The sequence below is a fragment of the Niallia laureatilytica genome (genome assembly GCF_046613985.1).
In the GTDB taxonomy this organism is placed as follows: domain Bacteria; phylum Bacillota; class Bacilli; order Bacillales; family Cytobacillaceae; genus Niallia.
Map to the genome: position 1 here is coordinate 1 of NZ_JBKKHP010000010.1, position 115,343 is coordinate 115,343.

Below are 115,343 nucleotides of genomic sequence, written 5' to 3' on the forward strand. Positions count from 1 at the left end.
TAATTTCTCCATTGATTTAGATTGAGCAGTTGTTGCAGAGCTCAATTGACGGTATGTGTTTAATGCAGCAATATTATGATTGATTCTCATTGTAAATTTCTCCTCCTTGAATTATATGCCCACATCCTTGTGGACTGTCTTTTATAGGATTAGGGAAGGTCGGCCGCCCTTCCCCTCTCTACTTTATATATCGGCAGGAGAAATTTTTGTTTAACAATTTTTAGTGATTTTTTTTGAAGACATTTAATACACTGCTGATATCAACAGATGCTGCTTTATTTTCATTATAAATTTGATCGAATACTTCTTTGCGATGTATTTCGACTTGTTTAGGTGCATTGATTCCTATCTTTACTTGATCTCCGCTAACCGACACGACTGTTAATTCGATGTCATTGCCTATTTTGATTACTTCGCCGACTTTTCTGGATAGTACGAGCATCTTCTCACCCCTTTACCGCTTCTGATTGTTGTTGTGAAAAAATGCTGTGCTTTGTTTTGTATTCAGGCAAATTTAGAATTACTTGCTGGGCTTGATTGTTTTTTATGTTAAGAATAATCGGCGCCTGCAAATTAGCGGTTGTTTTTGCAAAAGGATCCTGGACTGTCAAAATGGTAAAGATAAGAACATCCCTATCTGACTCTAGCTCTAAAAAGCTTGTCGTAGATTCTGCTAGTTCAAACTCATATTCCTTGAAAAAAACGAAAGGGTTTGCAACAACAAAACCAAGATTTTCGTTTGTGACAGACTGAAGGATGAATATATGCTCTTGGTCATCGATCGGCAGGATGACGAATTGTTGTTCTTCTTCAAATGCAGGAATTCCTTTTGGAAAATGAATGATTTCCTTGTCGGTTATTTCTTTTTCTCCATGAAACTTTGTATTAATTTTCAATTACATCAGTCCTTTTATTTTGATTGTTGATAGTTTACCCCATTGGACTTTAAATTTTCAAAATGAATCTCTAAACTTGGATATTGAACTAATTCTGTTATAACTTTTCCAGGTGTATAGTCGATTAGTGGCTTATTTTGGTTAACATCAATAATTGGTTCATGTGTTTCAAAGGATGTTTTCACATAGCCTGGATCATATTGGATTTTGACACTGTTTGCTGGCGGTATCCAGCCTAGACCAAACTGCTTCGGCGGTCCTTCGCTGTTTCTTTTGGCAATTTGCGGAATCGGATTACCTTTATTTTCAATTGCTGCAAGCTGCTGTCCGTCTTTTATGCGTCTTGCAATTCCTTTAAGCCATTCTTGGCGGCCTTTTTGGACATAATCATCAATGAATCTTTCTCGTGTTTTCATACCTTCATAGGCTCTTGCCTCTGTTTGGTCGATTGTCAAAGTAGCAGCTTTTTTATCAATAATCAGCTCTGCCTTTGGCTGCTCAATATACAAATCAGCAGGCTTTTGCTCCATTTGAACTTGCGGCTGGACTGTTGTAAGTCCAAGCTTAGCAGGTGTTGAATCAATCCGCAGCTGTGGTATTTGCATGAATATTTCTCTCCTTTCTATAAAAAAAAGCTATTCATTACAGAATAGCTTCAAGTGTTTATACAATACTGAGGCGAAATGAGACGTTTGCCTAGTGATTAGGAATGTCTTAAAACGAAGCTTCCAGCCAAGTCAGTTATATTATCTTAAGAAGTCAATTAATGATGTCTGAATAATTCTTGCTCCTACGCTCAATGAAGCGTTATGAACACTTTCCTGAACAGACAAGTTTGTGATTGCTACTTCCATATCAACATCTTCATTATCTGAAAGAACTTTGTTAGCAAGCACTTCTTGTGCGTCAATTCTAGACTCAACCATTTCTAAGCGGTTATATCTTGCACCAAGCTCAGACTTTTCGCTAGACAAGGAATTCATGACAGAATCAAGTCTTGTCAGCAATTCATCTAATCCTGTTGTATCATTGTTTTCCATTTTGTCTTGAATTTCCTGTACAACATCAAACATTTCTTGGTTGAAGGTTGCCGGATTCACGTTCGCTTTCATTGAAACGCCGCTTGAAACTTCCACTGTATAACTGTCAATTGATCCGTCGGCAATATTCGCTGCAACCTGCGGAGGGTTTCCTGCAGTTACTGGTGGATTAGAAATATCTGTACCATGGAACAGGTATTTTCCGTTTACCTTTGTGTTCGCTACATTTACCAAGTCTTCTTTAATCTGGTTAATTTCTTCAGCGATTGCGCCTCTTTCATCCACACCGTTCGTATCTGTTTTCCCTTGAACAAGCAATTCTCTTACCCGGTCTAGCCCTGAGCTTGCTTGGTTCATTGACGCCTCTGAGTTATCCATCCACAGGTACAGCTCTGACAGGTTGCGTTTATACTGCTCTACCTCTGACAGGCTGGAGCGGTAGTACATACCCTTCATCGCTACAACTGGATCATCTGATGGTTTTGTGATTTTTTTTCCTGTTGCTACTTGGTTCGATAATTGGTTCATCTTATTGTAGCTGTTGCTGATATTACGCAAGCTGTTTGCTGAAAGCATTGATTGTGTTACGCGCATTGCTTAATCACCTATCTCCCTCCGACACCCATGCCGTTTATTATCGTATCTAAAAGTTCATCTGATAATGAAATCATTCTTGCTGCCGCATTGTAAGCCTGTTGGAATTGAATCATATTTGTCATTTCTTCATCCAGTGAAACAGCACTTGTACTCATCCGTTTGTTCTCAACAGTCTGCTGCAAAGTCGTTGCATTTGAAGTCATCTTCTCTGCTTCCTGTGCGCTAACTGCCATACTTCCGATAACCCCTTCATAGTAGTTGCGGAAGTTAGACATCTCTGAATTGTTGCCGTAATCATACTTCTGGTTAATGATGTCAGCCAATTTGCTCACATATGTTGCATCACCAAGTGTTGCTTGCGAAGGATCTGTTCCAGGTGAAGCATTCGCAATATTATCTAAGCTGCTTTCAATGCTCGAAGAAATCGAGATTCTGCTTGCAAATCCACTGCGATCTGTAATGGATCCATCTGCACTTTCAGAATCAGCAAAGAAGGAGATCGACTGGTTTTCGCCTGCTTCAATTTCGTTCGGGCTCATCCCTTCTTGGTGAACCTCATTAAACTTCGTTGCAAATGTATAAGCAAGGTTATCTAACTCTGTCAACATATCATTATATATGCCCTTCAAATTGCCATCTGCATCTTCATAGCCATATGCTTCTACGATACTTTTTAATTTCCCAGTAGATTCAAAGTCATTAATATTAATCTCTGAATCTCCGATGGTTATGCTTGTTACAGCACTGTCATCAGCATTGCTGTTAACTTTGATTGTGTTATATCCATTTTTATCAACTAAAGTACCCAAGGCGTTGCCTTTATCATCAACTAATGTAACAACAGCTTTACCTTCAGCTTGTGCTAATGCATTGCCTCCAGAAGCTTCATACGATACTTTAATATTCGCATAAGAAGAAAGCTCGTCCAGCAAGCTGTCTCGCTGATCATATAAATCGTTTGGCAAGTATCCGTTTGGTTCTACACTGCCGATTTGTTTATTAACTTGGTCTAACTGAGTAAGAATAGTATTAATTGCTTTTTCTGCAACACCAAGCTCGTTTTTCGCATCGCTCTTTTCAGCTGATACTGTTTTATGCAAGTAATTGAATGTTTCTGATACGGCAATACCGCGTTGACGCACAACGGCACGTGCTCCAGAATTCTGTGGATCTGTTGCCAAATCCTGCAATGATTCCCAGAAAGAATCCATCGAAGAAGACAGCCCGGACTCAGAAGGTTCATTCATGATTGTCTCAAGATTGCTCATTGCTGTAGTACGGTTTTCCCAATATCCCAGCTTGCTTGACTCAGAGCGGTATTGTGTATCAAGGAAGCTGTCTCTGATTCTGCTGACAGATCCTGCTGTAACACCTGTACCTAATTGTCCTGCAATTCTCGGCGCATTCTGTCCGACTCCAGGAAAGCTTTGTGATTGCTCTAAGTCAACTCTTTGACGAGTGTAGCCTAGAGTATTAGCATTTGAAATATTATTACCTGTTGTATATAGGGCACTTTGCTGCGCTACCAGCCCTCGTCTTGCTGTTTCAAGTCCCATAAAGGTTGATCCCATGACTTCTCCTCCATTATGCCTTCATATTTAAAAGACTGCTTGATGTTTTTCCGATGTTGCCTGTGTGAACAGAATTTCCATTTACCGGCTTACCGTAATTAAGGCTTTGTTTGGTTGGTTTTAACAAGCTTAATGATACATTCACAAATTGCATCGATTGTCTTAACAGCTGCTGATTTAACGTATTCGCATCTTTTAACTCTCCAATAATGCTTCGCAGTTTATCCGCTGCCTCGCCCGCCTGTTTCGCAGGTTCTGGCTCCATCAGTTCTAAACAATCAGAAATAGTAGGATTATGAACGGTCTTAACAATTTTTCGGCAAACTTCTACTCGTGCCGCTTCCAGCTTTTGAATGCTCATGATATGCGCTTGCTCATCTTTCATTACTTGCTGAAGGGACTCTATATCCCCCTTCTTTATGATCTCTGTTTTGTTCTTCGCCACTTCATACAGGCTTGCATGAGAGTTAACGAGCTTTTCCAGCACTTCAATCAATAAGGACGCAGACATTAGAGACCCTCCTTTTAGTATTAGTTAGCTTGATTATTCTTCGTATAGAAATTGACAATGCTGTTTGCAATATCCTCTGAACGAACTTCATATGTGCCATTTTGAATTTGTTTTTTTAATGCTTCAATTTTTTCAGTTCTTGCTTGTGACACTTGAGTCACTTGCTGAAGTTCTTTAGCAGCAGAGGAGATTTCAATTTTGTCTGTCCCCTTAACTGCTTCTGTTTTTACTTGATCTATTTTACTTACTTGTTTTTTATATGGATTAATTCCTTGTGTTCCGTAATTATTAATTTTCATGTTTATTCCTCGCTTTCTTTTTTTCCGTACAGAAAAGCTCTACCTCTAGTATCGGATGATTAGCGTTTTATTTAAACATTTCCTTCGCTTTTTCTTAAAATGCGCCAAAAAGACTAATTTAAAACAGGAACACCAAGAGTATTTTCCTATATTGATGAATAAGTCGTGAGGATTGGTCTAGGAGATTCTACAGAGAAGGTAACGAAGTATGCATCTGGGCTGTCACGTACAGCCCAAGAGCTAAGGTTTATCTATTATTTACCAGTAAAGTAAGTGGCTGATTTTGCCTGTTTTTTTCGTTCCTCTTCTGCTTCCATGCTTTTAATATCTCCTTGCAAGTTCGACAGACAGCTCGTGCAAAGCTTTCCTTCTCTGATTTGTGTGCCGCATTTTGCACATGGATAACCTAAGTTAGGAAATTGGGACAGCTTAATGCGTCCTTTTTTAATCCATTTATATATTAACGATTTTTCGACTCCTGTATTTGCCACAACTTGTTCCATCGGTGCTGTTCTGTTTTGCTTTTTGCGAATGAATTGATACACTTTTTCATAATCCGCTTCTTCTTGCTTATAGCACTTAGGGCAAATATCCCTAAGATTATTTACTACATAAATGTCCCCACATTTAGGGCAGTTCGCTAATTCAGCCATTTTCTCTTTTCCTCCCATAGTAATTGTCATCTCGCAACAGTGAACGAAATGACAGTATTGGCTCCTGCATTTTTCAACACTTTAGCCGCCTGCCTTACCGTTGCACCTGTAGTATATATATCGTCAACGAGCAGCACATGTTGAGCATGGCAGCCCTCAATATTTGCCGCAGAAAACACAGCAGTATTTTCCAATCTTTCCTGTCTGCTGATTTTCGACTGTTTATCACCATGAACGCGAGATAACAGCTGCTTGTAGCCTAAATGAGTATATGCAAGAATTGCCTCTGATTGATTAAAGCCTCGCTCATACAGTCTTTCCTCACTTAACGGTATAGGTGATACCACTCTTCCTCTTGCAGTTTTTTTGGGAAAGTATGCAGCGAACGCTCCTGCTACTTTATGATCTCCTCTGTATTTAAAAAGGGCAATGATTTCTTTTAAAAAGTCATTATACACAAAAATAGAGGTATTGCCATCCAGCACTCCTTTCCATTGAGGATCTTGTTCCCACTTATAGCAATCAAGACACAAGCTGCCCCTTATATATTCTGAATCAATGCGAGAGAAAGGCCGACTGCAAATAGAACACCGACTTCCTGTAATGAACTCTAATTTACTTTTGCATTCCTCACAAAGCAATTCGCTTTTTTGCTCAGCAAATAAACTAGTCCAGTTTAAGACAGGTCTTAGGGAAGTTAAACAAAATGTACAATGCACTTTATTCCTCCTCACCTAAGCAGAAGCATGCCTGTTTGGGCAGCTTCCTTATTACTGTTTTCGATTTGATTCTTTGCCTCGACCATACTCCATGTTTTCCCATGATGAAAAAACACCACATCTCCGTCTGGATGCTCGCTGCTTCTTCCAGCTCTCCCGGCAATTTGAATAAGAGCACTATCGGTGAACACATCATTTTCTGCACCTAATACAGCAACATCTATATTTGGAAAAGTAACACCTCTTTCCAATATAGTCGTAGTAATCAGCAGATTTATTTCCTTGTTTCGCATTTTTTTCACCTTGTCTATTCTGTGCGGATCGGCAGCAAAAACTGATTCCACCTTGCTGTCCAACTGTCCCAAAATAGTCTTTGCTTTTTCTAATTGCGCTATCTTCGGCAAAAATAAGAGAACTTGTTTGCCTTTGCTTAGCCGCTCCTTTAACCATACAAGCAGCCTTTGGGGCAGCTTGCCTTGATTTAGGAGCTTTTCCCAATTGCCGCACCATATAAAGCGAGGAACAGGCAATGGGTGCCTGTGATAACGTGCCGGGATTTTTACATACGCTATCTTTTTATGTTTGCATTTACGCTGCCAGCTTTTATTAGGAGTTGCTGTTAAATACACCAATGTTGATTTACTTTTTCTCGCTTTATTGACAGCATGCTGCAATGTTTCATCAGCAGAGTATGGAAATGCGTCCATTTCATCAAGAATAATGAGGTCAAAAGCTTGCTCAAAGCGATATAACTGATGCGTTGTGCTGATAAACAGTGAGCTGTGCTTCAGCTTGTTGCCGCTGTCACCATACAAAGGGATTACGTTGATTGTTGGAAAGGCTCGCTGCAGCCTCGGTGTCAGTTCAAGGACGACATCTGTTCTTGGAGTGGCAATACACACTCTTTTTTGTGTGCTGAGGGCTTTTTCTATTCCTTTAAATAAAACTTCCGTTTTCCCTGCACCACAAACTGCCCACACAAGAATTTCACTGTTTCGTTCGACAGCTTCCACTATTTTGCTGGAGGCATGCTGCTGTCCTGGAGAAAGGCTACCCTGCCATTCTAATGTGCAAGGAGTTATAACGGTTGCTGGACCTGTCCAGCTAATCAGCGGGCTACATTCAGATATTCTGCCCATCATCACACAATTGCGGCAATAAGCACAGGCCCTCTTGCACCGGGCACATTGGTAGGAAGCAAAAAGCTCTTGGCGCTTATTTCCGCATCGTGCGCAAATGAGCTTATTGCTATTTCTTCTAATGCCAGGATGATAGGCACAATAGCCTTTCAGGTAGTGTTCTTGGATTTCTTCTAATGAAATGGAAATTTCCTCAAAAAGCAGTTTTTTACCTTCTAAGGTTGCTTGGAGATTTTTACTGTAGCAGAAATTAGTGTCTAGTGGATGAGGAGTTTGGAGAGGAAGGTCTGTAATACGCATTAAATCAGGCCGAGGAGCGAGGACAGGAATGAGCTCGTTCTGTGGGGAAATGCTAAAAAGCATTATGTGCGCCTCCTTATTCATTTTATTTTACTTATTCATTATTCTTTATGCATGCTTTAATTCCTCCTAACAAAATAAAAATCCTGTCTCTATTAATAGACAGGATCTTGAACGTTTTATAGTTTTTTCATCCAGCCAAGGCCCATGGACCCTTCGCCAAGATGAGTGCCGATAACTGCACCGAAGTAGCTGATGGAAAACTCAATATTAGGGTATGTTTCTGAAAGCTCCCTTTTCCATTCAATCGCTTCCTCTTCTCGGTTTGCATGGATGATGACTGCCTGGTACTCTTCGCCATTAGTTGCTTCTGCAAGAAGATCGACAATGCGCTTCATCGCTTTTTTTCTTGTGCGAATCTTTTCGAAAGGAACAATGACCTTGTCTTCGAAATGCAATAGCGGTTTTACTTGAAGCAGGCTGCCAATCAATGCTTGTGCACTGGACAAGCGTCCGCCGCGCTGCAAATGAGCTAAATCATCCACCATGAAGTAAGCATGGCTTGTCTTTTTAAGCTCTTCAAGTATAGGAATAATTTCTGCAGCAGTTTTGCCAGCCTTGGAAAGCTTGGCAGCTTCTATTGCATAGAAACCTTGAACCATGCAGCTGATTTCTGTATCAAATGCAAAAACATTGATGTTATCAACCATAGTGCCAGCAGTTATTGCACCTTGGTAAGTCCCGCTGATGCCGCTTGATAGATGGATGCTGATTACTTCATCGTAATCATGTGAAAGGCGCTCAAATAGTTCAGCAAACTTCCCAATCGACGGCTGAGAGGTAGTCGGAAGCGGTTTTGTTTTTACTTCTTCGTAAAATTGACCAGCCTCCAAATCTACCTCTTCTTCGTAAATTTCATTTCCGAACACAACCGTTAACGGAATCATATGTATATCATATTTGTCTTTTACTTCTTTTGTTATATAAGCAGTACTATCTGTTACAATAGCTGTTTTCATTTTTGTGTAATACCTTCCTTATCTATACAATTGTATAATGTATATTTTAACTAAAAAATAAAATATTTGCATCAAATATAGGCTAATTTTATTATTGTAGACAAAAAAGGTAGTTTATAGCAGACGTTTATCATATATAGAAAGACATTATGTCAGTATTTCAATTCTCTGCGATTCAATTCTTCAAAAAGTATGGCGATAAATTCGACTTCCAAATCAAGTGAGATTGCCAGGCGATATGCTTTTACCAGCTCAGCATTTGAAAGAATATTTACTCCGCTCATCTCAAGCACTCCTATCCCTTTATTTATGAATATTCTGCACTATCTAACCGCTGTTGCACATAGGGATTTTATCCTAATTCCGTCGACTTTTTTACAAAAATATGAATTTTTCTGCTTCTTTGGACAAAAATCGACATTTTTGCAAAAAAAAAAAGCTTCCCAATAGAGGGAAACTCTTTTAGCGCACTTCTACCCAGCCGTTTTTGATCGCTACGACAACTGCTTGTGTCCGGTCGTTTACGTTCATTTTTTGCAGGATATTGCTGACATGGTTTTTTACCGTTTTTTCACTGATAAATAATGCTTCACCTATACCTCTGTTGCTCTTACCGTCTGCAAGAAGCTGCAATACTTCACACTCACGGCGTGTTAACAGATGTAGCGGTCTTCTTATTTCAACTGTTTGTACATAATGCTCCCCGCCGCCTGACTCTTCCATTGCCAATCTGCGGTATTCATTTACAAGGTTATGCGTAACTTTCGGATGCAAGTATGACCCGCCGTCCGCCACTACTTTAACTGCTTCTACAAGTGCATCTGCATCCATCTCTTTTAATAGATAGCCGCTTGCTCCTGTTTTTAGTGCATGTGTTACATAGTTTTCATCATCATGAATGGAAAGGATAATGACTTTTGTTTCTGGAAACTTCTCCAAAAGCTGTCTTGTCGCTTCCACACCATTTGTTGTCGGCATGTTAATATCCATGATTGTTACATCAGGCTGATATTCTTCTACAAGCTGGATCGCTTGTGAACCGTCATCGCCTTCTGCGACAACTTCAAAGCTTGATTCGAAATCCAAGATACGTTTAACACCTTCCCTGAACAATTGATGATCATCTATAATAACTATTTTCGTTGTAGCCAATTGCTTCGCCTCCCCTATTCTCACACTATCAATTTAAGTAGTTTTTATTGGAACATTAATCATAACAAGTGTTCCTGATCCAATTTTAGAGTCAATTGATAATTCCCCTTCAAGCAGCTCTACTCTCTCTCTCATCCCAATTAACCCAAAGGATTCTTGCTTTTTAACCGTCTTATCAAACCCTTTGCCGTCATCCTTGATGACTACGATTACTTGATCGCGTCTCATCTCTATTTTTACAAGGATTGTCTTTGCTTCTGCATGCTTCAACGCATTCTGAACGGATTCTTGAATAAGCCGGAACAATGCTACTTCATATTTGCCTGGCAGCCTTATTTCCTTGCCTATTGTTGAAAAGCTGATACTAGCTGTTTGATAATACTCTTCTGTTGTCTTTAAATATTTTTTTAATGTAGGAACAAGACCTAAATCATCCAAAGCCATCGGGCGAAGGTCATAGATGATTCGTCTCACTTCATACAGAGCACTGCGGACCATCAGCTTAAGATTTTTAATCTCTTCAAATGCTTCTTGTGCACCATGTTCCTTATATATTCTTTCAATTAGATCAGAGCGCATCATAACGTTTGCCATCATTTGAGCGGGACCGTCATGAATTTCCCTTGAAAGCCGCTTTCGCTCCTCTTCCTGGGCTCCGATTATTTTTAGGCCAAAGTCCTGCTTTTGTTTTGCATCCTCAAGGACTTCCCCTACCTGCTTCAAATCACTGATTAAGTATTTCATTACAACGGTAATTTGGGTGACAAGATGATCGGCCCTTTCAATTGTCTCGTCAAGCCCAATGAGCCTTCTCTCAATATCGTCGCGCCTTTCACGATATTGTTTTTCCAGATGTCTGTTCATGCTGAGGTCCATTTGCAGGCTGTGCGCCTTTTCATACGCCTCACGCACTTCAAGCTCGGAGTACTCATTGAAATGCTTGCTTACTTCTGACAAGCGTTTCCTTGCAAAGCGTGATTGCGCCTCGAGCTTATCTCCTTCTTCAATTGTTTGCAGGACTAGATTTCTTATTTCTTTTAGCTCTTCTGTCAGCTTCTCATAATCCTTTCGACACTGTTCTCCAATGCGAAATATTTCATCCTTGCTGGAGCTGACAGTCTCAACCATTTTTTCTAATATGAAATCTAGTGTTTTCGTATCAAATTTCCTTATTATCATATTATATAATTCCTCCAAAAAGGCTGAAAACCCTTCCTGTATCAAATCTTATTTTAGCGTGAAAGTAGAAAATATGTATAATTTCATGGTTAAATATTATAAAATCGTTATTTCGACATATATATTACCCAATAAGAGTGATACTAATTACCTATTTAAGAAAATTTTAAGGATTTTATTTTATCATATACAAATGTCCTTTGCCCTATTCTGCCATCTTGCGTCAATACAGCCAATCCGTGGCAGTTCTGTATTTACGTTTAAATCACGTTAAATCCGCTTTTTTTGCAAGGGACTTTTTGGGCATGGAGTTTTACTTATTATAACATGGAGATATCGGACTAATATTAAAATTCTGTTACAAACACATCAACAATTGAAGAATGAAGAATGTCGAATTATAATGAAATAAGGCTATAAAATATTATATTCTTATTCGTTCGTTATAACAAACATTTTATGAGTTTTTTATTAGAAAGGAGCGATTTGAATGCTTCCTTGCTACCATACTGTAAAAGGCTATGGAGAACATGAGATCATCATACAGAAATCGCGCTTCATCGCACATGTCTGCAGAGCTACTAGTGAAGAAGAAGCACAAGCGTTTATTATAGATATTAAAAAAAAGCATAAAGATGCAACCCATAACTGTTCAGCTTATTTAATCGGTGAAAATGACCAAATTCAAAAGGCAAATGACGATGGAGAGCCAAGCGGTACAGCCGGAGTCCCGATTTTAGAAGTGCTGAAAAAAAGGAAGCTGAAAGATACAGCAGTTGTCGTAACACGCTACTTTGGGGGAATTAAGCTTGGTGCCGGCGGTCTTATCCGTGCATACGGAAAATCAGCCTCTGAAGGCATCACAGCAACTGGTGTTGTAGAGAGAAAATTAATGACAGTAATAGGTGTTACTATCGACTATACTTTCCTCGGAAAAATAGAGAATGAATTAAGATCCTCCCCTTATCAATTGAAGGAAATCCACTATTTAGAGGCAGTAGAGATTGATGTGTATGTTGAAACAGAAAATATTGAATCATACAAGGATTGGATGACAGAATTAACGAATGGCCAGGGCATACTAACAGAAAAAGAAGCTGTCTATCTCGAATCCCTCATATGAATATTTTCCCTTTTCTTATTAAATTATTCCTTAATAAGAAATAAAACACTAGTTATTAATATGAGATGAGATAGTAAGATAAGAATAATGGCTATAAATAGTTTCTAAAATCAACACTTTAAAGGAGAAACCAATGGCATCAAATAGAGAATCTTATGTAAACCATAATAAAAAGAAACGAAAGAGAAAGAAAATCCTAACCTTCATTCTAGTACCATTACTGGTGATTGCCGCAAGTGGCATTGGCTATGGCGCATTCCTCTATACAAAGGCAAAATCAGTGGTAGAAGACTCCTACCAGCCGATTGACAGAGAATCTTCTCTCCGTGATGCGGCAGTAGACCCTGATATAGATGATATATCGATTCTGTTTATCGGTGTCGATGACAGTGAAAAACGTTCGTCATCATCTGGAACGACGAGATCCCGTTCAGATGCATTAATGCTTGCAACATTGAATGAAAAAGAAAAATCAGTCAAGCTATTGAGCATTCCCCGTGATTCCTATGTTTATATCCCTGAAAGAGGCTATAACGACAAAATCACACATGCCCATTACTTTGGCGGTGTAACATCGACCATTGAAACAGTAGAGAGCTTATTGGATGTACCTGTAGATTATTACGCAAAAATGAACTTTGATGCTTTCATGGATGTTGTTGAAGCACTTGGCGGCATTGAAGTTGACGTTCCTGTAACATTTACAGAGCAAAACTCGAAAGACCAAAAAGGTGAAAATGCTATTCATTTAGAAAAAGGCTTACAGACTCTTAATGGTGAAGAAGCGTTAGCACTAGCTAGAACACGAAAAATCGACAATGACATTGAACGCGGGAAACGCCAGCAATTGATTATGAAGGCAATTATGGATAAAGCTGTTTCCGCTCAAGCTATTACAAAGTATTCCAAGCTAATGGAGGCTGTCGGCGATAACATGACAACAGACCTTTCATTCAGCAATATTCAGTCCCTTCTGGCATATGCGACAGCTGAAAACGGCCTGCAAGTGGAAAGCTTGACTTTAACTGGCTCTGACGGCAACGTAGATGGTGCATATGTGTACCAGTTAGACCCAACAGCATTGGAAGAAACGAAAGCAATCCTGCAGGAGCATCTAGGAATTAAAGATGATATAAACAGCAGTGATGACACAACAACGGATACTACTGGTTCTTCTGATACTTCTACAGACAGCACTACTGGAACGACGGACAGCACTGGCACATCAACGACGGATTCGACATATAATGAATCCACAACAGATACAACGACAACTAATTAAAAGTCACAAAAAGGACGATGGAACAAGCCTCCCATCGTCTTTTTTATTGTTTTCCCTATAAAATGGCTAGTTTTTGTAAATACTATTGATGCCATAAAAACTATCACGAACGAGGGAAACATCGATGATTAAATCAGTTTGGTCATTAATTAATTATGCGCTCGAAAGGCCGCTGTGGTCGGAACATGATTCATTTTTGATGGATGATGAAGAGGACGAACTTCCAGTGCTTGAGAGCATTACAGATGATGATTTGTAATTAGTAATCATCAAAAAAAAGCTTACCCATTGGTAAGCTTTTTTTGATTCTGCTTTAACGCTCTTTATCTGCTGCATATCGTATATCGTTAATGAATTTAAGGATAGGCTTATAATTCTTGCCGACAAGCCCTATCTTTTCGACAAATAACTCTATAATCAGCAGCACTGTCGCAATCAGGAGAATAGCTCCCCACACCTTCGCTTGTGAGAAGATGACAGCAACTAATCCAAAGAATGTCGCCATTGCATAAATCACGATAACCGTCTGTCTATGTGTGAAGCCGATATTAAGCAGACAGTGATGAAGATGGGATTTATCAGGTGCAGATAAAGGCTGCTTGTTAATAAGCCTGCGGATAATTGCAAAAAACGTGTCTGAAATCGGTACACCTAAGATGATCACTGGAATGACGAACGAGATTAATGTAACGTTTTTAAAGCCTAGCAAGGACATAACAGCGATTATATATCCGAGGAATAATGCACCTGTATCACCCATAAAGATTTTCGCCGGATAAAAGTTAAAGAACAAAAATCCTAATGTACTTGCAAGCACAATTGATGAAATGGCGATAACATAACCATTGCCCATAATCATCGCCATCCCTGTAATCGTGAACAAGGCGATGGAGGAAACTCCTGCAGCTAGTCCATCCAGACCATCAATTAAATTAATCGCATTCGTAATTCCGACGATCCAAAGAATCGTAATTGGAACATCGAGGAACCCAAACTCAATTTGACCCCCGAACGGCAAGTTGATGAATTCAACTTGTACGCCGCCCCACACAACCACAACTACCGCTGCTAATGTTTGCGTCAAAAATTTAATCTTGGCAGACAGATTATAAATATCATCTAATATGCCTGTGATGATAATGATTGTGCTTCCGATTAAAATCGGGAAATGATAATCTTTATTCGGATTGATAATTAAAGCTCCGATAATGAAGCTGATATATATTGCTAAACCGCCCATACGGGGCATAATTTTCTGATGTACTTTACGTTGTTCTGGTTTATCTACTGCTCCTAATTTAAATGCCAGTTTTTTCACTAAAGGAGTAAGTATGATGGATCCAAAAAAACATGTAATAAGTATTATATAAATCATAAGATCCTCCCCAATGCCCCTTTAAATATTAGGCATCTGCGCTTTCTTCTTAAGCTTATATTTTCAAAAATGATTATAGCATATTTCATCTTAATAAATCTTGTTTAAATCTTCATGATAGTTTACATTTAAATTACAATATGTTAAAACCCTTTATAAATATATAATATAAGACGTAGTATCACAAGAAAAAGTTGCACTGTTTACTTATAATATGGACATAAAATCTCCATCTTAATGCTATTTCCCCGCTTTTCTCTATTGCCAATCATTCCTTACCTTTACAATTGCAATAAAAAACAGCATCCAAGCGAGGCTGACCGAACAACAAAGCCTCTTTTGGATGCTGCATATAATTAGCTGTGTACTGTTTCTTTCTCTTCACTTCGTTCTTTAAAAGCATTTTCCCTGTACTGCTTCTTCTCTTTATTGGACATCTTTTTATAATCGTCCATAAATTTTTCGTAAGCTGGGATAACGTCTTTAATGCTGCCTTCCATTTTTACCTTGCCAAATTCAAGCCAAATCGCTTTTTCACAGAATTTCTTCATTTGGCCGATAGAGTGGCTGACAAAGAACATCGTTTTGCCGCGTTCCTTAAATTCTTGCATTTTTTCCAAACATTTCTCGCCAAATGCCTTATCCCCTACTGACAAAGCTTCATCAATAATAAGGACATCTGGATCTGTATGAACAGATATTGCAAAACCAAGACGAGAACGCATCCCGCTGCTGTAGGATTTAACTGGCTGATCAATGAACTTGCCGAGCTCCGCAAAATCGATGATATCCGGCTCAAGAGCCTTAATCTTTTCTTTGCTGAAGCCGAGCATTAAGCACTTCAGCTCAATGTTTTCCCTACCTGTCAGCTGATTATTAAGCCCTGCTGCAACAGCAATCAAGGAAGCCTGTCCATCTATTTCAACAGTCCCGCTCGTTTCTGGAACGATGCCTGCAATAATATTGGAAAGCGTCGACTTACCAGAACCGTTTATGCCGACAAAGCCGATCGTATCCCCTTTTTCCGCTTCAAAGCTAACATCTCGAAGAGCATAGAAAGGCTCGCCATAGCTTTTCGGCAAGAAAATATCCATCATTTTTTCCTTGTTGCTGCTGTATAGTTTATATCTTTTCGTCAAGTTCTTCACTACGACAGATTTTGTCATACAATCACTTCCATTATAAGAAATCAATAAAATGCCTTCTGAACCTTACATGTAAATAAGAACCTAGGAATAAGAAGACAAGCAGAATAGCCCAGAAATAAAGGGTTAACCAGCCATGCTCGATAAAGAACCAGCCTTCGCCTAAAAGCGAATAGCGGACACCTTCAATCAAATAATAAAATGGATTCAGCTGCATTACAAATTGGAATGTTTCACCGAAGCGGTCCTGTAACGGCCAAAGAATCGGTGTAATATAAAGCAAAACCCTCATTAATGATTGAACGAGCATTTGAAAGTCCCTCACTATTGTTGAAATTGTCGATGTGATTAAGGACAAAGAAAATAAAAACAGAATTGTTGCTACCAAAAAGTATGGAAGCTGCAAATAGTATATGTTAATAGGTAATCCGATAAACTGAAAAATAATGATTGTCACAAGCATCAGCAGCAATTGCGGCATTAACTTCGACAAAATGACATAGGATGGGATCGCACTTAACGGGAAGTTCATGCGAGAAACCATCTTCAGTCTTGTATAAATCGATTTCGAACCATGTGTTATTGACGGATAAATAAAGAACCAGATGGTAATCCCTGCAAGCATCCATGGGAAGAACTCGTATGTTCCTCCACCAGCATATTCAATAGGATCCCTGTCTTGTACATACCCGAAAACAAACCAATAAATTGCAATCTGAATAGCAGGGTTCAACAGTTCCCATAAGCTTCCCAAATAGTTATTGTTGTTGGCACTTTTCAGTTCATAGGCAGCCAATCTATTGATCAAATGAAAATTATCATATTGTTCTTTTATTACTTTAAACATTGAAACCATGTAAACCTAACCCTTCTCTCATAAGCCAAATAGGACTAAATGGGCTTTTTAATGTAAGCTTAAGTATGTTTGCTCTACTTAAGGAATACTTCTTCAACCACTCTCTTAGATGCTTCCCCATCTTCCAAATAACAAAACGTATTATAGAACTCCTCGAACTGTTCGTTAAGAGGCTCTTTTTCCGCCTGGCGGATATATTCAATAACTTCATCCGTTGTTTTTGCTAATGGACCTGGTGCCTTTTGCTCAAAATCAAAGTAAAAGCCGCGAAGCTTGTCACGATATGTGTCAATATCATATACGTAGAAGATCATTGGTCTTCTTAAGTTACCGTAATCGAAGAATACGGAAGAATAATCAGTAATCAGCAAATCAGAAATCAAGTAAAGCTCCCTGATATCCTCATAATTCGAGAAGTCATAGGCAAAGCCTACATATGGAGTAAGATCGAAGTTCTCTGCAACTAAATAGTGCATCCGTAAAACGACGATATAATCATCACCAAGCTCTTCTCTTAGCTGGTCAAGGTTTAACTCTAAATCAAACTTATATTTTCCTTTTCCATAGAACTGATCATCACGCCATGTTGGTGCATAAAGGATAATTTTCTTATCCATCGGCAAGGCGAATTTCTCCTTAATGGCAGTGATATTATCCACATGATTATCATTAATCAACGCATCATTCCGCGGATAACCTGATTCAATCATCGTTCTGTCGAAATCGAAAGCTCTTGCAAAGATTTCGCTTGAATAAGCATTTGGTGATACAAGATAATCCCAGTTGCTTGCTTCTTTAAGGAAATTTCTTTTATATTTCTTTGTATTGGTGCCAGGCATATGCACTTCATCCATATCGGCAGCAAGTCGTTTCAGCGGTGTACCATGCCAAGTCTGCAAGTATGTTGTATTCTTTGGCTTTGGAATCCACAGCGGCAGACGGCTGTTGCTTACCCAATATTGAGCTCGCGCCATTCTGAAGAGCCATTTGATAGAGAATCTCGGCGTGATGTTAATGCCTCTGTCCTCAAAGTTTTGAATGAATCTTTTATCAACACTCCAGTACAGCTTATACTCCGGGTGGTTTTCTTTTAAATATTCATAAATCGCTCTTGGGCTGTCACTGTACTGTTTACCCAAAAAGCTTTCAAATATGACTGTATTTTTGCTTGCTGGAAGCATGCCGAGCATTTTAAATGCAAGCTTAAAGAGCTTCTTCGCCTTTTTGCTTCGCTTAATACGCACAAGCTTGCCTTTAATTCTTGCTTTAAGCTCCATTTTTGCATTAAAATCAGCAACTTTAACAGAAAGATAATTGTTTTTCGCTGTTGATTTAAGCAATACTCTTTTTTTGCCGTACATCGTAGTAATACGAGTTCTTTGTCTTTTATATTTTGGATTAAAGGACACAAACTTTAATCTCGGGCTGAGTATTTTTACTGTTTCGCCATTTTCTTCATACGTAAGCTCCAAATAGAAGCGATAATAGATAGCTTCTGACTGGAAAAGATATTGGCTCAAGTCAAGTTTGCCTTCAAAGCCGATTGTTTCGTAGTTATGGTCGGTACCGCCGTACATTTCCTGCAAGTCGCTTCGATGCTTGTTCTCAAGAGCAATATTATATACTTCCTCATTGATATTATTTGTGATAATCAGCTTTTTTTCGACAGGCTGCTTTTGTGACTGCGGATTGAAGCCGTATCCAGAAATATGCACAAGACTACCGCTTGTGAGATGGGCTTCCTCAATATTCGCAATAATTCGCTGGACAACTGTCTTAAAGGACACATTTCCTTTATTCGTTGTATAAGCATAGAACATTGTACCCTCTTCATATAGGTAGAAATTAAGCTCTAGTGCTGCCTTATTGCTTTTTATTCTATATTTCTTTTCTATTTCTGCTTCTTCGTCCTTCACAACTAAGTACAGATCCCAAACAGCTTCTTTGCTGAAATCCTCTTTATTGTCAGTCAGGCTTATTGCCGATTCGTAAATTCCAAAATCCTCATTTATATCAATTTGCTTGATGGATCCTGCGACTACATTTTCAGAGCCCCTTTGAATTAGTACAAGGCTTGTCTGCTTCGCCTCAAGCAATTCATGTTTAAAACAGAACTTCACAGATAATAGATCATTATTGATAAATACCTTATGTGCCTGTTTATGAACATATCCAGATTCACTCATTATGCTACTCCTCTCAAACATACAGTACCGAAATTCACGTACTTTACAATCTATCAAACATTATATAGGTTACGTGAATGGATTTCAAACTTATTTAGAAGACCCCTGCCCAAAGTCATTGACAATCGTCATTCTTGTCACAGAAATGAAAAAAACCTATAGCTGCAGGCCTTTACAGGCCCGCACTATAGGATGAGCTTACTTAATATTCAAGCCAAGATTTGAATTGATCGTCGTATAGAATTGGTACAGCTTCTTATCCATAATCTTTTGTGTGTAATCTAAGCGGATTAAGCTGATTTTTTGGTATTCATTATAGCGGACAAATATTGCATAGCTTCCTTTTGAGAACTCAAGCATTGTAGTCAATGGAATAGTCAATCGGAAATGATGCTTATCGACTCTCTCGACAGCAAAGGAATACTGATTTTCCGTATTTCCTCGGTCGCGGAGAATCATATCATCCACATTATCAATGGAATCACCATATAAATGGAAGTCCAATGTATAATCGTTTTCGCCGAACACACCCTCTTCATAAAAGCCAGCCATAGCAACGCGAATATGCTTCTTATCTTCAAATGGTGTAACCATGTAAGGCTCATTATCACGCACGACAATATCCTTCACTTTTTCTTTTTTATCCCATTTGTACAAATCGGCAATTTTATCTTGTTCACCGTTTAAGTACATGTTATAAACAACTTTATTAATCGGATGGAAGAATTGATCCTCAATGTTGTAGCCAAGATCCTTTGTTGTTTCAAGAACTTCATTAAATTTATCGTAATATGCTTTTTTATTTTTGCTTTTAAAGAAATGCTGACGATTAAAGAATCTTGTGATGCAATCGAATTCGTAGAGACGATTCAAAATCATCTTTTCCGTTTTCTCATCGAGTTTCTTTGCCTTCACATAGTTGATAACTTTAATGTTTGTATCCATCTTTTGCATAATGCTCGTCTGTTTCGTCAGTGAAGCATCGTTTTCATCAAGCCTGTTCAAGTAGTAGATAACATTAGTAGTCGTTGAGATTGTTTTAGTTGCTACTAAAACATCAATAAAGAACTGCTTGTCCTCTGCGTACTTCATTTCCGGGTAACGGATATTGTTTTCTTTTAGCAGGCTTGTTTTCATCATACGGGAACGCGGCCCTAAATGCTGGAATATATGTGGGATTGATGTTGCGAGAATGCCTCTTCTTTCTTTGCATGACTCATGTTCCCCAACTATTTTAGTAGATTTGCTTTCTACTTGGATTGTCTTCCCAACAACATAATCATCATTTGTTTCTTTAAGAATATTGTAAAGAATCTCCAAGCCGTTGCTTTCCAACCAGTCATCAGCATCAAGGAAGGTAATATACGGAGCTGTTGCAAGCTCGATACCAAGGTTTCTTGGCTGTGCAGGCGTTCCTGTATTTTCCTTCAAGAAAACAACCATCATATTTTGATGTTTTTGAGCATATTCCAGCAGCATTGGTCTGGACATATCTGTTGAACCGTCATCAACAAGAATATATTCCACATTATCAAAGCCGATTGTCTGGTTGATAACAGAATCTACTGTTTTGCTTAAGTATTTTTCTGCATTATAAACAGGTGTGACTACTGTTACCAGCTTATCCTTCTTCTTTTTTAAGACATTGAATATGCTGCTTTTTTTATTGTAGACATAGTAGCCTTCATTATTATAGTCAATTTTATGTTGTGCTTCGAATTGTTTTTTATTATAGCTAGACACTATAAAAACACCGCCTCTTCATTATCAAATACACTATGTATTTTAGATGGACTTTTTGTTTACAAAAGTAACCATTTTATTATTATACACATTTTGCAGTTTTTCTTAAACATTAACCTATCATATTTAGGCAAGCAAGCAAAAATAAGCATTATTACTACTATTCTAAATAGTAGTATTGCACTAAATCAAATAAAAGCCAGCACTCCTTAAAAAAAGTGCTGGCATCTTTATCATTTATAGATCGGAACTTCAAAATACATCTCGTAGGAATCAAGCAAATCATATAATAATTTCATTCTGTTTACTTGTTTGCTTGCCCAGCCTACATCTGTAGCATATTGGTGAACTCCTGGATTGTCGGAATTCCATCTCATCTTATAGAGCGTGTCTTGTTTGTATGTGGCATTATTTATATAATTTTTGCCGATAAACTCTGCTCCGCCGACGATTGCTTTTTCCGGCGTTGTCCAGCCTTGTTTGTAAGCATATTCTGATCCGCTCTTAGTCGGTGAATCATCGTATGCTGCGATTCCATACATATTATAAACAGTTTTTGGTGTTACTGCTTTGCCGTCCACGCTCGAAACGGTTACGCCTGTAGCAAGCTCAGAGGTTCCGTTTCCTGTTTCAAGCATAGCATGAGAAATCAAATATATTTCATTGATTCCATACTGCTTGCCAGCATCTATGAAGGAACTCGCCTTTCCGACGAAAATTCCTTTGCCATTCAGAATTTTTTCGTTTACTTCGGTCTCATTTAAGTTCGCACTTTCAGACAGCTTCAGGAATTGAAGCTTCTGCTTTTCATCATTCATAAAGTTCTCTGGATTTAAATAGTATTTAATGTCCACAGGACCTGCGTTGACCCATGTGTGATAGGACAGCCTATATTGTGCAGGCACATCAGATGTGGCTGCAGCAGTTTCATCATAATATTTATAGAAATCTACTTCATACCAGTCCATCCCGGAATCGTCCGCTACCTTTGACAAAATAGTCACTTTATCACCAGTTGTAAATTTGCCGATTACCCAATCAGTCAGGCTTGGACCTCCTCGGACATTCCAGCTGCCGCTTGTAATAAGTCCGTAATTACTATAGCTGCTAATATAAGAGAACGCATCTTCTCTCATATATGCTTTATACTTTTTATCTGTTTGAGCATATTTGCTCGCCTGAATTGTAACCGCATCATCTAATGAATAAGATAAATAGTCATATGCTGTAAATACAGCTTTTGCTTTCTTCATTTCAAACTTCACTGAGGCATTTCCAGTGTTCTCGTAATATTTAAGAACAAATTTATGCTCACCCTTTGCAAGGCTGTAGCCCGAAACTTCCCGCTTGCCAGCACTGCTTTGCCATGAATCTATTACTTTTTCACCATCTATCTCTAAGATGACACCATCATCAGCAAGGATTGTGAAATTATATAAACCGTCTTCTGCAATATAAATATTTTTCCGGTAAACAGCCGAAAACTTATCTGCACTCAAGCCGGATGGCGATCCTGAACCCCAGTCAAAGTAAACATCTGTTACCTTTGCAATTGAATCCTTGCCCCCGACAATGACTGGTTTTACACTGTCTGTCAATGTATAGACAGGAATCTCATCCTCCCCGATAATCTTCGGATAATACTCTGCATACCAGCCAGAATCATGAACTAAATTATCTTCTGAGTACGGCACAAAGGATAGCTGGAATTTCGCAGCACTCTTATTGTCGTAATACCGCACCTCAATCCAGTGGATATTGCCGTCCTTCGTATCGGCAATCTTAACTTTTGTAGCCTTCTCACGGTAAGATCCGTTACTCCACTGATCAATGACTAATTGACCATCAACAAAAATCTGAACCCCATCATCAGACAGCCCGCGGATGATATATTCTCCTGCTTCGATTCGTTTTGCTGTCACATACTTTGCTGAGAAGCCATCTGCTTTCACTGTTGATGCAGGTGCATTTGTTCCAAAATCTTGGGTAAGTGCTAAACTGTTGCTGTTATTTACAACCTTTGAATTCACTGGAGCTCCTGCCAATGTCATATTATTATAATAGTAAGCAATCCAGTTGCCTAATGGCTGTACATCTGCAAAAGCATAGGCACTGCTGCCATTATCATAGTAATCTGTCTGGATTAGATGATCGCCAGAGCTTAAACCTGTGATCAATCCGTTATTATACACGCCGCCTGAATTTTTCCAGCGGTCGATAATAGCTTGATTGTCTACTTTAACACGAATGCCGTCATCTGCAAACGTTGAAACAAAATAATCCTGATTTCCTGTGATCTTTTTCAGGAAGGATGCAGAAAAACCATCTGCGGGAATTCCAGCAAGTGGCGCACTCTTATTCCATTTATATTGAATAAGCTTGACCGTTTGCTTTGCATTCTTTCCGCCGACAACTATACCATTTCCAGATAGACTCTTGGTTGGATAAAATATATTCAGCCAATCACTTGAAGTAACAGTTTGCTCCAATGGTTTGATATCAAAGCTTAGCTTTGACTTCCCGCTTTTCTCCAAGTATTGAACTTTAATCCAATGAACATCCCTTTTAGCGGCATCTGATACTTCCAGATCACTAATGCTGATTTTCATTGCATTTTCTGCTGAGCTGCTGCCCCACTTGTCTAACACCAGCTTATCATCTACATAAACACGGATTCCGTCATCTGCCATTGCACGAATAACATAATCTCCTGCTGACAGCTTCATCGCAGTAATGAACTGTGCTGTATAATTGTCAGCTGGAACGCCGGATGCAGGACTTCCAGTGCCAACATCAAAGCTGAAAGCACCATTTCCGTCTCCCTTTATACTTTTCTTGTTCGCAGGCACTCCTTTTAATCCAGTGTTTGCATAATAATAACCAAGCCACTGTCCAAACGGAAGGGCATCTGCACTCACAAAAGCATTGCTTGTTTTTTCCAAATAATTAATTTGCAAAACATTATTAGATGATTGCAGATTTGTTATTGCTGCTTTATTCTCTTTACCTGAAGATGAAGTCCAGCGATTGAATAAAGACTGTCCATTGACTGCTGCACTAATGCCATCGTCTGCAATTGTATGAACAAAGTAATTACCTGCATTCAGCAGCTTATAATAAGAAGCAGAAAAATTGTCTTTACTAGTTTTCGAGTTTGGAGCATTAGTTTTCCAGTTGAAAAACACATTGCTGATTCCTCCATACACATTTCCTGTTCCAGCTGCAGTTGTTCCGTTAAAATAGGCACCTAACCACGAGTTGGCAGTCAACTCTTCCTTAACAGGTTTAATGGAGAAATCTAAATAGCTTTTGCCCGTTTTTTCCACATATTCAATTCTGATTGCATGCGCGCTTCCTTGGGCAGAATCAGCCACATTAATTAGGATTTTTTCTTCTCCCGGACTTTTCTTTTCAAGGATTTTTTTATTATCTATAAAAACTTGGATTTCATCATCAGATTTTGTGCTGATCACATACTGCCCTGCGGCAAGGTTTTTATAGGTGTACAGCTTCATCGAAAAATTATTTGCACCAATATTTTTTGCACCTGGTGCATTATAGCCATAATTAAATGCGAGGTCTGACTCTGAAGATGTGAAATGAAAGGCATCTTCAGGTGCACCTTTTTTAGTTGTATTATTGTAGAAATAGCCGACCCAACTGTCAAAAGGCAGCACATCAGCAAACAGGATAGACTTTCCTCCTGCCTCCACATACTCTGCAGTTACATTATGGGCTCCTGCTGTCATATTTTTCATAGGTGTAGAAAAGGTTTGGCCAGAGGTGCTCCAACCATCTATATATAATTTATTATCCAGATACATCCTGACACCATCATCAGCAAATGCTTGCAGAAAATAATCCTTCTGACTATCTTGGACATTAATGGTCTGTGTAAATGATGCGGAAAAATTATTCGTCCCAACACCAGTCATCGGCTTATCATAGCCCCAGTTCAGATGAAGATTTTGAAACTGTGCAGCTATGCCTTCTCCTGACAGGCTGGAATTATTATAGAAATTCCCTGACCAGGCTGCTTCTGCTGCCTTTTTTTGTTCAGGGCAAATAAACCAAAGACCAACAATAGAAAAAAACAACAAAACATAAGTCTTCTTGCCTAGTAACTTTTCTATAATCATACACCTCATCATTTTAGTAGTTTTATATACTTATATTATCTATGAAAAGAGGGTGTATGTTAATAGTATCTAGTATGAAAATCACAGGTAAATCATCCTAATACTGGCAATAAAAAAAAGAGGGTTTTCACCCTCTTTTATAAAGCTTATTATTTATTGTTTACAGGCTCATCCTGCAATTTTTCAACTAAGTCTTTTAAGTACACTTCCAACTTGTCTTTAATATCATCACGTTTTAAAGCAAGCTCGATTGTTGTCTGAATGAAACCTAACTGCTCACCGACATCATAACGATTTCCTTCAAATTCGTAAGCGAACACTCGTTGGATTTGGTTAAGCTTTTCGATCGCATCTGTCAGCTGGATTTCTCCGCCTGCACCTACTTCTTGCTCTTCAAGGAATCGGAAAATTTCCGGAGTGAAAATATAGCGGCCGATAATCGCTAAATTAGATGGAGCAGTACCTTGCTTTGGCTTCTCTACGAACTTTTTCACTTGGTGTCTTCTTCCAGAGTCGTCAATCGGATCAACAATACCATATCGGTGTGTCTCTGAATCAGGAACAACTTGAACACCGATTACGGATGATAATGTTTGGTCATATTGGGACATAAGCTGACCTAAACATGGATCTTCACTATCGACAATATCATCGCCTAACAAGACTGCAAATGGTTCATCACCGATGAAGTTTCTCGCACACCATACAGCATGACCTAAACCTTTCGGCTCTTTTTGACGAATATAGTGAATATCAACATTAGATGATTCTTTCACTTTTTTAAGAAGGTCGAACTTCTCTTTCGCAACTAGGTTTTCTTCTAATTCCCAAGCGTTATCAAAATGGTCCTCAATCGCTCTTTTCCCTTTTCCAGTAACAATGATGATGTCTTCAATTCCAGAAGCAATTGCTTCTTCAACAATATATTGGATAGTCGGTTTGTCTACGATTGGTAGCATTTCCTTTGGCATCGCTTTTGTAGCTGGTAAAAATCTAGTTCCAAGACCTGCAGCTGGTATTATCGCTTTTCTTACTTTAGACATTTATTTACCTCCAAATTATTCCTATCTTACCTCTATTTTATATGCAATACTATTTATTGTCCACCGATTACAGCAGGGCAAAAGTTTCTATTTTGTTTCAATTATTAATTAGTATACAGAAAAATGTTTGTTCTGATACATATGTACAAATACATCTGATTGGAGTACTTCTATGTTACTAGGCATAATTGCTGATTCAGAAACGAATATTAATATAATAATTTGTTGAAATTTGTATTCAAACCCACGTATTTCTGCTATCTTAAAAGTAGTTTTATCAATATTTGTCAAGATATGGAGGTATAGCCAATATGAGGTCGGAAAAACCTAAAAAGAAGAAACGAAAGTGGCTGCGAATCACTGGCATTATACTGCTGATCCTTTTAATAGGTATCGGTGCTTATGTATATACGGTTTATAATTCCCTATCAAATGCCGTGAACTCAATGCACGAGCCTGTTGACAGGGAAACAACAAAACGAACAGAAACGTTAAGTTTAGAGCAGCAGGAGCCTTTTTCAGTATTGATGCTCGGCGTCGATGAACGCGACGGAGACAGCGGTAGATCAGATACGATGATTGTCATGACCGTTAATCCAGAGAAGAAATCTGTAAAAATGCTCAGCATCCCTCGCGATACACGGACAGAAATTGTCGGACACGGAACAACAGATAAAATCAATCACGCTTATGCATTTGGCGGTGTTGCCATGTCTATGGATACTGTTGAGAACTTCCTGGACATCCCAATTGATTATTATATGCAAATCAATATGGAAGGTTTTAAAGATATTGTAGATTCTGTTGGCGGAGTTACTGTTAATAACGACCTTGATTTCACGTATGAGGGTGTTCATTTCCCTGAAGGACAGGTTACCCTTGACGGTGAAAAAGCACTTAAATTCTCTCGTATGCGTTATGAAGACCCTCGCGGAGACTTCGGACGCCAGCTGAGACAGCGCATGATCATCCAAGCAGTGTTGAAGGAAGGGGCAAGTTTAAACTCGCTTACTAACTTCGATGATATCTTTGCTGCGTTAAGCAAAAACATTAAGACAAACCTTACATTTGATGAAATGGTAGATATCCAAAAGAATTATAAACAAGCTGCCGGCAACATCGAGCAATTAACGATTAATGGCACAGGCCAGACAATTGACGGCGTTTGGTATTTAATTGTGGATGATGCAGAAAAAACTAACATCCAGACGGAACTAAAAGACCATTTAAAAGTAAACTAACCTTAGAAGGAGATAAGCATATGCTGCTTATCTCCTTCCCTTTGCCTTTATGACACTGTTTGACAGAAAATATGTTTAGATGACATTTTTTTCAGCAATTTTTCAATTTTATGAAAGCAGCTGGCGATTAATATAGAAATACTTGTCATAATGGGGGAAAGGTTTTAAAATAAGGTAATTGGGAAACAATAAATCATAAATTTAAGGTAATTATGAGAAAACGCTTGGACAAAAATCCATGCACATTGACTAACACTGCTAAATAAAATAACAGAATGACTAGCCGTTATTATAAGAAGCACAAGGAACTTCACATTTAGGAGGATACAAATGAAAAAAGTAATCACTTATGGCACCTTCGATTTATTGCACTGGGGTCATATTAATATTTTGAAAAGAGCAAAAGAACTTGGGGATCATTTAACAGTTGCCCTGTCCAGCGATGAATTTAATGCAATTAAAGATAAAAAAGCATACCATAGCTATGAAAACAGAAAAATGATTTTGGAAGCAATCCGTTATGTGGATGAAGTTATCCCTGAACATGATTGGGATCAAAAGGTTAGAGACGTTGTTGACCATAACATCGATGTATTCGTAATGGGTGATGACTGGGAAGGGAAGTTCGACTTCTTGAAAGATTATTGCGAAGTTGTTTACCTGCCTAGAACTGTTGGTATCTCTACTTCTAAAATCAAGAAGGACCTATTCAAGGTAAAGTAATATGGTAAGGGAATTTGCGATTTCCTTGTATTTAACGCTATTTTCTTTGTTGTTTCGGATTAGCAGCCTATTCCCACAACAAAAGAAAATAGTTTTTTGTGTGTCTTTCCCTGAAAACAGTATGCATATATATGAAGAACTTAAGAAAAATGCTGACGACAAACGCTGTATTTTTCTGGCAGCAACAGCACAAACGAAAGAAATGCTCGAGGAAAAACAAATTGGTCAAGTGCTTGAATTTACACCACGAAAGCCTAAAGCCTTTTTGGCAGGAATTCGGCATCTTGCGACTGCAAAAGTAGTTATTCTTGATAATTATTTCGGCTTCCTCTCAAGCATTACATTCAAGCCAAATGTTAAGGTGCTTCAAATTTGGCATGCTGCCGGTGCCATCAAAACCTTCGGATTGAAGGATTCGAGTATTCAAAATCGGACAAGCAAAGCTAATCAGCGATTTAAGGATGTATACAGCAAGTTTCAATATGTAATTACCGGCTCACATGAGATGGATCATATTTTTCATGAAGCATTCTCGATTCAAGAACGGCAAATAATGCATACCGGAATACCTCGCACAGATATCTTTTTTGACGAAACACGCAAAAAGGAAACAATAACAAAAGTATATAGCGAGTACCCTCAGTTTGAAAATAAAAGAATTCTATTATATGCTCCAACCTTCAGAGGCGAAAATAATGGCATTACAAATTCAAACCTCGACATAAAGCAATTGAAAAACAGGCTTGGTGAGGACACTGTCATCTTAATTAGACTTCACCCATCTATTAAAGAAAAGGCACACTTGCCTGAAATGGATGCTGCTGTCTATGATGTTTCAGAATATCCTTATATTAATGAACTGCTTCTCATTACCGACCTGCTCATTACGGATTACTCTTCTATCCCATTCGAGTACTCTTTCTTGAGAAGACCAATGATATTCTTCCCATATGATCTCGAAGAATATGCAAAGGACAGAGGTTTTTGGACAGACTATAACAAACTCGTACCAGGTCCTGTCGCCTATACGACAGCAGAGCTCGCAGACATCCTGGCAAAAAACGAGTATGACTTAAATCGCATAGATACATTCCATAAACGCTGGAACGAATATTCCACAGGACAGTCCAGCGAAAAAGTCGCTGCATTAATAATAGAATGGCTAAACGACTGAAGCTGTCTTCAGTCGTTTTTTTCTATATATAGTAGAAAATATTAATTGGAGCTATCAGAAATTAACATCCTCCTTCTAAACGCCCCCCTGAAAATGTCTACAGCAAAAACCGACTAAAGCGCCCTTTAGTCGGTTTTTTGACGAAATAATGCAGAACATGCTGGAATAAGGAAATTCCCCGAAATTTCTCGGGAAATAAAATGTCAGCATTTGTTGATATTTTTGTTGTTTCTTATTTGTCCGAATGCGGTATAAGTAGTATATGAAAACAAACTTCCAATAGGAAAGGATGATACTAAATGAAAATAAAAGCAGGAAGCTGGAGACTATTAACTACTCAGGACAAGCAGTTCATCTTGCACACATTAAGTATTCTTTCTAAATTTAAGGGCGGAAAATAAAAAGGGCGAAAGCTGTCACTTTTCATAAATTTCGATTGGCAGCCCATCTGGATCTGCAAAAAATGTAAATTTTTTATCTGTAAATTCATCTACACGAATATCTTCTACTTCAATAGATTGACTTTGTAAATAGGAAACTGTTTCAGCAATGTCATCCACTTCAAATGCGATATGACGCAAGCCTGCTGCTTCCGGAAAACTCGGCCTTTTCTTCGGATTGGGAAAAGAGAATAGCTCTAGCTGATAAACATCGTTAACCATAAGGTCGAGTTTATATGAATTACGCTCTTCCCGAAAGACTTCTCTAATTGGTTTGAATTTTAAAATATCCACATAAAATGATTTAGAAATTTGATAATCACTGCAAATAATTGCTATATGATGCACTTTGTTGACTTTCATATTATCGCTCCTTTTTCCATATGTTTCATTCTGTAAAAAAAGCGAAGAAATGCAAGCTGCATTCCTCCGCCAAAGCAAACATCATGCTTTTTTATGCCAGTCCCAAGCACTTTCGATAATAGTCTCTAAGCCTCTTTCTGCCTTCCAGCCAAGATCTTCATAGATTTTGCTTGATGAGGCAATGAGTCTTGCAGGGTCTCCTGCTCGTCTTTCAGCCAAAACAACATTAGCTTGTTTGCCTGTCACCTTTTCACATGTTTCAATGACTTCTTTAACGGAATAGCCAACACCATTTCCCAGATTATATGTTTCCGCCTGTTTGCTGCCATCTAAAAGAGCCTCCACTGCTTTAATATGGGCAGCTGCTAAATCTGTTACATGGATATAGTCACGGATACATGTGCCATCTTCTGTCGGATAATCTGTTCCAAAAACAGAAATAGACTCTCTTTGTCCTAATAAATGCTGCAGGATAATCGGAATCAAATGTGTTTCCGGATCATGCTGTTCACCGATAGCTCCTGACTCATGGGCACCTGCTGCATTAAAGTAGCGAAGAACCACATAGTTCAATCCGTATGCTGCATGAAAATCAGCTAAGATTTGTTCTACCATCAGCTTTGATTTTCCATAAGGATTGATTGGGGATGTTTTAGAGCTTTCTAAAATAATTTCATCTTCTGGAATACCGTATGTAGCTGCTGTTGATGAAAAAATGAAATTTTTAACATTATATTTAAGCATTGTCTTCAACAATGTTAAAGTATTGGCAACATTATTTTCATAGTATTTATATGGGTCTTGCACTGATTCGCCGACTAAGCTGAACGCAGCAAAATGCATAACTGCTTTAATTGGATATTTAGAAAAAATCGGCTCCAAATCTTCTTCTTTTCCTAAATCTCCTTTAATGAATACTGCTCTTTCATCCACAGATTCCTGATGGCCTGTCGCCAGGTTATCGAGTACGATGACTTCTTCCTTTTCAACTAGTTCTTTTACTAGATGACTGCCGATATAGCCGGCTCCGCCTACTACTAGAATCATATTAAATCTCCTTTATATACATAATTTTTCTCACAATCTATTAATACCCGTATATTGTCATTTTATCACATGACTATTTAGAAAAAAATTTTCATTGGCAAATTTTCCTTATTTCATACTTTGTACAGGTGTGAATTTCCCTAGAAAAAAAGGAAGGATGTCATCATCCCCCCTTTTTCGTCAGCCAGCTGCCGGCATTTTTCTTTTTCTGTTTTTTAAAACATAATAAAAAAATTCCACATGACCGACTAAGTTACGCTTCCATAATCTCTTTGGCTCTTTCAGCATTCGATAAAGCCATTCAAGACGCAGCTTGCGAAAAAAAGCCGGGGCTCTTGTAACATTGCCTGACGAAAAGTCTAAAAATGCCCCGACTGCAAATGCCAGCGTGCAATTTAACCTTTCCCTGTTTTCAGCAATCCATTTTTCCTGTATAGGCATTCCTAATCCTACTAGAAGGATGTCTGTTTGCTTGTCATTAATATCCGCAATAACATCAGCTACACTGCCGGAATCAAAATAGCCGTGCTGTTCTCCAACAAAGTTCAAATGAGGGAACTGCTGCTGTAATCTATGCAGAGCCGCCTCAGCAACACCAGGCTTTGCTCCGAGTAAATATACATTATATTGTCTATCTTTATGACTTTTAAGCTTATTAAACAAAGCCGGAATAAAGTCTGTGCCGTTCAAGTTCTCCTTAAAAGAAAAGCCAAACATTTTAGCGCCAATTTCGATCCCGATTCCGTCATTCAGCAAAAATTCACTGCTGTTAAGAAGGTTTAAGTATTCGTTATCCTTCTGGGCTAAGTTATAACAATGATCGTTCAGGAAAAATACATTTGCTTTATCATATGCCTTTAATTTATCTGTCATTGCGGCAATCGCTTCATTTGTATGAAGAACATTCACCTCAATGTTTCCCATCCACTTCTTGTCCATCTCGTAATGTCTCCTGCCTTGCATAGTGTAGCTTCATTATATAAAAATTTAAGGCATGTTACAATTATCCCCATGGTTCTTTGCTGAAACTAGTCATTTTGTTGGATTTTGTCGAAACTTTACCTCACTAAAAACTTTTAATATGTGAATAAAAAGTGATAAAATATACATGTGTTTTTAAAAGACTTTTCAAACTAGCAATATGCTTGAACTTAAGACAGCAACAAAACAAATTATCCAAGATAAAGGCAAACCATCTGAAAAGATGGGACGCAAAGCTACAGATCTAAGGCAGCTCATACTGCTATGATGGCTGGGTCACCTTATGAGAATATAAGGAGGTTTTATTACGGTGTTAAATTTGTTACCAGTAAAAGAACTAGAAACGATAGATCCAGCAGAGCTAGATAGCGAGTGGGTTGAATTGGTGCTTGAAGCCAAACGCTTAGGACTTACTAGCAAACAAGTAAGTGCTTTTCTTTCCAATCAAAAACCAGATTTAAAATAGTATACACTACTTTTCTGAACAATCTTTTAAAAACACCTCTTATGGATATGCAACATGCATGGCACAGTTTATGTACATAAAGACAAACATTCCATATAATGAAATGTTTGCCGTAAAGAACGTTATCTGTGCTTCTTATCCATATTGCTCCACATTTGCCTTATTACCCTTCGTTTTCTCTATCCTGTCATGTAAAAACTTATAAACCTCATCTTTAATTTCTTCATTCTGAAGTGCAAAATCAATGGTCGTTTTTACAAAGCCAAGCTTTTCACCGACATCATATCTGTCTCCTTCAAAATCATAAGCAAAGACGCGCTGTATTTGATTCAGCTGCTGAATAGCGTCAGTCAACTGAATTTCTCCGCCTGCACCTGTTTTTTGGTTCTCTAAAAACATAAAAATTTCCGGTGTCAGGATATATCTGCCTAAAATCGCCAAATTCGATGGCGCAGTCCCTTTTTCCGGCTTCTCAACGAAATTCTTCACTTGATATCTTCTGCCTGCTTTCTCTCCAGGATCAACAATGCCATATCGGTCTGTTTCCTCTTCTGGAACTTGCTGAACTCCAATGATGGAGGACTGAGTTTCCTCAAATTGATTAATCAGCTGCTTTAAGCATGGAACATCACTCTGCACAATGTCGTCTCCAAGGAGCACGGCAAAAGGTTCATCCCCAATGAAATTCCTTGCACACCAAACTGCATGCCCCAACCCTTTAGGCTCCTTTTGACGGATATAATGGATATCAGCCAAATTAGAGGCAAAGCGGACTTTATTCAGCAAATCATCTTTGCCTTTTGCTTCAAGATTCCATTCCAAATCATTGGCACTGTCAAAATGATCCTCGATTGATCTTTTTCCTTTACCAGTGACAATAATAATGTCCTCAATTCCAGAAGCGACCGCTTCCTCTACTATGTACTGGATAGTCGGCTTGTCTACGATAGGAAGCATTTCCTTTGGCATTGCTTTTGTAGCAGGCAAAAATCTAGTTCCAAGTCCTGCTGCTGGTATGATAGCCTTCCTAATTTTCTTCATGGTGTATTCCCTCCTAATTATTATAGGATTCTTTTCCCTTGTTTCTATCAGGATAAACTATCATTTCTACTATTAGATATAGGGATTCTTCCGGTGGCTTTTTCTGCTTTGTTCACTTAAGCCTTGGGAGATTAAATAGAACGAAAATAGAAATAGCATAAAAGCTAGTAAAGGATAGATAAGAATCCACTGTGTATAAGATAGAAACGCACGAGACTGCCCAATCAGCCCAGACCATTCATTTGTCATAGAGATATAAGTAGAGAAATCAGGCTGAAACACAGTTCCACCAAAAAACAAATTAAATATCGCCAACTGTCCCATTAAATGCAGCACCTGAATGGTTTCATTCAAATACAGAATGATAAAATCCCCTTTTAAAATAGGCAGGATATGTTTTTTTAAAATATGGCTTTTGTTCCCGCCAAGTGTGACGGAAGCCATAATAAAAAGATTTTCTTTTATTTCGGCTGTTTTTGAATAAACAACATTATACACACCTGGCACTCCAAGTGCTGCCATTAGCACTCCTTGTATCATAATAAGAGAGAATGTTGACAGACTTGGGTTTATATTGATTCCGAGCATAATGAAATAAATGATGATAACAGGCGGAATACTTGTTAATAGTGTTATTCGTCCATGCTTGCTTCTTTTTCTTCCGTTTGCAGCCAATCCGCCAAATACACCAGCAATTCCTCCTGCAAAAAGCCGGACTGCAGCAACAATTAACACCGTAAACACTGTATATTTAGCACCATGAAGAATAAGGGATAATATATCCTTCCCCCATTTATCTGTTCCAAATAAATATTGCTCTGATGGTTCTAATGGCGGAGCAACAAATTCTTTGCCATTATCTGTCTCCATGTATCCTACCTTCACCTTATAATCAGCAGGATATGGAGCAATATAAGAACCGAACAAACCAATCAGCACAAACACTGCTAATAGGAACAGACCTGTGACAAGCTTTACATTCCATTTCTTAGTCATACTTCAAGATCCTTTCCATAAAAATAATAAGCATGTACAGCAGGAAAAAAACTGCTCCATATAACAAGAACAAAGCTACCAGGCAAAATATGACCAAATTATACTGATAGCCAAAATAAGCTTGTGTCTGAAAGAACAAGGCCGTTATTCCGTTCAGGTTAAAGATATATTCTACAATGAATAAATTGCTGATCATAATTGCCAAAATTTTATGCAAATCTGCTTTTAAATAAGGGGTCACATTCGCTGTAACATGGTACAAGTAAATATCCTTTTTCTTAACCCCTTTAGCAATCGCTGTAAGAATATAATCCTGTGTCAGCACATCCTTTGTTTTTTCATTTAACGCTTTAACGGCATACAACAGCGGAATAATAATCAAAGTGATAATTGGCAGCAGAACTGCTGTATCATTCGAATCAAAGGAAGCCACTTTAGCAAGCTTAATGCCAAAGTTTTTATATACAATGGTTACGAACAGCTGCAGCAGCAATATAAGGATAAAATCAGGCAATATACCTAGCAGGCTGATTACCTTGCCAAAAAAGCGTTCGTTCACCTTCCGAAACCATATTCCGAGCAGAAAAGTCAGTGCAAGCACACTGATACCGGCAATTATTAAATAATAAAAAGAATCGGCAAAACTGTCCCCGATAACAGTAAAGATAAAAACAGACCGATCTCCTTGGGTAAAATAATAGGAATCTCCGCTAAACAATCCTATGAAAAAAACTTTTATGATGGCAAAAACTCCAGAAACATTAAATACAATTTCTCCACTGTTCCCACTGAACAAAACAAGAGGAAATGCAGCAAGCACAAGCAAGAAAATGAGGCTGAGCAATTGGGCAAAGGTTGCCTTCCATATTCTCATAAAATTCCTCCCGTTCTGTTAATTACTATTTTTATATATAATTCGATTCACTAAATACCAACCATACTAATCTACCATATAATTCTAGTGCTTATCAATAAAGATTTTTACAATTTAGAATAAACGAACAGATTTACTTTAGCATTATATCTGTATAACAGAAAAGAGCGTCTCTTTTTGGACGCTCTTTAAATTTGGGGTTGGTATGGGGATTTGATTGATTCTCTTTAAGAAGGTTTTTGTTTAAAACGACCTTTAAACGGGAGGGAGAAATCTACTTCTTTTTTGGGAATATATGCTTTTTAGAGTGTAGGCAAGGAGCGTTGTGTTTTGGAGAATTCCTCTTGTATTACATATTCTAATTGGCGAATCCGAACATTTTGCTGTTCCATTTTTTTTAGTGTTTTAGCTTGCATGGAAATTAAAGCGGACAGCAAGTCGGACATATTTTCACTGCTGTTCATCCATTTGCCACCTCCTTTTTCGCTTCATTGTCTTGGCATCATGTTGGAATGAGCTGCTCTTGATTTTTCGGTTCCAAAAACCGAACATATTCTGCAACCACTTCCGTCACATAAACTCTTTTTCCTTCTTCATTTTCATAGTTTCTCGTCTGGATTCTCCCGATTAAGGCTATCATAAAGCCTTTGCGGCAGTAATGGACGATATTTTCTGCTGCTTTGTTCCAGAAAATGCACGGAATGAAATCTGCTTCGTACTCACCTGCTTGATTGCGATAGTTTCGCTGAACTGCAAGCAAAATATTAGTGACAGAAGTACCTCCTTGTGTTAGCTTCAGTTCAGGATCACGGGTCAATCTCCCTACTAATGTGACCTGATTTATCAATGGATCACCCCTTTCTTCCTAGCAAGCTTATCATACTAAAAGAGGAGAATATTGAAAAATCAGTAAGCCTAATAGGAATAGAAGTTAGCAGTTAGAAAACTCATGTTTCCTTTTAGAAAAATTAACATTATCAAAGGTTTTTATGGGCAAATTTTATCTTTCGGTAATTTATATAAAAAAACGGATAAAGCATAAATGCTTTATCCGCTTCTTCTATTATTGCTCGTAAGATGCGATTACTGCTTGGACTTTATCCATAACGCCAGCTTTCAGCTGAGCCAGCTTCCCTTGGCTTTCTTCAAGAGAAGAGCTAGTAACACTGAAATAGAATTTAGCTTTTGGTTCCGTTCCTGATGGACGCAGGCAGAACCATGAGCCGTCTTCTAAATAATATTTAATAACATTGGATTTTGGAAGATCGATTAGGATTTCCTTCACATTCTCCGTACGTTTGCTTGTCTGATAATCTTCGATTGCAACAACTTGCAGCCCGCTCACTTCAGAAATAGGATCTTGACGGAATGTATCCATAATGTAAGAGATTTGCTCCGCGCCATCTTTTCCTTTAAGAGTTAGAGATTCAAGTCCTTCTTGGTAGAAGCCGTATTTTTCAAAGATTGCAAGCAAGCCTTCAAACAATGTCATGCCTTTTGCTTTGTAATACGCAGCAACTTCTGCCGCAAAGATTGCTGACTGCACAGCATCTTTATCGCGTACGAAATCACCAATCAAGTAACCATAGCTTTCCTCATATCCAAATAGGAAAGTATGCTGATTAGTTTGTTCAAATTCTTTGATTTTTTCTCCAATGAATTTGAAGCCAGTCAATGTATCTAATGTTGGAATACCATATGCTTCTGCAATTGTTCTTCCAATTTCAGATGTTACGATTGTTTTAATAACAATACCATTTTCAGGCAGAATACCTTTTGCTTTTTTCTCTGACAGCAAGTACTCAAGCATTAACGCTCCTAATTGGTTACCAGTAAGAACTGTATATTCTCCTGTTAAGTCCTTCACAGCAACACCAAGGCGGTCTGCATCTGGATCTGTTCCTAAAAGAATATCTGCATCAATTTCTTTTCCATAACGGATAGCAATTTCAAATGCAGCATGCTCTTCCGGGTTTGGAGATTTTACTGTAGAGAAGTTTGCATCTGGCAGCTCTTGCTCCTTAACAACTGTTACATTGCCGAAGCCAAATGCATGTAGTCCTGCGCGCACAGGCTTATTCGCCGTACCGTGCAGCGGTGTGAAGACGATTTTCAAATCTTCCGCTTCTGGAAGCTTGTTAAGCTGAATAGTTTTCAGCTGTTCCACATAAGCTGCATCAACGTCAGCTCCGATATATGTCAATAAGCCTTGTTCTAATAGCTCAGACTCTTCGAGCACTTCGATTGTAAGCTCATCTTCTACTGCGTTTACATATTTAATAATCACATCTGCGGCTTCCGGAGGCAGCTGCCCACCATCTTCCCCATATGCTTTAAAGCCATTATATTCAGGCGGATTATGGCTTGCAGTGATAACGACACCAGCAAATGTATTAAGGTGGCGCACTGCAAATGATAGCTCAGGTGTTGGGCGGAGCTCTTCGAATACATAGGATTTGATACCAAGCTTGCCCACTACTTTTGCAACTTCCAACGCAAATTCTGGTGATTGGTGACGGGAGTCATATGCTACTGCCACACCGCGCTCCATCGCCTCTTTGCCTTGTTCTAGTATGTATTTTCCCAATCCTTGGGCAGCTTTACGCACTGTATAGATGTTCATGCGGTTGATGCCGGGGCCAAGTTCGCCGCGCATTCCGCCAGTGCCAAATTCTAAATGCTTGTAAAAGCTATCCTCGAGCAGTTTTTCAGATTTTTGCAATTCCAGCAATTGCGCTTTTAAATTTGGCTCTAAATCTTCAAAACTAGCCCATTTTGCTACTATATCTTGATAAACCATATTGCCAGATTCCCACCTTTAATTAATATTTTTACCTGTCTTAACATTACCTAAAATATGTATATATGTAAAGGGCAATCCGGGGCAGAAGCCATCGTTTTCCCTTTACTAATTTAGGTATTTACTCCTTAGTTTTCGTCCATATTTCAATCAGCGGTCCTCGCTTACCAAATATGGGATCTTCTTCGGGAAATGGAGCGTTTTCTATTTCTGCAATAGCAGCACGGTAATCCTCCTCCGTATCCCTTCTTGTATTATAATCCTGTCCGTTAGGATATGCACCAATGACTTGCAAATCCGGAGTCCCGGACAGCCTCTTATGGCCAGTTCCAGCAGGTAGCAGCAGAACATCACCTGCATGAAGAACAAGCTTGCTCCCTTGTTCCCCGCCAATTTGCACCAAAGCAGAACCCTTCATTATCCCAAGCACCTCATGGGCATTACTGTGATAATGATGGTATGAGAAAACTCCATCCACCCAGCTGTTTCTCCAGTTATGAGATTGGAATATCTTCCCTATATTATGTTCACTATTTTTTAACACCCGCTTATAATGCAGGACTGGAAATGTAGGATGATTAGGAATAAAGCCATTTGGCTCAAAGTAGTAGAGCGTGATATCTCGAGTCATCTTAGCCCACTCCCCCTCTCTACCTTCCCTATACCCCCTTTAAGCAAAAATCACTCCTACTAAAGCATTAAAAAAGTTTTTTGTATTTTCATCAATATACTTTAAATTCCATTTTTCTTGCCGATATAGAAAGAACCCACATAAGAAAAGGAACAGCGCCTTTTGATCTAATTTTATCCCTTTACATACGGTGCTTTGTTTTCGTTTCTACAACTTATTTTTCTTAAAGGAGAAGGACAGGTAATGAACATCAGCATTAAACAAAAACTTATCGGAAGCTTTATTATCATTTCCCTCATTTTTACCATTGCTTCCTATTACTCTTACAGCAGCTCCAAAAAAACAGAAGATTCTTTTGAATATCTTATTAACACTGTTGCTGAGCTGCGCACTATCAGTGATGAAATCAAAACTAATACAGCACAGCAAGTAGCAAGCTACAGAGGCTTTATGCTTTATGAAACACCAGAATTTAAAAGCCAGCTAAATGGAGCAAACAGCAATATTAAAAATCTTGTTGAAAAAGGCAAAAAGCTCGCAACACTTAAAGAAACAAAAGACAGACTCGATGAAATCCAAAAACTGAATGAGGAATTCTTCCAAAATGCAAACTCTGTTATGAACAGCCTGTCAAGCCCGTCCACCAATAAAGAGGCAGCTATTGCTGAAGGCTTAGAAACAATTACACCTCTTTCAAATAATATGTTAGACAGAACCACCTCCTTAATAACATGGCTAAATAACGAGATTATGGAACCAAAAATAGCTGAAGCTCAACAAGATGCGCAAAACCGTTCCCTTATCATCTTGATTGTCAGCATTGCAGCAACTGTCATTGCTATTGCTGCAGGTGTGTTCCAGTCGCTCTTTATTACAAAACCAATCAGCAAGCTGCAAAGAAAAATGCAGCAAGTCGCAGACGGAGATTTAAACACAGAACCGCTGTTGCTTAAAAATAAAGATGAAATTTATCACTTGAATGAATCATTTACACAAATGCAAGACAGCTTAAAAGACATGATTACGAAAATTGCCAGCAATGCAGACCATGTTGCTTCAAGTGCAGAACAGCTGAATGCAAGTGCCGACCAGTCAACACGGGCAGCGGAAAACATCACATCCTCCATTCAGCAGATTGCTAGCAGCACAGACATTACAATTGCTAAAACAAACGATAACTCCAGCTCTCTGTCTGGCATCCTTAATGGTATTCTTAAAATTGAGAAGGATACAGATGTTGTCTCAGAGCTTTCCAAAACAGCTTCTAGCAATGCAGAAAAGGGCTCAAATTCTATCAGCAGCTCCTTGGCTCAAATGGAATCCATCTTTCAGTCTGTAAATCGTTCCAATAGTGTTATCGCTTCTCTTTCTGAAAGGTCTAAGGAAATCGGTTCGATCATTGATATTATCAGCAATATTGCTGAACAGACAAACCTGCTTGCATTGAATGCAGCTATTGAAGCTGCCAGAGCCGGAGAGAACGGCAAAGGCTTTGCTGTTGTTGCAGATGAAGTGCGCAAGCTTGCAGAACAATCACAAGTATCAGCAAAGGATATTTCCAGACTGTTGAGCGGCATTCAAAAGGATACTGCTGAATCAGTTGAACTATTAAATGATGCGAAGTCACAAGCAGAAAATGGTGTGAAAATCTCAACAGAAACTGCTGCTACATTTGGTGAGATTTTGAACAGCACAAAAATGGTTACACCTAAAATCAGCGCGGTGGCAGAAACGATTCAGCGCATCGCTTCATATGTAAAAGAAGTAACAGCCTCTGCTGATGAAATCGCCACATTATCAAAAGTAAATGGCAATAATACAGAGGAAGTTGCTTCATCGACTGAGGAGCAATTAGCTTCAATGGAAGAAATCAAGGCTTCCGCACAAGTATTAGCTGGCATGGCTGAAGAACTGATGACAGTTGTGAACCAATTCAAAATCTAAAATCTGAAACTATTTTAACCCACAAAGGATATTTCCTTTGTGGGTTTTTCGTGCTTATTTTTATTGTATGCTTGAACATTTCAAAAAAGACTACGCCTGTCCTACTGGCACCTTTACATCTAAGCTTTTCAGAATTTCTTCAGAGCTAGTTACAGTACCAAAAAACTGGTGTATTGTCTTTAATGACATATCATACGCTTCACGGGTGAAAGCGCCTGTACAATCAGACAATAGAAGCACATCATAATCAAGCATAAAGCCGTCTCTGGCAGTTGATTCCACACATATATTTGTGCTGACACCTGCCATAAGCAATGTTTCAATTTCCATGGCGCGGAGGACAGAATCAAATCTTGTGTTGATAAAAGCACTATAACGATGCTTCACCACAATAACATCCTCTTTTTCGTCTGGAGTTAATTGGAAGAATTCAGCACCCCATGTGTCTTTGCGGCAAAGATCTGTTTGGCTTTTACCCTTTAATCGCTTTACCCAAGTCTTTGAGTCTGTACTGTCCTCATGAATTGTCTGAATGTAGATTACCGGCACGTTCTTTTCCTTGCATTCACGTATCATTCTATGAAGATTTGGCATCATCTGTTCCGCCATTGAGACGTCCAAGCCTTGCTTTGCCAAGCTTCCTTCTTTATGACAGTAGTCGTTTTGCACATCGACAATAACAAGTGCACTTCGAGCTGGATTCCATTCTACACCCATCCATATTCACCCTTTCCTAAGTCATTTAAGCATTGCTCCTTCTTAGTATTTGTTAAAGGCTAAACTGTATCCACAAAAAAACAACTGCTTGAAGGAGTGAATACCTTAAAGCAGTTGTTTGTAATCAGCCTGAAACTTAAATATTTAATTCAAGAGACAAGTATTTATACTCTAAATAGTCCTCAATTCCATACTTACCGCCTTCACGGCCAACACCAGATTCCTTAACGCCGCCAAACGGTGCTTGTGCAACTGTTGGCAGCGGATCATTAATGCCAATGATGCCATACTCCAACGATTCAGACACGCGGAAGATTCGCGAAACGTCATTAGTGTAAAAATAAGCAGCAAGGCCATAGACTGTATTATTGGCTAATGCTACTGCTTCCTCTTCTGTTTCGAAATCAAAGAGTGGAGCAACCGGCCCAAACGTTTCTTCCGAAGCAATTTTCATATCATGTGTGGCATGTGCTAGGATAGTCGGTTCATAGAAGAAACCATTTTTGAATTGGTCTCCTTCCGGTTTTTTCCCGCCTGTAAGCAGCTTCGCTCCTTTTTTGATAGAATCCTCAACATGCTCAGCTGTTTTTTTAACCGCATTTTCATTGATGAGCGGCCCGATTGTGATGCCGTCCTCAAGCCCATTTCCAACAACCAGTGCTGTCATTTTCTCTGTCAGTATTTGAGCGAATTTTTCACTGATGCTCTTCTGTACATAAACACGGTTTGTACATACACAGGTTTGGCCTGCATTGCGGAATTTACTTGCAATCACACCGTCTGCTGCCTTCTCCAAATCTGCATCTTCAAAGATAAGGAATGGAGCATGACCGCCAAGTTCCATCGAGATTTTTTTCATTGTATCTGCCGCGCGCTTCGCAAGCTCTTTACCTACCTTAGTTGAACCAGTAAATGTTATCTTGCGAACATCTGGGCTTTCCATCATCGCATCTCCAATTTCCTTCGGCATGCCGTGAACAAGATTTAATACGCCTTTCGGCAAACCAGCATCATGAAAAGCCTTCATGACTTCAATGGCAGTCAGCGGCGTGGACTCTGCCGGTTTAATTACTACCGTACAGCCTGCTGCAAGAGCTGGGGCAACCTTTCTTAGTATCATCGCTATCGGAAAATTCCAAGGAGTAATAGCGCCAACGACACCAATTGGCTGCCTTAATACAAGAATCCTCTTCGTTGGAGAGCTGGAAGGAACTGTGTCACCATATATGCGTTTTCCTTCCTCTGCATACCAATCAAGGTATTCTGCTGCAAGCTGCACTTCTCCTCTGCTTTCTGCAAGAGGTTTTCCCATCTCTGTTGTAATGGTGTTTGCTAATGAATCAACACGGTCACGAAGTAAATCAGCCGCTTTTTTCAAATATACATACCTGTCTTTTGCTGTCAGCTTCGACCACGCACTAAGCGCCTCTTTAGCAGCGCCAATAGCTATTTGTGCATCTTCCTTTCCGCCTTTTGCTGTTTCTTTAATCAGCTCTCCTGTGGCCGGATTATGAACAGGATATGTTTCACCGCCTAGCGCTTCACACCATTCTCCATTTATATACAACATATATAATCCTCCTTTTTGGATGCGGGCAATTTAAGTTGTTGGATTACCAAAACATTGTGCTAAAGTACACATATTTACGTTCCTTAAAGCACACCTCTTTTCATCTTAAAAACTCGATGAGGTTTTAAATCCAAAAAACTGTTACCCGATGCATGTATTTTCATTAAATTCGGTTTATGTGTTTTATAAGATACAATCCTATTTTAACAGATTGCACAGGCTATCCCCTGCCTAGAAGCTCACAGCAGGATTGGATATTAACACCAATGATACTTCAGTCTGCCTTATATTGCCCTTTAACGGGGAGTTCAGTCTTCAAATTAATATGCTTGGAAGGTATAAAAAAAGAGCGGTTTCCCGCTCTTATTCCAAGTTACCAGCAAGCATATCGTGAACCTTTTGCTTTTCCTCATCAGAAACAAGCAAGTAATACGTTCCAGTGGAAGTATCACCTGTTCCAGCAACTTCATACTGTTCTATATTATTTCTTGCATTGCGATAGTTCTTTTGAATATCCATCATTTCGTCAAAAGTCATGTTTGTTTTCACATTGCTGCCAAGCACATTTAAGATATCATCGAACTTAGAGACAGAAGAAATGCTTGCTGCCTTGTCAATGATAGCTGTCAGCACCTTCCGCTGGCGTTCATTTCTGCCGAAATCTCCGTTTGGATCAAGATGGCGCATACGTACAAATCCAAGTGCCTTCGCACCATCCAATTGGATGTTGCCTTCTGCATAATGATAACCTTTTTTATAGTAGCCTTCATCAATCCAGTCCAGTTCATTATTGACTGTAATTCCACCGACTGCATCAACAAGATCACTTAAAGCCTCCATATTTACTTGTGCATAATAATCAATATCAATGCCAGTGAAATTCTCTACCGTATCAAGAGCCATCTTCACACCGCCGTAGGCATAAGCTGCATTGATTTTTGTTGTTTTATCTGCACCGATAATTTCTGTTTTTGTGTCCCTTGGGATGCTAACTATCTGCATTTTTTTCGCTTGCGGGTTGACTGTCAATACCATAAGCGTATCAGAACGCCCTACATCCCCTTCTCTTTCGTCCACACCCATTAATGCAATCGAAATTGGCTTACTGTTGGACAAATTTTCTTCCCTTTTCTTTGCCGCAGATTGCTCCTCATCATCGATTGGCTGGTACATCTTATCTGCCGTTTTTTCCACATAATGATAAAGATAAGCCGCATATCCGCCAATTCCTAACACAAGCACGGCAAGGATACAGCCGATTGTTATCAGAATTTTTTTCTTCATATCATTCTCTCTTTCTTAGTCAAAATATGTTTGATAATAGCAAATAAACATTAAAAGAACATGAAAAACAGGCGATTCACATAAAAAAAGCTTCCATAAGAGGAAGCTTTTTCCTTACCAAGAAGCTACACAGCCATCTGTTCTCGACTCTGTTCCGCCTGCAAGAACACCGTTTTTCTGACGAACAATAATCTGGCCTCTTCCGAACGAACCAGAATCAAGAGCCCATTGCACTTCGTGGCCTTTTCTTGCTAATGCGTGAGCAATATGCTCAGGGAAGGACGGCTCAATATGAACGACCTTTTTCTCCACCCACTGCCAGCGTGGAGCATCCAATGCAGATTGTGGATTTAGAGAGAAGTCAATCAAGTTCATCGCTACTTGCAGATGACCTTGAGGCTGCATGAAGCCACCCATTACACCAAATGGGCCGACCGCTTCATTATCCTTTGTGATAAATCCAGGAATAATTGTATGATATGTTTTTTTGCCAGGAACGAGCGCATTATCATGCTCAGGATCAAGACTGAAGCCATGGCCTCTGTTCTGCAGGGCTATGCCTGTTTCGGGCACAACTACACCAGACCCAAATCCCATATAGTTGCTTTGAATAAAGGAAACCATATTGCCTTCTTCATCTGCTGCTGCTAAATAGACTGTTCCTCCTTTTGGCGGATTACCTGGCATTGGCTCAATGGCCGTTTCACCAATAAGGCTGCGTCTAGCCTTGGCATATTCATCAGACAGAAGCTCTGCAGTTTTAACACTCATTTTATCTTCCTCAGTGATATATTTAAGACCATCTGTGAAAGCAAGCTTCATTGCTTCAATTTGAAGATGATATGTTTCAACTGCATCCTTTGCAGAGAACTGATCCTCCTTCAGCGTGTTAAGCGCCATCAAGGCAATCAGTCCTTGGCCGTTAGGTGGTATTTCCCAAACATCATAACCTTTATAGTGGACAGAAATCGGGTCGACCCATTCAGGAGCATAAGCTGCCAAGTCTTCCTTCCTAATATAGCCGCCGTATTTTTTAGAAAATGCATCAATTTTATCAGCAATTTCCCCTTTGTAGAAAGCCTCGCCATTCGTCTCGGCGATAGCGCGCAGTGTTTTGCCGTGATACTCAGACTTCCATATATCGCCGATTTTTGGCGGTGTGCCATTGGGAGCAAAGGTTTCAAACCAATTTTGAAAAACATCATCTGTACAGGCTTTAGAAAATGCTTGATGTGCTTTCTCCCAAAAGTGGCCTAATGTCGCCGATACAGGATAGCCTTCTTCTGCATAAGCAATCGCCGGTTTTAGCACCTCTGTTAATGGCAGCTTACCGAACTTCTTAGATAATTCAACCCAAGCTGCAGGTGCGCCAGGCACCGTTACTGGAGTTAAGCCATACTTAGGCATCTTTTCATGACCTGCCTCTTTCACAGCATCAATCGAGATTGCACTTGGAGCAGGGCCGCTGGCATTTAAGCCATGAAGCTTATTATTAATCCAAACAATTGCAAAGGCGTCCCCGCCAATGCCGTTTGAAGTAGGTTCAACGACAGTTAAGGCTGCTGCAGTAGCTATTGCCGCATCTACTGCATTCCCGCCTTTTTTTAGAATATCAATCCCTGCTTGTGCAGCAAGGGGCTGGGATGTTGCAACCATTCCTTTCTTCGCATAAATGGTGTTTCTTTTTGATGGATATGGATTGTAAAGCGGATCGTGATTTAGCATAGTGCCTCCTGTTATGTATGTATTGGGCAGGGTTACCCTTTTATAATGAAAATTTATAATTTTCTATTATTTTAACATAAGAAATCATTTAGCTATACAGCAAATTAAAAAAAGCAGCAATTCTTGATGAATTGCTGCCTCATTTTAACAGAAAACCGCCTGCGGCAAGGATAGCTATCAGAACTAGCAAAAATCCGTATTTGCCCAATAATAGCGAGACCTTGCTTGAGCGTTTCCTCTTTACTTCCTTTAGAAGCTTCTTAAAAGACTGTGATCTTATTGCCTTTAACTTACGCTGATAGTCTTTATCCTTCCAGATTGAATTACGGTCTCCGGCTAGATAGCCTTTGAGTGATCGAACATAGCCAATATCCTGCATTCCATATTTCTTGTATGACCATCTAATATACTCGAGCATCTGCACACCAGTACCATAAATAGCAAGAAAAGCAAACAGCTTGTCATGTTCTACCTTCCCGTCACGTCTTTGGAAGAAAAGGACAAGTCTTTCAAATGGTTCAAACAGACCTGCTTCTTTCATCATATTTTTTCCAGCTTGCTTTGCATCATCTACAAGATAACCATCAACAAGCTCTGTTATGCTGTAAATATGATCTATCTGCTCAAAAAATGCTTTATATAGCGCACTGAGCAGTCTAAAGATTTCCCCTTCCACACCCTTTTTGTAAAGGGCAGCATCCCTTTGCCCTTGAGGTGAAAGAAACAGCACTCCAAAAATGCGGACATCCTCCAGCTGCAAGCGCTCCAATTGAGCCAGCTTCAAAAGCTCCAGCTTTATATCTGGCATTACTACCTCTATAAAGTCAGGATGTATGTGCTGTTCTGTTAAAAAGACAAATAATTCTTCTGCAACAAAGAAGGGCTTGCTGCTTTTTTTCACTTCAAGCAGGAAGCGTTTTTTAACACGCTTAACAAATTCCTTATCATCAATAAAGAAAGAATGCGCATGCAAAAGATCTGCCAAATTGGCTAGGAATAATTCAAGCGAGTGCCGCTGACTGAGTTTATCGTCTACATGAAGAAATAGGACCTCTTGATAGGACCCTTTAATATCATCCATAAAGAGAAGAACCTGCTTATATAAAAGTGGGTATTTCTGCAATAATGTCCAAATCTCATGAGCAAGCTGCTCATCATTGAAATAAGCAAGTGTTCTTACCGTAAACTCCACCGCTTCGACCTGACGAGTTATTTGGTTGATCGCAAACACAGCCTTCATATACTCTTTTGCAATCGCCGGGTCTTTTTGGAGCCTTTCCCTGTGCAGAATCTTCCCTGTTATGTCGATTATTTCTGGTTTTTCTTTATGGTTTTTTTGAAGCAATGCCAATAGAAGCTGCAAAATACCTAGCTTATCCCGTTCATAACCATCATAAGCGGTTTCCTCCAGCAAATAGATGGCACATAATCGATTATAATAGCTGATATTCAGTTGATCAGCCAGCTTTAAACCTTTCAGTGCCCTTTCTGCAAATAGGAAAAAATCATCCAGTCTTGAAGCTGTCTGCAGGGCATCATATGCAAAATCGAGGTATTCATGTTTTTGTCCTTCCATATCCACACCACTTATTCTTTTCGTTGTAAAATCAAAAACAAACTGATTTTCGAATACATGATTTCTTAGTCGAATGCTCCCTGGCTCCACAAACATCAAATGAACATATTTTTGCTTTGCTGCAGCTTCCTTGAACGATACAGCCCCCAATACTGCCCTCGCAGCATATGGCAAATGTATGTACAGCAGTTCTAATAAAGTCATTGCATGCCTACTATGCTCAAGAATAGGTACATCTAGGGATATATATACGGTTTTTCCGCTTTCTGTTGCAGCTAAACAAGCCAACAACAGTTTTTTAAAGATGCTTTCATCGATTTTCAGGCTGTAAAACAGCTCCTGCTTTTTTCTATATATATTTTCCGTCTTTTTGCAGGGAATATCCGCTAATTCTGCCAATGATTCCTCATCATCCACTTCCGTCCCATTTGCAAACTGGGCATGAAACAGTTTTTCAGGATTTTTAACCCACTCATCCTTACTCGCACCAGGAATGATAAAATAATGCGCCGATAGTATATTAGACTGAGCATTAAGCAGCTGTTGGCCGATGACAAGTTGTCCTGTTTCAGGCTGGATAAGCAGAAAAGAAGGAGGATAGTTATCCTTATGCTTATTATCCTTCTGTATCTCTGAACTGGAAAGAGGTTGAAGATACTTTTCAATAAAGTCCTCATCAAGCTCAGGAGTGAATATGGCTCTGTCTATTCCTTCCCCGAGCCCTTTTTTACTCTTCATATATATGTATTGCTGAATAAAGTTATTGCCCACATGGCGCCCCTCCCTTCTGTGAAAATTGCCGATCATAAAAGAGAAACATATTTTTTAAAGCTTGCTTTGGACGTATATAGCTCTTCCGCCAAATGTTGTTTTTTATTTGTCATATAATGCAAATATTACACTATATTAGTACTACCGTAAACGGATTATTACTAGTATAATAGAACGTTTTGCAAGAAAACTGTACGAGCCGTTATATTTGCAGCAAATAAAAAAAGCAGACACGTAAATACGTGCCTGCCTATACAGAAATTGAAATACTGTCTGCTGCTTTTTTTACTGCTTTATATAGACCAAAACCGGCCATTGTGCCCACCGTGTTTAAAATAAGATCATCCACATCGCTCCATCTGTATTCCATAAACCATTGGATGGATTCAATCGCTGCCGATAAGCAGCAGCCAACTGCCGTACATAAGATAAATTGGTTAAATCTCGGTAAAGCAAGCGGCAGAAAAAAGCCGAATGGCATAAACAAGGCGATATTGCCAATGTTGTTAACGATGAAAGTAAAAACGGACCGCTCAACAAACATTTCCTTTATCATCAAAAACGGAACAAAGTTATGCCCGCCTGGTTCAATTCCGATACCTAAATAACGATTTGGAAACATTGTCATGATAAAAATAAAACAGATGGAAGCAAGCAGCATCAGCCTTTTGTTCCTTTTATTTAATTTGACCACCTAATCATCTTCCTTGCTCTTTCAATTTTGAGTTTTGCTTATCATAACACATTTTCCAAAATTTCCATAAAATAATCCTCAAACAAAAAAGAGCCTGCCTTTTAAAATAAAGGCATGACTCCTATTTTTATGAATTATCGAATTGTTAACAGCTTATTGTTTATAGAAAAGCTGCTGATAGTAAGCGATGGCAAAATCAAAAAAGTACATTAGCGAAAATCTTTCTGAGGAAAATCCTGTTTTGTCATGAGTGTCACCATTTAAATAATAAACAATATCAGCATTTTCTAAAAGGTCTTCATCCTGATTATGTGTTATTAGGATGATTTTCGCCTTCGTTTTTGTCAGCTTTGTCATTAGTTCCTCATTGCCTTTAACAAATCTTCCCGACGGACTTGCAACAATCGCAACGGAATTTTCATCTAAGTCGTCCATATCTGTCTTTTGTTCCTGCACATCTGAATAAGCGCTTACAAATTTTCCTAATCTTACAAGCCTGAATTGAAAATCCTGTGCCATTGCTTGAGACAGCTGTGTGCCATAAAAAGAAACCTTATTAGCATGGTGAATGCATTCCATAATGCCCTGCACCTTTTCGACATCAATAATATTCTCTGATGCCTTCAGCCAGCCGACAATCTTTTCATAAAGCACTTTTTGCAGGACTTCGCCAATCTGCTCTGGATTATCCACTTTCTGCGACTGGAAAGCTGGTGACGCATCCATCACACTTATTTTGGCATAATCCTTAAATTCCTGAAAGTTCTTGTAGCCAATCCTGCGGCAAAACCTCGTAACAGCAGCAGGTGAAGTAAAGCAGGAATCTGCCAATGCACTTATATTCATATCTGGAATCTTATAAACATCGCCTAGCAATTTCAATGCAATGAAATAATTCGTATCCCTCGTTTTATGATTATTAATAAAGTCCAACAATCTAAATATAATATCCTTCATCTTTATCACCACTTGCTTCATAGTTGTACAGCTAAAATGAAAACCCTGCCATCTTTCCTAGTTTTATTTTGATTTCATAAGAATGAAAAAGCAAGTCTTTTGATACATACAAAAAAAACCACTCTATTTAATAGAGCAGTTTTCTATGTATATTTCTCTTACTTTTTACTGCGAAGCTCTTTAATCACTGCCATAACATCCATCTCTCCAAGCTCGCCATCAAGGGCATCCTTGTATGTATGATAGGCAGAATTTCCAATCGCATTTAATTCTCCTGTTTCCTTAGCAAGACGCAAATCCTTTGCCATATGCTTCAATGCAAAGGCAGCCGGATACTCATCCTTTAGAATGGCTGGTGTTTTCATTTTAGAAATCGCCGTTCCTACTGCACTCTCATTAATGATTGTGAGCATGTCTTCTATTTGAATTCCTTGTTTTTCGGCAAACAGTACAGATTCAGCAATTCCTTGCACAGTAATGCCAAGAAGCAGGTTGATTGCAAGCTTCGCATTGCTGCCAGATCCGCTTTCTCCTAAGTAAATGGACATTTTGCACATCGGCTCAAACAATTCCTTCACCGAGTTAAAAGTTTCCTCTTCGCCACCTGCAAGCACAAGCAATTTTCCTTCCTTTGCAGGAGCAACACTTCCAGACACAGGAGCATCTACAAAGCCGATTCCCTTCTCCTTCGCCGCTGCATAGACCTGCTGCGACGTAGATGGTGCAACCGTGCTCATATCAATGAAAACCTGTCCCTTCTTTGCTGAATCCAGCAGTCCTTTTGAAAAATATAAATCCTTAACTGCTTCATCATCAGAAACCATCGTGAAAATAACATCACTGCTTTGCACAAGCTCTTCAAGGGATTGTGCTAGTATTGCTCCATCTTCAATCAGCTCACTTGCCTTTGATGCTGTTCTGTTAAAAACTGTCACACTGTAACCTGCCTTCAACAGATTTAAGGAGATTGGCACACCCATATTTCCTAAACCGATCCATCCTAACTGCATTATTAAAGCACCATCCTTGTGGATTATTTTTCTTATATTTTACCATAATATCCATTAGCAGTGACTGGGTTGCGATAAGCAATAATCATGAAAAATAATCAAGAATGAGAGAAGTCAGCAGCCCTAAGGCAGTAATTAATCCTGTAACAGATCCACCTTCTTCATATGCTTCAGGCATCATCGTCGAGCCTACCATGGCAATAATTCCCCCGCCAGCAAACGCACCTATTCCAGCCATTAATTCTTCTGAAGCATGATCAAGGAAAACATAGCCGCAGAAGGAGCTCGCTGTTGAAATTACTAGCACAGTGATCCACAGTACGAGAATCTTCTTTTTAGAATAGTTGCTTTTCAGCAGCCCAGTTGTACTAGAAAGTCCTTCTGGAATATTGCTGATAAAGATGGCAATCACAAGCAAAGCACTCACACTGTTTTGTCCTATTAAACTGGCCCCAATCATAATCGACTCAGGAATCGCATCCATAACTGTCCCAATAAAAATCGCCAGCCCTGATTGATTGCCCTCTTTGTCACCAGAAGACCTTTTCCTGTCCTTCGCACCATTTCGCGATACAAGCAAATCCAATACAAAAAAGACAACTGCCCCAGCCAAAAATCCTATACCTGTCGGCAGCAAACCTCCGCTTTCCACCGCATCACCAAGGAGCTCATATGTAGAAGCACCAATTAACACTCCTGTACCGAATGCCATTATAAAGCCTATTATCCTCTTTTTAATCGGCAGTAATAGTGCAGCTAAAGCACCTAATAAAACAGCCGAGCCAGAAATACCGCCCCACATCGCTGCAGACCACATGCGTAACCCTCCTTATTCTTATGTCTTTTTATATCTTTCTCTTTTTTTGTTCTATTAAAACCAGTGGTTGGTTTGGCAGAACTACAACAATGGAAATTTTCTCCATATAGTAAATTTGTGGTTATCTTAACATCATTAATTAGGAAAAAGCTTCTATATTCTCTCAGCAAACACTAACCACACTGCCCCTCCCTCGAATCTGCTATAATATTTTTAAAATAACTTATGAAAGGAGGACAACTCGATGCTAAACAGCGACAGTTCTATCCCGCTCTATTTACAGTTGAAGCAGGCCATAACGGAGAACATTAATCGCGGGGTATATTTGCAAGGTGAAAAGCTGCCGACAGAAACGGAGCTTTGTGAGGCTTATAATGTCAGCAGAATTACTGTCCGTAAAGCAGTGCTGGATTTGGTTGAGGAAGGTCTGCTTGTGAGGCAGCAAGGCAAGGGGACTTTTGTGAAGCGGCCTAAGCTGAAGAGAGAGCTTGTTTCTGTGAATGGCTATTCAGAATATATGGTGTCATCGGGAAATACACCGCATTACAAGCTGCTTTCTTATACGATTAAAGAGGCTTCAAAAGATATTTCTGAGAAGCTGAATATTCCAATCGGCTGTAATGTGCTGGAGCTGAGAAGAATTCTGTACCGTGATAAGGAGCCTCTGTCTTATGAAATTTCGACTTATTCTCTCGATCTGTTTCCTGATTTGGATCAGCATATTTCAGAGGATGTTTCCATGCACGGCATTTTAATAGATAAATATGATGTTGCTCCTGCCCGTAACAATAAGATTCTGAATGTAGTCTTTGCGAGTTTTGAAGAAGCTGAGGCTTTAAGCTGCGGTATAAGTGATGCTTTATATGAACTAGAGAAGATTGCGTATAATGATGAACAGGTGGCTATTTATATGTCTATTCTTTACTATCACACAAATCATGTCAGCTTTACGATTTCAAGCCCCTTTGACCAACAATAGGCTGGCATCTCTTGATGCCAGCCTTAGTTTGTTTCCTCCTATTAATATTCCAATTTCCACATATATCTTCTTTTTGTAAGAGGATGATTGCGGACGATTGCCAGCTGCTCTGCATAAACTCGGATGACTCCAGAAATCAACATTGGATTAAAGTAGTCGACTACTTCGCTTGAAATCGCGGAGCCAAGGCCAAAGTCTTTCGCATCCACAACCGTTGTTTTTGCATCAAAGCGCTGGAGGAATTCTAATGCTCTCGCATCCATGCTTCTTGTTCTGCCGTCATTCATCAGCAAAAGGAATGGCACGTCTTTATCCACCACTTCGAATGGGCCGTGGAAGAACTCTCCGTCATGGAATGTGCCTGAATTAATCCATTGCATTTCCATCAGCAAGCAAATCGAGAAGGAATAAGCTACCTCATGTGTGGCACCGCTGCTCATTACATAGATGACTTCATCATCCTTATACGCATCAGCAAAATTTCTAGCTTGTGGAACAACAGAAGCTACTGCATTGTTTATCAAGCCATAAATTTTATCAAAGCCATCGAGCATTTTTTCGTAATGCTCATATCCTTCAAATTGATTCAATATTTCTGTTGCCAAACCTAATACTTTTGTCATTTTCTCCATTTTAGCTGCATAGCTCTCATGGAAGCCATGGTACACAACATATTCAGCATCTGATGTAATAGCTGAATCTTCCACATGTGTAACGGCAATGACATGTGCTCCTCTTTCCTTAGCAAGAGAAGTTGCTTCGACTGTTTCCGGAGTAGCTCCTCCTAGTGAGCATGTGATAACAATGCTTGTGTCATCAACCGAAACAGGTGTAGCAAAGTTAAATTCATTAGCAGTATAAAGACTTGTTCTAAGCTGTCTTGCATTTCCTTCTAAAAAGTATTTGGCCGGATACAGCTCCGCTTTGGATGCACCGCACCCAACGAAGAATACACTTTTAATTTCGGGTTGTTGTTCCTTAATAGCTGAGATAATTCTATTCAATTCCATTTTTTCATTCCTCCTAAAGTTTTGATATATATTGTGACAGGCAGCAATGCTGCCGAATTCCCATTTTTCAATTGCTGAAATAAGGTTCAAATGCCTTCATATTGCGCTTGTCATGTTCACCAGGATTTGTGAAATATCTGGAGTCAGTAATTTCTTGGCCTAAATAGCCTGTATAGCCGTTTTGCTTCAGCGTGGCCAGAAATTCGCCGAGGTTATGATGACCATCTCCCCAAATCAAATGGCCATAAGGATTGCCGTCAACAAAATGAGTATGGATGATGTTCGCCCCAAAGACATCGAACCAGTCTTGCAATGTTTCCCCTGCAACACCCATTGCAGTTGTGTCTACCAGAATCTTCATATGTGGATGATTAATTTCATCAAACATTCTTTTCGCATCATTCACCGTAATAACAAGATTGGATTCTTCTGGCCGCAAGCTTTCGAGCGCCAAAGTGACACCTTCCCTTTCAGCCGTTGCGGTGAGTCTGGACAGCATTTCACTGGATCGCTTCCACGCTTCCTCTCGATCTTCATCAAGATAGCCCCAGCCTGAATTGCACTGCATGATTTCACAGCCCAGCTCAGCAGCTGCTTTAATGCCATTAGAGAAATATTCAAAGCTTTTTTCAAAGATTTCCGGCTTTGTTGCCGCGAACTGGTATTGGTACATACAGTTTTCCGGAGTGAAACAGACGAGCTGCAAGCCTCTTTCTACTAGCTTTTTCTTAAGAACCTTGCAGTCAGAATAGACCGTCGGATCTAAATAATAATGGGGAACTCCCGTCCAGAATTCGATAGATTGGATTCCTGCTGCAACTTGTGCATCCAAAAAGGATTCGAGCGAGTAACGCATATAATGAATATTCATACCTGCTACTTGGTCTCTTCTTATAAAAGACATCCTTTATACCCTCCTTGTATAGTTATACCGTTTCATACACCTTGCCGTATCCGAAGGAGCCGTCTACTAAGCATTGGTTTGAAGCGAAATCAGCGGCTGTCTGCAAGCTTTTCTTAATCGCAGCATCCCTGCCTTCCTGCCCTTTTCCATTTAAATAATGGATAATGAAGGAGGTGATAAATGAATCTCCTGCTCCCATCGTATCGACAGCTTTTACAAGCTTTGGCTCCTGCATATAAAATCTTGCTCCATCAAAAAGCAAAGCTCCCTTTTCACCCAGTGTGCATAATACAAGCTCGCATCCTAAATCGATTGTTTTGGTCATTAAGTTTAAAATATGGTCTAATTTCATATGACTGCAGGAATAATAGGCAAAATCTATTTGGGGTGCAATCTGATTGACCTGTTCTTTGGTGAAATCAGACGAAAAATCAAAGCCGATTGGCACTCCCAGTGCTTTTATTTTCGATAATTCCTTTTCTGCGAAACCGTAAAGCCCAGTATGCACTAAATCAAATGTGCTTATATAACGATAATCTTCGTCTGTCAGGTTCAAGCCGTATTCCCGGAGAACGCCGCAGCGATTGCTGCCAATAAACACCCTGTCTCCATCCACTAGCGTTACTCTGGCACAGCCATTTTCCCCTTCATACACTTTGCTTCGGGAAACATCTAATCCAATTTCCTTAATGCTTGCTTGAACATGGTCTGCTTCTTCATCTGTTCCAAAAGCTCCTAAGAAGGCTGCTGCTGCGCCAAACCGCTGTGCATATACGGCAAAGTTGAGCGCGTTGCCCCCGGGATACATCGTTTGAGTATGTTCATATTTATCGACGACATTATCGCCTATTCCGATTACTTTCAGCATAAACCCCACCTCATTTAAAGAACTTTTGATAGAAAATCGATGGTTCTTGGATGCTCAGGCTTCGCAAAGAAATCTTGCGGGTTATTTTCCTCAAGGATTTTTCCTTGATCGATAAATAAAATCCTGTCTCCGACCTCTTTGGCAAAGCCCATTTCATGTGTTACAACAACCATTGTCATTCCTTCCTTTGCAAGATCCTTCATGACGGCAAGAACCTCTCCGACCATCTCTGGATCAAGTGCTGATGTCGGCTCATCAAACAGCATCACTTCCGGCTGCATCGCCAAAGCCCGGGCAATGGCAATCCGTTGCTGCTGCCCGCCTGAAAGAGAGGATGGGTAAACATCCATTTTCTCCAAAAGTCCAACTTTTTTTAACAGTCCGATTGCCAAGTCCTTTGCCGCTCCTGTCTTCAATCCCTTTACACGGACAGGTGCATGGCAGATGTTTTGACAAACGGTTTTATGAGGGAAAAGATTGAATTGCTGAAAGACCATCCCCATCTTCTCCCTGACTTTATCAATATTGGTATCCTTCGATGTGATGTCCTGCTCATTCACATAAATATGACCGCTTGTCGGTATTTCAAGAAGATTTAAACAGCGCAGTAACGTGCTTTTTCCAGAACCGGAAGGACCGATAATGACAACAACCTCCCCCTTTTGGATGGTTACATCAATGCCTTTGAGCACTTCACTTTTCCCATAGCTTTTATGCAAGTTTTTAACGCCTATCACTTGTTTTCAGTCTCCTTTCAACCACTGCCAACAGTCTCGACAATGTAAAAGTCATGATTAAATAGCCAATAGAGGCAATGATGATTGGCTCTAATCCTAATGCCGTATTTCCTCTGACAATCGTTGTTTTGTACATTAGCTCTGCAACACCGATAATAGACACGATAGACGAGTCCTTAATGCTGCCGATAAACTGATTTCCAAGTGCTGGCAAAATATTCTTGAATGCTTGTGGAAGAATGATGTCAAACATTGCTTGTCTCTGACTCATACCAAGGCTTCTTGCTGCCTCCATTTGCCCAATGTTTACTGCATCAATTCCGGAGCGAATAGTTTCTGAAATATATGCTGCTGCATTAAGTGATAAAGCAATGGCGCCTACTGCCAGATCAGGAATGTCATAGCCGACGAACAACAGCGGCACCCCTATGTAAATGATGTAAATTTGTGCAAGCAGCGGTGTACCCCTGATAAACTCGACATATATATCGCCAATCCACCTTAAAACAGTAAATCTTGACCGCCTTAGCAGTGTCAGACCAACTCCAAAGATGCTTCCCAATATCACGGCAATGACAGCCAGGATAATAGTGATGTATGCCCCAGTTAAAAAGAACTGATAGTAATCCCCGAAAAATGAAAAGTTCATTGTGTCACCCCTTATCCCAAAACTGTCTCACATACAATATTTAGAGAAGGCAGCTCACAGCCCAATAAGGGGAAGCTGCCAGCCATGCTTATTAGCTATAACTACTAAACAATCAGTCTTCGAGCTCTACACCATCCATGGCATCTTTCAGCCATTTCTCATAATCTGGCTTAATTCTTTCAATTGTTCCATTGATAGCATTCATAATTTCCTCATTTGTGCCATTCGGCATGGCAATGGCTGCACCAGCAGAAGGATCTTCATAGTAAACTTGACCTGCGACAATGCTGCTGTTTGCTTTAGCAAGGAGCGTTGCTGTCGGAATGTCCACAAGCACCGCATCGACTTTCTTGTTAGCTAAATCAAGCGACAGTTCAGTAGATTTCCCAAGAAGCTTTAGGGTTGCATCTGGCAGTTCACTTTCTAAAATAGCTTGCTGAACGGAAGTTTTAATTGCTCCTATCTTCTTATCTGCAAAATCCTCTTCAGACTTGTACTTGTCCAAATCTCCCTTCCTGACCATCATCACATTGCGCCCTTTATAGTAAACATCTGTAAAGTCAGCATTCTTTTCTCTTTCCTCTGTCGGGCTCATCGCCGAAATAATCATGTCAATCTTTCCGCTTTGCAGTGCGACAAGCAGCCCGTCAAAGTCCATATCCTTAATCTCGTACTCGACCCCTAAATCTTTTGCTACCTCATCAAGTAGTTTAATGTCCGACCCGACAATTTTGTCCTCTCCATTCTCGACAAGATGGTATTCATATGGCGGGGTTGCAGCCATTGTGCCTACGACAATCTTTCCTTTTTTCTGCAGGTCTTCCAGACTGTCGACAGCGCCGCTTGAACTAGTAGCCGATGAAGATCCACATGCTGCTAAAGCCAAAATAGTTGTTCCTGCCATCATTAATGTTGTCATTGCTTTAAAGAGCCTTTTCTTCATTCATTTCTCCCCCATTTAAATAATAGTTTTATCTAACTCGGTAATAAGACTAAATATTCAAATAACTCTTTAGAAAAATTTACGGCTATTTTACTGTCCTTGCTTATCAGCTAATATTTCAACTGATACATATAAAGCTCCTTACAATTAAAACGAGTAATCCTGTATTCTCCAACAGTTGTTTTTCATCTATTTGTTATATAACGTTATATAACGTTATAATAATACCCACGCTAACACCTGTCAATATTATTCTGAAAATTTCTACTAAACTAAAAATTAATCGTACTTTCCTCCCAAAACAAAAAAAAGATAGAGCATTATACTCTATCTCTACTAAAATATTAAACTTTCATCAGGCTGTATGTCTGCCGCGCAGTGTCCAAATTTGATAAACCATCATTGCAGATTTAATGACTGTCAAATAAGTCAGCACAACCCAGCCTCCCATCAAGTACGGTTCAACATTTGCTTGCACAGAAGCGCTCGTTAAGAAATCGCGTTTATCGTAGCATAAGTAAGCAATTAACGCTACGCCAAGTATACTTAATAAAATACCTTGTGCCAGTTTACTTTTTGTTTTCCCTGATTCTGCTGCATATTGGTTTGCCCAGCCGTCCTTCTTGTTGGCGGAAAGCTTACCGAGCCATACTTGGCCAAATGTCATTAAGTTAACCCATAAATACATTTCGGGACTTATCAATAACCCTGCCATCACCACATCTATCGGTCGATACATCGGTGTTTTTATCGCAAGAATTATATTTAACACAGATGCAAGGGCAATAGGTGTCAGCCATATCCATGACCAATAATACTGGTCTGTTGCAAGGGCGAGCGCTAGCAAGACGATAAACATCACACGAATAAGCAAGTCGGAAAAGAGCTTAACCTGATTTCGCCAAATTTTCCCCTTATGTCTTGTCTTCACACTCAAATCTTTATTTGTCAGCAAGTCCACCGTTCCTGAATTCCATTTATTCCGCTGCTCCCGGAAGGTATGATAAGAACGCATCGCATCAACAAAGCAGCGTCCTTCAGGGCTGATTAACGTTTTCCAGCCGGATTTCTGCAGCTGCCAAGTAAGCAGCATATCCTCTACATCACTGTCATTTTGCCACGGTCCATCAAGTTTATTATCATTCACAACCTCCTGCAAAGCTTCAGGTCTGAACAATGTTGCCTGACCGCCAAGAACATAAGTGCTTCCGCCATGGTATTGAAGATCAAGGAGCCAGCTCGCCATATCCTGCTTCTGCTGATGTGTCCACCATCTTGCCATCGGTCCGCCATATTCTCCGTTTGCAATCTTTTCTTCATAGAAAACATCGTCCTTGCTCAGCAAGCTTTTCTTCTTAGGCATGCGCATCGTATACTTGGCCATAACGCCGCCAATATTTCGTGCGCTCATCAGGCCTTCCCATAAATGCTTTAAGCAATTAGGAGCAAGCCTGCTGTCTGCATCCATTCCAAGCACGCCTTTAATGCTTTGTTTATAGATGATTTGCGAGTCTGTCAGCTCTTTATCGTAAATATCTAGCAAATCGCCGTATAACAGCTTCCAACCAGAATTCAACGCACCAACTTTACGGAGCTTGTTTCCGTCTGTCACGATGACCTTTAAGTTCAGATTGAATTCCTCACCTGCTGCAATGGCTCTCTCCTCTGTGCGATCAGAACAATTATCAGCAATAACATAAACATCAAGGTCTACACCTTTTGGCAATGTTTGATCTCTTAAGCCAGCAAGGCAATCTCGAATCGAATTTTCCTCATTATGAGCAGGAATCAACGCAATGATCCGCGGCCTCATATATGTTTTTTTTACACCTGGCATACTAAAAATCGACATTCTACCTTGTTCTCTTTGTACTAATAATGACATATGAATTCACCAACTCTCTCTTTTTTGTTTTATAGAAAACGTATCGTTTGTTTGTTCTTTAAAAAGAACGCTTCAGCCAAAAAAATAGGAAAAAGAAACTGTTCTATATTTTTCTTTCAGTTGTTCTTAACTAAGAACATATTAACATCTCTCTATTGCAGCGTCAATTTATTTTATTAATAAATCGACAAAAAATTAAGTGAACCATTCGTGAAATCCTTATCATAACCTTTGTAAAGGCAAATAAATTATTTCTTTATAAAGAACAGCTGGTTTTTACTATTATGATCATTAAATATTGTATTCCCGCCAGTATTTCATTATTATTAATGCAGCAAAGATTATAGTAAGTTTTAATGAAAGGATTGCCCATGATTGAGTTGAAAAACGTTTATAAAACATTTATACAAAAAGACAACGAAGTGCAGGCATTAAAAAATATAAATCTTAAGGTGGAAACAGGAGATATCTTTGGTGTCATCGGCTTTAGCGGTGCTGGCAAAAGCACGCTCATCCGCCTTGTTAATCTGCTGGAGCGGCCGACTAAAGGAGAGGTAATCGTTGGCGGTCAATCTCTGCTAGACCTTAACAGTAAACAGCTGCGGACAGCGAAGAAGCAAATTGGCATGGTTTTTCAGCATTTTAACTTATTAGAATCAAAGAGTGTGTTTGACAATATTGCAATACCTCTTATTCTGCAAAAAAGAAAAAAGGGAGAAATCCGCAAGCGGGTTATGGAGCTTCTTGAGTTTGTCGGCCTGGCAGACAAGGAGAAAGCTTATCCTAATGAATTATCGGGCGGACAGAAACAGCGTGTCGGCATTGCAAGAGCACTTGCCACCAATCCTTCTGTCCTGTTATGCGATGAGGCAACATCCGCTTTAGACCCGCAAACGACAAGGTCAATCCTCCGGCTGTTAAAGCGAATTAATGAAGAATATAATATTACGGTTATGATTATTACCCATGAAATGGCTGTCATTCAGGAAATCTGCAATAAGGTTGCCGTTATGGAACAAGGAGAGATTATTGAACAAGGCACTGTTCTTGACGTATTCTCCAATCCTGCTCATCATACTACCAAAAGCTTTGTGAGCACGATTGTTCAGCATGATCTTCCTGCAAGCATGAAAGGCAATTACAAAAACGAGCCTGGCAGCAGATTAGTTAAGCTAGAGTTTCTCGGAAGTGAAATGGCACAGCCATTTCTTTATGAATTAGTTACTCGCTTTGGAGTAAGTCCGAGAATATTATTTGCCAACACGGTCGAAATTCAGGAGCATTTGATCAGCACAATGACTGTCACACTGAGTGGCGAAGACGAACAGATTATAACAGCACTTTCTTATTTAAAAGAACAAGGAATACAAGTGAAGGAGGTGGCTGAATAATGTTTGATACATTTATAACGACAGATTTATTTATGCAGGCAATCGTCGAAACTTTATATATGGTAGGATGGTCGCTTTTAATAGGTACCTTGATTGGAGGACCGCTCGGTATCCTGCTTGTTGTAACAAGAAAAGGCGGGGTCTTGGAAAACAGGCTCTTGTATAATATCCTGAATCCGATCATAAATATTATCCGCTCCCTGCCATTTATTATCCTGCTGATTGCCATCATTCCCTTTACCAGATTTGTCGTCCAAACGACGATTGGGACAGAAGCAGCGATTGTGCCGCTGATTATTTATATTGCACCATACATAGCCAGACTTGTTGAGAATTCCATCTTAGAAGTGAACCCTGGTATTTTAGAAGCTGCTGAATCAATGGGAGCAACTCCCTTTCAAGTTATCTGGTATTTTCTGCTGCCAGAGGCCTTCGGTTCGCTCATCCTCTCGATTACAACGGCAGCAATCGGCTTGCTTGGTGCGACTGCAATGGCCGGAACAGTCGGCGGCGGCGGTGTCGGCAGCCTTGCGTTAACATATGGCTATCAGCGTTTTGACACATTCGTTATGGTAATAACAGTGATCGTCCTTATTATTCTTGTCCAAGTGATTCAATCTCTAGGAACCTTTTTAGCCCGTAAAGTTCGGAGAAGATAAAAAAACACCAAAAAACTGACCGCTTCAATAGGTCAGTTTTTTTGGTTGTTACGAAAATTTCCATATTTACGTGCATTCATTTAATAGAAACCACAATTCTAAATGGTAAAATAAGATAAAAGGAGTTGGTCTGATGTTTTTTAAAGAAGATAAAAATTTCGACAGGGTAAGTATAAATATAGCAAGCTATTCTGCTTTTATTTATTGGGGAATTTTCTTACTTATTAACGGCTTTTACGAAACCTATGGAAAAGGGCCGCTAGTCAATTCCCTATTTCTGCTGAATTCGGGATTAGTCATCTTTTTCACTAGTGAAATACTTGCTAAATGGATAAGAAAAAGAAGAACCAATGCATGATTCTTCCTTGTGAGTACTACCCTATTTCTTCAACAATTCCAGCACTGTCTCCAACAGCAGGTTAACTCCTCTTTCACAATCCTCCCATAATGTCAGCTCTGCTTCGCAATGGCTTTTTCCATTAATGCTCGGCACAAACAGCATTGCTGTCGGAATGTAGCTGGCGATAAATTGGGCATCATGACCTGCGCCGCTTGCCATTTTTCGATACGAATATCCAAGCTGTTTAACGGCGTTTTCCATCACAGCTAGAATAGCTTCATCAAACCAGACAGTCGTCCGGTCCCACTGCTTCTCTGCCTTCATTGCACAGCCTTCTAAAGCAGAGACCTCTGTAAGACTCCCAATAATATTCTCCACTTCACGAATGACAGCTGGTTCCTTATGTCTGGCTTCTAAAGTGAAGACAACTTTATTCGGGATGACGGTGTGTATATTTGGGGAGATATTCATTCTTCCAATTGTGTATACAAGGTCATCTGCTAAAGCTCCGAGCCTTGTTCGTATCTCTGCGATAATATTATGACTTGCAAATAAGGCATCTTTTCTCATATCCATTGGTGTTGTTCCCGCATGGTCCGACTCACCTGTCACTTCTATTTCATAACAGACCATCCCGACAACACACTCCACAATGCCAATCGACAAGTTCTCACGCTCAAGCACTGGTCCTTGTTCAATATGCAATTCTAAAAATGCCGCTGCTTCCTTTAAACGGGACTCTTTTAGCCCTGCATACTCGATTTTGTTTAATGCCTCCTGAAAGGTAATACCAGCTGTATCTGTTTTTTTCAGCATGGTATCTTTCTCAAATTTGCCGGATAGAATGCCTGATGCCATCATTGATGGTTCAAACCTTGCTCCCTCTTCGTTAGTAAAGTTGATGACCGTTATCGGAACAGCAGGTTTTACATTGTTTTCAACAAGTGTGCGCACAACCTCAAGGCCTGCGGCAACACCGAGGACACCGTCAAAACGTCCGCCTTTTTTAACCGTATCGAGATGGGAGCCGATTGCTATCGGCGGCTTAGCCTCTTGGCCGGGAAGAGTCGCATACATATTGCCTAGATCATCAACTGTCACTGCCATGCCAAGCTCTTCACAACAATCGTAAAAATAATCCCTTGCTTGCCGGTCCTCCTCTGATAGAGACAGCCTTGTTACTCCATTGTTCTTTGTTCTGCCAAAGTCTGCAAATCTCTCTAATGAATCTTGCAATCTCTTGCCATTAATCAACAGCTTTTGCCCTTCCATGCTAACTCCTCCACTTCTTTAACTTATTTAGCAAAGTTTACTGCTTGCTGCTCTATCAGCTTTACAGCAAAATATTTCCGAGCATTCGCTGTTGATAGATGCACTGTTTCCATCTCTGCCTCTTCTTCCTTAGCATCTCGTTTTGCAAAATCTACAAACGCTCCATCTAAGTTCTCTGTTACTTTGGCGATTTTATACCCTTTTTCCAAGAGGATATCCATCTGCTCTCTCTCTTGCAGGAACTGCTCATAATCTGACATAAATCGAACCCTCCTTTTACACTCTTTCAGCAGCAGCATCTGTAATAACTTCTGCCTCTATGTCTGCTCCCTCTACTGCCCAATCGCGGCCTGCCGTTATTCCTAAATACTGGCTGTCATCTGGATCAACCATTTCTGCCTGCGGATATTTTTTGAACCACCAATATTTTGCTAAAATATAATAAAGCCCAGCACCAACCACAAAGCCGACAATAGAGGAATAAGCAGACAGCATGTTGGCGATGACTCCACCTACAATCCAGGAAATGAAGCCTGCCAGATTAAAACCTTTAAAATAGCGGAACTGGCCGTCTTTTTCATATAAGTCCTGCACATTCACTCTCCTTTTACGAAGCAAATAATAATCGGCGAACAAGATGCCGACAATGCTAGTAAGAATCCCGCCAATTACAAGCAGAGCACTGTTAAGAACAGTAAACAAACTCCAAGGCTGGGCGAGCATGCCGATGATGCCAGCAAGGACAACTCCCACCCAGAAGGGCATTTTCGGTCCGCCCACATTAGAAAAGATGGTCGCAGCCGGTATAACATTGGCCGATGTATTAGTTGACCACTGTGCAAGCACAATCATAAGCATTAGAACACCTAATGTAATTCCGCTTGCCGTTTCCTGAAGGGCGACAACAGGATCGGAGTTAGCTACAGCCATATAGGAAACAGCACCAATAATGATCATAAAGGTATTCACAATTGGCATGATGATAATGCTGCCCAACAGCTGTGTTTTGTTTCTTTTAAACCAATTTCGTTCCTTTTTCGGTGCCCGGAAATAGCGGGAAAGTGTTGGCATATCGGCTGCAAGGGTAGCCCAAAAACCCATATTGCTCATAACGACAACCATAAAGGCAGTAAATGCTGCTCCCCCTGTGACTGGACTTTCCACCCATGTCCAGATATTCTTTCCCTGCTCTACCGCTTTGTCAGACAAAGCAATATACATCCAGCAGGAAATTAAGATAATAATAGGGGCAGCCAAATCGGCAAAGCGTTCGATTGACTTGATGCCAAGAGAAGTATTAATCAGCTGGAATGCTGCAAACAGCAAGAAACAAATAAACCAATTATCAAAACCAAATAATAGATTCAAAATGGCATTGATTGCTGTCGAGCCAAAATAGGTGTTAATCCCAAACCAGCATGCGGCAGTGATGCCGCGGACAATCGATGGAATATGAGTTCCGATTGTTCCAAACGGCGCCCGCATATAGACAGGAAAGGAAAGGCCATGCTCAACTCCAATATCACCGATGATGGTCATTAATACTCCAATTGCCACAGACCCAAGAAGTGTTGCCAATATCACCAGGCCAAGGGGCAGGTGTATAATTGCGCCTCCTCCAATTGCAAAAGCTGCCAGCACGATGGCCATACCGACCCAGATGACGGCAAATCCAAACGGACCAATATTCCGTTCACTTGAAGCAATCGGCAATAAATCAGGTGATCGTAAATAATTGCTTTTCTTTTCCATACCTATCTTCACCCGCCTGAACTTATTTGAATATTGAAAATATTTAAATCACAAAGCAGGCTGATTTTATATCAGCCTATTCTGTCTTTTAAATCGTAATCGTGCTGCCTGCGGAGATTTTCTTTGCTTCTCCATATTTTGCCCGTTTAATGAATTGCCCTGCCCCAGCTTGACCTGTAAACAGTTTATTTTTAATAACAAACTCTCCTCTGGACAAAACAGACACAGGCTCACCTGTTACTTCCATACCTTCAAAAGGATTATAGTCGACAGCCATATGATGTGTTTCTGCAGAGATAACCCGCTTTACATCAGGATCAAAAATGACTAAATCTGCGTCAGAACCGACGGCGATTGTCCCCTTTTGCGGATAAAGACCAAACAGCTTTGCTGCTTTTGTTGACATGATATCCACAAACTGGTTAAGAGATATCCGTCCACCAACAACACCCTCTGAGTATAAAATACTGACACGGTCCTCAATAATTGGACCGCCATTCGGGATTTTAGAGAAATCATCTTTGCCTAAATCCTTCTGTCCTTTAAAGTCAAAAGAGCATTGGTCAGAGCCGAGAGTCTGGAGCTGGCCTGTTTTTAAAGCATTCCACAGAATTTCCTGATTATGCTTTTCTCGAAGCGGCGGTGACCAAACATATTTCGCACCTTCAAAATCAGGCTTCTCTAAATAGGATTGATCGAGCACTAAATACTGGGGACATGTTTCTCCCCAAATATCAATTCCGCTATTTCTTGCGGCTGCGATTTTTTCTGCCGCCTCGGCACAGCTTACATGCACAACATACAGCTGTGATTTTGCCAGCCCTGTTAATGCTGCTGCCCTGCCTGTCGCTTCTCCCTCTGCTTCCGGCGGCCTTGTTAAGGCATGATAAATAGGTGCTGTATTGCCTTCTTGCAATGCTTTTTTCACTAAATAGTCGATTACATCGCCGTTTTCAGCATGAACCATCACTAATGCGCCCAATTCCTTGGCTGCAAGCAATGTTCGAAAAAGAGTCTCGTCATCTGCTTGAAACTGGTTTTTATATGCCATGAACACCTTTAAGGAAGTAATTCCTTCCTCATTTATCATCGCAGGCAGCTCGTTCAAGGCAGCTTCATTTGCTTCCACAATTTGAAGATGAAAGCCATAGTCTATGACCGCTTTTTCCTTTGCTTTTGCATGCCATGCTTCTACTGCAGCCTTTAAAGGCTTACCTTTTGTAGTTAGACAAAAGTCGATAACTGTTGTAGTTCCGCCGAAGGCTGCCGCCATTGTTCCTGTTTCAAAATCATCCTTTGTGACAGTGCCTCCGAATGGCATATCTAAATGGGTATGCGGGTCAATTCCCCCTGGAAAAATATACGAGCCAGCTGCATCAATAATCTCTGCCCCGGTTTCATCCAATTGACTGCCAATTTGGGCGATTATGCCATTTTCTATACATAGATCTGCCTGATACGTATCTGCTGCTGTCACGATTATTCCATTTTTAATGATTTTTCTCATCGATCACCGCTCCTCGTAGTTTTTTATGGACGAACAGAATTTGCTAATGCACCTAATGCGCCTTGGCGCTCGTTCCAAGTCATTGGCGGAAGTCCATTTTGCATCTGAACCATATCAATCGCCCCTTCCACAGGGCATACAATAGAACATAGATTGCAACCGACACAATCTTCCTCTCTCACTTTTAAATAGCTCATGCCGCTTGCGTCCTTTAGCATATCAATGCATTGGTGAGAAGTATCTTCACAAGCGATATGGCATTTATTGCAATTGATACAAACATCATTATTGATTTTGGCAACAACGCTGTAGTTGAGATCCAAGTCGCCCCAGTCAGAATACTTCGGCACTGACTTTCCGACTAAATCCATGACAGATGACAGTCCCTTTTCCTCTAAGTAGAAGTCGAGCCCTTCTATCATATCCTCGACAATTCGGAATCCGTGGTGCATGGCGGCCGTGCAAACTTGCACACCAGTGGCACCCATCAGCATGAATTCGACTGTATCTCGCCAGCTCGATATCCCCCCAATACCGGAAATCGGCACATTGATATGCGGGTTGCGGGCACATTCTCCAACCATATGAAGGGCGATTGGCTTGACGGCTGGTCCGCAATAGCCGCCATGGGCGCCTTTCCCAGCAACATGGGGAATTGTTTCCCATGTGTCAATATCAACACCTGCCAAGCTGTTAATGGTATTGATCATGCTGATGGAATCGGCGCCGCCATGAACAGCTGCTTCAGCTGTTGCGGTAATGTCTGTAATATTTGGAGTAAGCTTGACAATAACAGGTGTTGTGGCAACTTCCTTCGCCCAGTATGTCTGCTTTTCAACCAGTTCAGGCACTTGGCCTGAAGCGGCTCCCATCCCCCGTTCCGCCATACCGTGAGGACAGCCGAAGTTCAGTTCAAGCCCGTCAACACCGACAGCCTCCACTCGTTTCACAATTTCATGCCATTTATCCTGCTGCGGTTCCACCATCAAGCTTGCTATAATCGCATGATTTGGGAATCTTTTTTTCGTTTCATAAATTTCCTTCAAGTTTACTTCTAATGGGCGGTCTGTAATGAGCTCAATATTGTTAAAGCCTGCCACTCTTTGCCCATTAAAGCTGACTGCAGCAAATCTCGAGGATACATTTAATATCGGGTCACCGAGTGTTTTCCAGACAGCTCCTCCCCAGCCAGCTTCAAACGCACGCTGCACTTGATAGCCTGAATTAGTTGGGGGAGCGGACGCAAGCCAGAACGGATTAGGTGATTTAATGCCTGCTAAATTAATGCTTAAGTCTGCCATAAACGACCTCCTAGTTTTAGTAAAAAGGCATGCTTATTTAAGCTGTCTCTGCTGTTTCTTGAGTCAGTTTCCTGTGAATCGCATAAGCACTTTCCTTCCCTTGCTGTGCGGCAGACACAACCATTGCCTCTCCCTGTCCTTTGCCAAAAATCGCATCTCCGCATGCAAATACCTTTTCGTTAGAAGTTTGATAAGAATTTAAATTAATAGAAATGACTCCGCCATCATGATCAAGTTCAAATTGCTCAATCAGGGGCAAATGACGTGATTGCCCAATCGCCTTTATTACGACGTCAACATCAAGCTTGAATTCCGAACCACAGACAGCTGCGGGCTTAGAGCGGCCATCCTCGTCAGGCTCGCCAAGCTCCATTTTCACACACTCCAGAGCTGTGACGTTGCCAGCCTCATCGCTGATAATCGTTTGAGGAGCTGTCAGCCACTTAAACTCTACTCCATCTTGTTTAGCAAATTCGTATTCAAATCGATAGGCGGTCATTTCCGCTGCTGTCCGACGATATACAATCTGAACTTGCTCTGCTCCGAGGCGGACAGAACAAGTAGCAGCATCAATCGCTGTGTTTCCTGCCCCGATAACTGCTACTTTCTTTCCGACTAAGTGATTCGTAATGGGCTTTGTCTTTGTTTCCTTCACGAATTCAATGGCATCATACACACCATCCAGTTTCTCACCAGCTATATTCAAGTCAGGGACATTCGCCATCCCTATTGCCAAGAGAACAGAATCATAGTTTTCGAGAAGAGCACTCGCAGAAATATCAGTACCTACTCTTGTATTTGTGCGGATTTCCACATCAAGACTCTTCACCTGCTCCACTTCCCAATAGGAAATTTCCTTCGGAAGGCGGAACGAGACAATTCCATAAGTGTTCAGCCCGCCTGCCTCCTTCTCTGCTTCAAAGATGGTCACCTTGTAGCCAAGCAGTGCAAGCTCTCTTGCCGCAGACAGGCCAGCAGGTCCTCCCCCGACAATCGCTATCCTTTTGCCATTGCTTATGCCTGCCTTAAACATTACTTGCTTATTCTTTATTGCCCAATCTGTCGCATAACGCTGGAGATTGCCAATCATGATTGGCTTTGTAGAGGAGTTCAACACGCAAGCTCCTTCACACAATTCCTCTGTCGGACATACTCTTGCACAGCTGGCACCAACAGGATTGGCTGTCATAATTGTTTTAGCAGACCCTTTCATATTTCCTGACGCGATTTTTTTAATAAAAGACGGAATATTAATTCCTGTAGGACATGCAGTAATACACGGCGCATCATAACAGTAAAGACAGCGGTTCGCTTCTTCTGTTGCCTCCTGTGCTGAAAGAGGCGGTGCTGCTTCTAAAAAATTAGCGGATAAATTTACTTTTGAAATGAGACTCATAGAAACCTCCTTATATTTAGGGAAGGATTTACTTCCTATTGATCTTTTTGGGTATTCTTGTTACTCGGAGTTTTATGGTAAGTCTAGGACGAAGATTCATTGGTGGAAGGAAAGCTTACAATTTAAGGAATAGTTTCATAAATTATAATTGGTAATTATTTGTTAGTCTATATAGTATTCAATCAAGTTTAGCTTCATTACGAACAGGAGAACAAGCTCTTATCTTGCTTCATGCCAGTAATACCAATGGGAGAAGGCAAATTCCCCCATGATGGCATCCGTTATTCATTAATATTATTAATGGCAGATAATCTTACAATCTACTGACAAATATTCTCAGCCAACACTTTCTTCAATGTCCCAATCAAATACATGAGATCTGCATCTGTACTTGATAAGGGCGGACAAATGGTCAGCACATTATTGTAGCCGTCGACAGTGTCGCCATTCTTCCCAATAATGAGTCCTTCCTGCCGGCACGCTTGAACAATCTTGGCAGCAAAAGCAGACGGTGCTGGCTCTTTGCTTTGTTTATTAGCAACAAGCTCGATGCCGACAATCATTCCTAATCCGCGGACATCCCCGATGTTCGGGTGAGTCTCGGCAAGGGGCAGCAGCTCCTTGAGAAGAAAGGAGCCTTTTTCTGCTGATCTGTCTACCAGATTCTCCGCCTCGATAATTTCAAGGTTTTTCAAAGCTACAGCACAAGCGGATGGATTTCCGCCAAATGTATTGATATGGCGAAAATGGACATTCTCTTCAGTTCCTTTGAACTTCTCAAAGATTTCCTTTTTTACGGCGGTCACAGATAAAGGCAGATAGGCACTTGTCAGCCCCTTGGCCATCGTCACAATATCCGGTTTTATTCCAAAATGCTGATGACCGAATTTTTTCCCTGTTCGGCCAAACCCGCAAATCACCTCATCAATGATGAGAAGGACACCATATTTCTCGCATATCTCTTGCACCTTTTCGATATACACTTTATCTGGAATCAGAATGCCGCCGCCTGTAATTAACGGCTCCATAATAACAGCGGCGATGGTTTCCTTCTGCTCCCAGATAATTTTCTGTTCCAATTCCTCTGCCCTTAAATTACTATGCTCTTTTGCTGTCATGCCGTTAGGTCGGCGGTACGGATCGGGAGGTGCTACGTGCAGGAAGCCAGACGCTAAAGGCTCATATTTATATTTCCGCAATGCCTGTCCTGTTGCAGCTAACGCTCCCATGGAGCTGCCATGATAAGCTCGATGCCGGGAAATGAACTTATAGCGGCCTGAATTCCCATTTTGCTGGTGATATTGGCGGCTGATTTTAAAAGCTACCTCATTTGCTTCTGAACCGCTGTTTGAATAGAAAATCATATATTCGCCTTCCAGCCATTCATTGATTTTTTCTGCAAGCTGTATAGCAGGCAAGTGGCTCTGTGTTAACGGGGCATAGCAAAGCTCCTTCATCTGCTCAAATGCTGCTTGGGCGAGCTCCTCCCTGCCGTATCCGATATTCACACACCAAAGCCCTGACATACCGTCCATATACCTGTTCCCTTCATGGTCAGTCAGCCATGCCCCCTCTCCTTTAGCTGTTATCATTGCCGGCTTTTCCTCCACATATGGAGAGATATGATGCCAAACATTCCCTTGATCCTTTTCAGTCCATGAAGCCGTTCGCAGCTGATCCATTTTAATAACCCCTTTCTTTGTGCCCGTGCCCCTCCAATTGGATTGACGGCAAGCCATTTTTTAAGATAGTATCTAATTTACAGATTATTTAAATAATTGTCATTTAACATCATGTAACATAGTAAGCTAAATCATTTAACAAAAGTGGGGGCTAAAGTGATGAAGATGATGCTGACAGTTGAGGATGTTTTGCAGCGCAAGCCATTTCATTCTGCAAAGGTGCTTGCAGGGAGGAAAGGACTAAACCGTCCCGTGAAGTGGTCTCATATATTAGAAGTCAATAATGCAGAGGAATTTGTAAACGGCGAGGAGCTGATTTTAACGACAGGCATGAATCTGCAGCACGGTCAAAAAAGTCAGTTAGCTTATATAGAAAAGCTGATTAAGCTGAATACTGCTTGCATATGTATCGAGCTTGGCTCCTCCATACTTGGGATTGCACAAGATGCACTGGCACTTGCAGAGATGCATGATTATCCTGTTATTGTGTTTGAAGAAACAGTCAAATTTGTCGAAATCACGCAGGATTTGCATACTGCAATCATTAATAGTCACCACGAAATGCTGACTGACCTTGACCGGCTGTCAACGGAATTTCACTCCCTTTCCTTGCAGCCTAACGGCATCATGAAAATATTGCAGGCTGTTTACCAGTATTTTCACAAGCCAGCCTGCTTTCTCTCACCAGACTCTATTCAATATTATCCAGTTAATAAAAAGGAAGCTGCGTTTTTTATAAAGGAACTAGACTTAGAGAATCGGCCATATATGGAGCATAATGATGACATTCTTCTTTCAGCAGCAGTTCGGATGTTTGACCAGGTGTGGGGCTATATCGTCTTAATGGAAGCTGACCAAATCCATCATGATTTCTCCACACTTGTACTTGACCGAGCGGCAACTGCCATATCACAAGTGACTCTGCGCTATAAAGAATTAGCAGAAAAAAAGCATTGTTTAGAAGAGGATTTCATTCGCTCCTGCTTGTCCAACGACTCTGTCGACTTTAATCGTTTTCATTCTATCTTGCCTACCTATTATGCAAATGCAGCTTACCGGCTTCTGTGTATTCCAACACATCAAAACCTGCTTAGCTTCATGAACAGCAAAGCGGATTTTCAAAACACGCATACGGCGATGATGCTGCGGACATTATTGCAAAAGGAAGGATATTCTCCTATCATTTCAGTTCATCCACATGAAATTATTTGTATCATCTTCTCTAGTCCCAGTAATGTAAATACTAATGGCCAATGGGAAAAGCTCCGTGTAAAGCTGACTCAGCTGTGTGCTAAGCTTTTGAATGGTCAATTATTTGGAATAAGCTCGTCTTACTCGAGCCTTGAGCTTGTGACAAAGGCTTATGAAGAGGCAAATGACGTCCTGCATTTACGAAAACAGGCTGAAATAATCAGCCCTTTTTTCGACAATCTCGGCATATACCGGCTGTTGCTCCCCCTTCAGAAAACAGGGGCATTACAGCGCTATATCGAGGATTATATAGGGGGAATTATTGAATATGATAAGGTGAATAACAGCGAGCTCCTCAAAACATTGGCCGTGTACTTTGAGTGCAACGGCTCCAGAAAGATGGCGGCAGAAAGGCTGTTTATCGTCAGGCAAACCTTGTATCACAGGCTGGAGAAAATACGGAGTCTCCTTGGCGATGGGTTTACTGAGCCAACGAGCCGCTTGGCTTTAGAAGCAGCAATTAAAGGCTATGAACTTGAAAATAGCCTTCGCAAAAAGCAGGAAAATCTGCTGATTCACGAAGGCCGGAACTAATTTACGTACATTGGAAGGAAGAAATGCGGTCTGCATCTGTTCCGTAATACACCCAGCGGTTATTTCTCCAGCGCCATCCAGCAACAGAAGTTCTGCCGATATAAGTAGGATAGAACCAGAATGAGTTGCCATTGCGCAGCCACACATAAGTGTAGCGGAATCTGCATCTTCTCATAGAACCAGGATCAACTGCATACAACTGTGGTCCTTGTGGTCCCTGAAGCTGCGGTGTAAAGGTAGGCGGCGGTCCTGATGGAGGACCATATTGGTCGCCTCCTGAACCTCCTCCAAAATCCGGCTGGAAAGAAGGTCCCCCAAAATCCGGCTGGAAGGAAGGTCCTCCAAAATCCGGCTGGAAGGAAGGTCCTCCTGGAGAAAATGGCGGCGGACCGCTCGGAGGACCACCAGGAATAGGAAAGAAAGATCCTCCTCCGATTTGGTTTAAACGATATGGATCTTGTTCATTTGCAACATTGTATGGATTAATAGGCGGATAATACATGCATAATCCCCTTTCAGTTTTTATGCTTTACTGTATGCTGCCCGCCTAATTTGGTGCCCGTACCGTTATAAGAATCAACATTTAAATATTTAAAACGCTTTCATTAATTCAAGCAAAGCCATGGATTCTAATTTTGTTATTTTCTATGTCTACAAAATAAAACTCATAGTATGTGGGGAATGGATTGTCAACAGGACCGACCAGCACACCCTTTTCCTTTAGCTGCTCATGTGCCGCAAAGATGTCATCAGCTTGCAAATCAAGGCAATCATTGACTGGAAGCTGGTTTATTGGATTTCTCAAATAACGGTTGCATAAGGCCAATTTTGTATATTCATTTATGGTAAAGAAATAGGCGGCATCATGTCTTTCTGTAGGTTCCAGCTCTAAAATATAAGAATACCACTCTACAGCACTCTGAAGATGTTCGACATATGTCCAGATGACTACCTTGCCATTAATCATCGTTTTTGGGATAAACACTTCACTCAACCTTATCTCCTCCCCATTTTATTCTTCTTTTTTATGTACGTTATCTCTATGCTTCCTCCTCTCTTTCTTAACTATATGCTGTTAAACGATGTATTTTACATAAAAAACATAAAAGGATAAGCCTTTAAGCAACAAGGCTAAAACAACAGCTTAATGATGAGCCAAATGACAAGAATCCAAATTGGTATTGATATAATGGTGCCCCAAAAGCAGCCTGCAGCAAATGATTTTTTCACTAAATTTCATCCTTTTTATCCTAGACTGTTTTTGCTTCCTCTTTCTTTTTAAGCTTTTTCTTAAATATCGCTCCTAATACAAACAGCATCCCAGGCAGTCCTATGGCAATGCTGAGGCTGACAAGAACCCATTCCTTCTCAATGATGCCCATTGCCCGATGATGACTGCCTATCATCCAATAGCTAAAGGCACTTAGAACAAGACCAACAGGAATGATTACAGGACGATAATCCTTTAAGCCGATGATTTTTTGAACAGCTATAGAGGAGCATAAAAACGTCATCATAATTTGTGTTAAAATGGACAGCGCGAAAAAGGCAATCATAATCATTTCATAACGGTGCAAAAATAGACCGATTTCGGCACTTCTGGCCATTTGCATACAAGACACAATATATTGTGCAGCAACTTCTGGCGACAGAACACCAACCTCTAAAATCGGCCACATGACGATGATGACACCGCTGAAAATCAACCCAGACGTACTTGATCGAATCCATGTCGCACTATCTCTGACAAGGGGAAGAATCATACAAGCCATCATTGTCGCCATTGCCCAGTCTGCATCATGATGCCTGCTTGCCCATAATGTTGAGAAGAAGCCGGAGTCAAAGGTTGGCTGCAGCTCTTTAATATCAAATTCACTAATCGATCCTGCCAGAAGCAAAATATTCAACGCCATCACAGAGAAAACACCGATAAGCGCCATTCTTGCAATTACTTCTATGCCAAAATGAATGGCATATGACCCAATTAGAAAGGCAGCAACAATGAACAAAATAGTATGAGCTTCAGGCAAAAAATAATCTTTCAAATGGTAAACGAAAGTAGCCATTATCGTGCCATATGCACCTAAGAAAAACAAAAATACAAGGGCTGCGACCCCTTTGCCAATCCATTTTCCTAGTATCTGTCCATACTGATCAATCATATCTCCATTCGGGAGCCGCTTAATCGCAAAAATCACAATTGCCATAATGACAATGCCCTGAATCGAAGAAAATATCGTGGATATCCATATATCTCCACCCACTTCCCTTGCCATAATGCCTTGTGTCAGTCCAATTGACTTCGCATAAAGCATATTAATAATCAATGCCATGAACATGCCATTTGTTATTTGTACTTTCATTCTTCCTTTTTCTCCTTTTTGCCTGATGTTGTCGGCTTATAAAGCAGGGATCCGCTCTCTACTTTTGCACTAACCTTTAAATTTATCTTTACAGTTGGAAATACTTCATCCCAAGAATTAGCATAATGCTTCCACTCATATGGATATTCGTTTTGAAAAACCTTCCCTAGTTCCAATACATCTGCTCCGTAATCTTTTTGGATTTTATCCACTGTTGTCTTTATTTGACTTGTCAGCTCTTTTTCCACATTGTCTTCGAGCTTCTTTACATGCTTTTTATTAGACAGGTCAAGAGAACAGCCTGCTTCCACAACGCGGATATGCGCTTTAAAGGACGCATCATAGCTGATGTCACCATCCTTATATTTTGGCTTCACGTTAAAGGATTGATTTGTTAACTCCACACTTAGAGGCGTATTTGGATCATCAGGACAGCTCACTACTGCCACACCTGAATCGAGCTTTTCTCTGAATAAAACCAGCCCTCTCAACTCTTCTGGCTTCAATGTTCCCACAAGCTTATCCCCTTTAAAAATACCGGCCCCTGCTAAGACGACCTGCTTCGTTTGTGCTCCTTTATCAGGTGCTTTATTGTCAATTTTACTCGTTTCAAAGGCAACCCTCGCAAGCAGCGGCTCTGTCGACTCACTTAAATAAGCACTTAACAAGTCCATAATCACTGTTCTCGGCGCCTGATTAGATATGGTTGTGTATCGAAACAGCTTTGCAAGCGCTTCGCCTGGGATTACTTCGAGACTTGTAACGGTAGAAATGACTTCATTCGCTTTCTCTGGTGTTACAGTTACCCATGTTCTCATTCTTAGTTCAGGGTTGCGTGTGAAGAAATCGATAACATCCCCGATTCCTTCCTTCGCTACCTCCTCATTAATGACAATAATAAAGTTATGAGCCCAAAAAACCCTTCGTGATGACATGCTCGACATTTGACGGATTGCTTCAAAAATCGATGAGCCTTCTGTTTCCACCGTCCAAACTGGCTCTCCTGATTGACCTGATGGTGCTCCTGTCTGGCCCCGGGCATCTGCAGGTCTGGCTACTTGGGCTGTTACCTTAACTGTCCCTTCCTTTTCTCCTTTATCAAGGCCAACTGCCATCACTAAAGCTAAATCGCTAATTTCCCGCTTGCCCGAGCATGCCCCAAGCAAAAGAACAACAGACAGCAACGCATGAAAAAGGATGATTTTTTTCATCATTTCTCATCCCCTTTTCCTTTTGGTGACTTTCGTCTCTTCAGCTGTTTAATGCCTGTCCCACCGCTGTCCTCTTTCGTTTCTGACTGCTGTTCGGCATTGCTCTCCGGCTCCTTCCGCTCAGAGGTTTCCTCTGCCTTCGTATGGGTGCTTTCTCCATGCTCATCTCCTTTTGGAGGCTGAGGCAGCTGGCTTTCCCCAATCTTAGAAGTATCATTGTCTGCTAATTGAGGGCGCTTCTTCATTGCCCACCATGGCATGCGGAAAATAGTATCCTTCTGGTCCTGCGGCTGAAAAGGCGTTGCTGGTGCTAAGTAGGATTCGCCAAATGAGCGGATGCTTAAGGCGTGAATTGCTATAAGTGCAAACATTGATGCAAAGCCAAGCAATCCTAATGTTCCTGATGCAATTAACAACGGAAATCGTATCAGCCGGATTGAATAAGAGGCTGAGTAGTTCGGAATTACAAAAGAGGATATCCCGGTAGTCGCCACGATAATGACCATAAATGGTGACACGATGCCGGCCTGAACAGCTGCTTGCCCAATAACAAGAGAACCAACGATGCTCACAGCCGAGCCGACTGGTTTTGGCATGCGCAAACCAGCTTCCCGCATCAGCTCAAAGGTCAGCTCCATCAACAACGCTTCCAGCAAGACAGGAAAGGGGACAACCTCACGCCCTGAAGCGATTGTTAACGCGAGAGGGGTTGGGATCATCTCTTGATGAAAGCTGACAAGCATCACATAAATCGACGTCAATGTTAAGCTGAGAATAAAGGCTGTATAGCGGACAATTCGAAAAAAGCTTCCTGCCATGAAACCTAAATAATAATCATCGCTCGCCTGCAGGAACTCCCAGAAATAAGTTGGTACAACAAGAACAAAGGGTGTATTATCAACAAAAATCGCCACCCTGCCCTCTAGAAGCGAGGAAGCGACCTTATCAGGACGTTCGGTGCTCATGATGGTCGTGAAAGGAGATAATGGTGCGTCCCTTATCAGCTCCTCAATATAACCGCTTTCTAATATGCCATCAATATCAATTCTATTCAGACGTTCCTTCACTTCATCGACAAGCCCTTTTTTAACAATTCCATTTATATAGGCAATATTGATGTCTGTTTTCGTACGTTTCCCTGCATTCAGCTCTTCGAGACGAAAGCCTGTATCTCGTATCCTTCTTCTCACAAGAGCAGTGTTAACTCGAATGCTTTCTGTGAAGCCATCCCGCGGACCGCGCACAACTTGCTCTGCCTGAGGCTCTGATACTCCTCTTTGCGCCCAGCCTTTTGTCGGCACTTGAAAGGCTTTGTTGCAGCCTTCAACAAGCAGCACTGTGTCACCAGATAAAATCGATTTTATAGCACTCTCAAGCTCTGTCGTTTCAATGAAGTTAGTGTTCATAAGAACATGCTCTTCTAAGAGCCTCTCAATATCACGAGTATCCAAGTCATTGCGGATAATGACCTCATTTCCTTCAAACATCAGGGATTGCACTATCTTTTCAATAATTTGCGTATTTACTAAACCGTCAATATAAAAACAAGCAGCATGAACATCCTTTTTTTCTAAAAAGGTTACTTTCCGTTCAATAAAATCGGCACTGCCGCCAAGAAGCTCCTTAATGATGGAACTGTTATAGGTTAGTGAATAGGTGAAATCTCGCTGAGGTGTATTATTTGCTACCATTATTCATCATCCTTTAATCTGCGTATCATTCACAGCTTCTTTTATCCTTCATAACCAACTGTATGCCGTTCTATTCTTTTTGTTGAAAAATGTATAATTATGACTGCTTTTGTTGATTAAATAGAATATAGTTCCAATTGCTATAATAGAATTTTACTTATTAAGGAGTATTTGCCAATGAATTTATATCATACATGGATTTACGAATATGTCCTCAATGCCAAGTGGTTCATCTGGGTGATTGTCTACACCGTGCTTGCCTTAAACGTCATGGCACCTGTGATTATTTGGGGACTGATGAATGGCACTGCTTTAAAAAAATGGGGAAAGATGATTGTGGAGAAAACAAAAAAGAAAATGAAGCAAAAGAATCTCGAATCCTAATCTTTGCTTCATTTTCCACCTTTTATTTTATTAAATTTTTTGCAAAACCTTTTCATTCACAGACGGACGGCCGATGGAGTGGTAATGGACTCCAGCTTCTTCTGCCTCCGCAAGTGCATAGCAGTTCCTGCCGTCGTATACGTGCGGCGTTTTCATATTTTCTGTAAACAAAGTTAAAGGAGCATTCTTGATTTCCGGCCACTCTGTAAACACAAAGCAAATATCTGCATCCTGCAACGCTTCTTCTATGGTTGATGCAAAAGCCACTTCGGTCGGGTAGATTTTTTTGAAATTCTGTTCTCCTACCGGATCATAGACATGCACAGATGCGCCTTCGTTCAAAAGCAAGCGAACATTCGGAATAGACGGAGCTTCTCGCAAATCATCTGTTCCCGGCTTAAAAGTGACACCTAAAACAGCCACCTTCAAGCCAGCAAAACTGGCAAAGTCTTTCCTTGCCTTTTTGATGAGCTTAAACTTCTGCTTTTCATTAACCTCAATCGCTGCCTTCACAGTGCGAAGAACATAGCCTTCTTCCTCAGACAGCCAGTGCAGCGCCTTCGTATCCTTCGGGAAGCATGAGCCACCGTAACCAATACCAGCCTGCAGAAATTTGTCCCCAATCCGGCTGTCCATGCTCATCCCTTTCGTAACATCATCAATATTAGCACCAACTGCCTCACATAGATTGGCAATATCGTTCACAAAGGAGATTTTAAGTGCCAGAAAGTCATTGGACGCATACTTGACCATTTCCGCACTGCGGCGACCCATATTAAGAATTGGCTGCTGGAACGGCTGGTAAATTTGTGTTAAGAGCTGTCTTGCATTCTCTGATTCTGTACCGATAACGATTCGCGATGCATGAAGTGTGTCTCTGACAGCAGTGCCTTGTGCCAAAAACTCCGGATTTGCGGCTACCTCAACGTTTATATCACGCTTCACATGCTCTTTTATAAATGCTTCGACCTTATCGTTTGTACCGATTGGAACAGTCGATTTAATCACTACTAAACAGTCTCTTTGGACATTTTCGGCTATTTGTCTGGCCACAGTGTATAAGAACGTAAGATTGGCAGAGCCATCCTCGTTTTCTGGTGTACCGACACCGATGATGATGACACTTGAATTTGCATATGCTGATTTATGGTCTGTTGTAAAAAACAGGCTGCCAGCATCCTTATTTCTGACGATCAGCTCATCTAGCTGCGGCTCATAAATAGGAGAGATGCCTTTATTCAATAAATCAATCTTATCCTGAATGGGATCAACACATGTCACTACATGGCCTGCTTCTGCCAAACATACGCCAGTCACTAATCCTACATACCCTGTTCCTGCTACTGTAATCTCCATTCGATCGAAACTCCCTCATCTTTTTATTGTCTATAAACCCGATTGCAATCTTTTCCCTTCATTTTAGCAGTGGCTTGTAAAGCTAATTCGTCATCTTTGTAAAGGTTGTATGAACTAACCCTATCGCCTAAGGCAAACAACAGCTATCATTGCAATTACCTAGTTTTCACACCCACTTCTTTTGTCTAAAATAGATTTCCACTATTCGCAGCCTGTTAATATTTCTTATATATTGAAAGCACCTAGGAAACTAACAAGAAAAAGCGCTTTTTCGGAAGGGATTTTCTGTTGAATGACAAGGACTATCAATTGTTAACCGAACAGTATACACCGATGATTCACCATTTGCTGAAAAAACTATCTATCTATAAAAATAAAGAAGAGTTTTTGCAAATTGGCCTTATCAGCATCTGGGAAGCATGGCAGAACTATAAAGAAGATAAAGGAAAGTTTCACTCTTATTTGTATATGTATATGAGAGGAAGATTTCTCGATGAACTGAAACGCCGTTCTAAAGAGGAACAGCAGACTGTATACCCTGAGGAGGCATTTTGGGAAACGGCTGGAAGTCACATGCTGACTCTAGATGAGCACTATATTCAAACATTGTGCAGTACACTTACTGCAAAAGAAGCAAAGTGGGTCAGCTATTTTTCCATCCAGCAGTTAACAATAGCTGAAATTGCTGCAAAAGAGCATGTCAGCATGTCAGCAGTGAAGGCTTGGAAAAAAGGTGCGGTAGAAAAGCTGCGTAATATTCTTGCCCAGCAAATGTAAAAAGGACGGCTCGGGAGCCATCCTCAAGTGTTAAATCTTAAATTTATATTCACTAGCTGTTCTCATATGAAGAATAAATACCTTCAAGAGATCCTTTGTCGCTTCTAAATCCTTTATATCAATCACTTCATTTGGAGAATGTGCATATCTGGAAGGAATAGAGAGCACTCCTGTCGGTATCCCCTTACCCGCAAGGCTTAATTCTCCTGCATCTGTTCCAATTCCAGGGAACACTTCAAGCTGATAAGGAATGCTGTGTTCTTTTGCCAGTGACTGGAGCTGCTCTTTTACCTTCCTGTTAGAAATCAAGCTAAAATCCATAATTTTAATACCGGTGCCAGCACCTAAGGCAAGTGTTTTATCCATCATTTCCTCAGGAGTATCACTGACTGCTGTCGTATCAAGAGCAATTGCCACATCAGCATCCGTCTGATGGCTAACAACCCTTGCTCCCCTTAAGCCGACTTCCTCCTGAACAGTAAAGGCGCCGATAATTTCTCCTGCAAAATCAGTTGCATCAAGTTCCTCAAGCGCTTTAATTAGCACGGCACAGCCTGCTCTGTCATCAAAAGCTTTGCCGCTGATTCTTTTATCTGTTAACAGGTCGAAATGAGGCTGCCAAACAATCGAATCACCCACTTCAATCCCCAGTTCCGCTGCCTCTTTTTTGCTTGTAACACCTGCGTCTATGTATTGCTGTTTATGAGAACGAACCTTCTGCGCATCATCAAACTTCACCATATGAGCAGATATGGTGCCAATAACCCCTGAACGCAGACCTCTGCTAGTTTTGATTTGTACTCGCTGCGAAAGAAGGATTCTGTCATCATGGCCACCTAATTTCTCAAAGCGAATCAAACCATTGTCTTCTACTTTTTTGACAATAAAGCCTACTTCATCCATATGTGCAGCAACGACAATTTTTGGTCCTGGCTTGCTGCCCTTTTTCGTGACTATTAAATTACCAGCACCGTCCACTTCAATTGTATCAACAGTGCCGCGCAGGCGTGCTGCAATAAATGCCGCAACATCATCTTCAAAACCGCATGGTCCGTGCAGTGCTGTCAGTTCCTTCAATAATTCTATCACTTTGTTCCACCTCCGATAATTTCAGCCTTATTTCTATATCCGAAATAAATTCCGCCTTCCTTTATCGTAAGCTATTTTTCAGAAAAATCAATATAATAATAAAAAAAGACTGGTGTTTTTGGCACCAGCCTTTTAAACATTATATAAATAACCCAACTATTGTTGCAGTTAGAACAGATGATAGAGTTGCTGCAAGCAGCATTTTCAAACCAAATTTAGCAACAACATCCGCTTTTTCACCATTGATTGCCTGGATGGACCCAGAGATAATACCAATGGAAGAAAAGTTAGCAAATGATACTAGGAATGTGGAAACAATACCGACCGTCTTCTCAGACAGATTTGGAATCATTTCTTGGAACTGCAGCATCGCAACGAATTCGTTTGCCGCAAGCTTCGTACCCATAACAGAACCTGCATCAAGGATGTCATGGCCTGGTATACCCATAATCCAAGCGATTGGCGCAAAGATATAGCCTAGAATTCCTGTAAAGCCAATACCGAAGATTGCTGAAAAGAAAGAATTGATTAGTGCCAGTAAACCTACATAAGCAACAAGCATTGCCGCAACAATTAAAGCAACTCGTCCACCATCAAGAGCTCCTGCAGAGATTGCTCCGAAAATAGAATTCGTTGTAGAAACCTCTTTAATGTTGATTTCCTCGTCCTCTTCCTTTTTGATCGGGCAGAACAATGTAGAAATGATAAGGGCAGACAACGCATTAAGCAGCATGGCAATCAATACATACTTCGCAGGAATCATATTCATATATGAACCCATGATAGAAGCAGATACACTTGCCATTGCAGAAGTCGATACAACGAACAGCTTGTTGTCATTCATTTTATCCAAATGCGATTTAATCGCTAAAATAGTTTCTGACTGTCCAAAGAAAATAGAGTTAATGCTGTTGAAAGTTACAACCTTAGAAAGACCAGTAAGCTTCGCCAATGCTCCGCCGATATATTTGATAGCCAATGGCAGAACTCTAATATGAGTCAGCACAGACAATAATGTGGATGTAAAGATAATCAGCATCAGTACATTAAGGAAAAATACACTTACTCCTTCATCAACAAGACCGCCTGTAACGAAGTCGACTCCCTCATAACCAAAGCTAAGTACTTTCGACACACCATTAGAAGTAGCTTCAATAATCTTCAAGCCAAAAGTTGTCTTGAACATCACAACAGTTATTAATAATTGCATAACAATCATAATAAGAATCGCTTTAAAGTTAACGGCCTTTTTATCATTTGACAGAAGATATGACAAGCCCAATGTTAAAAGCAGCCCAATTATTCCTATTAAAATAGACATTTCCCTTTCCCTCCTGGATGTTATTCACAAATGTTGAATAATAGATTCGCACATAGTACACAATTTTTTATGATACTGGAAAGGAGCAGGAATGTCACTGCTTTTAAGCAAATAAACAAAAGTTCTATTCTTCAAAAAAGTATAGTAAATTCACAAGATTTATATAGTTTTGTGATTCAAACAATTGTTTATCCCCCCTTTTATTGGAGAGAATTTGAATTATAGAATTAAATCAGTGGAGATGTCAAATGTTAGTCTTGTTTTATTGTTTTTTTTCTATTTGTCTGATTATTTTTGTGCACCTTTATCAACTAAGCACTATGCCTTTCGGAGAGCAAACCTTAAGCTTTTGGAGAAAAATGGATAAATTATGAAAAAATATACTTTTGAAGATTAGGAGGAGATTATTTGAATAGTATTAACCTATTAGTGATTAAAGATGAGGAAATAAGCGACTTTGAGACTTTATTTGTAAAAGCTAGTATAGATGGAAAAGAACACCGCTTTCAGCTAGATACAGGCTCCAATCAAACTATCATGTTAGAAGATGATAGTTTAGCATCTTATCAAAAAAATGAGGCCAATGATTATATAGGAGCCTTTTCCGAACATCAAATAGAATCTATTAGTGTTTCTTCAATAAGAGTCGGTCCGATTAGCAAAGTGGATTTTGAAGTAGCATCAATCAAGGATGAAACGGGAACATTCACCAATATACTAGGAATAGATTTTTTCTTAGAACATAAATGCTATTTTCGCTTCGATCAATCTCAAATAGTTATTGATTCACCTTTGGAAGAAGGAGAAGATATTCTTTTTCACCATATAAATTCTGATAATTCTCTTCCCTTTATAGAAGGAATTCTTAATGGTATGAAAGTTCATGCTTTATGGGATACAGGAGCTAATATTAATGTTGTTGATAGTTCACTTATCAATAGCTATCCAGAAATGTTTCAAGAAATAGATGGCAAAGCATTAGCATCAGGTCTAAGTGAAACAAATACAGAAATCCCTATTTATTATATGGAAGCCATTGAAATAGGAGGGCATGTTTTTCAAAAGCAATTAGTGGCTGCTACGGATTTGTCCCATTTTATTGAGCATATGGAACAGCCAATCCAACTAATAATAGGTTATAACACGATAAGTAATGCAAATTGGATATTTGACTTTCCTAACAGCAAATGGGCGATTTTAAGCAATGATTAAGTTATACAATTGAAAATCTTCGGAACTAGATAACTAAGATTTTCTACTAATTTTCTTTTATTTAATATCCTTTTTTTATAAACAAACAAAAAACCCCTCCAATTAATGAAGGGGCTCCCTAAATCATGCAGTCTTTTCTTCTGCTTTAACTGCTGGTTTTCTGTTTGGCAATAGATTAAACAAGATGTTCAGCACAATAGCTGTAACACTTCCTGCTACAATGCCGCTTTCTGTCAGAATGCGGATTGTTTCAGGCATTTCTTTGAAGATATCTGGCACTACTGTCACACCAAGACCTAATCCGACTGAGCATGCGACAACAAGCAGGTTTCCTTGCTGGTTGAAATCAACTTGTCCCAGCATTTTAATACCGTATGCACAAACCATACCGAACATCGCTAACGATGCTCCCCCCAGCACTGCTGTTGGGATTAGGGTTGTGACTGCTGCTACTTTAGGCAGGAAGCCTAGGATAACAAGGATAATACCAGCAGAGAAAATCGCGCTTTTTGTTTTTACTCCTGTCAGCTGTACAAGCCCGACGTTTTGTGAGTAAGCTGTGTATGGGAAGGAGTTGAACACACCGCCAATTACGCTGGCAATCCCTTCAGAACGATATCCTCTTGCAAGGTCCTTTTCTGATACCTTTGTTTTTGTGATATCGCTAAGAGCTAAATATACACCAGTCGATTCAATAAGGCTGACAATTGCTACAAGTGTCATTGTTAAGATAGCTGAAAAATTAAATGTCGGCATTCCGAAATAGAATGGCTTTAAGCCGTGAACCCAGGAAGCTTCCCCAACTTCAGCAAAGTTGACTAAGCCCATGAACGCTGCAACAATTGTTCCAACGATTAATCCAATTAAAATGGAGATAGTTTTAATAAAGCCTTTTGCATATTTGTTTAGCAACAGGATAAACACTAACACACCGAAAGACAACAGCAGGTTTTTCGGATCACCGAAGTCTGCACTGCCTTCGCCGCCTGCCATATCCTTAATAGCGACAGGAATCAATGTTAAACCAATGATGGTTACGACAGAGCCTGTCACAACAGGCGGGAAATATTTAACTAGCTTACTAAAGAAGGAAGAAATAATAATAATGATAGCTCCTGAAACGATAATCGCTCCGTATATAGCAGTTACTCCATGATTTGCACCAATTGCAATCATCGGTCCTACTGCTGTAAATGTACAGCCAAGCATGACTGGAAGACCAATACCGAAGAATTTATTTTTCCAAACTTGCAGCAATGTAGCGATACCGCATGTCAGCAAATCAATTGATACTAAATAGGTTAATTGTTCAAATGTTAAATTCAGCGCTCCGCCAACAATCAATGGAACTAGCACTGCTCCGGCATACATTGCCAGAACGTGTTGAAAGCCTATTGACCATGTCTTTAAAGATTCCTTGCCCATATAATTAGTAACCTCCTGAATAGATGCTTTGCACTTCTCTGTCTGCAGCAAACTTCACTTTTCCTTCTTGCAGGGAAGCGATTCTTGCCAATGACTCCAAACGATATCCTTTTTTAAGAATCTCATCAGCACCAGGCTGGAAGGACTTTTCAATCAAAATACCGATACCGCTCACCTCAGCGCCAGCTTGCTCTACTAAATCTGCCAGACCGATTGCTGCCTGTCCGTTTGCAAGGAAGTCATCAATAATTAAGACACGGTCTTCCTTTAAAAGATATTTTTTCGATACAGTAATCTCATTGGATTCCTGCTTTGTAAAAGAATAAACAGTCGATGTATATAAATCGCTTGTTAACGTCAAAGATTTTCTTTTTCTCGCAAAAATGACGGGAACATTCATCGCTAGGCCCGCCATAATAGCAGGTGCAATGCCGGAAGATTCAATCGTTAGGATTCTTGTGACTCCTGCGTCTTTAAACCTTCTTGCGAACTCTAAGCCAATCTCATTCATAAGCTGTGGATCCATTTGATGATTGATGAAAGAGTCTACTTTAAGCACATTGCTGTCGAGCACAATGCCTTCTCTTTCAATTTTGTCTGTTAGTAGCTTCATTGCGTTCATCCCCCTGAAAAATAAAAAGGAGAACAGCACGTTTACTTAAAAAAGAGTAAGCGTGCTGTTCTCCAGCAGAATTAATGACACTATTCCCTAAAGAAAATAGCATCCTATTATTAATAGCTTACTCGTAGTCAGATAATTTCCGGTTATCTGGTAGAAACTCGCAGGCCATATCCCTGCTATTATACGAGATGAATATAAATGTTATATAGAAATTATATCCGAAGATTGGACTTTTGCAAACTGAATTTTTACAAAAACGAAGAATATTCGACAAAGTCCAACACGGAAGCACAGGATAAAAACCTTGCTGTCACTGTCTTTAGCCGGTTTTTCAGACTAATGCTGGGAAATGCAACCAAAAGAAGAAGCCGCCAAATTTATCGGCGGCTTTTCCTCTTATTTATATCTTGGTATGTCAAGGGTAATACTATATGACTCTAGTATATTATAAATATTATACATGCTGGATGTTTGCTTAGATGCCCAGCCAATATCTGTTGCATATTGGTGTGTAGCATATCCATTTGCAGCTGCTCCGACAGGATTCCATCTCATTTCATATATAGTATCTTGACCTCTGTCAATATAGTCTTTTCGCACAAATTCAGCACCGCCAATAATAGCTGCTTCTGGTGTAAACCAGCCTGCGCTGTACGCGAAAGCTGCTCCGCCTGAAACGGCATTATTGTCTGTTGCGCCAATTCCGTACATATTGTACACTGTCTTGCCATTGTATGTGACACCTTTTGCAAGCTGGCTCGTTCCGTTTCCTGTTTCCAAGAAGGAGTGTGCCATCAAGTAAACGGCGTTAACGCCATACTGCTCTGCAGCTTTTTGGTAGCTGCTTGCTTTTCCAGCAAGTATACCTTTTCCGGTAAGAACCTTCTCATTCACTTCATCCACACTGATTGTACCCGGATCAGAAAGCTTAGCAAATTGCAGCTGTGCTTTCAGCGTTCCCTGGAAGTTAGATGGGTTGATATAATACTTCAGATCCTCTATGGAAGGCGGAACCCATCCGCCAAGCTTCATCCAGTTCATGCCGTCCGTGCCCTTTACTGTGCTAAGGACTGTGAAATCACTGTCTCCTGCTTGGAAGCGAAGATCATGTGCACTGTAGTTCGCCCCCGGACCTGTACGAATATTCCAGCCGCCCTCAACAGCTAATCTGCCATTGCTTTTCGTATAAAAAGCATCTTCACGCAAGTAGATGTCATAGCGTTTGTCTGTTTTTGGAGCGGAATTGCTCTGGATTGTCGTCATTTGGTCAAGGGTAAGAGAAAAGTCACTGTATGTTTTAATTACTTCTTGCTTCACCGATTCGCTAATATCAAGGCTGAGATTTGCGTTGCCAGTGCTCTCGAAATACTTGATTGTTACAGTGTGGTATCCTTTGTCCATGTACTTCGCTTTTACTTCTCGCTCGCCCTTCTTCGCTACCCATGAATCGATGATAGTCTTTCCATCGACAAGCAGAATGACACCGTCATCTGCATTAACAGTGAAGTCATAGTTCGTGCTCTTAGAGAAGTAGACTTGCTTGCTCATAACTGCTGAGAAGTTATCATTTGGAATACTCTTAGCAGGCGAGCCTGAACCCCAATTGAAGTTCACGTCAGATTCCTGATCGACTTCCACAAGTCCTGTGGAAGATACAGGACTGCTTGGATTAATGACGTTCGGATAATATTGAACTGTCCAAGTATCCTTATTGATTAAGCTGTTCTCATTGAATGGGGTAATCGTAAAGTCAATATTCGATTTACCTGTCTGTTCAAGATATCTAACCTCAATCCAGTGAATATCTCCTTCTGCCCCATTCTTGACAGAAAGCTTAACTGCATCATTTTTGCTGTTGCCAGCACTCCATCTGTCGATCACAACTTTGCCGTCGACAAGCACTTGCACTCCGTCGTCAGCAATTGTGTTGATATAATAATCGCCAGCAGTCAGGCGCTTCGCCGTAACATAACGTGCTGAATAGTTATTAGCAGGCACATTTGCCATCGGCGCATCATAGCCGAAATCTTCTGTAAAGCCGTTGTTGCTGTTCGGATTGAGCACTTTCGCATTCACAGGAGCACCAGATGTTTCCATATTGTCATAATAATAGACAATCCAGTTTCCAAATGGGACTACATCAGCAAACAGAGATGCTTTTCCGGTATTTTCATAGTATTCAGCAGTAACGGTATGATTACCGCTAGAGACCTTCGGCAATGTTGCACGGTGAATGTCTCCTGAAGAGTTCGTCCACTTATCGATAAACTTGCTGCCATCAAGGCTCATGCGGATGCCGTCATCAGCAAACGCCTGTGCAAAGTAATCTTGTCCGCCTGCAATCAGTTTTCTGAAGCGAGCAGAGAAGTTATCTGCAGAAAGGCCTGAGATGGACTGCCCCGTACCCCAATTATAGCGAATGGTATCAAGCTTATTGCCGGATGTCGCTCCGCCTGCTATATTTACATAATTTCCAGACAATGTGCTGTTAGGATAGAATTGACCGAACCAGCTGTCCTTCTCAACTTCCTTATCTGCGTTTTGCAAATAGAACTCAAGACCGCTGCCGCCTGTCTGATCATAGTATTGAATTTCAATGGTATGAACATTTTTGTCAGAAGCAGAAGCTGAAGTGCGATCATTAACTTGAATAATATCAGTTGTTTCACTCTTCCAATAGCTGCTTGATTTCCATCTGTCCACAACAAGATTGCCGTCAAGATAAACACGAATTCCATCATCTGCTCTTGTGCGCAAAATATACGAACCAGCAGTTATCCTTTGTGCTGTCTTGTAGCTTACAGAGAAGTTGTCTGCATTGATCCCTGCAGTTGGTGAGCCTGTGCCATTTTCCACCTTCAGACTTTGTCCATTTCCAGAAACAGTCTTGACAGACTTAGGCATACCAGTCAGAGATGTATTGTTATAATAGGATGCAATCCAGTTTCCGAATGGTGCCACAGTTGCTGCGATTCCTGCATTGTTGGTACTTTCATAGTAATCAACAGTCAAACGGTGATTTCCAGTGCTTAAACCTGTGATTGTTCCAAAATCTGATTTTCCGGAAGAATTGCTCCAGCGGTTAATGACAGTCTTGTCATCAACGGTTGCTCTTACTCCGTCATCTGCATATGTTTGAATAACATAATCCTTGCCGCCCTCAATGAGCTTCATGAACTTAGCAGAGAAGTTGTCTGCATTCACTTCTGTATAAGGCTTGCCTGTTCCCCAATTATGAAGAAGCTCCTTCACCTTAGTGCCTGCAGTAGCACCGCCGACTGCTTTTACCGGTGTTCCAGACTGACTCGTATTATTGTAGTAAAGCTCTAGCCAGCTGTCCTTTTCAAGCTCATCACTCGCAGGCTGCAGATAAAATTCCAATCCGCTGCTTTTTGTCTCCTCATGATACTCAATTCGTATGGTGTGAATATCTTTATGGTCTGCATTCCCTGTTGTATGATCCTTTACAGAGATGACATGAGTCTGTTCGCTCTTCCAGTAGCTGCTTGACTTCCAGCTGTCGACTGCAAGCTTGCCGTCAATATAAACACGCATTCCGTCGTCAGCTCTTGTACGTAAAATATAGTCGCCTGCCTTAATTCTTTGGGCAGTTGAATAGCTTGCGGAGAAATAATCGCCGCCAACCGCACTAACAGGTGAACCATATCCGTTCTCTACCTTCAAGGAAGTGCCGTCACTTGAAATTGTATTTTGTGCTGCCGGGAAGCCGCTTAAATTCGTATTGTTGTAATACCAGGCAATCCAGTTGCCCAGCGGCACTGCGTCTCCCGCTACTCTTGCTCTGCCGCCTGCTTCCATATAATCGACTTGAAGCAGATTATTGCCGGATGCAAGATCCGTAATAATTCCTGTATCCATTATTCCAGAGGAGTTGCTCCAGCGATTGATGACGGTGTTGCCATTTGCCTTTGCACGAATTCTGTCATCGGCATATGTCTGGATATAATAATCCTTGCTGCCATCAAGAAGCTTATAGTAGCTTGCTGTGAAATTATCCTCATTGATGTTTGGATACGGCTTGTTCTTATCCCAGTTATGGAAAAGCTGGCTCTGCTTTGTTCCAGCAGTAGCGCCTCCCTCAATAACAGAAGCAAGCCCGCTTAAAGAGGTATTGTTATAATATAAGCCAAACCATTTATTAGCTGCAGCCTCTTGTTGAATAGTATTCAAGTAAAATTCAAGGCCGCTGCCGCCTGTTTTCTCATAATACTCGATCGTAATTTCATGGACATCCTTCTTAGAAGCATCACTTGTGCTCTTGTCCTTTATTTCGATCATATGCGCTTGTTCACTTTTCCAATAGCTGCTTGATTTCCAGCTGTCTACAGCCAATTTGCCGTCAATATAAATCCGCATGCCGTCATCAGCACGAGTTCGCAAGATATACTTGCCGGCCTTTATATGCTGAGCTGTTGAATATCTCACAGAGAAGTTATCCTTGCCAATGCCTTCTATCGGGGATCCTGAACCGTTTTCCACCTTGAGGGACTTGCCGTTTCCTTGAATAACATTCTGTCTCTTCGGAGTTCCGCTTAAAGAGGTATTGTCATAGTACCAGCCGATCCAGTCGCCAAATTCAACTGCTTCAGCAGCAAATCTCGCTCTGCCAGTCGCTTCAAGGTAATTTACCTTCATCGTCTGTTCTCCAGAGCCAACATTTGTTGCGACACCTGTATTAATAGCGCCGGATGAGTTGTAGTTTTGCTTGATTACTGTCTGACTCCCAATTTTCACTTCAATCTGATCATCTGCATAAGATTGGACAAAATAATCCTTGCCACCAGCCAACTTCTTTAAATAAGTTGCAGTGAAGTTGTCTGCAGGCAGGCCGTCCGCAGGGCTTTCACGCCCCCAGTCTTTCAGGAGCTGATCTAGCTTAGTGCCAGCTGTCGCTCCGCCTTCCACTAATGCGGGAGTGCCAGAAAACGATTTATTAGAATAATAGAGTCCTAGCCAGCTGGAATCCTCTGTTTCATCCTCATATGGATGAAGATAAACCTCAAGGCCGCTGCCGCCAGTCTTATCATAGTATTCTACCTTTATGCGGTGAAGCTGTTTGTTGGATTGACCGCTAATGTCTGCGACTGTAATCACTTTGGACTTCTCACTTTTCCAATAGCTGCTTGCAGTCCAGTCATCCACAACCTTCTTGCCATCCACATAAACTCTAATGCCGTCATCTGCCCTTGTCCGCAGGATATACTTCCCTGCAGGCATCACTTGGTCGGACTGATAAACAGCAGAAAAGTTGTCGCTGTTCACTCCGGTTGCCGGAGAATTAGTGCCGTTCTCTACTTTCAAGCCAAGCTCATTCTGGGAAATCTCCTCTTTTACGACAGGAGTTCCTGACATGCTCGTATTGTTATAGTAGCTAACAGACCATTTTGCAGCAGTTGCTGCTTCTGCATCATGACTAGCCGGAATAAATAACCCCGAAATTCCGAATGCTAAAGCCATAAATGTTACGGGTAAAAACTTCTTAATCCAAGACACCTCCTAAAAAGATTCGTCTGATAAAATAGTCTTAGCGATAAACCCTCTATAATTATGCAATATTACCCGAAATTTGTTAATAATTCTTTTGAAGCACCTACCAAAAATAGTACGATATACTCATATATTTTGGAGAAATATGAGAAAATATGTATGTTTTTGTCAAAAAATTATATTTAATGGGAGTTTTATAAATTGGTAGTCGGATAGGTATAAAGAGGTGAGGAGGCAGCATAAAAAGCTGCCTTAAAAGATGGACAGTAAATAAAAGTAATAAATTGGTTTATATCCAGCCATTATTTTGCGCCTTTGAAATTGCTTCAATTCTGTTTTTGACTTCTAATTTATTTAATACTTCAGAAATATAGTTGCGGATAGTGCCGGAAGAAAGATACAAGGTCGAGGAAATTTCTTGGACAGTTTTTCCTGCAGCCACGAGAGCTAAAATCTCTTGTTCTCTTTCTGTTAATGGATTTTCTGTACCTATGCTGCCAAAAATCAATTCAGAGGCAAACTCTCTTTTTCCCTTCATAACATTGCGAATCGCTTCTGCCAGGTCCTCACTTGGTCCGTCCTTAAGCAAGTAGCCGTGAACATTTGCTTTTAACGCTTTTTCAAAGTAGCCTGGTCTTGCAAATGTGGTCAGGATAATAATTTTTATTGCAGTATTTTTTCTTTGCAGCTCTTCAGCAACCTCCAGACCGCTCCTAACAGGCATCTCAATATCCAACAGACAAACATCTGGAGAGAGGGTTTCAATCAGCTCAAGGGCTTCTTTTCCATTAGCAGCCTGCCCTATCACATCGATATCCTCTTCAAAACTTAACAGAGTACCTAAAGCTCCTCTCAGCATTCTCTGATCTTCAGAAATAATGACTGTAATCAAATTATCTCCTCCTTCCGATCCTTGATAACAATTGGGATGTTAATAGTAAGCAGCGTTCCCGCTTCTGATGACAAATGCAAGTTTCCTTCCAGTATCTCCAGCCTTTCCTTCATGCCCTTCAGCCCATTTCCGAACCAATTGCCCTCAGGTATACCCTTGCCATCATCTGTTATACTCACCGTCAGCTGTCCACTGCTGTTCTTAATTTTTATATGACAATTACTCGCACTGCTATGCTTCACTACATTTGTGACCGCCTCTTTTAAACAAAGGCTGACAATATTTTGTGTCAGTGCTGAGATGTCTTCATACTCATTGAGGCTTGCGTCTATATGGCTGACAATTCCTGCAGCCTCTAGGATAGCTTGAACTTCAACCAGTTCCTCTTGTATCGTTATTGATCTCATATCCGATACCAGTTCCCTAACCTGTCTCAATGCCGAACGAGAAATTTCCTCCATTTGCTTTGCCTCATTTTTTATCAAATCCGGCGACTTAACTGCCATCTTGCCAATCAGCTGACTTTTCAGTGTCAGCAATGATAAAGTATGGCCTAACGTATCATGTAAATCGCGGGCAATTCTTACTCTTTCCTCTCTTTTTACGAGCTCTTTAATTTGCTTATTTGCTGCATCAAGCTGCTGCTCTAATTCCATTCTTCTATCCATTGAGCGAATGCCGAATGGCGACACAAGCATGATAACAAGAAAAGGAATATAGTAAAGCAGACTACGGAAAGATATTGTCTCCCAGTGGTACAAAATCGGGATAATAAGCACGCATGCAAAGAAGCTGAGAGCTTTGGAGAATGACCGTTTGTTTGCATAATAACCAATAAAGTGGGCTGGAAAGAAACCCATAAATAACACATTTAAGTTATAAAACATACTTAAGATTAAGATGACAGCAAGTTGAATGGTCAGCCAAAAGGTATAGCCCCTTTTCTTGATAAGAAAGTAAAGCTGTCTGTAGGAGATCAGAAATAAACCAAGAAGAAAATATCCTAACACTAGTTTTGACAATCGTTCATGTGCAATATAAACACCTGGCAAAATCATATAAACTAAGAATACATATGGAAAAAATCCAAATCTTGCAGGAAAAATCTCCAGTTTTTTAGTACTAGCCATAAATTCTCCTTATGCATATTGCCTTTTTCTAATATATATAGATAATACCATAAATAGGAAAAGGTACCCTATTATTAACAGAAAACCTTGAATTGAAGGACTGTTCCCTCTAATTATTTCCCATGCTCCTCCTGCGAAGGAATTTGACGGCAGCCATACGGAAATAGTCTGCATAAATTTCGGAAAAACTTCTACAGGCATCCACATGCCCCCTACGACAGCCAAAGCCATATAAATTAAATTGCTTATGCCAGCTGCTGTTTCTACCTTTTTCATTGAACCCACCAATGTTCCAATTGCAAGGAAAGGCAACGAGCCGAAAAGAATCCATAGCACACATAACAGCCACTGCATTGGCTCAAGGCTGACACCATTTATAATATAGCCTGCCAAAAAGATAACAAAGATCGAAAATAGATGGATAACAGTTTGTGCTGCAATCTTGGCAGCAAAATATATGCTTGTAGGCAAAGGTGTAATGTTCAAATACAAGGTCCAGCCTTCAGAGCGCTCCTGAACCATCTTGATGCCTAATGTCATAATGGAGCTTCCCATGACACTGAAGGTTGTCATCGACATTAAGTAATGGGCTTGCCACAAATCAGCATCCACATTTGGTGTGCTGACAACCTTGGTGAAGATATAATAAAAAATAATCGGCATAAGCAAAGACCAAAAAATATAATAACGGTTGCGAAACATACGAATCAGTTCTGCCTGGCTTTGTCTGCTGAACATCTTCATTTAAACTTCCTCCTTTTTTTCCTGAAGGAGCTTGGAAAAGGCATCTTCCAATTTCCCTTGCTGAATTTCAATATCCTGGATTTTGAGCTTCATTTCGAAAATATGGTAAATTGTCTTATCTGAATCAACTGTGACAAGACTAACCCTCCCTTTCTCCCTTATCACTTCCTCTACAAATGGGATAGATTCATATATATCCAGCGCGTAATCAGCTGCTTCTTTAAAGGAAATCGTCTTTTTAGTCCATTTTGCTTTCAATTGTTCAGGAGTTCCGTCACCCACAACTTCGCCGTCACTTATCATAATAATCCTTTCTGCCGCCTCATCTGCTTCCTGCAAATAATGGGTAGTAAAAATAATTGTCTTTCCCTGACTCTTTAACGCTGCCACTGTCTCCCAGAATGCCTTCCTTGCGTTGATGTCCATACCTACTGTTGGTTCATCTAAGAAAATTAACTCCGGGTTTCCCGCGAGAGCCAAAGCAAAATGAAGCCTGCGCTTTTGGCCGCCAGATAATTTTTCTGTGCGTCTATTCCAATCCTGTTTAGAAAGACCAGTAATAGCAAGCAATTGATCAGCAGATAAAGGCTCTAGATAATAGCTTTGCACTAACTTGATAATTTCCTTTACTTTCAGACTGTCCATCACACTTGTTTCCTGAAGCATTGATCCAATTTTCTCTCTTACTTCCTTTCGTTTTGGCTCAGATTGAAACAAATGAACAGTGCCTTTTGACGGCTGTAATAGCCCAAGCATTAAGAGAATTGTCGTTGTTTTTCCCGCCCCATTTGCTCCAAGGATAGCAACTGCTTCTCCCTTCTTTATTGTAAAAGAGATATCATTCACAGCCCTTTTCTGCTGAAACTGCTTTGATACATTGGTAAGTTCGATAACCTTTTCCAAAACGTAAACCACCTCCGCTGTTGATAAACTAATTGTATAATCCTTCCACTCTCCTTTTTAGTCGTAAATGTCATGAAATAAAGATGACATTTGTCATCTCCTCAGAAAAAAGACCCCTAACTAAAGGGGTCAATCCAAAAATATCTCCTCTAAAGTCGGCTCTTCGACCTCCACACGGAAGATGTCTGTTTTGCAGGCAGTAAAGGCTCTTGTAATTTCTGCAATCTTTTTATCTTCATCCACAGTAATGAATGTCAATTTATCGCCAAACTGGACATCTGTCCCTTTGCCTTCCAACCATTGACGAAGCTTCTGTTCTTCTGAAACAGGGACAATGCTATGTCTGATTTTGACAATAATATTTGTACGGTAAAAGGCTCGCAGCTCATCCATCGTTCCAATTTTGACAATGCGTCCTTCCTTCATAATGGCAATCCTTGTACACAGCTTTTCAACCTCATCCAGATTATGAGAAGTCAAAAAGATTGTTTTGCCTTTGTTATGCAAGCTTTTAATCAGCCGCTGAATTTGAATAACGGACTCTGCGTCCATACCGGATGTTGGTTCATCTAAAAATAACAGCTCAGGATCATGAATAATCGCTTGCGCAACACCAAGCTTCTTCTTCATCCCAAAGGAGAATTTACCTGCTTTTTTATTGGCATGTTCAGCTAGGCCGACTGCCTCTAACGCTTCCATACAAGCACTTTTTTGTGCAGGCTTCCCTGAAAGAGAAGAGAAAAACCGCAAGTGCTCAAGTGCCGTAGTTGAACCATAGAAAGTAGAATAATCAGGCATCACACCGATTCTTCTTTTCACTTCTGTGGCTTCGGTATCTCCATTTAATAACGTAAATGATCCAGAAGTCGGCTTTGCAATGCCCGTCAGCATATTAATAAAAGTTGATTTTCCCGCACCATTTCTGCCAAGAAACCCAAATATCTCTCCTTTTTCCACTTTTAAGTCAATACCATTCACAACGGTTACTCCGTTATACACCTTTGTCATTTTTTGTGCTTTAATAGCTGTCATCAGCATTCCCTCCTTTTGAAGACAAGATTAGCTAAGTAAATTAGGATTCCTGCGAACAGAAGGACTACTACAAACGTATAATCCTTTTTATCGAAGTAATAATATGGATTTACATACTTCAGCCAACTAATCGCAGGATTAGTAGTGAGAACTAACCATCCCCCTAAAATAGGAAAGATTATACTTCCTATAATGCCAAAAAACATAGTAACACTTGGTTTTGGAATTAAAACTGATAAACATAGGACAAAAGCAATCTGTAATGTGAGCAGACTCATTGTCTGGGTGAATATCAAAATATTAATCTTTTTGGTAATAATGCTGATGATAAGAAATGATGTAAACAGAGAAACAAACCAAAATATCCAGATACCGAAGAATTTCCCGTAAAGAATAGAAGACCTCGACGTTTTAGTTACTAAAAACCGCATCGTCCGCTCATATACTTCCCTGTTGATGCTATCATGGGAAAGGCTTGTAACAAACAGCTGCCCGAAAAACATAATTAAGAACATCACGCCTGCAACACTAGCTTCCTTTGCTGACAACTCCGCTATAGATGCTAATGGACCTGCGAACTTTGCAGAATAATATGCAGTAACTAAAAACAGTATAATAATCAGTACGGCTTTGACTCCTTTAAATAATTGAAAAAATTCTCTTTTGCCGATTGCAAACAAAATATTTCCCCTCCATTAAGTATCTTTATGCGTTCTTCCTCTATAATTAAGTGCCCTCCAACAGGATTATGAACAACACATGTAATATAAAAAATTCACTTCACTCCATAACGATCATTCTTTTACTTCTCATGGCTTTTTTTCTCCCACAGATGAAAGATGATCTGGCCGAACAATCCTACAATAAATAGAAGAAATAATTTATCGTAATGCTGTGCTGCAAAATCATTACCAAAATGTCTCGAAATTATAAGGAGCGCTGCTAAGGTTCCCATTACGCTGAATACTTTTTTCATTTTGTCACCTCATTTTTTAATCTATAAGGATTATATCTATCCTACCTTAACCCTGCTGAATCGGAACCTTAATTCTCCCTTAATTGCAAATAAATTACCAAAAAAAATGATATGATATTTTTATATATTGTTGTATTAGGGAGATTATTTATATGGAAAATACAAGACTATTGATTGTGGATGATGAACAGGCAATCCACCAAATGTTGCGAATCATTTTGCAGAAAGAAGGGTTTGAGCGAATTGATACGGCAGAAACAGCAGAGGAAGCGCTCAGGCTTTGTGGGGTCAACAGCTACGACCTGATTTTTCTGGATGTGATGCTTCCAGACCGAAGTGGTTTTGAAATATGTCCTCTCATCAGAGAAAAAACGAATGCTACGATTTTCTTCCTGACAGCAAGGTCTACTGATCTTGATAAACTGTCAGGCTTTGCGTTAGGTGCTGACGATTATATCACAAAACCATTTAACCCTCTTGAAGCAGTGGCGAGAGTGAAAGCCCATTTAAGGAGACATAAAGTCAGCAATGTGAAGGAAAGTGCCAATTATCAATTTGGAGATTTATCTGTCAACCGCTCTTCTGGTGAAGTTATCGTTAGAGGTGTTAAGGTGTCCTTACCAGCACAGGTGTATCAACTGCTGCTGTTCTTCTGCCAGCATCCTAATCAGCTCTTCAGTAAAGCCCAGCTGTATGAAAATGTGTGGGGGGAAGATTTTCTCGGTGAGGATAACACAATTATGGTTCATATCCGCAAGCTCAGGGAAAAAATTGAACTAGACCCCAGCAAGCCCCAATTAATCGTGACAGTGAGAGGGCTCGGCTATAAATTAGCCGCAGAAGGTCGCAACTAAATGAATATGCCTAAACGATTTATATTGCAATTCTTTTTTCAGCTTCTTCTTGTATCCTCCTTTATTGCTGTCCTTATCTTTATATTTTGGGTATTCTTCGGCTACACTTTAACAAAATTAGAAGTAAACAGTGATTTAACGAAAGCTGATGTTTCTTCTATAGAAGGCTCTTTTTCCATAGATAAAGGACAAATAACAATTGAATCTGACATAAAAAAGTTAGCTAAGAAACAGGATGGCTGGATTGCTGTACTTTCTAAGGACGGAAAACTTTTAAAAACATACAACACACCAGCAGATTTTGAGTTCACTAAAACCGATTATAAATTGCTTTTATCTGAAAATCAGTCATTGCAGCAGTACGATTATAAAATCTGGACAATACGTGAGGATACAAAAAAGCCCCTGATTATTCTCTTTGGAACAGAAAACAGCAGTAAGGGTATTTTAGAGACTATTAAAAAAGAGGTAAATTGGAAGAAAAGCCAATTGGATCTTTCAGAGGCTGTAAAAAAAAACATAAAGAACAGCCAAGGCTGGGTGCAGCTTATCAATGTGGATGGGTCAACCCAGGACGGTTTTATGGCAGATAATCAGAAGGACCACTATTCTGTTTATGAGTTATTGCAGCTGACTAAAGTGGAAAACAAGGATTCTTCAGCCTATTACTATGAACAGACAGGGCAAGTTCTCCTTGTCGGCACCGAAAAAGTGGATTACGGACAAATTGAGACTGAAATGATGAAGGCCTTTGGAAGTACTGCCTTTATCATTTTTGTTGTCAGCCTCCTTCTATTATTAGCGGTGACTATTGTGTTCGGCTATAGGTTTGGCGCCCCCCTTGTTACCATCATGAATTGGATTGGAGATCTAGGCAAAGGAGTTTATGAGGATGGACATTACAAGCACTCTGTAATAATGACGAAAAAAGGAAAGCTGAAAAAGAAATATAGAATATACAAGGAATTAATTACAACCCTGACTCAGCTGACGGAGACCTTAGAGCAAAATAAACAAGCAAGAATAAAGGCGAGTAAAGTCAGAGATGAGTGGATCAGCGGTCTTTCTCATGACTTGAAAACACCACTTGCCTCTATTGGGGGCTATGCGGAGATGCTGCAATCAGACCAATATTCATGGTCAGAAAGTGAGGTTCGGACATTCTCTGCCACAATTGCGGAAAAGGCGCAATATATGAAGCAGCTGCTTGAGGATTTGACCTTAACATACCAGCTTAGGAGCGACGCCTTCCCTATCGCTAAGGAAAACGTAGAGATAAATGAACAAATTAGGCGAACGGTCATTCATTATGTAAATGGACCTGCTGGACAGCAATATCAGTTTGTATTCCAGCCTTATGAAGGTTCTGTAATCGCAGCAGTAGATCCGAAATGGTTTCAGCGCATTATGGAAAATCTGCTTGAAAATGCCCTAAAATACAATCCGCCAGAAACGACTGTCACGGTATCCATCCGCAAGCTTGATCAGCATTTACTGATGATTATGATTGAGGATGACGGTGTTGGCATGGATAATGAAACATTGAACAGGCTGTTTGAGCGCTACTACAGAGGAACAAACACAAGCAGCTCTAATAATGGGACTGGACTTGGCATGGCGATAACGAAAAAGCTGATTGAACTCCATGGCGGCTCCATCAAGGTAAAAAGCGAACTTGGTAAAGGTACTTATATTCGCATTCTCCTTCCGCTTGCTGATGAATAAAAAAAGGCTTCTTCCCAATAGGAAGAAGTCTTTTTTTATTATGCTGTCTTCGTCTTCACAGCTCTAAGCTGAACAAACAGCAAGACAAATCCGACTACTGTAATGATTGGTGCCACCAGAACAAGATCTTGAAGTGGCAAATAAGTAACCGACAAGCCTCCTGCAAATGCACCGCCGGCATTGCCGAGATTCATTGCCGATTGATTTAGCGTGCTTGCAATTGTTGGTGCTTCTGCTGACAGCCCGAGTATGCGGAACTGGAGCATTGGCACCATGGAAAAGGCAAGGACGCCGAACAGGAATATGCCTGGAATCATCAATATTGTGGAGAATTGCAGCAGATACAGAACAAAGAAGTACAGAATGAAGATAACCAATATATACTGCAAGGATAAATTAATATTCCAGTCTGCCAATTTTCCGCCCACGATATTGCCAACTGTAACTCCAAGCCCGAACACGACGAGTATCCACGATACTGCTGCAGATGGGAAGCCTGTTACATCTGTTAAAATCGGTGTGATGTATGTGAACAATGTGAACACACTGCCAAAGCAGAACATTGCAATCAACAAAGCCAGCCATAACTGATTGTTCTTGAGGACAGCAAGCTCTTTTCTTAAGTCCGCCTTTTTCTGCTGTTTCGGCTTTGGCACAAGCATATATATTCCAATAAGTGTAATAAAGCCAATGACTGCGATAATGAGGAAGCTGCTCCGCCAGCCGAGCTGCTGGCCAACAAATGTACCGAATGGCACACCGATTACATTAGCAACTGTCAATCCTGTGAACATCAATGCCATTGCGCTGGCACGGCGAGAATGCTCTACAAGACTTGCGGCCATAATTGCTCCTACTCCAAAGAACGAGCCGTGCGCCAATGACGTCAGCAAACGGGAAGCCATAAGTACACCGTAGCTTGACGCAATTGTTGACATTAAGTTTCCGAGAATAAATATTACCATTAACAACATTAATAAGTTCTTTTGTGACATTTTATAGGTTATAAGGACAAGAATAGGGCCGCCGACTGCCACACCAAGGGCATAGCCAGTAATAAGCTGTCCTGCTGCAGCAATAGAAGAGTTAACATCCCTTGCCACTTCTGGCAGCAAGCCCATGATAACAAACTCTGTCATGCCGATTGCAAATGCGCCAATTACCAATGTCCACAATGCCACTGGATATTTTTTATTCATATAATTCCCCTTTCGATGCATCAAATAGGACCATTATATCGAAAAAAACAGCCCAATGGCTGCCTTCTCTTTAAAAAAGTAAAAAAAGAACAAGCTGCTTTTTAGCTTACCTCTACACCTCAATAAGCAAAAAGCAGCGATCATCTACCTTTATTCCTATCTCCTCATCGAGCTTTAAAAAATGGACAATTTTTTCCTTAATAGCGTGAATAGGCTCTTGTTCTTTCACCAATAAATTAAGCGTGTTAGCAGAAATGGCTTCTGTTACACCGTCTGTATATAAGAACAGTCTGCCGCCTTCTTGATAAGCAAAGCTGCTTTTTCGGAATGTTAAATCCTCAAATATGCCGATTGGCGGGATTGTTGATTTGAATTCCGTGATTTCTGTGTCTCTCCCAATCCACAACGCCGGAGGGTGACCTGCATTTATGTATTCTATCTCCTTTGTATTCGTGTCAATGGTTAAAAAGATCGCTGTACAATAATGCTTTATGCCATCACCATTGCGAAACAGAAGATGAAGCTGTGTATCAAGCTCTGCCATAATTTCCTCAGCGGTAGCGCCTTTCATAATCAACAGCTGAAACAGTGACCTGAGCGACATGGAAATCAAGGCAGACGAAATCCCATGCCCCATAACATCAAGAATGATAAATCCATACTTGCCTGGAGAAATTTGATAAAAGCTGTACATATCACCAGACAGCTCGTTTGATGACTGGTAATAAGCAGAAATGCTTATCTCCTCATTACTGAAAGGAGTGGATAAGGAAATGCCCTGAATGTTTTTAGCCAAATCCAGCTCCCTTTTGATTCGCTCCTGATATTGTTCCTTTTGTTTATTGAGTTTAATAAGCTCCTTTTGTTTAGCTTGCAATTCACAAAGAACCTTTTCAAGCTCTTTGTTTGTTTCAGCCGCTTCCTTCAAGGCTGCAGCAGCAATGTTTCTTGCCTTCAAAATCTCACTTTCAAACTCAAGTCGTTGATGCATCGGAACAAGCACACATTCAATGACAAAGACGCCTTCTTTCTTATGTCTATTTGCAAAAATCAAGGCAGGAATCTCCTCGCCGCCTTTTTTCTGCAGAGAAAAGTGCATTTCTTCAATTTTATTTTCATGACGAATTAGCGGAAAAAAATAAAGCTGGCAAAAGATCCTTGAGGGCTTCGTCAATAACTGATTCATATGCTTATTAATCAAGTCATGACGGTCAAACCCTAACAGCTCCAGCAAGGTTCTGTTGACGGACAGAATATTCCCGTTATCTGAAAGCATTAGAAAGCCGCATGGTGCTTCATCCAGTTGTCTATCCATACATCACCAGCTCCTTTCCCTTAATCAAGGGTGCCTAAATATTCTCTCATTAATTCAACCGTTTGGTCCGGATGGCTCAGATGAGGGCAGTGTCCAGCTGCATCAATTACTCTTATAAGACTGTCACGCATATTTTGATGCATATATTCACCGACTGCTTTTGGCGCAACCACATCATCTGAACATTGAATAATAAGGGATGGCACAGAAGCTTTCGCAAGTTCTTGGCGATAATCAGAGAAAAACGTAGCAATCGCAAACTGACGGGCAATAACTGGATCTGTCGAACAAATGCTGATCATCAGCTCTTCTGCAAGAGAAGGCTGGTCTTCATTCGCCATGACCATCGCAGCAAAACCTTTCGCCCAGCCGATATAGTTTTTGTCGAGCAAATCAATCAATCCATGAAGCTCTTCCTCCTCAAACCCTCCATAGTATGGCGGCTTGTTCAAATAGCATGGTGAAGGACCAATCATGATCAGATTGCTAAAGCATTGCGGTCTTTCCAAGGATGCCAGCAAGCCGATAATGGAACTGACAGAATGGCCAACAAAAATAGCATCCTCGAGCTGCAGCTCATCGCAAATGTCGAGAACGTCCTGTACATAGCCGTGCAAGCTTTCATATTTCTCTTGATCATATTGGGAGATGTCAGATTTGCCAGAACCGACATAGTCAAACAGGACAACTTGATAGTCTTGTTCAAAAGCACTGGCTGTCCAGCGCCACATATTTTGGTCACACCCAAACCCATGGGCAAAGATCATTGTTTTGGAGCCGTTCCCACTAACTTTAACATTATTGCGATGTGTTATTTTTGGATGCTGTCCCATTTAGTCCCCTTTTACTTTTTCGTTTTAGTTGATAAGGTCATTATATGCTAAAAAGTCTTGAAAATTAAATAAAATAGTTCAAAGTTTGAATATCTTTTTTTTGAGATTTTCACTAGACAAAAAGACATCTTCCTATGAAGATGCCTGCTAGTTTATTAATTATTAATATATTTTTCAAATACGAAGCCGAAATCTTTTACATTGTATTTCTTACGGCTGTTCATGAGCCAGTTAAAAACTTGATCATTAATGTTGCGGAAATGCTCGGAAACATCTCCCTCTATTGAAGCACGCACTAATGTACTAGACGTAATTTGCAGACTTTCCTTCGCAAATTCCAAAGAAATTTCGTTTTCCTGTGTCAGTTCACTGATTCGGATTAATGCTTTATATAAATCCTTGATAGCTTCAATATGGTTTTTATGTATATCAATGCTGAATGGAACAGTTCCCATCGAAAACTTAATTTCCACATCGAGATCAATCGTGCCTGCTGTTTCCATCGACACATTAGAAATCGCATGCTCTTTATACGAATATCTTTTCAAGCTTCTCTTTTTGCTGATTGCACTCGTACCGTCAAGATGGACTAACGCCCTGTTTGTAAAGCAATATTCATCTGTCTTTGATTTAATCAAAAAGTAAATTTTTTCATTATCCTCATGAAGGATATAATCATCAGCATCTACTTTATCATAATCAGAAGGGTGAATAACACTTCCTACATCACTTAAACCTAATGCATCAGACGCGATTTTTTTAAACACGGGTGAGTTCCTCCTAAAATGGTAATCTTCTAGTATATTACTCCATTTATTTACATCCACTACTATTATTTTAGCTTATTTAAGGAAAGGTTGAAAACTATTTTTCGAAAAGTTGTGCCATTTGTATCTAGGAAGAAAGTATCTTACATAAGAAAGAATACAAACATATACTAATAATGGGGAATTTTTTGTTTATTGTAAATCTATCACACAGTCCTATCGAGGTGTTTTAATATGGAAAAGGTTTATATCGACTCTGATCTTATCGGCAGGTCATTCATCTGCTCTCTTCTATCGGCAATAACGCTTAGTCTTGTTTTTATTTTATTACGGTCAACTTATTTTTCTTTTATGGAACTTATCATTTTTTCTCTTATTATCTTTTTCTTTTATTTGTTTATCGCTACACCGCTGCAAATTAAGCTGAACCAAAAGCCTAAAAGCTTCAGTATTAAATATCTTCTCATCTATCTGATTGGCTCTGCGATTACTAATGCTGTCTTGTTAATGACTATGCATCAAAATCCTTTTAATTTCCTGGAGTTTTATTTAATGGTTTTAGCTGGTGCCATTATTTTTTGGATTTATGATTCGGTTTTGCTGCAGCAGCAGGAATAGTATAAATAGTAAGGTTTTTCTTATTCCAAGATCTTAGTTTAATAGTTTTCTTCATTTTTCCTTCACAATTAATTATACTGCAACTGCCCACTTTCTTGGCAGCGTTTTCAATTCACAAACCTCTTTGCGAAACATTGAACAAAACCTTCTGGAATGCAAATCACATGATAAAATAATGCTGCATAATTAAAAGCAACCCGATTAATATTCAAGACCAAAGCCATTGGTAAAGTGCTCAAATTTTTACAACATTTCAGCTATTTCCAAAACAAACGATAAGGAGTTGAAACCGATGTCAGCAGACCAATCAGCATTTTAATTCCCATTTACTTATTCATAATGCTTGTACTAGCAGAAGAACAAAATATCGTACTAATTACCTCGATATAAAAAAAAGGGAAATCAGCGAATGGCCTGCACTCGTCCGACTTTCCCATCTGTTAGCCTTACTTTTATTCCATGTGGATGGAAAGAGGAATTTGTGAGAATATCTTTAACTACTCCAACGGTTCTCTTTCCTGTTTTTTGATCTGCTTTTAAGACGATTTCAACCGTTAGCCCGGAGGTGATGTCTTTTCTGTTTTGGCCGTTCATTAGACGCCCATTCTTCTTCGCTGGTTGTTCGTTTTTTTCGTTTGCTGGCTGTTCATCTTTTGCATTTTTGTATTGCCGTTAAGATTTGGGCCTTGCTGAGATTGTTGCTTTTTATTGGCAAGCTGCTGCTTCATTGCATCCTTTAAGCTTACTTTTTTCTTTTCTTGTTCTGACATTTTGTTTTCCTCCATTGCATTTTTGACTTGCTATTGCTACTATAACACACACCTAAATAGGAAGAAATCATTCTCTACAATTCATCGGCGAATTGATTCAGTCTTACTGCCATTTCCTGAATTTCCTCCATAAATGCACATGTTTGCTTAATTGAATTTGCCTGTGACTCCCCAATAGATGCTATCTTCTCAATCGAACGATTCATTCTGCTTGTCGCCGCCTTTATCTGTTCCATTGTAGCGTGGATTTGCTGGGTTGATTGAACAGTATCTCGGGAAAACTTTCTAATTTCATTTGCGACAACTTCAAAGCCCTTCCCCTTTTCGCCTGCTCTGGCCGCCTCGATTGCTGCATTAAGACCAAGCAAATTTGTCTGATCCGCAACCCGCTTAATAAGAGACAACACCTCTGTCGATTTATTCACCTCTCCTTCTGCTTGTTTTGATTGCCCAAGAAGTTCCTGTGAGAAATTAGCCAAAGATCCAGAGCTGTCTGTAATCATGCCAATTTGTTTGTTTGCCTGCAATAAAGAAGCGAGCATTTGATTGACAATCTCCCGCAGTTCAGTCTGCCTGCGCACTTGCACAGCAATCCCGCCAATCACCTCTCCCTTTGTATTAACAATCGGCGTTGCTGTGCCGATAAATTCAAATCCATAAAAATTTGCTGGAACGGAGGACTTGAACGCTTTTTTATCCCGAAGAGCAATGGCAAGAGGTTCCTCTCGTGAAAGCAGCTGGTTTACTTTAATTTTCAAGTCGATTGCATCTCCAGGAAAATAGGCGACAAACTTTTCTTTATCACAAATGGCAATCGACAAGTCTAACGGGATAGCCATTTTCATCATAGGGATAATGTCGATAATGCTTTCTAATGATTCTGCTCTGTTTAACAATCGTAGAACTCCCTTCCCGCGTAATACTCTTAGTATCACTTAAGCAAGGAAATACTAAACATCTCTACACATTAGTTCAATCGACGTTTATAATACAAATATAACCAATTTTTTAAGTGCGGTGATTTTTTGTTCAAAATATTATTAATTGAAGATGACGCAACCCTTTTTGCTGAAGTAAAGGACCGGCTCAGCCAGTGGTCTTATGAAGTATATGGGATAACTGACTTTTCTAAGGTAATGCAGGACTTTTCGACAGTAAAGCCTGATCTCGTTATCATAGACATCCAGCTTCCGAAGTTCGACGGCTTTCATTGGTGCCGCATGATTCGCTCTCAATCAAAGGTGCCGATTATTTTCCTGTCCTCACGAGATCATCCGACTGATATGGTCATGTCGATGCAGCTTGGAGCTGATGATTTTGTCCAGAAGCCCTTCCATTTCGAGGTGCTAATCGCTAAAATTCAAGCAATTCTCCGCCGTGTGTACAATTACAGCCTAGAACAGACGGAAAAGAAGACTTGGTGCGGTGCAACCCTCGATTATGAAACAAACACTGTAGCTAATGAAAATGGCACAATCGAACTGACAAAGAATGAAGCTTTTATCTTAAAATTGCTTGTTGAGCAAAAGAATAAAATTGTCAGCCGAGACACGCTCATTGAACATCTTTGGAATGACAGCCGCTTTATAAGCGATAATACCCTTACAGTGAATGTTAACCGGCTTCGCAAACGGCTTGAGGAGATTGGAATCGGAAAGTTTATTGAGACGAAAGTCGGCCAAGGCTATATTGCCATTGAAGAGGACGAGCTATGATTTGGAAATTTATTAAAGAAAAACAAAGCTGGCTTTTATTTATTTTGTTTCTCCTAGCATTGAATCTGGTTGTGGCAGCACTTGATGATACAATTGCCTTCACATCAGTTCTATATACAGTATTTTTGTCTTTGCTGTTTTGCCTGCTGTATTTGTTTTGGAGATATCAAAAGGAAACAGCTTTTTATAAAACTTTGACCGAGCGGGACGATAATCTTGATTTATCAGGTATCGCTGTTCCTGAAAGTCCATTCGAGGAAATTGTCGCCGAAAGTCTGAGACAACAAACCTTGTTGTTAAAAGAAGAGCTGCTCACAAATACAGTCGCATTAGAGCAAGAAAAAGACGACCTCCTCTCTTGGATTCATGAAGTAAAGACACCTATGACAACATTGCGACTTCTAATTGACCGGATTGACGATAAAGAAATGCGAGGCAATTTAACATATGAATGGCTGCGGATACATCATCTTCTTGACCAGCAGCTTCATTCAAAACGCTTGCCTTTCATGCAAAATGATTTGTATGTGGAAAAAGTATCTTTAGAGGATATTTTATACGATGAAATTCGCACATTGCAGACATGGTGTATCCAGAAAGGAATTGGTTTTGAGGTTGAGCTTTCAGAAACCGCAGTGCTGACAGACAGTAAATGGCTGGCATTTATTATCAGACAGCTGCTGACAAATGCCGTTAAATACAGCGAAAAAGCAGATATTGTCATTACAAGCAGCAGGAAAGACGAGCAGATTATACTGCAAATCCGTGATTTTGGAATCGGCATGGAGAAAAAGGATTTGCCGCGTATTTTTGATAAAGGCTTCACATCTACAGCTAACCATCAAAACCAGCATGCGACAGGCATGGGATTATACCTTGCCAAAAAGGCAGCAGATACCCTCCATATTACAATGGAAGTCGATTCCTTGCCGCAAAAAGGAACAGCATTCACCTTGACCTTTCCAAGAAAGAATGACTTTGTCCATTTGTTAAGCAATGCAAGCATGTGACAAAACTGTCACATGCTTCTTCTATTTTGTTCGCTGATTCGAAGGATGAGACAGTTCGAGGTGCCTATAATGTAGATATAAACAAGTGGTTAGGAGAGTGACTTAATTTGATGATATTAGAAGCAAATCAAATTCAAAAAAGCTATGGAAACAAATTTAATAAACAAGAGGTGCTCAGAGGTGTCAGTCTGTCTGTTCAAAAAGGCGAGTTTGTCAGCATTATGGGAGCTTCTGGTTCTGGAAAAACAACATTGCTTAATGTGCTGTCTTCCATAGATAAAGTAAGCAACGGAACCATTAAAATTGAAGGCAGTGAAATAACCGGGATGAGGGAGAAGCAGCTTGCTCAGTTCCGTAAAAACAACCTCGGCTTCATCTTTCAAGATTATAACCTGCTCGACACACTGACAGTGAAGGAGAATATCCTTCTTCCCTTGTCGATAACGAAAACACCAAGAAAGGAAGCAGAAAACCGCTTTACAAAAATCGCCAATGAGCTCGGCATATTTGAGCTAAAGGATAAATATCCAAACGAGATTTCCGGCGGCCAGAAGCAGCGCACATCTGCAGCCAGAGCTTTTATCCATGAGCCGAGCATCATCTTTGCTGATGAGCCGACTGGTGCATTGGACAGTAAATCAGCTTCTGATCTTTTGAACAAGCTGAGCAGCTTGAACGAAACACTTGCCGCAACCATTTTGATGGTTACACATGATCCACTTGCTGCGAGCTATTGCAGCAGGGTCATTTTCATTAAAGATGGACAAATTTACACACAGTTAAATAAGGGAGAGCAGGACAGGCAGCATTTCTTCCAGGATATCATGAAGACACAAGGAATTTTGAGCGGGGTGCAATATGAACATTAATCAGCTCATTTTTCGCAATCTTGTCAAAAACATCAAGCATTATTACTTGTATGTATTTGCCTTGATTTTCAGTGTCTGCTTGTATTTCGCTTTTGTCACCCTTCAATATGATCCGTCTATGGATTCGGTGGAAGGAACGATTAAAGGCGGTGCTGCCATTAAAGTTGCCTCTATCTTGTTAGTCGTTATCGTCTCCATTTTTCTTTTTTATGCGAATATGATTTTCATTAAAAGACGCAGCAAGGAAATCGGACTGTTCCAGCTGATTGGCATGACGAAGGAAAAAATCTTTTGGCTTCTAGGAATGGAGAACTTCCTGTTATACTTTGGAGCGCTTTTCATCGGTACCTTCATCGGCTTTTCCTTTTCAAAGCTAATTATCTTAGTTTTATTTAAGATAACTGGCGTAAAAGGAATTGCAAAACTTCATTTTTCAAATGAGGCATTAGTACAGACAATTCTTGTGTTTGCAGTCATCTATATCTTCATTATGCTGATGAATTACATCTTCATTAAAAGACAAACAATCTTAAACTTGTTCAGAGTAACATCATCTGCAGAAGGCAGAGTTAAAAAAATGTCCGTCATGGAGATTATTATCGGGATTATCGGGATAGCAGGAATCATCTCAGGCTATTATGTTTCGTCAAAGCTGTTTGATGGCGATTTTCAGACAATGAATGCATTGTTTGGTGCGATGGCCTTTATATTAGGGTCTGTTATACTTGGCACCTATCTCTTCTATAAAGGGTCTGTCAGCTTTCTGTTCAATCTTGTCCGCAAAAGCAAAAACGGCTATTTAAACATTAATGAGGTCCTGTCTTTATCGAGCATCATGTTCAAGATGAAATCCAATTCGCTTCTGTTAACCATTATCACAACTGTATCAGCGCTTGCGATTGCCTTGCTGTCGTTATGCTATATCTCCTACTATTCTGCTGAGAAAAATGCAGAGACTAGCATCCCCGCTAATTTTTCATTCGGATCGAGTGAGGAAGCTGCGTTGTTTACAGAACAATTAACCAAAAATAAGATAGCATATGACGAAACAAAGATTGACGTAATAATGGCTGATATTAATATCGGCAAAATTTTAAAGGCGGATTTCAACAATCTTAATTTCGACCCGAATATGACGACACTTGCTGTTGTAAGCGAAAACAGTGTGAAAGGGGTCGATTTAGAGGAGGATGAATCATTATTCACAAACTATGATGGTGCATTAAAAGAATTTATGCCGATGAAAAACACTGGAGATATAACGCTTGAAACAAAGGACGAAGCAATCCCGCTGCACCTCATTGGTTTAGATGACGTGCCAGTTATATCCTATAAGTACACAGCTGGCGGGATGCCGACAACGATTGTCGACGAAAAGGTATTTGCTCAGCTTAACAGCAACAAAAATGACAAGCTGCAGTTAGCTTCAAGCACTTATTTCGGAGTTAATATTAACAAAAACGCGGAGATTGAAAAAGCGAATGACATTTACCATGACCTTAAATTAGAGGAGCAGGAATTCAGCCTTTCCCGTCTGGATATGGCCACTAACAACAAGTCTAATATGGGACTGACTATGTTTATCGTCGGATTTCTAGGTTTGACCTTCCTTATCACTTCCGGCTGTATTCTTTACTTTAAACAGATGGATGAAGGCGAAGAGGAAAAGCATAACTACACGATTTTAAGAAAGCTTGGCTATACGAAGGGTGATCTGCTCAGAGGAATTCAAGGCAAGCAGCTGTTCAGCTTCGGAATTCCCCTTGTGATTGGTCTTGCTCACAGTTATTTTGCTGTCCAATCAGGCTGGTTCTTTTTCGGAACAGCATGGACACCAATGCTTACTGTTATGGTCGTCTACACGCTTCTCTATTCCATCTTTGGACTATTATCTGTCCTATACTATAAAAAAGTAATAAACAACGCGCTTTAAAATCTTTACCTATTATTGGAAGTTTATCTTCTGTCAGAAGGTCTATATATACTTTATAACCTTTTAAGGAGGATGATAGAAATGAGTAACTTTGACCAATACAAAGACAAAGCTATCGATGCTGCGAAAAAGGCGCAAAGAAATGAGAAAGTCCGAGACAAAGAAAGAGATATGGGTGAAAAGTTAAAGGATAAAATGAAAGATAAGTTTAATAAATAACCCGTATAAAAAGAGCAGGCTAGTTTACGTTAGCCTGCTCTTTTCATTGGGCAAATTTGGAGTTGCTGCCCCCTCCTAACATTTCCTGTGTAAGGCTTGGCAGCACTATTTCCACAGTCGTCCCACTACCTACCCTACTTTTAATGTTTAATTGGCCGTGATGGCCCTCTTCAATTATCTTGAAGCAGGTCATTAATCCAAGTCCTGTCCCCTTCTCCTTTGTTGTATAGAAAGGTTCGCCGAGTGTCGCAAGTCTCTCTTCTTCAATGCCAATCCCTTGGTCGACAATTTGAATTGATATCTTGTCTTCTTCTAGCGCTTCTACTGTTATCGCAATAATTCCCCCGTTTGGCATTGCTTCGATCGAGTTTTGCAGAAGGTTAAGGAATACTTGCTTCAAACGGTTTTCTTCACAAAAAATCATCGGGATGTCTTCATCCATCTTCGTGTAAATTTGTGTATTATACAAATTGGACTGAGCATTGATAAAGGTGACAACATCTTTAATAATATCTTTAATATTTTTCTTTTTATAAACGTCTGCAGTCGGTTTAGAAAGAAACAAAAACTCTCCGACAATCGTATTTATTCGCTCTATTTCGGATAGAACAATATCCAAATATTCATTCTGCTTATCATCAGACTTTAACAGCTGAATAAATCCTTTGATGGAAGTAAGAGGATTGCGGATTTCGTGGGCAATTCCTGCAGACATTTGCCCGAGCAGCGCCATTTTCTCTGACTTCTGCACATATTGGTTCGTCTGCTCTTTGCGCTCTGTAATATCTGTGCCGAGGGAAAGAACGGCATCCTTGCCGTCAAAGGCAATCGACAGACAGCTGACCTCAAAATAAAACACCGATTTGTCGAATCGCATCATTTTATATTCAATATTGTGGAGCGGCTTCTTCTCTGTTTTGACAAGACTCATCCGCATTTCCCAGCGTTCCTTATATTCAGGTGCAATGAATTCTCCGAAGGACCTGCCAATCAGCTCACTAGGAGAGTTCGCCCCCATCATTAGAACTGCTGCCTTATTCACATAGATAATTTTGTTCTTGTGATGAATAAACACCGGCTCTGGCAGGGAATCAACTAGCAGCCTGTAGCTGGTCTCACTCAAACGGGCTTTTTGCTCAAAATAGCTGCCTAAGTCAATATGATAGCCGACAAACCATGCAATGGCCGTAAAAATGAAGAAGTCGATTGTAAAGAAAGGCTCTTGGTCTGCTATCTTCTGATACAACGTAAATAGGACCGAAACTAACACCAACACAACTTGTCCAGTTCTTTTCATATTTGGAGGTCTCCCCATCATATCCATTGCTCCCATGCAACATAATAGTATTAACACGTTCTTTATGATGAACATTCTTTTCTCTTATTCTACCATCTGATTGGTGGAATTGGTAAAAATTTATGATTGTTTTTTTACGGCTAGATTATGTGTCTTTTGTCAAAAAATCTGCAGAAATCGCAAAAAGATCATTTCTTTATTGTTATATAGCTTTATTTTTCTTCTACCCTTGTAGCTTGCGGTCTCAAACGCTGTCTCATTATTCACACACTATTGCAAAATAAAGAATTCTTGTTCATGAAAACCCTTTCTTATTGTACTCTCCAGAAATACAATTGTATTCTTAGGAAAAATTTATTATGATAGTTAAGTTGAATCAAGAATTATAGATAACCAGCTGAAAGATGCTTTTTAATAAAACTGCAAGAAATGAGATTGGTTTTATTCCAACTTCATCATTTCGTTGCCGGAAACCTACTCCATGAGCATTATCATATTTTGAAAATTACGGCTGCTAAATCGTGAAAGAGGGGATATAAATGTCAAACAACAACAAGCTTTCCCAAGGCTTAGAATCACGTCATATCCAGATGATTGCATTAGGCGGAACAATCGGAGTCGGACTGTTCCTAGGCTCTTCCAGTACAATCGGCTGGACAGGCCCATCCGTTTTGCTTGCATACGCAATTGCTGGAATGTTCGTATTCTTTATCATGCGGGCAATGGGAGAAATGCTTTATCTAGAGCCTAGCACAGGTTCCTTCGCCACATTCGGCCATAAATACATCCACCCGCTTGCAGGCTATATGACTGCTTGGAGCAACTGGTTCCAGTGGGTAATTGTCGGCATGTCAGAAATCATCGCTGTCGGAGAATATATGAACTACTGGTTCCCTGATTTACCGCCATGGATTCCAGGATTAATCGCCATGGCAATACTAGGTGCTGCTAATTTAGTATCTGTAAAATCCTTCGGAGAATTTGAATTTTGGTTTGCCATGATTAAAATTGTTACAATCGTGCTCTTAATTGTAGCAGGCTTAGGCATTATCTTCTTCGGATTTGGAAACGGCGGACAAGCTGTCGGCTTATCCAATCTGTGGGCACACGGCGGCTTTTTCTCAGGCGGCTTCACAGGATTCTTCTTTGCCCTTTCTCTTGTTATCGGTGCCTATCAAGGAGTTGAATTGATTGGGATCACTGCTGGAGAAGCAAAAGATCCAAAGAAAACACTGACAAAGTCAATCAACAGCATTATCTGGCGCATTCTTATTTTCTATATTGGCGCGATTTTCGTTATTGTTACAGTGTATCCATGGGATCAGCTCAGCTCTGTCGGCAGCCCGTTTGTAGCAACATTTGCTAAAGTCGGTATCACAGCTGCTGCTGGTATTATTAACTTTGTTGTTATCACTGCTGCCATGTCAGGCTGCAACAGCGGTATTTACAGTGCAGGACGCATGCTTTATACATTAGCAATGAACAAGCAAGCACCAGCCTTTTTTGGAAAACTAACTTCAAATGGCGTACCATTATTCAGCACAATTGGCGTTATGGTCGGATTATTAGTTGGTGTTATCTTAAGCTATATCGCACCAAAGGGCATCTTTGTTTACGTTTATAGTGCAAGTGTCTTGCCAGGAATGGTGCCATGGTTTGTCATCTTAATCAGCCAAATTCGTTTCAGAAAAGCGAAAGCAGCCGAAATGGGCAGCCATCCATTTAAAATGCCATTTGCACCTGTAACAAATTATGCAACTATCGTATTTCTATTAATCGTCCTTGTCGGCATGGCCTTCAATAAAGACACACAAGTCTCTCTTGTTGTCGGAATCATCTTCCTTCTCTTAGTTGTCATCAGCTTCTTCGCTTTTGGCATCGGCAAGGAACGCCCAGACAAAAAGGACACTACTGCAACAGCAAACCGTTAAATATAGAAAACAGCACTCCTAACATTAAGGAGTGCTGTTTTTTATTTAGCTGATTTTTTTTGACCTATACAACAGGCAAGAGTTAGGAAAATGTATGGGTATGTTAATAGAATTAGCTCTATAAATCCATATTCTCTAAAAATATGACCTTCTCTCGGATCTGTATCATAGTAATAACTTTACCCACCATATAGATGCCGACGAGCAAATAAGTGACAAATGATATAGTAAGCAAAACATAGCCTAGTATATGGAATTTTATATTTAGAACACAATATAATAATATGCCAAAAAAGATTAATCCTAACAATAGTAACAATACACATACATATAATGGCTCATATAAATAATCACTCTCACTTCCAGGGAAGTTCATCATCCTCCCTCCTTTCTCTTATTTAATACGAGCTCGCATTTAATAAAAGGGATTCGCACTTGAATATACGATTCCCCTTTTTGCTTTCACTGCTTTTTCTTTTTACCTATACTACAGGCCAGTGTTAGGAAAATGTATGGGTATGTTAATAGAATCAGCTCTAAAAATCCATAATTATTAAAAATATGACCTTCTCTCGGGTCTGTATCATAGTAATAACCTTTACCCACCATGTATATGCCAACCAATAAATAGGTAATTATAGACAGTCCAAGAAAAACAAACCCTATCATATTAAATTTCAAGTTCAGTAAACAATATAATAATATGAAAAAAAATAGTAACCCAGCAGAAAATAACAAAAATACTACTATCATTGGTTCATAAACAGTAGCACTTAAACTATT

106 protein-coding genes, 1 pseudogene and 2 riboswitches (1 of these 109 running past the window's edge) are annotated in these 115,343 nt (G+C 40.2%); of the genes and pseudogenes, 25 read left to right on the plus strand and 82 right to left on the minus strand.

Features of this window, described 5'->3' with window-relative positions:
- From ACLIJJ_RS20325 to ACLIJJ_RS20395, 15 genes and pseudogenes are all read right to left on the minus strand, one after another.
- Positions 1-90 (minus strand): annotated as a pseudogene (locus tag ACLIJJ_RS20325) (flagellin); the annotation flags it as partial.
- A 130-nt stretch (positions 91-220) separates the two neighbouring features.
- A complete protein-coding gene (gene csrA, locus ACLIJJ_RS20330; RefSeq protein WP_411228796.1) occupies positions 221-442 on the minus strand; it encodes a carbon storage regulator CsrA in 222 nt (73 codons plus the stop codon).
- 4 nt (positions 443-446) lie between these two features.
- Complete coding sequence (gene fliW, locus ACLIJJ_RS20335; RefSeq protein ID WP_233315667.1) at positions 447-896, minus strand: flagellar assembly protein FliW; 450 nt, start codon at positions 894-896, stop codon at positions 447-449.
- A gap of 14 nt (positions 897-910) precedes the next feature.
- Positions 911-1,501 carry a DUF6470 family protein gene (locus ACLIJJ_RS20340; RefSeq protein WP_233315668.1) on the minus strand — a complete coding sequence of 197 codons (591 nt, stop codon included), beginning with the start codon at positions 1,499-1,501 and terminating at the stop codon, positions 911-913.
- A 141-nt stretch (positions 1,502-1,642) separates the two neighbouring features.
- The gene (gene flgL / locus ACLIJJ_RS20345; RefSeq protein WP_233315669.1) at positions 1,643-2,530 is read right to left on the minus strand and encodes a flagellar hook-associated protein FlgL; all 888 of its coding nucleotides are present in this window, start codon (positions 2,528-2,530) and stop codon (positions 1,643-1,645) included.
- Between the two features lie 11 nt (positions 2,531-2,541).
- Positions 2,542-4,104 (minus strand): flagellar hook-associated protein FlgK, encoded by a 1,563-nt coding sequence (gene flgK, locus ACLIJJ_RS20350; RefSeq protein WP_233315670.1) that lies wholly within the window; start codon positions 4,102-4,104, stop codon positions 2,542-2,544.
- A 13-nt stretch (positions 4,105-4,117) separates the two neighbouring features.
- On the minus strand, positions 4,118-4,615 hold the full coding sequence (locus ACLIJJ_RS20355; RefSeq protein WP_233315671.1) for a flagellar protein FlgN: 498 nt from the start codon (positions 4,613-4,615) through the stop codon (positions 4,118-4,120).
- A 20-nt stretch (positions 4,616-4,635) separates the two neighbouring features.
- Positions 4,636-4,914 carry a flagellar biosynthesis anti-sigma factor FlgM gene (gene flgM, locus ACLIJJ_RS20360; protein WP_233315672.1) on the minus strand — a complete coding sequence of 93 codons (279 nt, stop codon included), beginning with the start codon at positions 4,912-4,914 and terminating at the stop codon, positions 4,636-4,638.
- Positions 4,915-5,168: 254 nt separating this feature from the next.
- Complete coding sequence (locus tag ACLIJJ_RS20365; RefSeq protein ID WP_233315673.1) at positions 5,169-5,567, minus strand: TIGR03826 family flagellar region protein; 399 nt, start codon at positions 5,565-5,567, stop codon at positions 5,169-5,171.
- A 26-nt stretch (positions 5,568-5,593) separates the two neighbouring features.
- Positions 5,594-6,052: a ComF family protein gene (locus ACLIJJ_RS20370; RefSeq protein ID WP_411411518.1), complete on the minus strand. Its 459-nt coding sequence runs from the start codon at positions 6,050-6,052 to the stop codon at positions 5,594-5,596.
- A gap of 245 nt (positions 6,053-6,297) precedes the next feature.
- Entirely contained in the window at positions 6,298-7,788 is a 1,491-nt protein-coding gene (locus tag ACLIJJ_RS20375) for an ATP-dependent helicase ComFA (protein WP_411411519.1), read from the minus strand.
- A gap of 116 nt (positions 7,789-7,904) precedes the next feature.
- Positions 7,905-8,744 carry a DegV family protein gene (locus ACLIJJ_RS20380; RefSeq protein ID WP_237941932.1) on the minus strand — a complete coding sequence of 280 codons (840 nt, stop codon included), beginning with the start codon at positions 8,742-8,744 and terminating at the stop codon, positions 7,905-7,907.
- Positions 8,745-8,896: 152 nt separating this feature from the next.
- Positions 8,897-9,028: a sporulation histidine kinase inhibitor Sda gene (gene sda / locus ACLIJJ_RS20385; RefSeq protein WP_233315676.1), complete on the minus strand. Its 132-nt coding sequence runs from the start codon at positions 9,026-9,028 to the stop codon at positions 8,897-8,899.
- Between the two features lie 178 nt (positions 9,029-9,206).
- Positions 9,207-9,896, minus strand: coding sequence for a response regulator (locus tag ACLIJJ_RS20390; RefSeq protein WP_233315677.1), 690 nt, complete (start codon positions 9,894-9,896; stop codon positions 9,207-9,209).
- Between the two features lie 33 nt (positions 9,897-9,929).
- Positions 9,930-11,075 carry a sensor histidine kinase gene (locus ACLIJJ_RS20395; protein WP_233315678.1) on the minus strand — a complete coding sequence of 382 codons (1,146 nt, stop codon included), beginning with the start codon at positions 11,073-11,075 and terminating at the stop codon, positions 9,930-9,932.
- 490 nt (positions 11,076-11,565) lie between these two features.
- Here ACLIJJ_RS20395 and ACLIJJ_RS20400 point away from each other — a divergent pair, with 490 nt between their 5' ends.
- The 3 genes from ACLIJJ_RS20400 (at position 11,566) to ACLIJJ_RS20410 (ending at position 13,739) form a co-directional block, all read left to right on the plus strand.
- Positions 11,566-12,198, plus strand: a complete 633-nt coding sequence (locus ACLIJJ_RS20400; protein ID WP_233315679.1) for a YigZ family protein — start codon at positions 11,566-11,568, stop codon at positions 12,196-12,198.
- Between the two features lie 133 nt (positions 12,199-12,331).
- A complete protein-coding gene (locus tag ACLIJJ_RS20405) occupies positions 12,332-13,480 on the plus strand; it encodes an LCP family protein (RefSeq protein ID WP_411411520.1) in 1,149 nt (382 codons plus the stop codon).
- A gap of 124 nt (positions 13,481-13,604) precedes the next feature.
- Complete coding sequence (locus tag ACLIJJ_RS20410) at positions 13,605-13,739, plus strand: hypothetical protein (protein ID WP_267913391.1); 135 nt, start codon at positions 13,605-13,607, stop codon at positions 13,737-13,739.
- A gap of 54 nt (positions 13,740-13,793) precedes the next feature.
- Here the strand turns inward: ACLIJJ_RS20410 and ACLIJJ_RS20415 are convergent, their stop codons facing one another.
- From ACLIJJ_RS20415 to galU (ACLIJJ_RS20445), 7 genes are all read right to left on the minus strand, one after another.
- Entirely contained in the window at positions 13,794-14,855 is a 1,062-nt protein-coding gene (locus ACLIJJ_RS20415; protein ID WP_233315681.1) for a glycosyltransferase family 4 protein, read from the minus strand.
- A gap of 356 nt (positions 14,856-15,211) precedes the next feature.
- A complete protein-coding gene (gene tagH / locus ACLIJJ_RS20420) occupies positions 15,212-16,021 on the minus strand; it encodes a teichoic acids export ABC transporter ATP-binding subunit TagH (protein ID WP_233315682.1) in 810 nt (269 codons plus the stop codon).
- Positions 16,022-16,034: 13 nt separating this feature from the next.
- On the minus strand, positions 16,035-16,856 hold the full coding sequence (locus ACLIJJ_RS20425) for an ABC transporter permease (protein WP_233315683.1): 822 nt from the start codon (positions 16,854-16,856) through the stop codon (positions 16,035-16,037).
- A 74-nt stretch (positions 16,857-16,930) separates the two neighbouring features.
- The gene (locus tag ACLIJJ_RS20430) at positions 16,931-19,042 is read right to left on the minus strand and encodes a CDP-glycerol glycerophosphotransferase family protein (RefSeq protein ID WP_411411521.1); all 2,112 of its coding nucleotides are present in this window, start codon (positions 19,040-19,042) and stop codon (positions 16,931-16,933) included.
- Between the two features lie 198 nt (positions 19,043-19,240).
- Complete coding sequence (locus ACLIJJ_RS20435; RefSeq protein WP_233315684.1) at positions 19,241-20,785, minus strand: glycosyltransferase family 2 protein; 1,545 nt, start codon at positions 20,783-20,785, stop codon at positions 19,241-19,243.
- A 233-nt stretch (positions 20,786-21,018) separates the two neighbouring features.
- Positions 21,019-24,924, minus strand: coding sequence for a PA14 domain-containing protein (locus ACLIJJ_RS20440; protein WP_411411522.1), 3,906 nt, complete (start codon positions 24,922-24,924; stop codon positions 21,019-21,021).
- A gap of 149 nt (positions 24,925-25,073) precedes the next feature.
- Positions 25,074-25,967 (minus strand): UTP--glucose-1-phosphate uridylyltransferase GalU, encoded by an 894-nt coding sequence (galU, locus tag ACLIJJ_RS20445; protein WP_233315685.1) that lies wholly within the window; start codon positions 25,965-25,967, stop codon positions 25,074-25,076.
- A 311-nt stretch (positions 25,968-26,278) separates the two neighbouring features.
- On the opposite strand from galU (ACLIJJ_RS20445), the gene tagU reads away from it, so the two are divergent.
- The 3 genes from tagU (at position 26,279) to ACLIJJ_RS20460 (ending at position 29,105) form a co-directional block, all read left to right on the plus strand.
- Positions 26,279-27,208 carry a polyisoprenyl-teichoic acid--peptidoglycan teichoic acid transferase TagU gene (gene tagU / locus ACLIJJ_RS20450; protein WP_233315686.1) on the plus strand — a complete coding sequence of 310 codons (930 nt, stop codon included), beginning with the start codon at positions 26,279-26,281 and terminating at the stop codon, positions 27,206-27,208.
- Positions 27,209-27,538: 330 nt separating this feature from the next.
- Complete coding sequence (gene tagD / locus ACLIJJ_RS20455) at positions 27,539-27,931, plus strand: glycerol-3-phosphate cytidylyltransferase (protein WP_233315687.1); 393 nt, start codon at positions 27,539-27,541, stop codon at positions 27,929-27,931.
- Between the two features lies 1 nt (position 27,932).
- Positions 27,933-29,105: a CDP-glycerol glycerophosphotransferase family protein gene (locus tag ACLIJJ_RS20460; protein WP_411411523.1), complete on the plus strand. Its 1,173-nt coding sequence runs from the start codon at positions 27,933-27,935 to the stop codon at positions 29,103-29,105.
- 416 nt (positions 29,106-29,521) lie between these two features.
- On the opposite strand, the gene gloA2 is transcribed toward ACLIJJ_RS20460, so the two are convergent.
- The 3 genes from gloA2 to ACLIJJ_RS20475 form a co-directional block, all read right to left on the minus strand.
- On the minus strand, positions 29,522-29,908 hold the full coding sequence (gene gloA2 / locus ACLIJJ_RS20465; RefSeq protein ID WP_233315689.1) for an SMU1112c/YaeR family gloxylase I-like metalloprotein: 387 nt from the start codon (positions 29,906-29,908) through the stop codon (positions 29,522-29,524).
- A gap of 81 nt (positions 29,909-29,989) precedes the next feature.
- Positions 29,990-30,955: a UDP-glucose 4-epimerase GalE gene (gene galE, locus ACLIJJ_RS20470; protein ID WP_233315690.1), complete on the minus strand. Its 966-nt coding sequence runs from the start codon at positions 30,953-30,955 to the stop codon at positions 29,990-29,992.
- 180 nt (positions 30,956-31,135) lie between these two features.
- Positions 31,136-31,894, minus strand: a complete 759-nt coding sequence (locus ACLIJJ_RS20475) for a WecB/TagA/CpsF family glycosyltransferase (RefSeq protein ID WP_233315691.1) — start codon at positions 31,892-31,894, stop codon at positions 31,136-31,138.
- Positions 31,895-32,131: 237 nt separating this feature from the next.
- Positions 32,132-32,220, plus strand: a riboswitch (cyclic di-GMP riboswitch).
- Positions 32,221-32,246: 26 nt separating this feature from the next.
- Here ACLIJJ_RS20475 and ACLIJJ_RS20480 point away from each other — a divergent pair.
- Complete coding sequence (locus ACLIJJ_RS20480; RefSeq protein WP_233315692.1) at positions 32,247-32,402, plus strand: anti-repressor SinI family protein; 156 nt, start codon at positions 32,247-32,249, stop codon at positions 32,400-32,402.
- Positions 32,403-32,537: 135 nt separating this feature from the next.
- Here the strand turns inward: ACLIJJ_RS20480 and galU (ACLIJJ_RS20485) are convergent, their stop codons facing one another.
- The 7 genes from galU (ACLIJJ_RS20485) to ACLIJJ_RS20515 form a co-directional block, all read right to left on the minus strand.
- Positions 32,538-33,443: a UTP--glucose-1-phosphate uridylyltransferase GalU gene (gene galU / locus ACLIJJ_RS20485; protein WP_233315693.1), complete on the minus strand. Its 906-nt coding sequence runs from the start codon at positions 33,441-33,443 to the stop codon at positions 32,538-32,540.
- Positions 33,444-33,515: 72 nt separating this feature from the next.
- A complete protein-coding gene (locus tag ACLIJJ_RS20490; RefSeq protein ID WP_233315694.1) occupies positions 33,516-34,439 on the minus strand; it encodes an ABC transporter permease in 924 nt (307 codons plus the stop codon).
- Positions 34,432-35,313 (minus strand): ABC transporter permease subunit, encoded by an 882-nt coding sequence (locus tag ACLIJJ_RS20495; protein ID WP_411411524.1) that lies wholly within the window; start codon positions 35,311-35,313, stop codon positions 34,432-34,434. Before ACLIJJ_RS20495 ends, ACLIJJ_RS20490 begins: the two co-directional genes overlap by 8 nt.
- Positions 35,314-35,615: 302 nt before the next feature.
- Positions 35,616-35,777, minus strand: a complete 162-nt coding sequence (locus ACLIJJ_RS20500) for a hypothetical protein (protein WP_233315696.1) — start codon at positions 35,775-35,777, stop codon at positions 35,616-35,618.
- Between the two features lie 38 nt (positions 35,778-35,815).
- Positions 35,816-36,160, minus strand: a complete 345-nt coding sequence (locus ACLIJJ_RS20505) for a single-stranded DNA-binding protein (RefSeq protein WP_233315697.1) — start codon at positions 36,158-36,160, stop codon at positions 35,816-35,818.
- 216 nt (positions 36,161-36,376) lie between these two features.
- Complete coding sequence (locus tag ACLIJJ_RS20510; protein ID WP_233315698.1) at positions 36,377-38,113, minus strand: phospho-sugar mutase; 1,737 nt, start codon at positions 38,111-38,113, stop codon at positions 36,377-36,379.
- 121 nt (positions 38,114-38,234) lie between these two features.
- Positions 38,235-38,744, minus strand: a complete 510-nt coding sequence (locus ACLIJJ_RS20515; RefSeq protein ID WP_411411525.1) for a cupin domain-containing protein — start codon at positions 38,742-38,744, stop codon at positions 38,235-38,237.
- A gap of 243 nt (positions 38,745-38,987) precedes the next feature.
- Here ACLIJJ_RS20515 and ACLIJJ_RS20520 point away from each other — a divergent pair, with 243 nt between their 5' ends.
- Positions 38,988-40,688: a methyl-accepting chemotaxis protein gene (locus ACLIJJ_RS20520; protein ID WP_233315700.1), complete on the plus strand. Its 1,701-nt coding sequence runs from the start codon at positions 38,988-38,990 to the stop codon at positions 40,686-40,688.
- A 90-nt stretch (positions 40,689-40,778) separates the two neighbouring features.
- Here ACLIJJ_RS20520 and ACLIJJ_RS20525 read toward each other — a convergent pair whose 3' ends face one another.
- From ACLIJJ_RS20525 to ACLIJJ_RS20565, 9 genes are all read right to left on the minus strand, one after another.
- On the minus strand, positions 40,779-41,405 hold the full coding sequence (locus ACLIJJ_RS20525; protein WP_411411526.1) for a cysteine hydrolase family protein: 627 nt from the start codon (positions 41,403-41,405) through the stop codon (positions 40,779-40,781).
- A 136-nt stretch (positions 41,406-41,541) separates the two neighbouring features.
- On the minus strand, positions 41,542-42,972 hold the full coding sequence (locus ACLIJJ_RS20530) for an NAD-dependent succinate-semialdehyde dehydrogenase (protein WP_396953782.1): 1,431 nt from the start codon (positions 42,970-42,972) through the stop codon (positions 41,542-41,544).
- A gap of 366 nt (positions 42,973-43,338) precedes the next feature.
- On the minus strand, positions 43,339-44,259 hold the full coding sequence (locus ACLIJJ_RS20535) for an LCP family glycopolymer transferase (protein WP_233315703.1): 921 nt from the start codon (positions 44,257-44,259) through the stop codon (positions 43,339-43,341).
- Between the two features lie 114 nt (positions 44,260-44,373).
- Entirely contained in the window at positions 44,374-45,984 is a 1,611-nt protein-coding gene (locus ACLIJJ_RS20540) for a gamma-glutamyltransferase family protein (RefSeq protein WP_237941939.1), read from the minus strand.
- A 139-nt stretch (positions 45,985-46,123) separates the two neighbouring features.
- Positions 46,124-48,331, minus strand: a complete 2,208-nt coding sequence (locus tag ACLIJJ_RS20545) for a GAP1-M domain-containing protein (protein WP_411411527.1) — start codon at positions 48,329-48,331, stop codon at positions 46,124-46,126.
- A 250-nt stretch (positions 48,332-48,581) separates the two neighbouring features.
- Positions 48,582-49,025, minus strand: a complete 444-nt coding sequence (locus tag ACLIJJ_RS20550) for a VanZ family protein (RefSeq protein WP_233315706.1) — start codon at positions 49,023-49,025, stop codon at positions 48,582-48,584.
- Between the two features lie 153 nt (positions 49,026-49,178).
- Positions 49,179-50,003 (minus strand): MurR/RpiR family transcriptional regulator, encoded by an 825-nt coding sequence (locus ACLIJJ_RS20555; protein ID WP_237941941.1) that lies wholly within the window; start codon positions 50,001-50,003, stop codon positions 49,179-49,181.
- 137 nt (positions 50,004-50,140) lie between these two features.
- The gene (locus ACLIJJ_RS20560) at positions 50,141-50,992 is read right to left on the minus strand and encodes an NAD(P)-dependent oxidoreductase (protein WP_411411528.1); all 852 of its coding nucleotides are present in this window, start codon (positions 50,990-50,992) and stop codon (positions 50,141-50,143) included.
- Between the two features lie 85 nt (positions 50,993-51,077).
- Positions 51,078-51,809, minus strand: a complete 732-nt coding sequence (locus tag ACLIJJ_RS20565; protein WP_411411529.1) for a ZIP family metal transporter — start codon at positions 51,807-51,809, stop codon at positions 51,078-51,080.
- Positions 51,810-52,053: 244 nt separating this feature from the next.
- On the opposite strand from ACLIJJ_RS20565, the gene ACLIJJ_RS20570 reads away from it, so the two are divergent.
- The gene (locus ACLIJJ_RS20570) at positions 52,054-52,788 is read left to right on the plus strand and encodes a GntR family transcriptional regulator (protein WP_411411530.1); all 735 of its coding nucleotides are present in this window, start codon (positions 52,054-52,056) and stop codon (positions 52,786-52,788) included.
- A 41-nt stretch (positions 52,789-52,829) separates the two neighbouring features.
- Here ACLIJJ_RS20570 and ACLIJJ_RS20575 read toward each other — a convergent pair whose 3' ends face one another.
- From ACLIJJ_RS20575 to ACLIJJ_RS20605, 7 genes are all read right to left on the minus strand, one after another.
- The gene (locus ACLIJJ_RS20575; RefSeq protein ID WP_233315711.1) at positions 52,830-53,798 is read right to left on the minus strand and encodes an SIS domain-containing protein; all 969 of its coding nucleotides are present in this window, start codon (positions 53,796-53,798) and stop codon (positions 52,830-52,832) included.
- 67 nt (positions 53,799-53,865) lie between these two features.
- A complete protein-coding gene (locus ACLIJJ_RS20580; RefSeq protein WP_411411531.1) occupies positions 53,866-54,702 on the minus strand; it encodes a sugar phosphate isomerase/epimerase family protein in 837 nt (278 codons plus the stop codon).
- Positions 54,703-54,724: 22 nt separating this feature from the next.
- A complete protein-coding gene (locus ACLIJJ_RS20585; RefSeq protein WP_411411532.1) occupies positions 54,725-55,570 on the minus strand; it encodes a PfkB family carbohydrate kinase in 846 nt (281 codons plus the stop codon).
- A gap of 14 nt (positions 55,571-55,584) precedes the next feature.
- Entirely contained in the window at positions 55,585-56,307 is a 723-nt protein-coding gene (locus ACLIJJ_RS20590; protein WP_233315714.1) for an amino acid ABC transporter ATP-binding protein, read from the minus strand.
- Complete coding sequence (locus tag ACLIJJ_RS20595) at positions 56,294-56,956, minus strand: amino acid ABC transporter permease (protein WP_233315715.1); 663 nt, start codon at positions 56,954-56,956, stop codon at positions 56,294-56,296. Before ACLIJJ_RS20595 ends, ACLIJJ_RS20590 begins: the two co-directional genes overlap by 14 nt.
- 112 nt (positions 56,957-57,068) lie before the next feature.
- Entirely contained in the window at positions 57,069-57,899 is an 831-nt protein-coding gene (locus ACLIJJ_RS20600; protein ID WP_411411533.1) for a transporter substrate-binding domain-containing protein, read from the minus strand.
- A gap of 355 nt (positions 57,900-58,254) precedes the next feature.
- Positions 58,255-59,784: a glycosyltransferase family 2 protein gene (locus tag ACLIJJ_RS20605; RefSeq protein WP_233315717.1), complete on the minus strand. Its 1,530-nt coding sequence runs from the start codon at positions 59,782-59,784 to the stop codon at positions 58,255-58,257.
- Between the two features lie 371 nt (positions 59,785-60,155).
- Between ACLIJJ_RS20605 and ACLIJJ_RS20610 the strand changes: the two genes are divergently transcribed.
- From ACLIJJ_RS20610 to ACLIJJ_RS20620, 3 genes are all read left to right on the plus strand, one after another.
- Positions 60,156-61,175, plus strand: a complete 1,020-nt coding sequence (locus ACLIJJ_RS20610; RefSeq protein ID WP_411411534.1) for a methionine ABC transporter ATP-binding protein — start codon at positions 60,156-60,158, stop codon at positions 61,173-61,175.
- On the plus strand, positions 61,175-61,834 hold the full coding sequence (locus ACLIJJ_RS20615; RefSeq protein WP_233315719.1) for a methionine ABC transporter permease: 660 nt from the start codon (positions 61,175-61,177) through the stop codon (positions 61,832-61,834). Before ACLIJJ_RS20610 ends, ACLIJJ_RS20615 begins: the two co-directional genes overlap by 1 nt.
- Positions 61,835-61,967: 133 nt before the next feature.
- Positions 61,968-62,192 carry a hypothetical protein gene (locus ACLIJJ_RS20620; protein WP_233315720.1) on the plus strand — a complete coding sequence of 75 codons (225 nt, stop codon included), beginning with the start codon at positions 61,968-61,970 and terminating at the stop codon, positions 62,190-62,192.
- A gap of 21 nt (positions 62,193-62,213) precedes the next feature.
- Here the strand turns inward: ACLIJJ_RS20620 and ACLIJJ_RS20625 are convergent, their stop codons facing one another.
- The 7 genes from ACLIJJ_RS20625 to ACLIJJ_RS20655 all read right to left on the minus strand — a co-directional run bounded on the left by ACLIJJ_RS20625 (position 62,214) and on the right by ACLIJJ_RS20655 (position 71,084).
- Complete coding sequence (locus tag ACLIJJ_RS20625) at positions 62,214-63,446, minus strand: Zn-dependent hydrolase (RefSeq protein ID WP_233315721.1); 1,233 nt, start codon at positions 63,444-63,446, stop codon at positions 62,214-62,216.
- Between the two features lie 23 nt (positions 63,447-63,469).
- A complete protein-coding gene (locus ACLIJJ_RS20630; RefSeq protein WP_233315722.1) occupies positions 63,470-63,706 on the minus strand; it encodes a hypothetical protein in 237 nt (78 codons plus the stop codon).
- A gap of 16 nt (positions 63,707-63,722) precedes the next feature.
- Positions 63,723-65,198 (minus strand): NCS1 family transporter, encoded by a 1,476-nt coding sequence (locus tag ACLIJJ_RS20635; RefSeq protein WP_411411535.1) that lies wholly within the window; start codon positions 65,196-65,198, stop codon positions 63,723-63,725.
- A gap of 88 nt (positions 65,199-65,286) precedes the next feature.
- On the minus strand, positions 65,287-66,705 hold the full coding sequence (hydA, locus tag ACLIJJ_RS20640) for a dihydropyrimidinase (protein WP_233315724.1): 1,419 nt from the start codon (positions 66,703-66,705) through the stop codon (positions 65,287-65,289).
- A 23-nt stretch (positions 66,706-66,728) separates the two neighbouring features.
- Positions 66,729-68,006 carry an NAD-dependent dihydropyrimidine dehydrogenase subunit PreA gene (preA, locus tag ACLIJJ_RS20645; RefSeq protein ID WP_233315725.1) on the minus strand — a complete coding sequence of 426 codons (1,278 nt, stop codon included), beginning with the start codon at positions 68,004-68,006 and terminating at the stop codon, positions 66,729-66,731.
- 37 nt (positions 68,007-68,043) lie between these two features.
- Positions 68,044-69,402 carry an NAD(P)-dependent oxidoreductase gene (locus tag ACLIJJ_RS20650; protein WP_237941949.1) on the minus strand — a complete coding sequence of 453 codons (1,359 nt, stop codon included), beginning with the start codon at positions 69,400-69,402 and terminating at the stop codon, positions 68,044-68,046.
- A 320-nt stretch (positions 69,403-69,722) separates the two neighbouring features.
- Entirely contained in the window at positions 69,723-71,084 is a 1,362-nt protein-coding gene (locus ACLIJJ_RS20655; protein ID WP_251644798.1) for an aspartate aminotransferase family protein, read from the minus strand.
- A gap of 159 nt (positions 71,085-71,243) precedes the next feature.
- On the opposite strand from ACLIJJ_RS20655, the gene ACLIJJ_RS20660 reads away from it, so the two are divergent.
- Positions 71,244-72,869, plus strand: a complete 1,626-nt coding sequence (locus ACLIJJ_RS20660) for a PucR family transcriptional regulator (protein ID WP_411411585.1) — start codon at positions 71,244-71,246, stop codon at positions 72,867-72,869.
- 1 nt (position 72,870) lies between these two features.
- On the opposite strand, the gene ACLIJJ_RS20665 is transcribed toward ACLIJJ_RS20660, so the two are convergent.
- From ACLIJJ_RS20665 to ACLIJJ_RS20685, 5 genes are all read right to left on the minus strand, one after another.
- Positions 72,871-73,371, minus strand: coding sequence for a hypothetical protein (locus tag ACLIJJ_RS20665; protein ID WP_411411536.1), 501 nt, complete (start codon positions 73,369-73,371; stop codon positions 72,871-72,873).
- 108 nt (positions 73,372-73,479) lie between these two features.
- The gene (locus tag ACLIJJ_RS20670; protein ID WP_233315729.1) at positions 73,480-73,863 is read right to left on the minus strand and encodes a VOC family protein; all 384 of its coding nucleotides are present in this window, start codon (positions 73,861-73,863) and stop codon (positions 73,480-73,482) included.
- Between the two features lie 256 nt (positions 73,864-74,119).
- A complete protein-coding gene (locus ACLIJJ_RS20675) occupies positions 74,120-75,232 on the minus strand; it encodes a GerAB/ArcD/ProY family transporter (RefSeq protein WP_233315730.1) in 1,113 nt (370 codons plus the stop codon).
- Entirely contained in the window at positions 75,229-76,446 is a 1,218-nt protein-coding gene (locus tag ACLIJJ_RS20680) for a Ger(x)C family spore germination protein (protein WP_237941952.1), read from the minus strand. Before ACLIJJ_RS20680 ends, ACLIJJ_RS20675 begins: the two co-directional genes overlap by 4 nt.
- Positions 76,443-78,134 (minus strand): spore germination protein, encoded by a 1,692-nt coding sequence (locus ACLIJJ_RS20685; protein WP_233315732.1) that lies wholly within the window; start codon positions 78,132-78,134, stop codon positions 76,443-76,445. The genes ACLIJJ_RS20680 and ACLIJJ_RS20685 overlap by 4 nt, the downstream gene beginning before the upstream one ends.
- Before the next feature lie 177 nt (positions 78,135-78,311).
- Here ACLIJJ_RS20685 and ACLIJJ_RS20690 point away from each other — a divergent pair, with 177 nt between their 5' ends.
- Positions 78,312-78,518: a hypothetical protein gene (locus ACLIJJ_RS20690; protein WP_233315733.1), complete on the plus strand. Its 207-nt coding sequence runs from the start codon at positions 78,312-78,314 to the stop codon at positions 78,516-78,518.
- A gap of 30 nt (positions 78,519-78,548) precedes the next feature.
- On the opposite strand, the gene ACLIJJ_RS20695 is transcribed toward ACLIJJ_RS20690, so the two are convergent.
- Positions 78,549-79,874 carry a UDP-glucose dehydrogenase family protein gene (locus ACLIJJ_RS20695; protein ID WP_411228786.1) on the minus strand — a complete coding sequence of 442 codons (1,326 nt, stop codon included), beginning with the start codon at positions 79,872-79,874 and terminating at the stop codon, positions 78,549-78,551.
- Between the two features lie 288 nt (positions 79,875-80,162).
- On the opposite strand from ACLIJJ_RS20695, the gene ACLIJJ_RS20700 reads away from it, so the two are divergent.
- Positions 80,163-80,651: a sigma-70 family RNA polymerase sigma factor gene (locus ACLIJJ_RS20700; protein WP_411411537.1), complete on the plus strand. Its 489-nt coding sequence runs from the start codon at positions 80,163-80,165 to the stop codon at positions 80,649-80,651.
- 30 nt (positions 80,652-80,681) lie between these two features.
- Here the strand turns inward: ACLIJJ_RS20700 and ACLIJJ_RS20705 are convergent, their stop codons facing one another.
- On the minus strand, positions 80,682-81,740 hold the full coding sequence (locus tag ACLIJJ_RS20705; RefSeq protein ID WP_233315736.1) for a M42 family metallopeptidase: 1,059 nt from the start codon (positions 81,738-81,740) through the stop codon (positions 80,682-80,684).
- 139 nt (positions 81,741-81,879) lie between these two features.
- Entirely contained in the window at positions 81,880-83,061 is a 1,182-nt protein-coding gene (locus ACLIJJ_RS20710; RefSeq protein WP_233315737.1) for a NupC/NupG family nucleoside CNT transporter, read from the minus strand.
- A 408-nt stretch (positions 83,062-83,469) separates the two neighbouring features.
- Here ACLIJJ_RS20710 and ACLIJJ_RS20715 point away from each other — a divergent pair, with 408 nt between their 5' ends.
- A complete protein-coding gene (locus tag ACLIJJ_RS20715; RefSeq protein ID WP_411411538.1) occupies positions 83,470-84,273 on the plus strand; it encodes a pepsin/retropepsin-like aspartic protease family protein in 804 nt (267 codons plus the stop codon).
- 123 nt (positions 84,274-84,396) lie between these two features.
- On the opposite strand, the gene ACLIJJ_RS20720 is transcribed toward ACLIJJ_RS20715, so the two are convergent.
- The 10 genes from ACLIJJ_RS20720 to ACLIJJ_RS20765 all read right to left on the minus strand — a co-directional run bounded on the left by ACLIJJ_RS20720 (position 84,397) and on the right by ACLIJJ_RS20765 (position 97,505).
- On the minus strand, positions 84,397-85,698 hold the full coding sequence (locus ACLIJJ_RS20720; protein ID WP_233315738.1) for a nucleobase:cation symporter-2 family protein: 1,302 nt from the start codon (positions 85,696-85,698) through the stop codon (positions 84,397-84,399).
- A gap of 4 nt (positions 85,699-85,702) precedes the next feature.
- Positions 85,703-86,311: a xanthine phosphoribosyltransferase gene (locus ACLIJJ_RS20725; protein WP_233315739.1), complete on the minus strand. Its 609-nt coding sequence runs from the start codon at positions 86,309-86,311 to the stop codon at positions 85,703-85,705.
- Positions 86,312-86,425: 114 nt separating this feature from the next.
- Positions 86,426-86,527, minus strand: a riboswitch (purine riboswitch).
- 189 nt (positions 86,528-86,716) lie between these two features.
- Positions 86,717-91,798 (minus strand): PA14 domain-containing protein, encoded by a 5,082-nt coding sequence (locus tag ACLIJJ_RS20730; RefSeq protein WP_411411539.1) that lies wholly within the window; start codon positions 91,796-91,798, stop codon positions 86,717-86,719.
- 319 nt (positions 91,799-92,117) lie between these two features.
- The gene (locus ACLIJJ_RS20735) at positions 92,118-92,720 is read right to left on the minus strand and encodes a response regulator transcription factor (RefSeq protein WP_233315741.1); all 603 of its coding nucleotides are present in this window, start codon (positions 92,718-92,720) and stop codon (positions 92,118-92,120) included.
- Positions 92,717-93,850 carry a sensor histidine kinase gene (locus ACLIJJ_RS20740; protein WP_233315742.1) on the minus strand — a complete coding sequence of 378 codons (1,134 nt, stop codon included), beginning with the start codon at positions 93,848-93,850 and terminating at the stop codon, positions 92,717-92,719. The genes ACLIJJ_RS20735 and ACLIJJ_RS20740 overlap by 4 nt, the downstream gene beginning before the upstream one ends.
- A gap of 9 nt (positions 93,851-93,859) precedes the next feature.
- A complete protein-coding gene (locus tag ACLIJJ_RS20745) occupies positions 93,860-94,594 on the minus strand; it encodes an ABC transporter permease (protein ID WP_233315743.1) in 735 nt (244 codons plus the stop codon).
- Positions 94,595-95,497 carry an ABC transporter ATP-binding protein gene (locus ACLIJJ_RS20750; protein ID WP_411411540.1) on the minus strand — a complete coding sequence of 301 codons (903 nt, stop codon included), beginning with the start codon at positions 95,495-95,497 and terminating at the stop codon, positions 94,595-94,597.
- Positions 95,498-95,626: 129 nt separating this feature from the next.
- The gene (locus tag ACLIJJ_RS20755; RefSeq protein WP_251644804.1) at positions 95,627-96,529 is read right to left on the minus strand and encodes an ABC transporter ATP-binding protein; all 903 of its coding nucleotides are present in this window, start codon (positions 96,527-96,529) and stop codon (positions 95,627-95,629) included.
- On the minus strand, positions 96,529-97,209 hold the full coding sequence (locus ACLIJJ_RS20760) for an ABC transporter permease (RefSeq protein ID WP_411411541.1): 681 nt from the start codon (positions 97,207-97,209) through the stop codon (positions 96,529-96,531). The genes ACLIJJ_RS20755 and ACLIJJ_RS20760 overlap by 1 nt, the downstream gene beginning before the upstream one ends.
- Before the next feature lie 122 nt (positions 97,210-97,331).
- Positions 97,332-97,505 carry a hypothetical protein gene (locus ACLIJJ_RS20765; protein ID WP_237941963.1) on the minus strand — a complete coding sequence of 58 codons (174 nt, stop codon included), beginning with the start codon at positions 97,503-97,505 and terminating at the stop codon, positions 97,332-97,334.
- 152 nt (positions 97,506-97,657) lie between these two features.
- Here ACLIJJ_RS20765 and ACLIJJ_RS20770 point away from each other — a divergent pair, with 152 nt between their 5' ends.
- On the plus strand, positions 97,658-98,359 hold the full coding sequence (locus ACLIJJ_RS20770) for a response regulator transcription factor (RefSeq protein WP_237941964.1): 702 nt from the start codon (positions 97,658-97,660) through the stop codon (positions 98,357-98,359).
- Complete coding sequence (locus tag ACLIJJ_RS20775) at positions 98,360-100,084, plus strand: HAMP domain-containing sensor histidine kinase (protein WP_285109878.1); 1,725 nt, start codon at positions 98,360-98,362, stop codon at positions 100,082-100,084.
- Between the two features lie 38 nt (positions 100,085-100,122).
- Here ACLIJJ_RS20775 and ACLIJJ_RS20780 read toward each other — a convergent pair whose 3' ends face one another.
- From ACLIJJ_RS20780 to ACLIJJ_RS20795, 4 genes are all read right to left on the minus strand, one after another.
- Complete coding sequence (locus ACLIJJ_RS20780; protein WP_411411542.1) at positions 100,123-101,283, minus strand: MFS transporter; 1,161 nt, start codon at positions 101,281-101,283, stop codon at positions 100,123-100,125.
- A gap of 112 nt (positions 101,284-101,395) precedes the next feature.
- Complete coding sequence (locus ACLIJJ_RS20785) at positions 101,396-102,598, minus strand: SpoIIE family protein phosphatase (RefSeq protein WP_251644809.1); 1,203 nt, start codon at positions 102,596-102,598, stop codon at positions 101,396-101,398.
- A gap of 20 nt (positions 102,599-102,618) precedes the next feature.
- Positions 102,619-103,431 carry an alpha/beta fold hydrolase gene (locus ACLIJJ_RS20790; protein WP_233315751.1) on the minus strand — a complete coding sequence of 271 codons (813 nt, stop codon included), beginning with the start codon at positions 103,429-103,431 and terminating at the stop codon, positions 102,619-102,621.
- Positions 103,432-103,586: 155 nt separating this feature from the next.
- On the minus strand, positions 103,587-104,198 hold the full coding sequence (locus tag ACLIJJ_RS20795; RefSeq protein WP_233315752.1) for a PH domain-containing protein: 612 nt from the start codon (positions 104,196-104,198) through the stop codon (positions 103,587-103,589).
- 234 nt (positions 104,199-104,432) lie between these two features.
- Here ACLIJJ_RS20795 and ACLIJJ_RS20800 point away from each other — a divergent pair, with 234 nt between their 5' ends.
- Positions 104,433-104,816 carry a UPF0715 family protein gene (locus ACLIJJ_RS20800; RefSeq protein ID WP_233315753.1) on the plus strand — a complete coding sequence of 128 codons (384 nt, stop codon included), beginning with the start codon at positions 104,433-104,435 and terminating at the stop codon, positions 104,814-104,816.
- 402 nt (positions 104,817-105,218) lie between these two features.
- On the opposite strand, the gene ACLIJJ_RS20805 is transcribed toward ACLIJJ_RS20800, so the two are convergent.
- From ACLIJJ_RS20805 to ACLIJJ_RS20815, 3 genes are all read right to left on the minus strand, one after another.
- Complete coding sequence (locus ACLIJJ_RS20805; RefSeq protein ID WP_233315754.1) at positions 105,219-105,410, minus strand: YwbE family protein; 192 nt, start codon at positions 105,408-105,410, stop codon at positions 105,219-105,221.
- Positions 105,410-105,586 (minus strand): hypothetical protein, encoded by a 177-nt coding sequence (locus ACLIJJ_RS20810; protein WP_233315755.1) that lies wholly within the window; start codon positions 105,584-105,586, stop codon positions 105,410-105,412. The genes ACLIJJ_RS20805 and ACLIJJ_RS20810 overlap by 1 nt, the downstream gene beginning before the upstream one ends.
- Positions 105,587-105,660: 74 nt before the next feature.
- Positions 105,661-106,482 carry a methyl-accepting chemotaxis protein gene (locus ACLIJJ_RS20815; RefSeq protein WP_233315756.1) on the minus strand — a complete coding sequence of 274 codons (822 nt, stop codon included), beginning with the start codon at positions 106,480-106,482 and terminating at the stop codon, positions 105,661-105,663.
- Positions 106,483-106,611: 129 nt separating this feature from the next.
- Here ACLIJJ_RS20815 and ACLIJJ_RS20820 point away from each other — a divergent pair, with 129 nt between their 5' ends.
- The 5 genes from ACLIJJ_RS20820 (at position 106,612) to ACLIJJ_RS20840 (ending at position 111,332) form a co-directional block, all read left to right on the plus strand.
- Positions 106,612-107,301: a response regulator transcription factor gene (locus ACLIJJ_RS20820; RefSeq protein WP_233315757.1), complete on the plus strand. Its 690-nt coding sequence runs from the start codon at positions 106,612-106,614 to the stop codon at positions 107,299-107,301.
- Positions 107,298-108,311: a sensor histidine kinase gene (locus tag ACLIJJ_RS20825; RefSeq protein WP_233315758.1), complete on the plus strand. Its 1,014-nt coding sequence runs from the start codon at positions 107,298-107,300 to the stop codon at positions 108,309-108,311. Before ACLIJJ_RS20820 ends, ACLIJJ_RS20825 begins: the two co-directional genes overlap by 4 nt.
- 107 nt (positions 108,312-108,418) lie before the next feature.
- Entirely contained in the window at positions 108,419-109,180 is a 762-nt protein-coding gene (locus ACLIJJ_RS20830) for an ABC transporter ATP-binding protein (RefSeq protein WP_233315759.1), read from the plus strand.
- Positions 109,170-111,113 (plus strand): ABC transporter permease, encoded by a 1,944-nt coding sequence (locus ACLIJJ_RS20835; RefSeq protein WP_251644813.1) that lies wholly within the window; start codon positions 109,170-109,172, stop codon positions 111,111-111,113. The genes ACLIJJ_RS20830 and ACLIJJ_RS20835 overlap by 11 nt, the downstream gene beginning before the upstream one ends.
- An 81-nt stretch (positions 111,114-111,194) precedes the next feature.
- A complete protein-coding gene (locus ACLIJJ_RS20840; protein ID WP_233315761.1) occupies positions 111,195-111,332 on the plus strand; it encodes a hypothetical protein in 138 nt (45 codons plus the stop codon).
- Positions 111,333-111,375: 43 nt separating this feature from the next.
- Here the strand turns inward: ACLIJJ_RS20840 and ACLIJJ_RS20845 are convergent, their stop codons facing one another.
- Positions 111,376-112,629 carry an ATP-binding protein gene (locus tag ACLIJJ_RS20845; RefSeq protein WP_411411543.1) on the minus strand — a complete coding sequence of 418 codons (1,254 nt, stop codon included), beginning with the start codon at positions 112,627-112,629 and terminating at the stop codon, positions 111,376-111,378.
- A gap of 539 nt (positions 112,630-113,168) precedes the next feature.
- Between ACLIJJ_RS20845 and ACLIJJ_RS20850 the strand changes: the two genes are divergently transcribed.
- Positions 113,169-114,560: an amino acid permease gene (locus tag ACLIJJ_RS20850; RefSeq protein WP_411411544.1), complete on the plus strand. Its 1,392-nt coding sequence runs from the start codon at positions 113,169-113,171 to the stop codon at positions 114,558-114,560.
- Between the two features lie 462 nt (positions 114,561-115,022).
- Here the strand turns inward: ACLIJJ_RS20850 and ACLIJJ_RS20855 are convergent, their stop codons facing one another.
- A protein-coding gene (locus ACLIJJ_RS20855; RefSeq protein ID WP_411411545.1) for a hypothetical protein crosses the window boundary here: on the minus strand, positions 115,023-115,343 show its 3' portion. It continues 12 nt past the right edge of the window; only the last 321 of its 333 coding nucleotides appear in the window; the start codon falls outside the window, past its right edge — the gene reads right to left on this strand; it ends in the stop codon at positions 115,023-115,025.

Coding starts and splice junctions, on each gene's coding strand:
- csrA (WP_411228796.1), bottom strand. CDS start 442: ATGCTCGTACTATCCAGAAAAGTCGGCGAAGTAATCAAAATAGGCAAT.
- ACLIJJ_RS20340 (WP_233315668.1), bottom strand. CDS start 1,501: ATGCAAATACCACAGCTGCGGATTGATTCAACACCTGCTAAGCTTGGA.
- flgL (WP_233315669.1), bottom strand. CDS start 2,530: ATGCGCGTAACACAATCAATGCTTTCAGCAAACAGCTTGCGTAATATC.
- flgK (WP_233315670.1), bottom strand. CDS start 4,104: ATGGGATCAACCTTTATGGGACTTGAAACAGCAAGACGAGGGCTGGTA.
- ACLIJJ_RS20355 (WP_233315671.1), bottom strand. CDS start 4,615: ATGTCTGCGTCCTTATTGATTGAAGTGCTGGAAAAGCTCGTTAACTCT.
- flgM (WP_233315672.1), bottom strand. CDS start 4,914: ATGAAAATTAATAATTACGGAACACAAGGAATTAATCCATATAAAAAA.
- ACLIJJ_RS20365 (WP_233315673.1), bottom strand. CDS start 5,567: ATGGCTGAATTAGCGAACTGCCCTAAATGTGGGGACATTTATGTAGTA.
- ACLIJJ_RS20375 (WP_411411519.1), bottom strand. CDS start 7,788: ATGCTTTTTAGCATTTCCCCACAGAACGAGCTCATTCCTGTCCTCGCT.
- ACLIJJ_RS20380 (WP_237941932.1), bottom strand. CDS start 8,744: ATGAAAACAGCTATTGTAACAGATAGTACTGCTTATATAACAAAAGAA.
- sda (WP_233315676.1), bottom strand. CDS start 9,028: ATGAGCGGAGTAAATATTCTTTCAAATGCTGAGCTGGTAAAAGCATAT.
- ACLIJJ_RS20395 (WP_233315678.1), bottom strand. CDS start 11,075: ATGATAATAAGGAAATTTGATACGAAAACACTAGATTTCATATTAGAA.
- ACLIJJ_RS20400 (WP_233315679.1), top strand. CDS start 11,566: ATGCTTCCTTGCTACCATACTGTAAAAGGCTATGGAGAACATGAGATC.
- ACLIJJ_RS20405 (WP_411411520.1), top strand. CDS start 12,332: ATGGCATCAAATAGAGAATCTTATGTAAACCATAATAAAAAGAAACGA.
- ACLIJJ_RS20410 (WP_267913391.1), top strand. CDS start 13,605: ATGATTAAATCAGTTTGGTCATTAATTAATTATGCGCTCGAAAGGCCG.
- ACLIJJ_RS20415 (WP_233315681.1), bottom strand. CDS start 14,855: ATGATTTATATAATACTTATTACATGTTTTTTTGGATCCATCATACTT.
- tagH (WP_233315682.1), bottom strand. CDS start 16,021: ATGACAAAATCTGTCGTAGTGAAGAACTTGACGAAAAGATATAAACTA.
- ACLIJJ_RS20425 (WP_233315683.1), bottom strand. CDS start 16,856: ATGGTTTCAATGTTTAAAGTAATAAAAGAACAATATGATAATTTTCAT.
- ACLIJJ_RS20430 (WP_411411521.1), bottom strand. CDS start 19,042: ATGAGTGAATCTGGATATGTTCATAAACAGGCACATAAGGTATTTATC.
- ACLIJJ_RS20440 (WP_411411522.1), bottom strand. CDS start 24,924: ATGATTATAGAAAAGTTACTAGGCAAGAAGACTTATGTTTTGTTGTTT.
- galU (WP_233315685.1), bottom strand. CDS start 25,967: ATGTCTAAAGTAAGAAAAGCGATAATACCAGCTGCAGGTCTTGGAACT.
- tagU (WP_233315686.1), top strand. CDS start 26,279: ATGAGGTCGGAAAAACCTAAAAAGAAGAAACGAAAGTGGCTGCGAATC.
- tagD (WP_233315687.1), top strand. CDS start 27,539: ATGAAAAAAGTAATCACTTATGGCACCTTCGATTTATTGCACTGGGGT.
- ACLIJJ_RS20460 (WP_411411523.1), top strand. CDS start 27,933: ATGGTAAGGGAATTTGCGATTTCCTTGTATTTAACGCTATTTTCTTTG.
- gloA2 (WP_233315689.1), bottom strand. CDS start 29,908: ATGAAAGTCAACAAAGTGCATCATATAGCAATTATTTGCAGTGATTAT.
- galE (WP_233315690.1), bottom strand. CDS start 30,955: ATGATTCTAGTAGTAGGCGGAGCCGGCTATATCGGCAGTCATCTAGTA.
- ACLIJJ_RS20475 (WP_233315691.1), bottom strand. CDS start 31,894: ATGGACAAGAAGTGGATGGGAAACATTGAGGTGAATGTTCTTCATACA.
- galU (WP_233315693.1), bottom strand. CDS start 33,443: ATGAAGAAAATTAGGAAGGCTATCATACCAGCAGCAGGACTTGGAACT.
- ACLIJJ_RS20490 (WP_233315694.1), bottom strand. CDS start 34,439: ATGACTAAGAAATGGAATGTAAAGCTTGTCACAGGTCTGTTCCTATTA.
- ACLIJJ_RS20495 (WP_411411524.1), bottom strand. CDS start 35,313: ATGAGAATATGGAAGGCAACCTTTGCCCAATTGCTCAGCCTCATTTTC.
- ACLIJJ_RS20500 (WP_233315696.1), bottom strand. CDS start 35,777: ATGAACAGCAGTGAAAATATGTCCGACTTGCTGTCCGCTTTAATTTCC.
- ACLIJJ_RS20510 (WP_233315698.1), bottom strand. CDS start 38,113: ATGGTTTATCAAGATATAGTAGCAAAATGGGCTAGTTTTGAAGATTTA.
- ACLIJJ_RS20515 (WP_411411525.1), bottom strand. CDS start 38,744: ATGACTCGAGATATCACGCTCTACTACTTTGAGCCAAATGGCTTTATT.
- ACLIJJ_RS20520 (WP_233315700.1), top strand. CDS start 38,988: ATGAACATCAGCATTAAACAAAAACTTATCGGAAGCTTTATTATCATT.
- ACLIJJ_RS20525 (WP_411411526.1), bottom strand. CDS start 41,405: ATGGGTGTAGAATGGAATCCAGCTCGAAGTGCACTTGTTATTGTCGAT.
- ACLIJJ_RS20535 (WP_233315703.1), bottom strand. CDS start 44,259: ATGAAGAAAAAAATTCTGATAACAATCGGCTGTATCCTTGCCGTGCTT.
- ACLIJJ_RS20540 (WP_237941939.1), bottom strand. CDS start 45,984: ATGCTAAATCACGATCCGCTTTACAATCCATATCCATCAAAAAGAAAC.
- ACLIJJ_RS20555 (WP_237941941.1), bottom strand. CDS start 50,003: ATGAAGCAAGTGGTGATAAAGATGAAGGATATTATATTTAGATTGTTG.
- ACLIJJ_RS20560 (WP_411411528.1), bottom strand. CDS start 50,992: ATGCAGTTAGGATGGATCGGTTTAGGAAATATGGGTGTGCCAATCTCC.
- ACLIJJ_RS20565 (WP_411411529.1), bottom strand. CDS start 51,809: ATGTGGTCTGCAGCGATGTGGGGCGGTATTTCTGGCTCGGCTGTTTTA.
- ACLIJJ_RS20570 (WP_411411530.1), top strand. CDS start 52,054: ATGCTAAACAGCGACAGTTCTATCCCGCTCTATTTACAGTTGAAGCAG.
- ACLIJJ_RS20575 (WP_233315711.1), bottom strand. CDS start 53,798: ATGGAATTGAATAGAATTATCTCAGCTATTAAGGAACAACAACCCGAA.
- ACLIJJ_RS20580 (WP_411411531.1), bottom strand. CDS start 54,702: ATGTCTTTTATAAGAAGAGACCAAGTAGCAGGTATGAATATTCATTAT.
- ACLIJJ_RS20585 (WP_411411532.1), bottom strand. CDS start 55,570: ATGCTGAAAGTAATCGGAATAGGCGATAATGTCGTCGATAAATATGAA.
- ACLIJJ_RS20595 (WP_233315715.1), bottom strand. CDS start 56,956: ATGAACTTTTCATTTTTCGGGGATTACTATCAGTTCTTTTTAACTGGG.
- ACLIJJ_RS20600 (WP_411411533.1), bottom strand. CDS start 57,899: ATGAAGAAAAGGCTCTTTAAAGCAATGACAACATTAATGATGGCAGGA.
- ACLIJJ_RS20605 (WP_233315717.1), bottom strand. CDS start 59,784: ATGTCATTATTAGTACAAAGAGAACAAGGTAGAATGTCGATTTTTAGT.
- ACLIJJ_RS20610 (WP_411411534.1), top strand. CDS start 60,156: ATGATTGAGTTGAAAAACGTTTATAAAACATTTATACAAAAAGACAAC.
- ACLIJJ_RS20615 (WP_233315719.1), top strand. CDS start 61,175: ATGTTTGATACATTTATAACGACAGATTTATTTATGCAGGCAATCGTC.
- ACLIJJ_RS20620 (WP_233315720.1), top strand. CDS start 61,968: ATGTTTTTTAAAGAAGATAAAAATTTCGACAGGGTAAGTATAAATATA.
- ACLIJJ_RS20625 (WP_233315721.1), bottom strand. CDS start 63,446: ATGGAAGGGCAAAAGCTGTTGATTAATGGCAAGAGATTGCAAGATTCA.
- ACLIJJ_RS20630 (WP_233315722.1), bottom strand. CDS start 63,706: ATGTCAGATTATGAGCAGTTCCTGCAAGAGAGAGAGCAGATGGATATC.
- ACLIJJ_RS20635 (WP_411411535.1), bottom strand. CDS start 65,198: ATGGAAAAGAAAAGCAATTATTTACGATCACCTGATTTATTGCCGATT.
- hydA (WP_233315724.1), bottom strand. CDS start 66,705: ATGAGAAAAATCATTAAAAATGGAATAATCGTGACAGCAGCAGATACG.
- preA (WP_233315725.1), bottom strand. CDS start 68,006: ATGGCAGACTTAAGCATTAATTTAGCAGGCATTAAATCACCTAATCCG.
- ACLIJJ_RS20650 (WP_237941949.1), bottom strand. CDS start 69,402: ATGAGTCTCATTTCAAAAGTAAATTTATCCGCTAATTTTTTAGAAGCA.
- ACLIJJ_RS20655 (WP_251644798.1), bottom strand. CDS start 71,084: ATGGATCAGCTGCGAACGGCTTCATGGACTGAAAAGGATCAAGGGAAT.
- ACLIJJ_RS20660 (WP_411411585.1), top strand. CDS start 71,244: ATGAAGATGATGCTGACAGTTGAGGATGTTTTGCAGCGCAAGCCATTT.
- ACLIJJ_RS20665 (WP_411411536.1), bottom strand. CDS start 73,371: ATGTATTATCCGCCTATTAATCCATACAATGTTGCAAATGAACAAGAT.
- ACLIJJ_RS20675 (WP_233315730.1), bottom strand. CDS start 75,232: ATGAAAGTACAAATAACAAATGGCATGTTCATGGCATTGATTATTAAT.
- ACLIJJ_RS20680 (WP_237941952.1), bottom strand. CDS start 76,446: ATGATGAAAAAAATCATCCTTTTTCATGCGTTGCTGTCTGTTGTTCTT.
- ACLIJJ_RS20685 (WP_233315732.1), bottom strand. CDS start 78,134: ATGGTAGCAAATAATACACCTCAGCGAGATTTCACCTATTCACTAACC.
- ACLIJJ_RS20690 (WP_233315733.1), top strand. CDS start 78,312: ATGAATTTATATCATACATGGATTTACGAATATGTCCTCAATGCCAAG.
- ACLIJJ_RS20695 (WP_411228786.1), bottom strand. CDS start 79,874: ATGGAGATTACAGTAGCAGGAACAGGGTATGTAGGATTAGTGACTGGC.
- ACLIJJ_RS20710 (WP_233315737.1), bottom strand. CDS start 83,061: ATGTCTATTTTAATAGGAATAATTGGGCTGCTTTTAACATTGGGCTTG.
- ACLIJJ_RS20720 (WP_233315738.1), bottom strand. CDS start 85,698: ATGGGCAAGGAATCTTTAAAGACATGGTCAATAGGCTTTCAACACGTT.
- ACLIJJ_RS20725 (WP_233315739.1), bottom strand. CDS start 86,311: ATGAAGCTACTAACAGACAAAATTGAAAGAGAAGGCATTGTGCTCGAC.
- ACLIJJ_RS20730 (WP_411411539.1), bottom strand. CDS start 91,798: ATGGCTTTAGCATTCGGAATTTCGGGGTTATTTATTCCGGCTAGTCAT.
- ACLIJJ_RS20740 (WP_233315742.1), bottom strand. CDS start 93,850: ATGGCTAGTACTAAAAAACTGGAGATTTTTCCTGCAAGATTTGGATTT.
- ACLIJJ_RS20745 (WP_233315743.1), bottom strand. CDS start 94,594: ATGAAGATGTTCAGCAGACAAAGCCAGGCAGAACTGATTCGTATGTTT.
- ACLIJJ_RS20755 (WP_251644804.1), bottom strand. CDS start 96,529: ATGACAGCTATTAAAGCACAAAAAATGACAAAGGTGTATAACGGAGTA.
- ACLIJJ_RS20765 (WP_237941963.1), bottom strand. CDS start 97,505: ATGAAAAAAGTATTCAGCGTAATGGGAACCTTAGCAGCGCTCCTTATA.
- ACLIJJ_RS20770 (WP_237941964.1), top strand. CDS start 97,658: ATGGAAAATACAAGACTATTGATTGTGGATGATGAACAGGCAATCCAC.
- ACLIJJ_RS20775 (WP_285109878.1), top strand. CDS start 98,360: ATGAATATGCCTAAACGATTTATATTGCAATTCTTTTTTCAGCTTCTT.
- ACLIJJ_RS20780 (WP_411411542.1), bottom strand. CDS start 101,283: ATGAATAAAAAATATCCAGTGGCATTGTGGACATTGGTAATTGGCGCA.
- ACLIJJ_RS20785 (WP_251644809.1), bottom strand. CDS start 102,598: ATGGATAGACAACTGGATGAAGCACCATGCGGCTTTCTAATGCTTTCA.
- ACLIJJ_RS20790 (WP_233315751.1), bottom strand. CDS start 103,431: ATGGGACAGCATCCAAAAATAACACATCGCAATAATGTTAAAGTTAGT.
- ACLIJJ_RS20800 (WP_233315753.1), top strand. CDS start 104,433: ATGGAAAAGGTTTATATCGACTCTGATCTTATCGGCAGGTCATTCATC.
- ACLIJJ_RS20805 (WP_233315754.1), bottom strand. CDS start 105,410: ATGAACGGCCAAAACAGAAAAGACATCACCTCCGGGCTAACGGTTGAA.
- ACLIJJ_RS20810 (WP_233315755.1), bottom strand. CDS start 105,586: ATGTCAGAACAAGAAAAGAAAAAAGTAAGCTTAAAGGATGCAATGAAG.
- ACLIJJ_RS20825 (WP_233315758.1), top strand. CDS start 107,298: ATGATTTGGAAATTTATTAAAGAAAAACAAAGCTGGCTTTTATTTATT.
- ACLIJJ_RS20835 (WP_251644813.1), top strand. CDS start 109,170: ATGAACATTAATCAGCTCATTTTTCGCAATCTTGTCAAAAACATCAAG.
- ACLIJJ_RS20840 (WP_233315761.1), top strand. CDS start 111,195: ATGAGTAACTTTGACCAATACAAAGACAAAGCTATCGATGCTGCGAAA.
- ACLIJJ_RS20845 (WP_411411543.1), bottom strand. CDS start 112,629: ATGAAAAGAACTGGACAAGTTGTGTTGGTGTTAGTTTCGGTCCTATTT.
- ACLIJJ_RS20850 (WP_411411544.1), top strand. CDS start 113,169: ATGTCAAACAACAACAAGCTTTCCCAAGGCTTAGAATCACGTCATATC.